Annotated in this window: 102 protein-coding genes (1 of these 102 only partly in view); 47 read left to right on the plus strand and 55 right to left on the minus strand. The window is 74.5% G+C overall.

All coding sequences use genetic code 11. From position 1 onward, the window contains the following. Window positions 1-413: 413 nt before the first annotated feature. The 3 genes from IH54_RS0112055 to IH54_RS0112065 form a co-directional block, all read right to left on the minus strand. Window positions 414-632: a DUF397 domain-containing protein gene (locus IH54_RS0112055; RefSeq protein ID WP_031515791.1), complete on the minus strand. Its 219-nt coding sequence runs from the start codon at window positions 630-632 to the stop codon at window positions 414-416. Between the two features lie 65 nt (window positions 633-697). After that, window positions 698-916, minus strand: a complete 219-nt coding sequence (locus IH54_RS0112060) for a DUF397 domain-containing protein (RefSeq protein WP_031515793.1) — start codon at window positions 914-916, stop codon at window positions 698-700. Continuing rightward, a complete protein-coding gene (locus IH54_RS0112065) occupies window positions 892-1,731 on the minus strand; it encodes a helix-turn-helix domain-containing protein (RefSeq protein WP_043180635.1) in 840 nt (279 codons plus the stop codon). The genes IH54_RS0112060 and IH54_RS0112065 overlap by 25 nt, the downstream gene beginning before the upstream one ends. 338 nt (window positions 1,732-2,069) lie before the next feature. On the opposite strand from IH54_RS0112065, the gene IH54_RS0112070 reads away from it, so the two are divergent. Beyond that, complete coding sequence (locus IH54_RS0112070) at window positions 2,070-2,381, plus strand: ATP-binding protein (RefSeq protein WP_031515797.1); 312 nt, start codon at window positions 2,070-2,072, stop codon at window positions 2,379-2,381. A gap of 72 nt (window positions 2,382-2,453) precedes the next feature. Here the strand turns inward: IH54_RS0112070 and IH54_RS0112075 are convergent, their stop codons facing one another. Next, entirely contained in the window at window positions 2,454-3,023 is a 570-nt protein-coding gene (locus tag IH54_RS0112075; protein WP_031515799.1) for a TetR/AcrR family transcriptional regulator, read from the minus strand. A gap of 129 nt (window positions 3,024-3,152) precedes the next feature. Between IH54_RS0112075 and IH54_RS0112080 the strand changes: the two genes are divergently transcribed. Further along, entirely contained in the window at window positions 3,153-4,643 is a 1,491-nt protein-coding gene (locus IH54_RS0112080) for an MFS transporter (RefSeq protein ID WP_052397335.1), read from the plus strand. A gap of 25 nt (window positions 4,644-4,668) precedes the next feature. On the opposite strand, the gene IH54_RS0112085 is transcribed toward IH54_RS0112080, so the two are convergent. Further along, window positions 4,669-5,508, minus strand: a complete 840-nt coding sequence (locus IH54_RS0112085) for a hypothetical protein (RefSeq protein WP_159011789.1) — start codon at window positions 5,506-5,508, stop codon at window positions 4,669-4,671. Window positions 5,509-5,556: 48 nt separating this feature from the next. Continuing rightward, a complete protein-coding gene (locus IH54_RS0112090; RefSeq protein WP_031515805.1) occupies window positions 5,557-5,961 on the minus strand; it encodes a hypothetical protein in 405 nt (134 codons plus the stop codon). A 52-nt stretch (window positions 5,962-6,013) separates the two neighbouring features. Between IH54_RS0112090 and IH54_RS0112095 the strand changes: the two genes are divergently transcribed. Continuing rightward, on the plus strand, window positions 6,014-6,727 hold the full coding sequence (locus tag IH54_RS0112095) for an N-acyl homoserine lactonase family protein (RefSeq protein WP_031515807.1): 714 nt from the start codon (window positions 6,014-6,016) through the stop codon (window positions 6,725-6,727). 33 nt (window positions 6,728-6,760) lie between these two features. On the opposite strand, the gene IH54_RS0112100 is transcribed toward IH54_RS0112095, so the two are convergent. Further along, window positions 6,761-7,315, minus strand: coding sequence for a hypothetical protein (locus IH54_RS0112100; protein ID WP_159011791.1), 555 nt, complete (start codon window positions 7,313-7,315; stop codon window positions 6,761-6,763). 186 nt (window positions 7,316-7,501) lie between these two features. Between IH54_RS0112100 and IH54_RS0112105 the strand changes: the two genes are divergently transcribed. Beyond that, window positions 7,502-7,984 carry a DinB family protein gene (locus IH54_RS0112105; RefSeq protein ID WP_031515811.1) on the plus strand — a complete coding sequence of 161 codons (483 nt, stop codon included), beginning with the start codon at window positions 7,502-7,504 and terminating at the stop codon, window positions 7,982-7,984. Window positions 7,985-8,005: 21 nt separating this feature from the next. On the opposite strand, the gene IH54_RS0112110 is transcribed toward IH54_RS0112105, so the two are convergent. Beyond that, window positions 8,006-8,410, minus strand: coding sequence for an NUDIX hydrolase (locus IH54_RS0112110; protein WP_031515813.1), 405 nt, complete (start codon window positions 8,408-8,410; stop codon window positions 8,006-8,008). Window positions 8,411-8,457: 47 nt separating this feature from the next. Here IH54_RS0112110 and IH54_RS0112115 point away from each other — a divergent pair, with 47 nt between their 5' ends. Beyond that, on the plus strand, window positions 8,458-9,336 hold the full coding sequence (locus IH54_RS0112115) for a class I SAM-dependent methyltransferase (protein WP_031515815.1): 879 nt from the start codon (window positions 8,458-8,460) through the stop codon (window positions 9,334-9,336). Window positions 9,337-9,345: 9 nt separating this feature from the next. Continuing rightward, the gene (locus IH54_RS0112120; protein ID WP_052397336.1) at window positions 9,346-9,798 is read left to right on the plus strand and encodes a GNAT family N-acetyltransferase; all 453 of its coding nucleotides are present in this window, start codon (window positions 9,346-9,348) and stop codon (window positions 9,796-9,798) included. A 4-nt stretch (window positions 9,799-9,802) separates the two neighbouring features. Here the strand turns inward: IH54_RS0112120 and IH54_RS0112125 are convergent, their stop codons facing one another. Then, the gene (locus tag IH54_RS0112125; protein WP_052397337.1) at window positions 9,803-10,459 is read right to left on the minus strand and encodes a DUF4253 domain-containing protein; all 657 of its coding nucleotides are present in this window, start codon (window positions 10,457-10,459) and stop codon (window positions 9,803-9,805) included. Between the two features lie 9 nt (window positions 10,460-10,468). Then, a complete protein-coding gene (locus IH54_RS0112130) occupies window positions 10,469-11,239 on the minus strand; it encodes a GNAT family N-acetyltransferase (RefSeq protein WP_031515821.1) in 771 nt (256 codons plus the stop codon). A gap of 318 nt (window positions 11,240-11,557) precedes the next feature. On the opposite strand from IH54_RS0112130, the gene IH54_RS0112135 reads away from it, so the two are divergent. Next, on the plus strand, window positions 11,558-12,013 hold the full coding sequence (locus tag IH54_RS0112135; RefSeq protein WP_031515822.1) for a pyridoxamine 5'-phosphate oxidase family protein: 456 nt from the start codon (window positions 11,558-11,560) through the stop codon (window positions 12,011-12,013). 276 nt (window positions 12,014-12,289) lie between these two features. Here the strand turns inward: IH54_RS0112135 and IH54_RS0112140 are convergent, their stop codons facing one another. Next, complete coding sequence (locus IH54_RS0112140; protein ID WP_031515823.1) at window positions 12,290-13,420, minus strand: DUF2786 domain-containing protein; 1,131 nt, start codon at window positions 13,418-13,420, stop codon at window positions 12,290-12,292. Between the two features lie 89 nt (window positions 13,421-13,509). Here IH54_RS0112140 and IH54_RS0112145 point away from each other — a divergent pair, with 89 nt between their 5' ends. Together IH54_RS0112145 and IH54_RS0112150 are read left to right on the plus strand one after the other, a co-directional pair. Then, the gene (locus IH54_RS0112145; RefSeq protein WP_031515824.1) at window positions 13,510-13,722 is read left to right on the plus strand and encodes a type II toxin-antitoxin system HicB family antitoxin; all 213 of its coding nucleotides are present in this window, start codon (window positions 13,510-13,512) and stop codon (window positions 13,720-13,722) included. Then, a complete protein-coding gene (locus tag IH54_RS0112150) occupies window positions 13,719-13,943 on the plus strand; it encodes a type II toxin-antitoxin system HicA family toxin (protein ID WP_031515825.1) in 225 nt (74 codons plus the stop codon). Before IH54_RS0112145 ends, IH54_RS0112150 begins: the two co-directional genes overlap by 4 nt. 18 nt (window positions 13,944-13,961) lie before the next feature. Here the strand turns inward: IH54_RS0112150 and IH54_RS0112155 are convergent, their stop codons facing one another. Next, a complete protein-coding gene (locus tag IH54_RS0112155; RefSeq protein ID WP_031515827.1) occupies window positions 13,962-14,882 on the minus strand; it encodes a M56 family metallopeptidase in 921 nt (306 codons plus the stop codon). Between the two features lie 292 nt (window positions 14,883-15,174). Continuing rightward, on the minus strand, window positions 15,175-15,633 hold the full coding sequence (locus IH54_RS0112160) for a BlaI/MecI/CopY family transcriptional regulator (RefSeq protein WP_078862128.1): 459 nt from the start codon (window positions 15,631-15,633) through the stop codon (window positions 15,175-15,177). A 114-nt stretch (window positions 15,634-15,747) separates the two neighbouring features. Between IH54_RS0112160 and IH54_RS0112165 the strand changes: the two genes are divergently transcribed. Further along, window positions 15,748-16,521 (plus strand): DedA family protein, encoded by a 774-nt coding sequence (locus tag IH54_RS0112165; RefSeq protein WP_078862129.1) that lies wholly within the window; start codon window positions 15,748-15,750, stop codon window positions 16,519-16,521. Further along, a complete protein-coding gene (locus IH54_RS0112170; protein ID WP_031515833.1) occupies window positions 16,518-17,108 on the plus strand; it encodes a phosphatase PAP2 family protein in 591 nt (196 codons plus the stop codon). The genes IH54_RS0112165 and IH54_RS0112170 overlap by 4 nt, the downstream gene beginning before the upstream one ends. A 571-nt stretch (window positions 17,109-17,679) precedes the next feature. Here IH54_RS0112170 and IH54_RS0112175 read toward each other — a convergent pair. The 4 genes from IH54_RS0112175 to IH54_RS0112195 all read right to left on the minus strand — a co-directional run bounded on the left by IH54_RS0112175 (window position 17,680) and on the right by IH54_RS0112195 (window position 27,162). After that, window positions 17,680-23,514, minus strand: coding sequence for a DNA repair ATPase (locus IH54_RS0112175; protein ID WP_078862130.1), 5,835 nt, complete (start codon window positions 23,512-23,514; stop codon window positions 17,680-17,682). A 15-nt stretch (window positions 23,515-23,529) separates the two neighbouring features. Beyond that, window positions 23,530-25,590, minus strand: coding sequence for an SPFH domain-containing protein (locus IH54_RS0112185; protein ID WP_052397339.1), 2,061 nt, complete (start codon window positions 25,588-25,590; stop codon window positions 23,530-23,532). Between the two features lie 19 nt (window positions 25,591-25,609). Continuing rightward, the gene (locus IH54_RS0112190; RefSeq protein WP_043180638.1) at window positions 25,610-26,404 is read right to left on the minus strand and encodes a hypothetical protein; all 795 of its coding nucleotides are present in this window, start codon (window positions 26,402-26,404) and stop codon (window positions 25,610-25,612) included. Window positions 26,405-26,607: 203 nt separating this feature from the next. Next, window positions 26,608-27,162, minus strand: coding sequence for a YceI family protein (locus tag IH54_RS0112195; protein WP_031515842.1), 555 nt, complete (start codon window positions 27,160-27,162; stop codon window positions 26,608-26,610). Between the two features lie 103 nt (window positions 27,163-27,265). On the opposite strand from IH54_RS0112195, the gene IH54_RS0112200 reads away from it, so the two are divergent. Continuing rightward, window positions 27,266-27,763, plus strand: coding sequence for a MarR family winged helix-turn-helix transcriptional regulator (locus tag IH54_RS0112200; RefSeq protein ID WP_031515844.1), 498 nt, complete (start codon window positions 27,266-27,268; stop codon window positions 27,761-27,763). 24 nt (window positions 27,764-27,787) lie between these two features. Here IH54_RS0112200 and IH54_RS0112205 read toward each other — a convergent pair whose 3' ends face one another. From IH54_RS0112205 to IH54_RS0112230, 6 genes are all read right to left on the minus strand, one after another. Then, window positions 27,788-28,861, minus strand: coding sequence for a PucR family transcriptional regulator (locus IH54_RS0112205; protein WP_031515847.1), 1,074 nt, complete (start codon window positions 28,859-28,861; stop codon window positions 27,788-27,790). Between the two features lie 263 nt (window positions 28,862-29,124). Then, window positions 29,125-29,412: a Sec-independent protein translocase subunit TatA gene (gene tatA, locus IH54_RS0112210; protein ID WP_031515849.1), complete on the minus strand. Its 288-nt coding sequence runs from the start codon at window positions 29,410-29,412 to the stop codon at window positions 29,125-29,127. A 187-nt stretch (window positions 29,413-29,599) separates the two neighbouring features. Then, window positions 29,600-30,334 carry a hypothetical protein gene (locus tag IH54_RS0112215; protein WP_031515851.1) on the minus strand — a complete coding sequence of 245 codons (735 nt, stop codon included), beginning with the start codon at window positions 30,332-30,334 and terminating at the stop codon, window positions 29,600-29,602. Between the two features lie 48 nt (window positions 30,335-30,382). Continuing rightward, entirely contained in the window at window positions 30,383-30,904 is a 522-nt protein-coding gene (locus IH54_RS0112220) for a SigE family RNA polymerase sigma factor (RefSeq protein ID WP_031515853.1), read from the minus strand. Window positions 30,905-30,976: 72 nt separating this feature from the next. Beyond that, complete coding sequence (locus IH54_RS0112225; RefSeq protein ID WP_078862148.1) at window positions 30,977-32,581, minus strand: MFS transporter; 1,605 nt, start codon at window positions 32,579-32,581, stop codon at window positions 30,977-30,979. A 109-nt stretch (window positions 32,582-32,690) separates the two neighbouring features. Further along, entirely contained in the window at window positions 32,691-33,242 is a 552-nt protein-coding gene (locus IH54_RS0112230; protein WP_052397340.1) for a MarR family transcriptional regulator, read from the minus strand. Between the two features lie 49 nt (window positions 33,243-33,291). On the opposite strand from IH54_RS0112230, the gene IH54_RS0112235 reads away from it, so the two are divergent. Continuing rightward, window positions 33,292-34,107, plus strand: coding sequence for a dienelactone hydrolase family protein (locus IH54_RS0112235; RefSeq protein ID WP_078862132.1), 816 nt, complete (start codon window positions 33,292-33,294; stop codon window positions 34,105-34,107). 5 nt (window positions 34,108-34,112) lie between these two features. Beyond that, the gene (locus tag IH54_RS0112240; RefSeq protein ID WP_031515861.1) at window positions 34,113-34,382 is read left to right on the plus strand and encodes a DUF6295 family protein; all 270 of its coding nucleotides are present in this window, start codon (window positions 34,113-34,115) and stop codon (window positions 34,380-34,382) included. 85 nt (window positions 34,383-34,467) lie between these two features. Here IH54_RS0112240 and IH54_RS0112245 read toward each other — a convergent pair whose 3' ends face one another. From IH54_RS0112245 to IH54_RS0112255, 3 genes are all read right to left on the minus strand, one after another. Further along, window positions 34,468-34,968: an SPW repeat protein gene (locus IH54_RS0112245; RefSeq protein ID WP_052397341.1), complete on the minus strand. Its 501-nt coding sequence runs from the start codon at window positions 34,966-34,968 to the stop codon at window positions 34,468-34,470. A 158-nt stretch (window positions 34,969-35,126) separates the two neighbouring features. Then, window positions 35,127-35,738: a TetR/AcrR family transcriptional regulator gene (locus tag IH54_RS0112250; RefSeq protein WP_052397342.1), complete on the minus strand. Its 612-nt coding sequence runs from the start codon at window positions 35,736-35,738 to the stop codon at window positions 35,127-35,129. A 66-nt stretch (window positions 35,739-35,804) separates the two neighbouring features. Beyond that, a complete protein-coding gene (locus IH54_RS0112255) occupies window positions 35,805-36,989 on the minus strand; it encodes a LysR family transcriptional regulator (protein ID WP_107060160.1) in 1,185 nt (394 codons plus the stop codon). 135 nt (window positions 36,990-37,124) lie between these two features. Here IH54_RS0112255 and IH54_RS0112260 point away from each other — a divergent pair, with 135 nt between their 5' ends. The 5 genes from IH54_RS0112260 (at window position 37,125) to IH54_RS0112280 (ending at window position 44,800) form a co-directional block, all read left to right on the plus strand. Further along, the gene (locus tag IH54_RS0112260) at window positions 37,125-38,045 is read left to right on the plus strand and encodes a zinc-binding dehydrogenase (protein WP_031515868.1); all 921 of its coding nucleotides are present in this window, start codon (window positions 37,125-37,127) and stop codon (window positions 38,043-38,045) included. A gap of 81 nt (window positions 38,046-38,126) precedes the next feature. Further along, window positions 38,127-38,567 carry a nuclear transport factor 2 family protein gene (locus tag IH54_RS0112265; RefSeq protein WP_043180640.1) on the plus strand — a complete coding sequence of 147 codons (441 nt, stop codon included), beginning with the start codon at window positions 38,127-38,129 and terminating at the stop codon, window positions 38,565-38,567. 99 nt (window positions 38,568-38,666) lie between these two features. Beyond that, entirely contained in the window at window positions 38,667-39,512 is an 846-nt protein-coding gene (locus IH54_RS0112270) for an SAM-dependent methyltransferase (RefSeq protein WP_078862133.1), read from the plus strand. A gap of 630 nt (window positions 39,513-40,142) precedes the next feature. Next, on the plus strand, window positions 40,143-42,884 hold the full coding sequence (locus tag IH54_RS47650) for an SCO7613 C-terminal domain-containing membrane protein (RefSeq protein WP_159011793.1): 2,742 nt from the start codon (window positions 40,143-40,145) through the stop codon (window positions 42,882-42,884). Between the two features lie 731 nt (window positions 42,885-43,615). Next, entirely contained in the window at window positions 43,616-44,800 is a 1,185-nt protein-coding gene (locus IH54_RS0112280; protein WP_420711736.1) for a hypothetical protein, read from the plus strand. Between the two features lie 435 nt (window positions 44,801-45,235). On the opposite strand, the gene IH54_RS0112285 is transcribed toward IH54_RS0112280, so the two are convergent. After that, on the minus strand, window positions 45,236-45,922 hold the full coding sequence (locus tag IH54_RS0112285) for an NADPH-dependent F420 reductase (RefSeq protein WP_031515878.1): 687 nt from the start codon (window positions 45,920-45,922) through the stop codon (window positions 45,236-45,238). Between the two features lie 228 nt (window positions 45,923-46,150). Between IH54_RS0112285 and IH54_RS0112290 the strand changes: the two genes are divergently transcribed. After that, window positions 46,151-46,585, plus strand: a complete 435-nt coding sequence (locus IH54_RS0112290; RefSeq protein ID WP_078862134.1) for a winged helix-turn-helix transcriptional regulator — start codon at window positions 46,151-46,153, stop codon at window positions 46,583-46,585. Window positions 46,586-46,601: 16 nt separating this feature from the next. Here IH54_RS0112290 and IH54_RS0112295 read toward each other — a convergent pair whose 3' ends face one another. The 5 genes from IH54_RS0112295 to IH54_RS0112315 all read right to left on the minus strand — a co-directional run bounded on the left by IH54_RS0112295 (window position 46,602) and on the right by IH54_RS0112315 (window position 51,824). Further along, window positions 46,602-47,561 (minus strand): ATP-grasp domain-containing protein, encoded by a 960-nt coding sequence (locus IH54_RS0112295; protein WP_234343474.1) that lies wholly within the window; start codon window positions 47,559-47,561, stop codon window positions 46,602-46,604. Then, complete coding sequence (locus tag IH54_RS0112300; RefSeq protein WP_052397343.1) at window positions 47,558-48,484, minus strand: ATP-grasp domain-containing protein; 927 nt, start codon at window positions 48,482-48,484, stop codon at window positions 47,558-47,560. The genes IH54_RS0112295 and IH54_RS0112300 overlap by 4 nt, the downstream gene beginning before the upstream one ends. Before the next feature lie 234 nt (window positions 48,485-48,718). After that, window positions 48,719-49,612, minus strand: coding sequence for an SDR family NAD(P)-dependent oxidoreductase (locus IH54_RS0112305; protein WP_052397344.1), 894 nt, complete (start codon window positions 49,610-49,612; stop codon window positions 48,719-48,721). A gap of 194 nt (window positions 49,613-49,806) precedes the next feature. Further along, window positions 49,807-50,166, minus strand: coding sequence for a hypothetical protein (locus IH54_RS0112310; RefSeq protein WP_031515888.1), 360 nt, complete (start codon window positions 50,164-50,166; stop codon window positions 49,807-49,809). Window positions 50,167-50,363: 197 nt separating this feature from the next. Further along, complete coding sequence (locus IH54_RS0112315; protein WP_031515890.1) at window positions 50,364-51,824, minus strand: carboxylesterase family protein; 1,461 nt, start codon at window positions 51,822-51,824, stop codon at window positions 50,364-50,366. Between the two features lie 337 nt (window positions 51,825-52,161). Here IH54_RS0112315 and IH54_RS0112320 point away from each other — a divergent pair, with 337 nt between their 5' ends. Next, on the plus strand, window positions 52,162-52,740 hold the full coding sequence (locus IH54_RS0112320) for a TetR/AcrR family transcriptional regulator (protein ID WP_031515892.1): 579 nt from the start codon (window positions 52,162-52,164) through the stop codon (window positions 52,738-52,740). 81 nt (window positions 52,741-52,821) lie between these two features. Then, complete coding sequence (locus tag IH54_RS44430; RefSeq protein ID WP_031515894.1) at window positions 52,822-53,493, plus strand: tetratricopeptide repeat protein; 672 nt, start codon at window positions 52,822-52,824, stop codon at window positions 53,491-53,493. Between the two features lie 25 nt (window positions 53,494-53,518). Here the strand turns inward: IH54_RS44430 and IH54_RS0112330 are convergent, their stop codons facing one another. Both IH54_RS0112330 and IH54_RS0112335 read right to left on the minus strand, forming a co-directional pair. Further along, window positions 53,519-53,986: a hypothetical protein gene (locus IH54_RS0112330; RefSeq protein WP_031515897.1), complete on the minus strand. Its 468-nt coding sequence runs from the start codon at window positions 53,984-53,986 to the stop codon at window positions 53,519-53,521. Window positions 53,987-54,123: 137 nt separating this feature from the next. Then, on the minus strand, window positions 54,124-55,374 hold the full coding sequence (locus IH54_RS0112335) for a chitinase (RefSeq protein ID WP_031515899.1): 1,251 nt from the start codon (window positions 55,372-55,374) through the stop codon (window positions 54,124-54,126). A gap of 195 nt (window positions 55,375-55,569) precedes the next feature. On the opposite strand from IH54_RS0112335, the gene IH54_RS0112340 reads away from it, so the two are divergent. Together IH54_RS0112340 and IH54_RS0112345 are read left to right on the plus strand one after the other, a co-directional pair. Beyond that, window positions 55,570-56,175: a TetR/AcrR family transcriptional regulator gene (locus IH54_RS0112340; protein WP_031515901.1), complete on the plus strand. Its 606-nt coding sequence runs from the start codon at window positions 55,570-55,572 to the stop codon at window positions 56,173-56,175. Beyond that, window positions 56,172-57,095: an SDR family oxidoreductase gene (locus IH54_RS0112345; RefSeq protein WP_031515903.1), complete on the plus strand. Its 924-nt coding sequence runs from the start codon at window positions 56,172-56,174 to the stop codon at window positions 57,093-57,095. Before IH54_RS0112340 ends, IH54_RS0112345 begins: the two co-directional genes overlap by 4 nt. Window positions 57,096-57,135: 40 nt before the next feature. Here IH54_RS0112345 and IH54_RS0112350 read toward each other — a convergent pair whose 3' ends face one another. Together IH54_RS0112350 and IH54_RS0112355 are read right to left on the minus strand one after the other, a co-directional pair. Next, on the minus strand, window positions 57,136-60,435 hold the full coding sequence (locus IH54_RS0112350) for a tetratricopeptide repeat protein (RefSeq protein ID WP_031515905.1): 3,300 nt from the start codon (window positions 60,433-60,435) through the stop codon (window positions 57,136-57,138). Between the two features lie 467 nt (window positions 60,436-60,902). Continuing rightward, window positions 60,903-61,391, minus strand: a complete 489-nt coding sequence (locus IH54_RS0112355; RefSeq protein WP_031515907.1) for a hypothetical protein — start codon at window positions 61,389-61,391, stop codon at window positions 60,903-60,905. 254 nt (window positions 61,392-61,645) lie between these two features. Between IH54_RS0112355 and IH54_RS0112360 the strand changes: the two genes are divergently transcribed. Beyond that, on the plus strand, window positions 61,646-63,499 hold the full coding sequence (locus IH54_RS0112360) for a serine/threonine-protein kinase (RefSeq protein ID WP_031515909.1): 1,854 nt from the start codon (window positions 61,646-61,648) through the stop codon (window positions 63,497-63,499). Here the strand turns inward: IH54_RS0112360 and IH54_RS0112365 are convergent. The 3 genes from IH54_RS0112365 to IH54_RS0112375 all read right to left on the minus strand — a co-directional run bounded on the left by IH54_RS0112365 (window position 63,468) and on the right by IH54_RS0112375 (window position 66,272). Further along, window positions 63,468-64,226, minus strand: coding sequence for an FAD:protein FMN transferase (locus tag IH54_RS0112365; RefSeq protein WP_052397365.1), 759 nt, complete (start codon window positions 64,224-64,226; stop codon window positions 63,468-63,470). The two genes, IH54_RS0112360 and IH54_RS0112365, sit on opposite strands and share 32 nt — an antisense overlap. Window positions 64,227-64,260: 34 nt before the next feature. Beyond that, complete coding sequence (locus IH54_RS0112370) at window positions 64,261-64,758, minus strand: FMN-binding protein (RefSeq protein WP_031515913.1); 498 nt, start codon at window positions 64,756-64,758, stop codon at window positions 64,261-64,263. Window positions 64,759-64,874: 116 nt separating this feature from the next. After that, window positions 64,875-66,272: a ferric reductase-like transmembrane domain-containing protein gene (locus IH54_RS0112375; protein ID WP_031515916.1), complete on the minus strand. Its 1,398-nt coding sequence runs from the start codon at window positions 66,270-66,272 to the stop codon at window positions 64,875-64,877. Window positions 66,273-66,431: 159 nt separating this feature from the next. On the opposite strand from IH54_RS0112375, the gene IH54_RS0112380 reads away from it, so the two are divergent. The 9 genes from IH54_RS0112380 (at window position 66,432) to IH54_RS0112415 (ending at window position 79,947) form a co-directional block, all read left to right on the plus strand. Beyond that, a complete protein-coding gene (locus IH54_RS0112380; RefSeq protein WP_031515918.1) occupies window positions 66,432-67,172 on the plus strand; it encodes a response regulator transcription factor in 741 nt (246 codons plus the stop codon). Continuing rightward, complete coding sequence (locus tag IH54_RS0112385; RefSeq protein WP_031515920.1) at window positions 67,169-68,635, plus strand: sensor histidine kinase; 1,467 nt, start codon at window positions 67,169-67,171, stop codon at window positions 68,633-68,635. The genes IH54_RS0112380 and IH54_RS0112385 overlap by 4 nt, the downstream gene beginning before the upstream one ends. A gap of 391 nt (window positions 68,636-69,026) precedes the next feature. After that, entirely contained in the window at window positions 69,027-70,331 is a 1,305-nt protein-coding gene (locus IH54_RS0112390; RefSeq protein WP_031515922.1) for an extracellular solute-binding protein, read from the plus strand. 190 nt (window positions 70,332-70,521) lie between these two features. After that, complete coding sequence (locus tag IH54_RS47655; protein ID WP_043180643.1) at window positions 70,522-72,528, plus strand: hypothetical protein; 2,007 nt, start codon at window positions 70,522-70,524, stop codon at window positions 72,526-72,528. Between the two features lie 5 nt (window positions 72,529-72,533). Beyond that, window positions 72,534-74,105, plus strand: coding sequence for an ABC transporter substrate-binding protein (locus tag IH54_RS0112400; protein WP_031515924.1), 1,572 nt, complete (start codon window positions 72,534-72,536; stop codon window positions 74,103-74,105). Between the two features lie 121 nt (window positions 74,106-74,226). Beyond that, window positions 74,227-76,671, plus strand: coding sequence for a DUF4139 domain-containing protein (locus IH54_RS41540; protein WP_052397345.1), 2,445 nt, complete (start codon window positions 74,227-74,229; stop codon window positions 76,669-76,671). A gap of 2 nt (window positions 76,672-76,673) precedes the next feature. Then, complete coding sequence (locus tag IH54_RS0112410) at window positions 76,674-78,326, plus strand: mucoidy inhibitor MuiA family protein (protein WP_267965181.1); 1,653 nt, start codon at window positions 76,674-76,676, stop codon at window positions 78,324-78,326. Between the two features lie 248 nt (window positions 78,327-78,574). Beyond that, window positions 78,575-78,640 (plus strand): putative leader peptide, encoded by a 66-nt coding sequence (locus IH54_RS47910; RefSeq protein WP_324607789.1) that lies wholly within the window; start codon window positions 78,575-78,577, stop codon window positions 78,638-78,640. 224 nt (window positions 78,641-78,864) lie between these two features. Next, window positions 78,865-79,947 (plus strand): LLM class flavin-dependent oxidoreductase, encoded by a 1,083-nt coding sequence (locus tag IH54_RS0112415; RefSeq protein ID WP_031515930.1) that lies wholly within the window; start codon window positions 78,865-78,867, stop codon window positions 79,945-79,947. Between the two features lie 93 nt (window positions 79,948-80,040). Here IH54_RS0112415 and IH54_RS41545 read toward each other — a convergent pair whose 3' ends face one another. From IH54_RS41545 to IH54_RS0112435, 3 genes are all read right to left on the minus strand, one after another. Further along, window positions 80,041-81,747: an FG-GAP repeat domain-containing protein gene (locus IH54_RS41545; RefSeq protein WP_052397346.1), complete on the minus strand. Its 1,707-nt coding sequence runs from the start codon at window positions 81,745-81,747 to the stop codon at window positions 80,041-80,043. 217 nt (window positions 81,748-81,964) lie between these two features. Further along, window positions 81,965-83,191: an arylsulfotransferase family protein gene (locus tag IH54_RS0112430; protein WP_031515935.1), complete on the minus strand. Its 1,227-nt coding sequence runs from the start codon at window positions 83,189-83,191 to the stop codon at window positions 81,965-81,967. Window positions 83,192-83,661: 470 nt separating this feature from the next. Next, window positions 83,662-84,438: an SDR family oxidoreductase gene (locus tag IH54_RS0112435; protein WP_031515937.1), complete on the minus strand. Its 777-nt coding sequence runs from the start codon at window positions 84,436-84,438 to the stop codon at window positions 83,662-83,664. Window positions 84,439-84,555: 117 nt separating this feature from the next. Between IH54_RS0112435 and IH54_RS0112440 the strand changes: the two genes are divergently transcribed. The 4 genes from IH54_RS0112440 (at window position 84,556) to IH54_RS0112450 (ending at window position 87,087) form a co-directional block, all read left to right on the plus strand. Then, complete coding sequence (locus IH54_RS0112440; RefSeq protein ID WP_078862138.1) at window positions 84,556-85,248, plus strand: TetR-like C-terminal domain-containing protein; 693 nt, start codon at window positions 84,556-84,558, stop codon at window positions 85,246-85,248. Between the two features lie 67 nt (window positions 85,249-85,315). Continuing rightward, window positions 85,316-85,537, plus strand: a complete 222-nt coding sequence (locus IH54_RS0112445; RefSeq protein WP_234343475.1) for a hypothetical protein — start codon at window positions 85,316-85,318, stop codon at window positions 85,535-85,537. Between the two features lie 101 nt (window positions 85,538-85,638). Further along, window positions 85,639-86,403 carry a hypothetical protein gene (locus IH54_RS44435; RefSeq protein ID WP_199923374.1) on the plus strand — a complete coding sequence of 255 codons (765 nt, stop codon included), beginning with the start codon at window positions 85,639-85,641 and terminating at the stop codon, window positions 86,401-86,403. 126 nt (window positions 86,404-86,529) lie between these two features. Beyond that, a complete protein-coding gene (locus tag IH54_RS0112450; protein WP_031515943.1) occupies window positions 86,530-87,087 on the plus strand; it encodes a CGNR zinc finger domain-containing protein in 558 nt (185 codons plus the stop codon). A gap of 30 nt (window positions 87,088-87,117) precedes the next feature. On the opposite strand, the gene IH54_RS0112455 is transcribed toward IH54_RS0112450, so the two are convergent. The 3 genes from IH54_RS0112455 to IH54_RS0112465 all read right to left on the minus strand — a co-directional run bounded on the left by IH54_RS0112455 (window position 87,118) and on the right by IH54_RS0112465 (window position 89,100). After that, on the minus strand, window positions 87,118-87,939 hold the full coding sequence (locus tag IH54_RS0112455) for an SAM-dependent methyltransferase (protein WP_031515945.1): 822 nt from the start codon (window positions 87,937-87,939) through the stop codon (window positions 87,118-87,120). Between the two features lie 49 nt (window positions 87,940-87,988). Continuing rightward, on the minus strand, window positions 87,989-88,204 hold the full coding sequence (locus tag IH54_RS0112460; RefSeq protein ID WP_031515947.1) for a DUF397 domain-containing protein: 216 nt from the start codon (window positions 88,202-88,204) through the stop codon (window positions 87,989-87,991). Window positions 88,205-88,278: 74 nt separating this feature from the next. Further along, complete coding sequence (locus IH54_RS0112465; protein ID WP_199923379.1) at window positions 88,279-89,100, minus strand: helix-turn-helix domain-containing protein; 822 nt, start codon at window positions 89,098-89,100, stop codon at window positions 88,279-88,281. A gap of 331 nt (window positions 89,101-89,431) precedes the next feature. Here IH54_RS0112465 and IH54_RS0112470 point away from each other — a divergent pair, with 331 nt between their 5' ends. The 4 genes from IH54_RS0112470 to IH54_RS0112485 all read left to right on the plus strand — a co-directional run bounded on the left by IH54_RS0112470 (window position 89,432) and on the right by IH54_RS0112485 (window position 95,159). Further along, a complete protein-coding gene (locus tag IH54_RS0112470; protein WP_159011795.1) occupies window positions 89,432-89,755 on the plus strand; it encodes a hypothetical protein in 324 nt (107 codons plus the stop codon). A gap of 119 nt (window positions 89,756-89,874) precedes the next feature. After that, on the plus strand, window positions 89,875-91,551 hold the full coding sequence (locus IH54_RS46140) for a hypothetical protein (RefSeq protein ID WP_052397347.1): 1,677 nt from the start codon (window positions 89,875-89,877) through the stop codon (window positions 91,549-91,551). A gap of 693 nt (window positions 91,552-92,244) precedes the next feature. Continuing rightward, window positions 92,245-93,489, plus strand: coding sequence for an AAA family ATPase (locus IH54_RS0112480; protein ID WP_031515953.1), 1,245 nt, complete (start codon window positions 92,245-92,247; stop codon window positions 93,487-93,489). Window positions 93,490-93,791: 302 nt separating this feature from the next. Further along, entirely contained in the window at window positions 93,792-95,159 is a 1,368-nt protein-coding gene (locus IH54_RS0112485; RefSeq protein WP_078862152.1) for a DUF2201 family putative metallopeptidase, read from the plus strand. 6 nt (window positions 95,160-95,165) lie between these two features. On the opposite strand, the gene IH54_RS0112490 is transcribed toward IH54_RS0112485, so the two are convergent. Continuing rightward, on the minus strand, window positions 95,166-95,588 hold the full coding sequence (locus IH54_RS0112490) for a hypothetical protein (RefSeq protein ID WP_031515957.1): 423 nt from the start codon (window positions 95,586-95,588) through the stop codon (window positions 95,166-95,168). A 271-nt stretch (window positions 95,589-95,859) separates the two neighbouring features. Here IH54_RS0112490 and IH54_RS0112495 point away from each other — a divergent pair, with 271 nt between their 5' ends. Next, entirely contained in the window at window positions 95,860-96,609 is a 750-nt protein-coding gene (locus IH54_RS0112495) for a nucleotidyltransferase family protein (RefSeq protein WP_052397348.1), read from the plus strand. A 93-nt stretch (window positions 96,610-96,702) separates the two neighbouring features. Here the strand turns inward: IH54_RS0112495 and IH54_RS43050 are convergent, their stop codons facing one another. The 3 genes from IH54_RS43050 to IH54_RS0112510 are packed head-to-tail and all read right to left on the minus strand — an operon-like array spanning window position 96,703 to window position 97,738. Beyond that, complete coding sequence (locus IH54_RS43050) at window positions 96,703-97,023, minus strand: helix-turn-helix domain-containing protein (protein WP_420711738.1); 321 nt, start codon at window positions 97,021-97,023, stop codon at window positions 96,703-96,705. Further along, window positions 97,020-97,358 (minus strand): helix-turn-helix domain-containing protein, encoded by a 339-nt coding sequence (locus IH54_RS0112505; RefSeq protein WP_031515962.1) that lies wholly within the window; start codon window positions 97,356-97,358, stop codon window positions 97,020-97,022. The genes IH54_RS43050 and IH54_RS0112505 overlap by 4 nt, the downstream gene beginning before the upstream one ends. Next, window positions 97,355-97,738: a type II toxin-antitoxin system RelE/ParE family toxin gene (locus IH54_RS0112510; protein ID WP_031515965.1), complete on the minus strand. Its 384-nt coding sequence runs from the start codon at window positions 97,736-97,738 to the stop codon at window positions 97,355-97,357. The genes IH54_RS0112505 and IH54_RS0112510 overlap by 4 nt, the downstream gene beginning before the upstream one ends. 402 nt (window positions 97,739-98,140) lie before the next feature. Between IH54_RS0112510 and IH54_RS0112515 the strand changes: the two genes are divergently transcribed. Beyond that, window positions 98,141-100,138 carry an alpha-glucuronidase gene (locus tag IH54_RS0112515; RefSeq protein WP_031515967.1) on the plus strand — a complete coding sequence of 666 codons (1,998 nt, stop codon included), beginning with the start codon at window positions 98,141-98,143 and terminating at the stop codon, window positions 100,136-100,138. Window positions 100,139-100,236: 98 nt separating this feature from the next. Here IH54_RS0112515 and IH54_RS0112520 read toward each other — a convergent pair whose 3' ends face one another. The 6 genes from IH54_RS0112520 to IH54_RS0112545 all read right to left on the minus strand — a co-directional run bounded on the left by IH54_RS0112520 (window position 100,237) and on the right by IH54_RS0112545 (window position 108,334). Next, entirely contained in the window at window positions 100,237-102,267 is a 2,031-nt protein-coding gene (locus IH54_RS0112520; protein ID WP_031515969.1) for a beta-galactosidase, read from the minus strand. Continuing rightward, window positions 102,264-102,953, minus strand: a complete 690-nt coding sequence (locus IH54_RS0112525) for a hypothetical protein (protein ID WP_031515971.1) — start codon at window positions 102,951-102,953, stop codon at window positions 102,264-102,266. The genes IH54_RS0112520 and IH54_RS0112525 overlap by 4 nt, the downstream gene beginning before the upstream one ends. Window positions 102,954-102,984: 31 nt before the next feature. Further along, window positions 102,985-104,532: a GH39 family glycosyl hydrolase gene (locus tag IH54_RS0112530; protein ID WP_031515973.1), complete on the minus strand. Its 1,548-nt coding sequence runs from the start codon at window positions 104,530-104,532 to the stop codon at window positions 102,985-102,987. 80 nt (window positions 104,533-104,612) lie between these two features. After that, window positions 104,613-106,286 (minus strand): extracellular solute-binding protein, encoded by a 1,674-nt coding sequence (locus IH54_RS0112535; RefSeq protein WP_031515975.1) that lies wholly within the window; start codon window positions 106,284-106,286, stop codon window positions 104,613-104,615. Between the two features lie 120 nt (window positions 106,287-106,406). Beyond that, complete coding sequence (locus IH54_RS0112540) at window positions 106,407-107,291, minus strand: carbohydrate ABC transporter permease (protein WP_031515976.1); 885 nt, start codon at window positions 107,289-107,291, stop codon at window positions 106,407-106,409. A 35-nt stretch (window positions 107,292-107,326) separates the two neighbouring features. Then, complete coding sequence (locus tag IH54_RS0112545; RefSeq protein WP_031515978.1) at window positions 107,327-108,334, minus strand: ABC transporter permease; 1,008 nt, start codon at window positions 108,332-108,334, stop codon at window positions 107,327-107,329. A gap of 317 nt (window positions 108,335-108,651) precedes the next feature. Here IH54_RS0112545 and IH54_RS0112550 point away from each other — a divergent pair, with 317 nt between their 5' ends. From IH54_RS0112550 to IH54_RS0112560, 3 genes are all read left to right on the plus strand, one after another. Continuing rightward, window positions 108,652-109,689, plus strand: coding sequence for a LacI family DNA-binding transcriptional regulator (locus IH54_RS0112550; protein WP_043180648.1), 1,038 nt, complete (start codon window positions 108,652-108,654; stop codon window positions 109,687-109,689). Between the two features lie 63 nt (window positions 109,690-109,752). Then, entirely contained in the window at window positions 109,753-110,748 is a 996-nt protein-coding gene (locus IH54_RS0112555) for an acetylxylan esterase (protein WP_031515982.1), read from the plus strand. Between the two features lie 320 nt (window positions 110,749-111,068). Further along, window positions 111,069-111,321, plus strand: partial view of a serine hydrolase domain-containing protein gene (locus IH54_RS0112560; RefSeq protein WP_031515984.1) — the 5' end (the start) only. The gene runs 923 nt beyond the window's last position; 253 of the gene's 1,176 nt are visible here — the first part of the coding sequence; the start codon lies at window positions 111,069-111,071; its stop codon lies off the right edge, out of view.

Consider the following 111,321-nt stretch of genomic DNA (forward strand, 5'->3'; position numbering starts at 1 on the left):
CCCCACGCGCCCCTGGTGTTGCCCGGCGGGGCATCGCGCTTCTGCTTCGGTGGGTGGGGTCGGGGGCCACTCCGGGGGTACCTCCTCGGAATGCGCGTCCGACCTCTCCCCCAGCGTGACGGGGAGTCGATGCGCATTCCTGCGGGGGCACCCCCGGATCGTCCCCCTCCCGACGTCTCGTCGGCGGCTGCCCGCCGGTGGGGGTGATGTCCCAAAGGACCGCGGCTCGCCCCCGACTGCGGGTCATCCCGCAGGGTGGGCAGAAGCCGTCGCTTCCACCTGCACGGGCGGTGGAGGTGGGAAACACCCCGCGCCGCCAGGCGCGGGCACCCCCACCGGCGGGAAGCCGACCCTCCACCGCAGGGGGGAGCGCGGTCACCGGCTTCCTGACGCGTACGCTTCCGGCTCCGCGGTCAGCCCGGGAAGCGCCCGGCCTTGACCTCGCTGAGGAAGGCAGCCCAGGCCGCCGCCGGGAAGAGGAGGGCGGGACCGTGGGGGTCCTTGGAGTCCCGGACGGGGACGAGGTGGGGGTAGTCGAGGGAGACCTCGACACAGCTGTCGGGGTGGGAGCCGCCGCTGTACGACGACTTACGCCAAGCAGCAACGCGCAAGTCCGGAATGGATTCAAGCATGCCGGGCTCCTCCTCCGCCGGACCGCGTCAACGGGCGGGCCGGTCGCCCCAGTTATGCCCTCCGGTCACACCGGAAAACGGTCACCCTTCACGTCCGCGACGAACGCGGCCCAGGCTTCCGCCGGGAAGACCAGGGCGGGACCCTGCGGGTCCTTCGAGTCCCGCACCGGGACCACGCCGGGGAAGTCGTCAGCGACCTCGATGCAGCTGTTGGGGTTCGATCCGTCGCTGTACGACGACTTACGCCAAGCAGCAACGCTCAGGTCCGGGGTTGACTCATGCATGACGTGTGGTCCTCCAGCATGCTGCGCAGCAGGGCAAGGGAATCCGCCGTTGAAAGCGCTGAATCCCTCAACAGATCGTAGGCCAACCGGAGTCGCTCCACCTCCTCAGATTCGGTGATGACGTGGCCGCTCCACGTGCTCTCGACGTAGGCGATCATGCGGCCGTTCGGCAACCACAGCAGCTGCACCGGACCCCAGAGCAACGGGTGGGGTCCCGCGCCGAGCGGCACGATTTGCAGCGCGACGTTGGGTTCCTGGGCCGCTTGCACGAGTCGTTCCAACTGGTCTGCCCAAACCTGCGGATCGGGCACCGGACGTCGAACAACCGACTCGTCGAGCAGGGCTCGGTAGTTCAAGGCCTTGGGACCGGACAGGCGCTTCTGCCGTGCGATCCGCGCATCGACCTGCTTGGCCAGTATCTCCTCGCTGGCCGGTCGCTCCATACGCATCAGCGCCTCGGCGTACCCGGGCGTCTGCAAAAGGCCCGGCACCGTACCGATACTGAAGGCGTAGAGGCTGGTCGCCTCGGCCTCCGCCTCGCTGAATCCGGCGAATCGGTTGGCGTCCGCTTCACGCTTCACCAAATGCCACAGGTCGGAGAGAAGTTCGCCCGTGGCATATACCTCGCCCAGCGCACACGCGGCGTCGATCGAGCCAACCCGCGTGCCCTTCTCCAGCCGATGCAGGTAGGACGTGTCGTACTTGGTCTTCTCGGAGAGCTGGCCCAAGCTCCAGCCGCTACGGGCTCGCAGTCGAGCCAGCTCCTTGCAATAGACCGCGCGAACTGACAGAAGGCCAGCACTGTTGTCCTGCATGCGAACGTACGCACCCACTTCCGTTGCCTCGTCGGCCAGGCAACAACCTGGCGCCCTCCGGCAAAAGGGGCCGCGGCCTGCGCGCAATGCGTGACGCACCTGCACGGAGGCAGGCCCATCTGCCGGTCCCGAAGGGGCAATGCTCCAGCCCTACCGACACTAGGTCACTTCACGCCACTCTGCATACACATCGTCAGATTCCGATCACGCAGAGGCGGCCCCCACCGATGGCTACGGCATCGCACCCCTACTCACCCGCGCAGATCCTGTGGCCTGCCACGCCCCGCGGGGTACATCAGGCGCGGCACTCGCTCGATCGGCAACTCACCCGGTGGGACATGGAGGATCTGGTCCCGGAGGCCGGTCTCGTGCTCACCGAGCTCATGACGAATGTGCTGCGGCACGCGGCCGTGGTCGGGCGGAAGACGGGGGTCAGCGTCCTCCGTGTGCCGGGTGGCGTGCGGATCGAGGTGCATGACGCGCGGGGGCGGAGCGAGGGGGTGCCGGTGGTGCGGGAGGCGGCCGCGGAGGCCGAGGACGGGCGGGGGATGACGGTCGTGGACCGGGTCACCGGGCACCGGTGGGGGGTCACGGACCGTGTCGGGCCCGGCAAGGTCGTGTGGGCGGAGTGCGTGCGCCCCGGTGCGTGACGGCGTACGCCTCCGCGTGCGCAGTGCGCGCCCGCATGTCGCCGCGGTGATGCGCGGGCCCCGCGGGCGGGTTCAGGTCAGGAGCCGGTCGACCAGCCCGTCGACGTATTCCGGGGTGAGGGGGACCATGCCGAACAGGACCCGGATGTACATCGGGGCCAGGACGTGGTCCAGCACCTCCAGCGCGTCGGGGGCGTTCTCGCCGCGGTCGCGGGAGCGGTCGAGCATGGACTGGAGCTGCCGGGTGCGTTCGTCGCGGATGTCGTCGCGGGCCTGGTCGCCCTGCCGGCCGTTGCCCGAGAGGGCGACGGCCAGGCGCACCAGCGCGAGGCCGTCGGGGCCGGTGATCTCGCGGGCGACGTTGGCCGCGTACGTGCGGAGGTCGCCGGTCAGGCTCCCGGTGTCGGGCATCGGCGACTGCGCGTTGAGGCGCTTGAGCGCCACATCGGTGAGCAGGGTCTCCAGATTGCCCCACCGGCGGTAGATGCTGCTGTCGGCCACGCCCGCACGCGCCGCCACCTCCCCGACGGTGAAGTTGCCGTAGCCGCGCTCGCTGATCAGGTCGGTGACGGCCTGGTGGACCTCCGCGGCGACGCGCGCGCTGCGCCCGCCGGGCCGCCGGGCCCGCTGGTGCTCGTTCATGTCCCTCACCTTAACGCAGTTAGTGCTTGCGTTTGCGGCGAGGACCTCTCTATAGTCCTTTAACGCAGTCGCCGACTGCGTTAAAGCGTCCGAGGGTATGGGCGCGACGACCGACGGAGGGGAATCCCCATGACCGCACCGCCCACGACCGCGGGCAGTCGATCGGGCCGGGGCACGCTGCTCACGGTGACCTGCCTGGGCCAGTTCATGGTCCTGCTCGACAACACGATCGTCGGAGCGGCCCTGCCCGACATGCAGCACCAGCTGCACACCCAGCTGACCGGCCTGCAGTGGATCGTCGACGGGTACGTGCTGCTCGTCGCCATGCTGCTGCTGTCGGGCGGGATCTTCGCCGACCGGTTCGGCCGCAAGCGGGTGTTCCTGACCGGCGTCGTGGTGTTCACCGCCGCGTCGGCGCTGTGCAGCCTCGCGCCCTCACTCGGCTGGCTGGTCGCCGGCCGGGTGCTGCAGGGCGTCGGTGCCGCGGCGCTGAGCCCCGCCTCGCTCGCCCTGCTCGCCGCCGCGTATCCCGTACCGCAGGAACGCGTCAGGGCGATCGGGCTGTGGGCCGGGCTCAGCGGGATCGGCCTGGCGGCCGGACCCGTGGCCGGCGGCGTGCTGACGGACGCCTTCGGCTGGCCCGCCATCTTCCTGGTGAACCTGCCCATCGGCGTGGTCCTTCTGCTGGCCGGTCTGCGCAGCCTCGACGAGACGCGCAATCCGCACGCCCCCGCGATCGACGTCCCCGGCACGGTGCTGTCCGCGCTGGGTGTGGGGGTGCTGACCTACGGGCTGATCGAGGGCGGTGCCCGCGGCTGGACGTCGCCGGTCATCCTGGGGAGCTTCGCCGCCGCGGTGGTCCTCCTGGCGGCCTTCGTCGCCGTCGAAGCGCGCCGCCCCGCACCGATGCTGCCGCTGCGGCTGTTCCGGGAGCGGCTGTTCACCGTGTCCAACACCGCCATGGTCGTGGTGGGGTTCGCGCTCATGGGCTCGTCGTTCTTCTTCTCCCAGTTCTTCGTGTACGTCCAGGGCAGCTCGGTCCTGCGCGCCGGCCTCCAGACCCTCCCCACCTCCCTCGCCATGGTGGCCGTCAGCCCCTACGCGGGCCGGCTCGCCGCCCGGTACGGCTTCCGCGTCGTCACCACCGCCGGCCTGGCCCTGGCCGGGCTGGGGCTGCTGGCGCTCGGCACCGTGCACGCCGACACCGGCTACGGGAACGTGTGGTGGCGGCTGGCAGTCGTCGGGATCGGCTTCGCCCTGACCCTGTCCCCGCTGACGGGCGCCGCCATCCAGGCGGTCAGCCCGCAGGAGGGCGGCCTCGCCTCAGGTATCAGCAGCACCACCCGGCAGATCGGCGCGGTGCTCGGGGTGGCGGTGCTCGGAGCCGTCGTCCGCGCCCGGGAGTCCGGCGGCGCCTCCTTCGGGACCGGCCTCAACAGCGCCTTCGTCACGGCCGGCGCCGTCACCTCGGCCGCCGCGGTGTTCACCGGCCTGTGGCTGGCGAGGTCCAGGCCCGCGGAAGGCTCCGCGGCGCCGTACCGCTCCACCGGTCCGGACGCGGTCACCACCGCGGACGTCGCCGGCCTGGAGGGGGCCACCGCCCGGATCGGGCGGGACTGACACCGCGACACCCGGGCCCGCGGGGTCAGCGCGGGGTGGCCGCCTGGTGGACCTTGGCCAGCAGGCGGCGGAGGACGATGGTGCGGTCGCTGTCGGCGGGCAGCCGTGCGAGGCAGGCCTCCAGGCCCGCGACGTGGTCGACCCGCATGCGGCCCGCGCCCACCTTGTCGAGGACGGCGACGACCGCGTGGAAGCCCCAGTACTGGCTGAACGCGATCGCCTCGTCGTCCAGGACCGCCTGCGTCAGGTCGTCCAGGTACTCCCCGTCGGGTCGGGCGTACTGCCGGGCGTAGGCGGCCAGCCGGATGCCGGGGGCCGGGGACGTGAGCGCGGCCTCGACGTCGAAGTCGTCGCGCTGCCGGGTGACGGTCACCAGGTCGGCGAAGATCTGCTCCATGCGGTCCGTGCGGGCGGGGCTGCGAGGTGTGCCGCGCACCCTCGCGTACTCGTCCGCCAGGCGCTCGACGGTCCCGGCGGGTCCGGCGGAGGTGTCCGCGTAGGGGCCCGGGGTGACGGTGTCGTCGCCGGTCCTCGTCACCAGGGCGATCCGCGCGGTGCGCGACGCGTCGTCCGCCGTGCGGCCCGCCTGCGCCGAGTTCTCCTCGGCGGCCTCCACGCGTTCGGCGAGCTGCCGGTACTGGAGCTTCGTCCCGCCGGGCAGCTCGATGCTGTCGAAGAGGTCGCCCAGCCACGGCACGACGGCCACGGCGAGGAGCACGACGGTGACACCGTCGATCGAGAGGCCGGGCCGGACCAGGTGCACGACCGCGGCCGCGACCGCCGCGCAGGTGACGACCGCGGCGATCACGTCCCGCCTGCGGCCGCGGCCCGGCCGCCGTCCCGCGCCCGCCGGTTCTTCTGCCATGCGGACCAGGGTGGCAGACGGCCTTCCGCCCGCGCGGGCGAACCCGGCTCACTCCTCGTCGCGGTAGGTGAGGCGGCCGCCGGACAGCCGCCAGTGGCGCCGGTGGGCGGTCAACTGCCAGGTCTCGTCGGCGGCGAGCGACTGGACGACCCACGCGTGGAGCTGCGGGAGACCGTGCGCGCGCAGGACGTCGCGGGAGGCGGCGCGGGAGGCGGCGTCGACCGGGTGGACGTCGATGCGGATGCCGACTGCGTCCGGGTGGACGCCCCGGCCGTAGGTGCGCGGGGCGGGAGCGACCCATGCCGCGCTCAGGACGAGGGTCCCGCTGTCGTGCCCCGTGAGGAACCGCAGCTCCGTGACGCCGCTCATGTGCGGGCCGAGGCAGTCGGCGACATCGGTGCTGGTCAGAGGCCAGGCGAGGTGCCGGGGAAGTCGTCTGTCGCGGGCGGGCATGGAAGGCAGCGTGGCAGACGCCCGCGGCGCGGGCCCGTGCCAGGATGGGCCGATGGCGAAGAACACGGCCGTACGGCGGCTGGACCTCGGCTATTTCGTCCGGCCCGCCTCCGAAGTGGGCGGCCCGCAGCCGCGGGTGGAACCCGTGCTCGCGTACCTCGTACGGCACGAGGACGGGCTCATCCTCTTCGACACCGGCATCGGTGACGCGGGCCCGGAGACCGAGGCGCACTACCGGCCCCGGCGGCGGGCCCTGCCGGAGGCGCTCGCGGCGGCGGGGGTGGGCCTCGACGACATCTCGCTGGTCGTGAACTGCCATCTGCACTTCGACCACTGCGGCGGCAATCCGCTGCTCGCGCGGCGGCCGATCCTGGTCCAGGACGTCGAGCTGGCGACCGCCCGGCGCGGCGGCCACACCGTGGACGCGCTGGTCGACTTCCCCGGCGCGGTGTACGAGGAGCTGGAGGGCGAGGCGGAGATCCGCCCCGGGGTGTGGGTCGTCCCGACCCCCGGGCACACGGAGGGCCACCAGTCGCTGGCCCTACGGCAGGACGACGGCACGGTGGTCCTCGCCGGTCAGGCCCACGACTTCGCCTCCGACTTCGCGTCCGACCACCTGGCCCGCGAAGCCGCGCGCGACGGCGTGCCGCAGCCCCTCCCCGGCTACGCCCCCTGGCTGGACCGCCTCGCGGACTTCGACCCGCGCCGCGTGCTCTTCGCGCACGACTGCTCGGTGTGGGAGCCGTCGCACATGACCGTGCGCTGAGCGGCGCCGCACGCGCCGGGCGGGCCGGGCGGGTCAGGCGCGCAGGTACACCGCGGGGAAGGTGTACGCGTACTTCTCCTCCCACGTCAGCCGGCCGTCGTCGTCCCGCTCGAAGGCGCCGCACTCGCACTCCTGCTCCGGGTCGCCGACCAGGACCGGGATCGACGGGAAGGACCGGCACTCGTCGCACCGCACGTAGGCGTCCGGCCGGGAGAGCCAGGCGCGGGCCGCCTGCGGGGAGTCGATCCGCGCGACGAACCTCAGCGGTGTCTCGTCCCGCGCCTCCACCACCTCGGGCAGGTGGCCGACGTGGTTGCTCATGTGGACCGACGGCGGTTCCGACTTGCCCCCCTGGTAGAAGAGCCCGAAGTCGTCGTAGCCGACCGGCAATTGGTCGTCGGCCGGGCCGTTGTAGTAGGGCTCGAACCACTCGCCCTGCTCGTCGTCCAGCGCCAGCCAGTACCTGAACACGGCCCGACTCCCGTCGTAGGCGTCGGTCCACGCGCAGCGGCTCACCCACACCTGGCACCCGAGGGCCCGCAGGGCCGCCACCTCGCGCGCGACGAAGGCCTCCACCGCTTCCGTCACACTCACCACGGCAGTTGCCGTCCCCTCGCCGCCCGTCCTACCCGCAACACGCACTGCTCTCGCACTCCCCCACGTCGTGCCCGCCGAACGAGCCCCGAGAGTAGCCCCGTTCTGCCGGGGCGGCGGCGCCGGGCCCCTACCATCGAGGGGCCGCCGCGGGGGTCCGCGGTGGGGAGGGAGAGGCGGATGGGTGCGTTCGACGTACCGCTGGAGGACGAGCGCACGCAGCTCGACGCGTTCGTCGAGGACTACCGGAGCGCGATCGAGGCGGCTCTCGACGGGCTGAGCGAGGAGCAGGCGCGGCGCAGGCTCGTGACGTCGGCGACGACGCTGCTGGGGCTGCTCAAGCACGTCACGTGGATGCAGCGGGTGTGGTTCGAGGAGTGCGTGGGCGGGACGCCGCGGCGCGAACTCGGGCTGGTGCTGGGGCCGGACGAGTCCTTCCGGCTCGGCGACGGCGACACGATCGCGTCCGTCACCGCGGCCCACCGCGAGGCCTGTGTGACGGCGCGGGCGGTGGTCGCCGGGCTGCCGCTGGACACCGTCGCGACCGGGCACCGGACCGGGCCGCGCACGCTGCGCTGGGTGTACTTGCAGGTGCTGCGGGAGCTGGCCCACCACTGCGGGCACGCCGACATCCTGCGCGAGCAGGTCCTGGCGGCGGGCTGAGCCGGGCAGTCGCCGTCCCGGTCACAGCCGGGGGAGGACGTCCGTGTAGAAGGCGTGGTCCCCCGCGAACGTCGGGGACAGCCGGGCGTACTCCTCGGCGGTGACCCAGCGGGCCTCGCTGACCTCCCGCGGGTCGGGGGTGAGCGCCCCGCCCGTGACCGCGGCCGTCCACCAGTGCAGGACGAAGCGGCCGTCCGCGCTCGTGCTCTCCCAGACCTTGGCGAGGGGGGTCACCCGCAGTCCGACCTCCTCGCGCACCTCGCGCACCAGCGCGTCCTGCTGCCGCTCGCCCGGCTCGACCGTGCCGCTGAGCGGCGCCCAGTAGCCGGACTCCCGTGCCTGCGGCCCCCGCAGGATGACCAGGATCCGGCCGTCCTCGCGCAGGACGGCCACGACGGCTTCCCGTTTGGCCTCGGTCTGCTCCATGGCGCCGAAACTACCCTGCGGGCACGGCGGGGCCGTAGCGTCGGGGGGTGACCTATGTGAGTCCGCTGGGGTATCTGCTGGGCATCGAGGGCGCCGCGCTGCTGCGCGGGCTGCGGGAGGGGAGCGCCGACCGGGAGTTCGTCGAGGCCCGGGTCGCGGAGGTGCGCGCCCTGCTGGAATCCCCGGAACTCGCCGAGGGGGTGGAGGCGGGCGAGGGCGGGATCGGGGTGGGCGAGGTCTACCGGGAGTGGGCCGGGCGCTACGACTCCCCCGGCAACCAGATGGTCGACGTCGAACAGCCGGTCGTCCGGGGGATCCTGGACGGGCTGCGGGCCGGGACCGCGCTGGACGCGGCCTGCGGCACCGGGCGGCACACCGCGTATCTGCGGGAGTCGGGGCACGACGTGATCGGCGTCGACAGCTCGCCGGAGATGCTCGCGCACGCCCGGGCGCGCGTGCCCGAGGGGGACTTCCGGGAGGGCGACCTGCACGGGCTGCCCGTCGCGGACGCGAGCGTCGACACCGTGGTGTGTGCGCTCGCCCTCACGCACGTGCCCGAACTGGCGCCGGTGCTCGCGGAGTTCGCGCGCGTGTTGCGGCCCGGCGGGCACCTGGTGATCTCCGACGCCCATCAGCTGGCCGCCTACCTGCGGCCGACGCCTGTACGCGGTGGCGCGGCCCTGCTCACCGAATACCACCGCCCCCTCAGCGCCTACCTCGCCGCCGCGCTCCCGCTCGGCTTCCGGGTCCTGCGGTGCGAGGAGCCGCGGCGGCCGCGCCCCGCCCTCGGCCCGGCCCCCGAGGTGCTTGCGGGCCACGTCTCGTGGGGGCTGCTGCACCGCTGCCCGCAGGCGGCGGCCGCGGTCCTGGACGACTCGCCGGTCGCGGTGGTGTGGCACTTCCGGCTCGACGGCTCCGACAGTTAGGGCAGGCCCGTGGACATCCTTCCCGCGACGGTGGCGGACCTCCGGCAGGTACTCGCCGACCACCACCGCTACTGGGGCGAGCGCGACCTGCGCGCGCTCCATCTCACCGCCCTGGTCCAGGAGTTCGGCGACACCTGCCTCACCGCCCGCGCCGCGGACGGCATCCGCGGCTACCTCGTCGGCTTCGTCACCCCGGACGCCACGGGCTACGTCCACCTGATCGCCACCCGCGACGACACCCGCGGCACGGGCCTCGGCCGCACGCTCTGGACCGCCTTCGCGACCGCGGCCCAGGCGCGCGGCGCCCGGCGGCTCAAGGCGATCACCTCACCCGCCAACACCGGCTCGATCGCCTTCCACCGCAGCCTCGGCTTCACGGCCGAGACCGTCCCGGACTACGACGGGCAGGGCGTGCCCCGTGTCGTCTTCCGGCGCGAACTGCCCTTCGGGGCGGGCGAGTAGCGGCTCAATCCCACCAGAAGCGCCACACCGGTTCGGTCACCAGCTGGTTGGCGGCGTATTCGGTGAGGATCTCGTCCTCCTCCTGGACGATCGTGTCGGAGGAGAAGGCGAAGTGCTCGGCCGCGACGTGTTCCGCCTCGGCCGTCGTACGGGGCGGGGCGGCGACCGAGAGGATCACCGTGTCGTGGTCCAGGCCCACCAGGCGGGTGCCGAAGCGGGACTCCCAGGAGGCCAGGACGGCCGTGAACTCCGCGCCGCCGTAAGGGAAGCCCTCCGCCACGCCGCGGGCGGCGAGCAGCGGGCCCGCCTCCGCGGCGCGGTAGGGGCGGTCGAGGGCGAAGGCGGGGCGGCGGCCGACGATGCCCTGCCTCGCGTCGCGCTCGTACTCCTTGACGCGGCGCTTCTCGGCCGCCCGCACGTCGGCGAGCACGTGCGCCGCGAGCTCGTCCGGGTCGGTGTCCCAGGGTTGCTCGCGGGGCGGGGCCAGGCCCGGCCAGCCGTCGCCGAAGGGGGCGACGACCTCCTCGTAGGGGTCGGGCTCGCCGAACAGCGCGACGAGCCGGGCCCGTACCTCCGGGTCCGTCCCGTCGTCCGCCGCCGCCTGCGCCGCGTACTCCGCCCACTGCCGGGCCAGCACCTGCTCCGCCGTCGTCTCGCTCACGGGCGGAGGCTAACCGACACCACCGACATCGGGGAGCGAAAGGTAGAGGCGGGTGCCCGCGCGGCGGAAACCCGTGCGGGCGTAGACGCGTTCCGCGTCGGGGCCCGAGGACTCCAGCCACACCGAGGACGCCCCGCGGTCGAACAGGGCCGAGGCCAGGGCGGCGGTCACCGCGGCGCCGATGCCGCGGCCGCGGTGGGCGGGGCGGGTGCCCAGACCCGCGAGTTCGGCCGTGCCCGCGGCGGGCGCCGAGCAGGAGCCGCCGCCCGCGCAGCCCGTACCGCCGGGGGCGCGGACGAAGCGGACCGCGCCGCCCGACTCCTCCGTACGGCGCAGGCGCGCCGCGCCCTCGGCGGAGGACGCGAACGCGCCGCCGAACGCCTCGGCGAGGGCCGCGTCGACCGCGGCGAAGTCCGCGTCCCCGGCGGGGGTTTCGACGTGCACGGCCGCGGTCGGCACGCTCAGCGCGTCCGGCGTGCACACGAGGTAGTCGTGCACGGCCTCCGTCCGGAATCCCGCCGCCCGCAGGGCGGTTGCCACCGCGGGCGCGGCCTCCGGCGCGAACTCCAGCCGCGGTAGCAGCCCGCGCTCCCGGAAGGCCGCGACCAGTGACGCGACGTCCCGCGCGGACGGCTCCGCACCGGGCAGCGGGGTGGCGTAGTTGACGTAGGGGCTGTCGGTGCCCGGATCGAACCCCGCGACGAAGCCGCCGAGTTCGGCCGCCGCGGGGCGGCGGCGGAGGTGGGCGACGGCGAACTGCTGGACCTGGGTGGCGTCCATGGTGAAAGGGTGACCTCACGGATTCTGCGCGCGTGCCGCGCGCACGGGAAGGCAGGGCAAGGAGGGCGCGTCGTCGTATGCCGTACGGGCGCAAGCGGTACGGGTACGTGGGACGCGCGGGGATGTGCTGCCGCCGTCGCGAGGTTGCTGCGCTTGGTGCTCAGCGCGCGCGGCGGCCGGTGCGGCTCGCCGAGGTCATTGGCGTTCGGTCCTTGCCGTGAGTGAGGCCGGGGGTCGTGCGGCGCTCACCTTCGCACGCGGCCCCGCGGCCGTCAACGGAAAAACGGCGCTGTCAGTGCCCCCTGCGAGACTGCGGAGATGGCGACATGGGAGCGGTTCGAGAAGGAGACGGGCGAGCTGGCCGCGGCCGTCCGTGCCCGGTTCGCGGCAGGGCGGACGCACGTCCTGGCCACCCTGCGGCGGGACGGCTCGCCGCGGGTGAGCGGCACGGAGGTCGACTTCCGCGGGCCGGACCTGTCGTTCGGCTCGATGCGGGGCGCGGTCAAGGCGCGCGACCTGCTCCGCGACGGCCGGTGCGCGATACACGCCCACCCGTACGGCGAGGGGGACGGTGACGCGAAGGTCGCCGGGGTCGCGGTGGAAGTCCCCGGCACGGACCTGGCGACGTACACGACCGGCTCCGAACCGCCCGGCGGTTTCCACGCCTTCCGGCTCGACCTCCACGAGGCCGTCCTCACCCGCGTGGTGGGCGGGGAACTGGTCATCGACGTGTGGCGCCCGGGACGCGGGGTGGTGACGCACCACCGGGTGTGAGCACGCACCCGGGCGGGACCGCGAAGCCCCACCGCCCGGAGGGCAGGACGCCAGGCGGGAGGTCAGCGGCCCGGGGCGCCGGGGGCCGCAGCCCCCCGGGGGGCCCGGCAGCCCGGCGGGCGCCGACGCGGTCCGGCGGGGGTCACCGGCCCGGCGGGCAGGACGCCAGGCGGGAGGTCAGCGGCCCGGGGCGCCGGGGGCCGCAGCCCCCGGGGGCCCGACAGCCCGGCGGGCGCCGACGCGGTCCGGCGGGGGTCACCGGCCCGGCGGGCGGGGTCAGCCCCGGCCGCCCCCGCGGAGGTTCGCGCGGTCCGCCGCCGACTCGCCCTCCGACCAGCCCGCCGCGTCGCGGGCGCGCAGCCGGGAGGTGGTCGTGGACGGGAAGAGGCGGCGGGTGGTGTCCTCCACCGCGAGGGCGCGGGACGCGAGGGCCGGGAGCAGTTCTGGGGCGGACGCGGCGGACGCCGACTCCTCCTGCGCGGTCGCGTCCGTCAGCCGGGTGCGGATGCGGGACGCGTACGCGATGAGGAAGGACTCGCGGAAGTCGCGGGAGCGGGAGACGCGGCCCGCGTGCAGGGCGCGGTCGGCCTGGACGAGCAGCGAGGTGTACAGGATCTCGGCGGCGTCGAGGTCGGCGGTGTGGCCGACGACGGTGGCGAAGCCGTAGTCCGACGACCACACGGACCGGCAGCGGTTCGCCTCCGCGACCGCGTCCAGCAGCAGCGCCTTCGCGCCCTCGTACGGCCGGTCCACCCCGATCCGCCGCGCCCCCGGCCCCTCCCCGGCCGCCGCGCCGAGGAGGGCGGCGTCGATGCTGTGCCGCGCCATGAGGTGCTGCGCCTTCGCCGACAGCGCCTCGGCCTCCTCCGGGAAGCCGGTCGACTCCGCCTTCGCGAGCAGCGCCCGGATGCGGGCGAGCATCTTGCCCGTCCCCGGCGGCGCCGCCTCCGCGCCGGGCGCCTGGAGCGCGGGCAGCCGCGGCAGCCGCCCGTACAACCGCAGGACCTCGACGCACACGGTGGCGGCGGAGAACCGGTCGAGCTTCTCCCGCCGGGCGAAGCCGGTCATGCCACCGGGGGCGTGGCCGGAGGAGCCGCCTGCGCCGGACGAGCCCCTGGAGCCCGCGCCGGGATCCCCGCCGGGCGCGGTGCCGGGCGGGGCCGGGGCGTCGTCGGTGAGGGTCAGGGCCAGCCGCTCGTGCCGGGCGCCCAGCTCGCGGGCGGCCATCCGGACGAGGTCCTGCGGCTGCCAGCCGCGCCGGGCGCAGCCGCGTACGACCTCGGCCGCCTGGCGCGCGGCGGCGCCGTCCCAGTCGGGCTGCGCCGCGAGCACGGACGCGGCCGCGTCCACCTCGTCCTCGCCGCCCCCGAGCGCCCGCGCGTACGCCGCCGCGAATACGTCCTCCACCTGGCCATTGTCGCCGAGCCGCCCGGCCCGCGCGGACGGCCCGCACGATGCGCGGGTGCCGGCTGCGTGCGCCGTGCCAGGCTCTGTCCATGACGCACGCACTGCATCTGACCGCCGCGGTCACCCATGAGGGCGAGTGGTACGTGGCGCGCTGCCTTCAGGTCGAGGTCACCAGCCAGGGCGATTCCGTCGAGGACGCCCTGGACAACCTGCGCGAAGCGCTGGAGCTGTACTTCGAGGACGCGCCCGCCCCGGAAGTCACCGATGTGATCACGGCCCCCGTGGAGGTCCGCGTCGCATGAGCCCGGCTGTTCCGAGCGGTCTGTCCGGTACCGAGGTCGCCAAGGCACTGGGCCGTGCGGGTTTCGGCCATATCTCGACCCGTGGGAGCCACGCCGACCACCGCAAGGACGACCGGACCGTCATCCTCCCGCTGCACCGCTCCCTCGCCGCCGGCCCTCTGCGATCCATCCTCCGCCAAGCCGACTGGACGGTGGACGACCTCTCCGAGCACCTGGAGTAAGCACTCCCGAGCCGCGGCTCAGCCGGTGTGCTCCCCCTGGGCGACCTCGATGGAGCCGTGGAGGTCGTGGGCGGCCTCCACGGCGCAGGCGGCGGAGAGGGCGAGGCAGGCGGCCAGGGCGGTGGCCACCGTCTTGGGGGCGCGCGGGGCGCGGGGGTGGGCCAGGAGGGCGGCGACCCGGCGCGGGACGGGGCCCGCGGTCGCCGCGAGGGCGGTACGGGGGCGGGCCGCGGCGGGACGGGCGGCGAGCGCGGCGCGGCCGATGGCCCGGGCGGCGACCCGGCGGTCGCCCACCGCGGCGGCCGCGGATTCGTCGGCCCAGCGTTCGAGGGCGTACGACAGCGGCGCGCGCAGCATCCGCAGCGCCGGGTGGCAGGCGGCGGCGAACGCGAGGGCGGTCAGGAAGTGGTGGTGCCGCCCGGCGAGGTGCGCCCGCTCGTGCGCGAGCAGCACCTCGCGCTCCGCGGGGTCGAGCGCCCGCAGCATGCCCGTCGTGACGACGACCCGCCCGGGGCGGCCGGGCAGCGCGTACGCGTCGGGCCCGTCGTCGTCCAGGACGGTGAGGTCGCCGCCCGTGGACCCGGCGGCGTCGGCGGCGTACCGGGCGCGCAGCGTGATCCGCACGCGCTGCCGGTACGTACGCGCCAGCGCCGCACCGACCGCCCCGAGCAGTCCGGCGGCCACGCACGCCGCGGGTACCGTCACCCCGTCCCCGACGACCGGCAGCACGAGGTGCCCGAGCGCCGCGACCGGCGGCAGCCGCAACGCCCCCGCCCCGGCGAGCAGCGCGAGCGCGGCCGTACTGCACGCGGCGAGCGCGACCGCCGACCCGGCGAGCAGCCACGCCGCGACCCGCGGCGCCACCGCCTCCGCGAGCCGCCGCGCGGCGGGCGCGGCGAGCAGCGGCACCACGAGCGGCAACCAGACGGCGTAATTCACCGGACCTCACCTCCGCCTGCCCCGACGTGAACGTCCCGGGCGTGAACCGGCAGCACGGCAAGGCCCGCGCCCGAGATGCGGGACAGCGCCCCACCCGCGGCACACCGCCCGACGCCGCAGACGACACACCCACGCACATCCCGCCCCCGGACACGCCCCGGCAGCGCGGCAAGGCCCCCGCCCGAGATGCGGCACGGACCGGCGGGCGGCGTGCCGCCGCGGCGCGCGGGGCGGCCCGCGCCGGGCGCGCGGCCCGACCGCGTGGCAGAGGCGGCGCGGGCGGCTCGCGGGGTCATGCGTCCCCGCCCTGTGCGTCGGGGGGTGCGGCCTGGGCCAGCAGTTCGCGGAGGAGGCGCTCGTCGGCCGGGCCGAGTTCGGAGACGAAGCGGGCCAGGACGGTGCCGCGCTGGCCCTCCGCGGACTTGTCGAGCTCGGAGCGCATGCGGCGGGCGGCGAGGCCGGGCGAGTCCTGGGCGGGGAGGTAGGCGTAGCCGCGGCCCGCGCGGGTGCGGCTGACGGCGCCCTTGTCGTGGAGACGGGCGAGGATCGTCGTGACGGTCGTGCGCGCGAGGTCGGCGCCGAGGTCGCGCTGCACGTCCGCGGGGGTGAGGGCGCGACCGCCCGCCGCCCACAGTGCGGCGAGCACGCTCGCCTCCAGCTCGCCCGACGGACGGCGGGCCGCGCCCGTCTGCGCCTCGTGGGGCTCGTGGGGCTCGCCCTGAGCCCCGCCGACCCCATACGCCTCCGGCATGGAATCGCTCCTTCCCGCTCGTTCGTCTACAGTGCTGTAGACCGACTACACAACTGTAGACGGCGGGGGCGCCGCACCGCGCCCCGGAACCCATTATGGGAGGGCTCCCCCCGCATGCTCCTGCCGATCGCCGCGCAGCTACCCGCACAGGTACCCGTGCCGCTGTCCGTACCGGGCCCGCACGCGGCCGGCACCGGCCTCGCCGTCAACGTCCTCGACGCGACCTCCCTCCTCTCCTCCTTCGGCGCCCTCGGCATCGCCGTCGTCCTCTTCGCCGAGACGGGCCTGCTCGTCGGCTTCTTCCTCCCCGGCGACTCGCTGCTCTTCACCGCGGGCCTGCTGTGCGCCTCCAGCACCTCCGGCAACGTGCACCTCACCCTCTGGCAGGTGCTCCTCGCGTCCGTCGCGGGCGCGCTGCTGGGCGCGCAGACGGGGTACGTCCTCGGGCGCCGCGGCGGCCCCGCACTGCTCGCGAGAACGAAGAACGCCCGGCTCCACGAGGGAGCCGCCCGCGCCACCGAACTGCTCGACCGCTACGGGCACGCCAAAGCCGTCGTCCTGGCCCGCTTCGTGCCCGTGGTCCGCACCGTCCTCAACCCGCTCGCGGGCGCGCTCGGCGTGCCCGCCCGCACCTTCGCCCTGTGGCAGGTGGTCGGCGGCGCGGTGTGGAGCGCCGGGCTCGTCCTCGGCGGGTACGCGCTCGGCTCGTCCGTGCCGCACGTCGACACGTACCTGCTGCCGATCGTCGCCGTCATCGTCGTCATCTCGCTCGCCCCGCTCGTCCGCGAGGTGCTGCGCGGACGCCGTGCCCGCACCAGCGACAACGCCACCCACACCGACACCCGCACCGGCGGCACCGCCGTCCGGCCGTCCGGGGAGGACATGTGACCGCCACCTTCGACGCCGGGCTCTACCGCTGGGTCGTCGACCTCGCCCACCGCACACCGGGGCCGCTCGACGACCTCGTCCGCGCCTTCAGCGACTACGGGCTCGGCATCTTCGCCGCGCTGATGCTCGCCGTGTGGTGGCGGGCGCGGGCCGCCGACGACCGGCGGATGGCCGCGGCGCTGTGCGTGCCGCTCGTCGTCGTCGCCGTCTACCTCGTCAACGACGTCGTGAAGTCCGCCTTCGCCGAGCAGCGGCCGTGCCGGACGCTGCACGTCACGACCGTCGAGACCTGTCCCGGGCTCGGCGACTACGCCTTCCCGAGCAACCACTCCGCCATCGCGGCGGCCTGCGCGGTCGCGCTGCTGCTCGCCTGGCGGCGGGCCGGACTGGTGGCGGCGCCCGTCGCGCTGCTCATGGCGGCGTCCCGGGTGTGGATCGGCGTGCACTACCCGCACGACGTGCTCGCCGCACTCGTGCTGGGCGCGCTGGTGGCGTGGCCGCTCGCCCTCGCCTCCCGCCGCACGGCCCCGCTCGTCGCCCGGCTGCGGGCGACGCGGTGGCGGGCGCTCGTCAGCACGCCCGTGTAGGGGGCAGTCGGGACGGCGGTCCCGTCCCGGACCCGGTTGTCGGCGGGGCCCGGGACGGGGCCGCTCCTTGCGTTTCCGCCTGGCGGCGAGCCGGGGGTCACGCGGGGTCCGTTCCCCCGCGGGGCTCCCATGCCTGCCCCTTACGGCGGGGCGGTCGGCTTCCCGCCGGTGGGGGGTGCCCGCGCCCGGCGGCGCGGGTGTTCCCACCCCCGCCACCCGTGCAGGTGGTAGCGACAGCTTCTGTCCACCTGTGGGGGCGCACCGCCGTCGGGGTCGAGCCGCAGTCCCCCGAAAACAGCACCCCCACCGGCAGGCAGCCGCCCACGAGACCTGGGAGGGGGACGATCCGGGGGTGCCCCCGCAGGAATGCGCTTCCCAGCGCCTTCACGTCTACGGAAGAGGGCGAACGCGCATTCCGAGGAGGTACCCCCGGAGTGGCACCCGACCCCACACCCAAACGGACAGCGCGATGCCTCGCCGGGCACACCAGGGGCGCGGGGAACTGCGCGAACAACCCCCACCGGCAGAAGGTCCCGGGCTCCACCTCAAGCGGCAGCCCGGAGGGCTGAGGTCAAGAGCGGAGAGCGGCAAGCCGACGAAGTGCCGCCCCCGCGCCGGAAGCGAGGGCGTGGGCCTCGGCACGGTAGTGGTCGGTGACGAGCGTGTCGACGTCCGCGTCCGTGAGGGACGGGTGGAGGCGGGCGGTGAGCCGGTTCATGTCGCGGTAGGAGCCCTGGAGTTGGAAGGGCTCACCCTTCGACCCCCGCGCCACCGCGCCGATGTACTCCGCGTTGACCGCGAGCAGCACGTCCCGCACCCGCAGCGCCTGCCGCAGCACCGCCACGACGGCGGCGAGTTCGTCCGGCTGGTAGGGGTACGCGAGGGCGTCCGCCCGCGCCGCCGGGTCGTCCGCGGCGAGCCGCAGCAGCACCGCGAGGTCGGCCCGGTCGCGCCCGGCGAGCGGGGCGAGGACCGGATTGGCGGTGAGCGCGTTCTCGACGTAGCTCAGCGCGAAAACCTCCTCGCGCCCCCCGAGCACGTCCCCGAGGTTCCAGACGTCCGCCCGGTTGGCGAGCATGTCGGGCACCCGGAAGAGCGTGCCGGACTCGGTGTAGGGGTTGCCGGACATGCAGACGGCGAAGCGCTTGCCGCGCAGGTCGTACGTGCCGCCGGGCCCTTCGACCCGGCGGGTCGCGTCACACAACGGGATGAACTTCTGGAGGAGTTCGGGCGAGGTGTGCTGGATGTCGTCGAGGTGCAGCAGCACGTTCGTGCCGAGCGAGAGCGCGAAGACGAGCTTCTCGACCTCGCGGCGGGCGGTCGCGTCGGGGGCTCGCTCGGGGTCGAGGGAGGTCACGCCGGTGCCGAGGGCGGGGCCCGAGACGGTGACGAGCGCGAGCCCGAGGCGGGCGGCGACGTATTCGACGAGGGTCGTCTTCCCGTAGCCGGGCGGCGAGAGCAGCATGAGCAGGCCGCCCGCCGACCCGAACTGCTTGGCGAGACTGTCGCCGACGAGCGGCAGGTAGACCTCGTCGATGAGCCGGTTGCGGACGAAGCCGGTGAGCGGCCGCGGCCGGTACGCGGCGAGCCCGAGCCGCTCGCGCTCGGCGGCGACGAGGGCGGTGCGGTGCCGCTGGTACATGCGATAGGCCGGGACGTCGTCGGCCTCGAAACGGCGGACGCGGGTGAGGAGTTCGTCGAGGCGGAGGGTCAACACGCCCTGTCGGACGCGCGGGTGGGAGCCGAGGAGGCCCTCGACGGTGGTCTCGACGGGGCCGCCCGCCGGGTAGCTGTCGCCGGGGCACAGGAGCGCGGCCGCGGCTTCGAGGTGGTCGCCGTGCGGCCCGGCGAAGGGGGCGAGCCAGCCGAGGGCGAGCTGCCAGCGGGCGGCGAGGTCGCCGCCGAGCGCGTCGAGATCGCAGAGCACGTCCTTGTACGGGACGGCGTCCGTCCCCCCGAGCGCGTCCGCGAACCGCCGGAGGACCTGGCCCGCGGCGGCCCCGGCGACGAAGCCGGGCTGCTCGGCGGCGAGTTCGGCGACGAGGTACTCCCCGAGGAGTTCGGCGTCCCCCGCCGCGAGCCCGGCGGCGCCGAGGAACTCCGCGGCGCCGGCTCCCAGTTCGGAGCCGAGGGCATCGAGCGCGGCGGCCCCGGGGGCCCTGGCCGCCCCGAGGTCTGGCCCCGCACCGGCCTCCGCGCCTGCGGGCACGCCCGCCCCGAACGCCGCCGCCCTCGTGAGCGAACGCGCCCGCGTCGTCCACGCGGCCCGCGACGCGTGAGTGGTCCCGTACCCCCAGTACAGCCGCGCGGCGGCCCGAACCCCCGGCGGATACCGCAGCAGCCCCGCCCCGGACGCGAGCCCGGCGAGCGCGGCCAGCAGCAGCGCGGCGTCGTGATCGTGCACCCCGCGCTGATACCCCTCGTCGACCCGCGCGGCAGCGGCGTCCCGCACGAGCGCGCCGGGATCGCCGAGCACACCCCGGCCGAGACGGCCGGCAGCCCCGGCGCCCCCCGCAACATCAGCCCCGCTGGGCGGGCTCGCGGCCCCCCGGCCGACCGGACCACCCGGCGAACCGGCCCCCGGCACAAGAACCCCAGCCCCCGCCCCCGACCCGGCGGCAACACCACCGCCCCCACCGGCGACAACCCCCGCGCCGGGCACAGCGTCAGCCCCTCCGGGCGAACCCGCGGCCCCCGGAGAGAGCGCGGCGGCGCCACCGGCGGCGCCACCGGCGGCGCCACCGCTCGCAGGGGCGGCAGCCCCGCCGGAGGTCGCGGTCGGCAGGCTGGGCAGCGCCCGCAGGAGCAGGCTCGCCGCCAGGTATTCCGCGCGGTAGAGGGTGGGGGTCTCGGAGACGAGGGGGCGGGTCCAGAAGCGGCGGGTCTCGGCAAAGGCGGGGTCGGTGACCGGGGAGAGGTAGTCGGTGCCGGTGACCGTGAAGGCGAGGGCGTCGGCGTGCGGGACGAGGGCGAGTTCGAGGGGCTGGGTGTTGACGGCGAAGCGGTGGCGGCCCAGCCGGATCGCTGCGCCGCCGTCCTCGTAGAGGTCGGTGCGGTCGCGCAGGGTGCGGGCGGTGTCCTGGCGGGCGGCGGCGAGGGACTCGGCCAGCTCCGCCGCCTTCGCCGGGTCGCCCAGCGCACGCAACTCCTCGCCGATGCGGCGGTGTTCGGCGGCCAGCGGATCCGCCGCGAAGAGCGTGTTGACCTCGTCCGCGGAGGCGAGCATGGCCGCGCGGCGGCGGATCGTGTCGAGGATGCGGTCCGCGGACGCGGCGAGCCGCGCCGCGCGCTGCGCCCGCTCGTCGGCGAGCGCCTGCCTGCGGGCGGTGAGGGTCTGCTGGATCTCGTCCCGGCGTTCGGCGAGCGCGGCGATGCGGTCGGGTTCGGCGGCGAAGCGGGTCGTCAGGCTCTCGACCTGGACGAGCAGCCGCCCGAGGTGCAGGTCGCACGCCTCGGGCGTGTCCGCGGCGGCGAGCGCGCCACTCACACTCTGCGCCAGCAGGGCGCTCTCCGCGGCGAATTCCGCCGCGCTCTCCGCGCCGAGCAGTTCGCGGCGGCGGGCGTCGAGGACGGCGCGGGCGCGGTTGACCGCGCCCAGAACGTCCGCGGCGGAGGCCAGGATGCGGGTGCGGACGGTCGCGTCGGAGATCTCCAGGCCGCCCGCGGTCTCCGTGACGGTCGCCAACCCGGCTGCCAGCGCATCGAGTTCGGCCGTGAGCGTGTCGCCGCCCGCGGCTGTCCCCAACTCGCCCGCGCGGGCGGTGAGATCGGCGGCCTGGTCGCGGAAGGCGTCGAAGGCGTGCTCGTCCGCGAAGCGGTCGGCGGCGCGGGACGCCGCGTCCGCGAGTTCGGCGGTCAAGGACGCGGCGAGCGCGTCGAGGCGGGCCAGGTCGGCGTACCGCATCTCGCGCAGGGTCGCCAACCGGCCTTGCGCGGCGCGCAGTTCGCCGAGCTTGTCGACCCACTCGGCGGCGGACGCGTCCGCCGTCTCGCCCCGCACCCGCCGTACGAGCCCGGCGACGCGCGCGGCGGCCTCCTCGACGGCCGCCGCTGCCCGCGCGGTGGCCTCCCGCACCCGCGCGTACTCGGCGAGCACGGCCCGCGCGGTGTCCCGCACGGCGAGCAGCGGCCCGGCGAGGTCGCGGACGGCGGGACGGTCCGCCCCGTACCCCGCGCCCCGCGCACCATCGGCAGCGCCGGAGCTGTCCGCGCCCACCGCGCCACGCCCGGCCGTACCCGCGACGGCCTCCGCGGCGCCCGAGGCCGCGCCCGGTCCACCGCCCGGTGCGGATCCGCCGCCCGTGCCGGGCGCGTCACCACCCGCACCGGACCCGGCGCCCGGTGCACCGCCCGCCTCCGGCGCCGCGGTGCCCGCCGCGGCGGCGCCCCCCGCGGGCCCCGCACCCGGCGCACCCGGCGCGGAGCCGGAAACCCCGCCCGAGCCGGAGCCCACACCGGCTCCAGGGCCCGCCGCGCCGCCCGCGCCCTGCGCGCCACCAGCAGCGCCGGCGCCGAAGCCCCCCGTCCCCGGCGCGCCGGATCCGCCGCCCGTACCGCCGCCCTGCGCGGAGCCGGACACACCGCGCGAGCCCACACCGGACCCGCCGCCCGCACCCGCACCGGCGCTCGGGCCGGAGCCCGTACCGGCCGACCCCGCGGCAGCGGGGGTGCGCTCCAGGCCCGTGTCGACGTCGATGTCGGCGAGCCAGTGGTGGCGGTCCAGGACGCGGTCGCAGGATGCCGCGAGTGCCTCGTAGACCGCCGCGCCCGGGGCGGTTTCCAGGGCCGCGCGGGCGACCGACAGCGCGTCGGAGACGGCGCGGACGAGGTCGGGGTTGCCGATGCGGGCCAGCGGGCCGTCCGCCGCGGGGCGGGAGGCGGCCCAGGTGTCGCTGACGAAGGGCGTGGACCAGCGCTGGAGGGTGTGGACGCGCGCGGGCTCACCGCCGTCGGCGGGGCGCAGCGTCAGGAGGGTGCCGTCGTCGTGGAGGGCCCAGCCGCGCGCGGTGAGCGGGGCGGCGACCTCCTTGCGGATGAGGTTGTACGGGAGCAGCAGCCTGCGGCCCTCCGCGTGGAAGACGTAGAGCACGTCCTCGCCGTTCGCGGACCGGACGAGCCGCTCGAACTCCAGCCGCTCGCCGCCCGTTTCGAGGTCGAACGTGCGCGTGCCGCCGGTCGCGAGGGCGTAGCCGCCGGGGAAGACGACGCCCTGCTCCTCCGGCAGCCGCAGGCACGCCTGGCCGAGCGCGTCGATCCGTTCGACCTGCTCGGTGCGGGTGTTGACGGCGAAGTGCCGCGCGGCTTCCTCGTGGTAGGGCCGGATGCGCAGCAGCAACAGGGGTTCTGCGGCGGCGAAGTGGACCTCGGCGTCGGCGAGCGACTGGAGCGCGTCCTCGACGGGCTCGGTGTGGACGGTGCCGCCGACGCCGATCATGAGGGTGCCGCCGGTGGGGTCGACGGTCACGCCGCCGATCGCGAGGTGCGGCTGCCTGCCGGGCACGTGCGTCTCGCGCCCGGCAGGCGTCCAGGCGACGGTGTGGCCGCCGCTGTCGTAGGCCGGGGTGTCGCGGGTGGTGCCCTCGTACGCGCAGGTGCCCGCCGCCTCGTCGGTGCGCCAGGCGAGCGCCTTGACGTCGGTCGCGGAGGGGCCCGTGCGGAAGACGGCGAGCAGCCGCCCCTCCGAGGCGCGCAGCCGCAGCAGCCGGGTCTGCCGGTAGTAGCGGTAGAGCTCGCGGAACTCCCGGACGAACTGCGGGTCGTCGAGCAGGCCGGGTACGGGCGCGTCGCCGTCGCGCAGCCGCAGGACGTCGCCGACGTCCGCGACCTGCGCGGGGTTCGACGCGAAGAGCAGCCGCCCGGCGACGGGGGCGATGTCCGCGGGCAGCGCGGGCTGCGCCGTCGCGACGCGCTCGCTGCCCGCGAGGCGCACCTCGCCGCCGCCGAACACCGCCTGGCGCGCCCCGTTCAGCGCCCCCGCCCGCGCCCCCAACTCCCGTGCGGCCGCGCCCAGCCGCTCCCGCAGCACCTCGTACGCATCGGCGTCCAGCCGGTCCCCACCGGCGCCCCCGCCGCTGTCGTGCCCCCCGCCCGAGCCACCGTCGGCCGCCGGGCCGGACGGACCGCCGCCCGTACGCCCGCCGCCCGCGCCCGGACGCCCCGCGGCACCCGCCGCCGCACCTGCGCCCCCGCCGGACGCACGCCCGCCCGAACCCCCGGCCCCGGACGCACCCCCCGCCGTCCCGGCGCCACCGCCGGACCCACGCCCGCCCGAACCCCCGGCACCAGCACCAGCACCGGCACCGGCACCGGCACCGGACGCACCACCCGCCGTGCCCGCCGTGCCGCCGCCCGCGCGGGCGCCCGTGCTGCCGCCCCCCGGGGCGCCCTGCTGGTCCTCGACGCTCATCGTCCGCCGGCCGCCTTACTTCGTCGTCGCCGGAGTCCCGTTGGCCGTGGCGGTGGCCGTGGTCAACGGGAGCTTGCCGTTCTGGAGTTGGGCGAGGAGATGCGCCAGCACCGTCGCCGCGTTGCCATTGCCGTTGCCCGTGTTCGTGCCGTTGCCCGCCGCCAGAGCGGTGAGGACCTTGGTCGCGTCGTCCGTGAAGCTGCCGGACTCGTCGAGCCAGTTCGCGCCCAAGGTGCGTACCGTCTCGGAGCTGGCGACGAAGCTGTCGACGCTGCGGCCCGCGGAGACCGCGCCCAGCAGGCGGTCGAAGAAGACGGTGTCGCCGCCGACGATCTGGATGTCGGCCTTCTCCAGGCCGGTCGCCAGCACGGTGGCCTGCGCCTCGGCGATCTGCCGCTGGGTCTCCAGGCCCGCGAGGCGGACCTCCTTCTCGGCCGCCAGCCGCAGCCGGTACTCCTCGTGGCCGCGCGAGGCCTCGTCCAGCGCGGCCATCGCCGCAGCCTTCTCGGTGAGGCCCGCGGCCTCCGCCTTGAGGCGGCCGCCGATGAGCGCGGCCTCGGCGGCGGCCTGCGCGGTGACGCCGTCCGCGTCGGCGAGCGCCTTCGCCCTGGCGCCCTCCGCCTCGGCCTTGAGGCGCGCGGCGATGCCCTGCGCCTCGGCGGCCCCGACCTTGCTGATCGCGGCCGCGCTGCGCTCCTGCACCTCGACCTCGGCGAGCCCGGCCGCGGCGGCTTCGGCGCGCAGGCCCTCGGCGAGCCGGATCTTCGCGGTGGCGTCCAGCTCGGACGCGGCCTTGCGCGCCTCGGCCATCGTCAGCGCCTCGCGGGCCTTGTGCTGCGCGGCCTGCTCGGCGGCCTCGGCCGCCTTGATGTCCTTGACGAGCTGCTCCTGCGCCTGCGCCTCGGCGGTGATGATGAGCGCCTGCCGCTCCCGCTCGGCCTCCTGCACCATCCGCAGGCCCTTGATGGACTCCTCCTGCTCGGCGACGGTCCGCTCGACGGCTATCCGCTCGCGCACGACGTCGGCGACCTCCCGGCGCTCGCCCTCGACCTCCTTCTCCTTGGAGATACGGGCGAGTTCGGTCTCCCGCTCACGCGCGATGACCTCCAGGACGCGGTCCTTCTCGATGCGCTCGTTCTCGACGGCGATGACCCGCTCGCGGTTCTTCTGCGCGACCGCGATCTCCCGGGCCTGGTTCTCCCGCTGCACCCCGAGCTGCTCCTCGGTGCGCAGGAACGCGCCCTGCGCGCCCAGCCGTTCCTCCTCCGCGACCTTCGCGGTGGCGGCCTCCTCCTTCGCCCGCAGCGTCTCGACCTCGCGGCGCTGCCGGATCTCCGCCTCGGCCTGCCGCCGCTCCAGCTCCAGGATGGTCTCCCGGGCGTCGACGTTCTGCCGGGTGATCTCCTTCTGCTCGGTGCGCTCGAACTCGTTGGTGCGGACGTGCTCGATCGCGGTCAGCTCGGTGATCTTCCTGATGCCCTGCGCGTCCAGGATGTTGGCGGGGTCGAGCTGGGTGACGGGCGTCTGCTCCAGGTAGTCGATCGCGCAGTCCTCCAGGTGGTAGCCGTTGAGGTCGGTACCGATGACCTGGATGATCTGGTCGCGGAAGTGCTCGCGGTGGGTGTAGAGGTCGACGAAGTCCAGCTGCTTGCCGACGGTCTTGAGCGCCTCGGAGAACTTGGCGCTGAAGAGCGCCTGCAACGTCTGCTGGTGGCTGGCCCGTTCGGTGCCGATCGCCTGCGCGACCTTGATGACGTCCTCCTTCGTCTTGTTGACCCGGACGAAGAAGGTGAGGTGGATGTCCGCGCGGATGTTGTCCTGGCAGATCAGGCCCTCGCGGCCGGTGCGCTGGATCTCGATGGTCTTGACGGAGATGTCCATCAGCTCGGCGTTGTGCAGCACCGGGAGGACCACGGCGCCGGTGAAGGTGACGTCCACCTGCCGGGTCCGGGAGATGATCAGCGCCCGCCCCTGCTCGACCTTGCGGAAGAGCTTGCTGATGGTGAAGAGCACTCCGACGGCGATGAGCGCGAGGACGGCGACGAGCACGCCGATCCCGATGGCAGTGGCATCCATGGCGGATCCTTCGATTCCCTCAGACGGTCGACGGGTCGGGCGACGCGCCACCCGGCACGTCGAAAGGTGCGACCCAGAAGAACTCGCCCTCGGGGTCGTAGTCGTAGAGCAGCGCTGTGCTGCCGGCGGTGAAGGCGTCGTCGCCGTGCTGCCGCACCTGGACGACGGCGGTGGAGCCGTCGGGCGCGGCGACCTCGGCCTGCCCGAACCGCCCGGTGACGCGGCCGGTGCGGATGACGCACACCCGGCCGGTGAAGTCCGCGCGGGAGGGCGGCCGCACGTCGGGGAAGAGCCGGCGCAGCGGCCGTACCAGGAGCCAGGTCGCGCACCACGAACCGACCAGCGCGGCGCCGACCACGGCTGCGTACAGCAGCGCGCGGACGGGCGCGGCCGGAACGCCCGCGGAGCGTACGGCGGCGGACCCGGCCAGGCTCAGGAACCATGCGACGGCGACGAGCAGCGACAGCACGACGGTGACGGGTACGCCGCCGAGACCGGCGGCGGCGAGCAGTCCGGCCCCTCCGCCGTGGGCGTCCCCGTGGGCGTCCCCGTGGCCGGGGTCGGTGAGGTCATGGCGCCCCCCGACGCCATGACCTCCGTGCCCCCCGATCCCCCTGTGGGCCTCCCCCAAGGCCCCGTGCTCCCCGTACCCCCCCGTTCCCCCGTGCCCACCGGCCGTGCCGTGGTGGTGCCAGGGGCCGTGCGCGTCGGCGCCGCCGACGACCACGAGCCCCCAGAACGCCACCACGGCCACCAGAGCTCCGGTGAACACCACGGTCGGAAACCCCAGGACGACGTCGGCGAACTCCCCCATGTCCCCCTCCGCCCTCCCCCGTGCGGTGCTTCCGATCCCGCGGAGATCGTCGCAGGACGGGCGCGGCACCGGCATTTCCGCTTCCCGGCAGACTTGACCGGGCGATCACGTCCGGAAGATGCGGGAACCGAACGCGAAAGGCCGCCGTCCGCGTGGTGGCGCGGACGGCGGCCTGGTGCGCCGGGAGGGCGGAAGCCCTGGGCTCAGCCCTGGGTGGCGAGGCCCGCCTCGATCTCCAGAGCGATCTTGATCTTGTCGCTGACGGCGGCCCCCGCGGCCCCGCCCGTCACGCCGAACTCGCCGCGGCTGATCTCGGTCGCGGCGGAGAAGCCGGCCACCGGGTTGCCGTCGAAACCCTTGCCGAAGCCGTTCAGCTCCAGGGTGAGCGTGACGGTCTTGGTCACGCCGTGCAGCGTCAGCTCGCCGTCGACCTCGAACAGCTCGGAGGTCTGCGGGCGGATGGCGGTGGAGGCGAAGGTCATCTCCGGGTGCGCCTCGACGTCGAGGAAGTCCGCGCCGCGCACGTGGGCGTCGCGGGTCTCGTTGTTCGTCGAGACGGAGCCGGTCTTGATCACCGCGTTGACGCTGGACTCCAGCGGGTCCTCGGCGGTGACGATGGTGCCCTCGAAGGCCGCGAAGTGGCCGCGGACCTTGGAGACACCGAGGTGCCGGACGTAGAAGGACACGTCGGAGTGCACGGCGTCGATCGTCCACGTCCCGGCGACATAGCCGTCGATCACTTCGGTCTGCGTGCTCATGGCGGAAACTCCTTGGGACGGATCATCAGAGCAGGTGGTGATTGAAACCTCAGTAACCATAACTCGCTGGTGTTGAGAGTTCAACCACCTTTATAGTGGACGTATGGACGATGTGCGATGGCTGAGCGCGGACGAGCAGGACATCTGGCGGGCCTACCTGTCCGCCAGCGTCACCCTCGCCGCGCACCTGGACCGGCAGATGCGGCAGGAGGCGGGTATGCCCATGGCGTACTACGAGATCCTGGTGCGCCTCTCGGAGGCACCGCACCGTCGCCTGCGTATGAGTGAACTCGCCGACGCGTCGCTCTCTTCCCGCAGCCGCCTCTCCCACGCGGTGGCCGCGCTGGAGCGCAACGGCTGGGTCGAGCGGCGCCCCGCGGACGGCGACCGGCGCGGGTGGGTGTGCGCGCTGACCTCCGCGGGGTTCGACGCGCTCGCCGCTGCCGCGCCGGGGCATGTCACGACCGTGCGGGAGCACCTCTTCGACGTCCTGACGCCTGAGCAGCTCGCCGTCCTCCGCCAGATCGGGCAGGCCATCACGGCGGGGCTGCAACCGGCCTGCGAGGCCGCGCGCGAGGAGGAGCCGCCCTGCGACGAGTGACCCTCCGCCCTGCCGGGCGCGGGGTCAGGTCCAGCCGAGCAGGCGCGCGCCGAGGGCCGCGGTCTCCAGGGTGTAGCGCTGGAGGGGGTCGTCCGGGTCGAAGCCGGTGAGGGCGGCGATGCGCTCCAGGCGGTAGGAGAGCGCCCGCACGCTGAGGTCGAGGCGGCGCGCCGCCTCCGCGTTGACGTAGCCGGCGGCGGAGTACGCGGAGATGGTCTCCAGCAGGGGCGCGGCCCCGCCGCGGGCGTCCCGCAGGGGGCCGAGCACGGACTGCACGAGGTCGGACATCGCGGCCCGGTCCCGCATGAGGACCGGGAATACCAGCAGGTCGGCGGCCAGCAGCACGCGCGCTTCGAGAGCGAGCCGCTCCGCGAGGTCCAGCGCGCTGAGCGCCTCCTCGTAGGAGCGCACGACGCCCGCCGCTCCGCTGTGCGGGCGACTCACCGCGACCCGGCCGCCGCTCTCCTCCGCGCCGGCCAGCTTCACGAAGGCGTCCAGCACCGGCTGCTGCCCGGTGGGGGCGACGCACACCAGCCGCCCGTCCTTCGGCGCGACGAGCGCGTCGTGGTCGCCGAAGCGGCCCGCCAGCTCGCGCTCGACGCGCCGCAGCAGCGGATGCCGCTCGTCGTACGTCCCGCCGGGCGGCGGCGCGGCCACGACCACGACGTGTCGTTCGGCGAGCCGCAGCCCGAAGCTCTCGGCCTGCTCGGCGATCCGGCCGGGGTCGCTGCGGCCGTACAGCAGGTCGTCGACGAAGGCCCGCCGCTCCGCCTCGGCGCGGCGCACCGCGTGCCGCTGGGCCCGCGCGTGGCCCTCGGCGAGCGCGTGCACGCCCGCCTCCAGCGCGGCCAGCACGGCGGCACCGGTACGGCGCAGGTCCCCGGGGTCGCGGGCGCCGGCGACGCCCGGCAGCGTGGCCCAGGCCCGGCGGGCGGCGGCCAGATGCCCGGCGGTCAGCTCGCGCAGCCCTATCCCGGCGTCGGCGGCCTGCTCCCCGAGCGCCCGGCGGCTCTCGCGCTCGGCGCGGGTCAGCGTGCGGCAGCTGAGGGAGACGTCGGCGAGGGCCTCGGAGAAGCCTGCGAGGAATTCCGCGGGCAGGCCGTGCCCGTGCGTGGGCCCGTGCCCGTGTCCGTGCGTGTGCGCACCGGCACCCGCCGTCGTGCCCGCGCCCGTCGTCACGTCCCCACCCCTGCCCGTCCCATGACCGCCGGTTGCCGTAAGCCGGACACGGAGAACCTACCAACGCTGCCGGATCCCGGAAACGCGGGGGCGCCCACCGGTTGCCGCCCCCGGACGGCACGGAACCCCGGACGGCCGCGGCCGTCCGGGGTTCCGGGGTGCTGCTTCGGTACTGCTCGGGTCTACTTCGCCGTCGTCGAGGCCTGCGGGGACGCCGCCGGGGCGGCCTCCTGCGCCGTGACGACGTCGCTGGGCGTGATGGCCTCGGGCGCCGGCGTCGCCGTGGAGGTCGGCGCGGTGCTCGCGGCGGCGCCGTCGTCCGTCTTCATGGCCTTGGCCTCGGACTTCAGGATGCGCATCGACTTGCCGAGACCGCGCGCGGCCTCAGGGAGCTTCTTGGACCCGAACAGCACGATGACGACGATCGCCACCACGATCAGGTGCCACGGCTCCAGCCCGTTTCGCAACATGGGATCCTCGTTTCGCTCAGGGTCCGACTACCTCTTACGTCGGCGCCTCGACTTCGCATTGTCACCCCTGAGCCGCGGTGAACGGCACCCGGGTACTCAAAGCATGCGCAAAAAGCGCGTGAACGGGAAGACCCTCAGGTCTGGCGCCTCGGCCGCGCATGTGCGACACGCCTTCCGCCGGCGCACGTCAGAGCTCCGGCCCGGGGACCGACGGGGGCAGCATCGCGGCGAGTTCGCGCCAGACGCCGTCGAGGGCGATGTGCACCAGCCCCGCCTGGTCCACGGGGAGGTCGCCCGGCGTTCCGCTCGTGGGGCCGCGCTCCTCGACGGCGACCGCGTAGCGGTCGGTGCGGAACCACACGGAGATGCTCGCGGCGTTGCCGAAGCCGCCCGCGGTGAACGCCGAGGTCGCGGTGATCACCAGGGTGCCGCCCTGCGCCGGGAGCACCGTGCAGGTCACGGGCGGGGTCGGGGAGGGGCACGTGCCGCGGCGGGAGTCCGGGTTGCCGACGGAGACCACGAGCTCGTAGGAGTGCACGTCCCCCTGGAAGAGGGCGTGGGCGTACGGGGCGGCGGGGTGCGCCCCCGTGCCCGGGGGCCGGCCCGTGACGCTGATGACGGGGCGGTACGGCAGCAGCGAGGACAGCGCCGTGGACATCATGCCGCCGGTCACGACAGGGCGCGTCGTCGCCGGGGACACGCCGGCCGGGCCCCCGGCGTGCGCCAGGACGGTCCCGGCCGCCGCCCCGCCCGCCGCGACGAGGACCACCGCCACCGCTCCCGCCACCATCCCTGCCGTGCGGCGGCGGCGCAGCCGGCGGCCCCGGGCATGGCCCGCCGCCACCAGCGACAGCGGGTCGTCGGGGGTGAAGGCCTCGGCGGCGTGCCGGAGCGTCGCGCCGAGGCGGTCTTCGAAGTCCATGTGCATCGGGGGTGCCCTCACAAGGCGCGGGGGAAGGTACGGGGGTGGTCAGTGCTCGACCAGGTCGGGCAGCGCGTCGCCGAGCTCGGCGCGCAGGCGGTCCAGCGCACGGGAGGCCCGGGTGCGGATCGCACCCGCGCTCGCGCCGAGTGCGGCGGCGGTCTCCTCGACGCTGCGGTCCTCCCAGTAGCGCAGCACCAGCACGGCCCGGTCCTGCGGGCTGAGCCGGCGCAGTGCGGCCAACAGCGTCAGACGCAGGGGCGCGTCGTCGCCCGCGTGTGCGGGTTGCGGCGGTGGCTCCACCGGTTCGGCCGTGGGGCGCTCCCGGCTGCTGCGGCGGCGCTGGTGGGTGAGGAAGTTCCGGACGAGCACCGTCTGCGCGTACGCGGCCGGGTTGTCGAGTCCGGCCCGGCGGCGGCTCCACACGACGTACATCCGGCCCAGCGTCTCCTGGACGAGGTCTTCCGCCAGGTGAGTGTCGCCGCCGGTCAGCAGGCATGCCGAGCGGTAGAGCGGGCCCGTGCGCGTACGGGCGAATTCGAGGTACTCCTCGGTCTGTGCTGTACGCACCGCGTGCGGCCCCCTCCGGATGAAGCGCTCACGTCATTACGACGCCTCAGCCCACCCGGTGCGTTACAGCCCTCAGCCCCGCTTCCCGCTGCCCCGCAGCAGGCTCGCCGTCGCCGCCAGCAGGCCCATCGCCGCGGCGGCGGTGAAGACGATGACGAGGCCGTGGTGGAAGGGGGCGGAGATGAGGTTCGGGAAGAACTCCTTGCCGGTGAGGACCGCGCGGTTGTGGGCCGGGAGGGTGGGCAGGACGCCGCTCGGGCCGAGGAGGGTCTGGACGGGGTTGATGCCGAGGAAGGCGGAGAAGACCGTCGAGACCGGCGGCAGCGCCGCGGCCTGCGCGGCGGTGGAGGCGGGGACGCCCTGCGCCTGGAGGCCGGAGGAGAGGGCCGCGGGGAGGCGGTCGGCGAGGCCGACGATGAGCAGCGAGAAGAAGATGCCGATGGACAGCGACATGCCGCTGTTCTGGAACGTGGACCGCATCCCGGACGCGGCCCCCCGGTGCGTGTTCGGCACGCTGCTCATGATCGCCGAGGTGTTCGGGGCCGAGAACATCCCCGAGCCCATCCCGTTGCACATGATGAGCAGCGCGAACGCCCAGTACGGGAAGGTGATCGGGAGCAGCAGCAGCCCCACGAAGCTGCTGCTGAAGAGCACGAGGCCGCCGGTGGTGAACAGCCGTACGCCGTAGCGGTCGGACAGCCAGCCGCACAGGGGTCCGGCGATCAGGAAGCCGGCGGTGAGGGGGAGCAGGAAGATGCCCGCCCACAGCGGGGCGTCCTCGAAGTCGTAGCCGTGCAGCGGCAGCCAGATGCCCTGGAGCCAGATGATGAGCATGAACTGCAGGCCGCCGCGCGCGACCGACGCGAGCAGCGAGGCGGCGTTGCCCGCGGTGAAGGCGCGGTTGCGGAAGAGCCCGAGGTTGAACATCGGCTCCGGGACGCGGGATTCGATGACGCAGAAGGCGATCAGCAGCACGCTGCCGCCGATGAGCCCGGCGAGGACCTTGGGGCTGGTCCAGCCCATGGTGTGGCCGGCGTAGGGCTGGATGCCGTAGGTGATGGAGATCAGGATGGCGCCGAGCCCGGCGGCGAAGGTGAGGTTGCCCCACCAGTCGATACGGGAGCGGGTCCGCGCCGAGGTCTCGCGCAGCGAGCGGTAGGCCCAGACGGTGCCGAGGATGCCGACGGGAACGTTGACCCAGAAGACCGCGCGCCAGTCCCACGCGGACAGCAGCCCGCCGAGGACCAGGCCGATGAACTGGCCGGACAGCGCGGAGATCTGGTTGATGCCGAGCGCCATGCCGCGCTGGTGCGCGGGGAAGGCGTCGGTGATGATCGCGGCGGAGTTGGCCATGAGCATGGAGCCGCCGAGCGCCTGCACCACGCGCCACCCGATGAGCCACAGCGCGCCGGACGGCCCGAGGAAGGGGTCGAAGGACAGCGCGACGGAGGCGAGGGTGAAGACGACGAAGCCGAGGTTGTACATCCGCACCCGGCCGACGATGTCGCCGAGCCGCCCGAGCGTGACCACCAGGACCGCGGTGACCAGCAGGTAGCCCATGATCATCCACAGCAGGTAGCTGATGTTGCCGGCCGCGAAGGGGTCGAGGTGGATGCCGCGGAAGATCGCCGGCATGGAGATGATCACGATGGAGGAGTCCACCGTGGCCATGAACATCCCGAGGCTGGTGTTGGACAGCGCGACCCATTTGTAGCGGTCGGGCCGCTCGCCGGTCGCGGTGGCGCCGCCGCTGCCGTCGCCCTCGGCGAGGTGTATGTGCGCGGGCTCAGACACGCCGGGTGATCCTCTCCAGCAGGGGGAGGGCCGCCGCGAGGGTGGCCTGTTCCTCGGGGGTGAGCTCGTCGGCGATGGCCCGGGTCAGCCGCCGGGCCTTCTCCTGCCGGGAGCCGCGCAGGCCCGCGCGCCCGGCCTCGGAGACGGTGACGACGACGCGCCGGCCGTCGCGCGGGTCGGCCTCACGGGTGACGAGGCCGCGCTCGTGCAGCCGGGCGACGATCGTGGCCATGGACTGCGGGCGGATGCCCTCGGCGGTGGCCAGTTCGGAAGCGGTCGCGGGGCCCTCGCGGTCCAGCCGGACCAGGGCCGAGGTCTGCGAGAGGGTCAGCTCGTCGCCGGGCCTGAACTGCCGCAGCCGCCGCACGAGCGGGCCGAGGGCGGCCCGCAGGTCGGCGGCGAGCCGGGCGGGGGTGCCGGGCCCGCCGGGAGGCTCGGCTTCGGCGGGGGCTTCGCCGGGGGCCCCGGCTGGCAGGGGTTCCCGGTCCGCGGGAGGGGGGCCCGCCGCGTCCTGGTGCGTGTCCGAGCTGCCGCTGGGCTCCATGACTATCAGTATAAACTGTTCAGTCTGTCCTTATGGTAGAGATGGCGCCATGACTGAAGCCTCTGCTTCCTCCGCTCACCCGGCCTACCCAGCCGACTTCCCGGACACCTCCGCCGGGTCCCTCTTCGCCACCACGACCACGGTCGCCGGCCACGGCGGCGACGAGATCGAGGCGTATCTCGCCCGCCCCGCGGGCACCCGCAGCCGCGGCGGCGTCGTCGTCATCCACCACCTTCCCGGCTACGACCGCGGCACCAAGGAGTTCGTGCGCCGCTTCGCCGAGATGGGCTACGACGCGATCTGCCCCAACCTCTTCCACCGCGAGGCCCCCGGCGCCGCCCCCGACGACGCGGCGGCCGTGGGCCGCGCGGCCGGCGGGGTCCCCGACGAGCGGCTGGTCGGCGACGTGGCCGGCGCCGCCGCGTACCTGCGCGCGCTGCCGTACGCCAACGGCCGGACCGGCGTCATCGGCCACTGCTCCGGCGGCCGCCAGGCGGTGCTGGCCGCGTGCCGGCTGGACGACATCGACGCGGCCGTGGACTGCTACGGCGCCTTCGTCGTCGGCGAGGTGCCGGAAGGCATGAACATGAACGTCACCCCGCTCGTCGCGGACCTGCCGAACCTGGGCGCGCCGCTGCTCGGCCTGTTCGGCAACGAGGACAAGTACCCGAGCCCGGAGCAGGTCGCCGAGCTCGGCCAGATCCTCACCGAGCACGGCAAGGACTTCGAGTTCCACACGTACGACGGCGCGGGCCACGCCTTCTTCGCCACCCACCGCCCGAGCTACGACGTGGCCGCCGCCAACGACGGCTGGTCGCGGATCGAGGCCTTCTTCGGCAAGCACCTCGCGGCGGCGGAGGGCTGAACGGCATGTGCACGTACACCACGATCAAGGACGTCGTCGACGGGAGCGCCAAGCCCGGGCCCGACGGCGGGTGGTTCCACGTCTCGGACGTGACGGTCTACTTCGACCACCCCGTGCACGCGATGGCCGAGCACACGCTCAACATCGACTTCACCGACCCCTCGCGCGGCCCGTCCGCCCGCGTCGCCCTCGAACTCACCGCGGAGTCGGCGGTGCGCCTGGTCGAGGCGATCCAGGCCGCGCTGGCGTCCGTCCCGCCGGAGATGCGGGTCTGACCCGCGGCGCGCGTACGAAAGGGGCGCGGGGAACGGCTGTTCCCCGCGCCCCTGACGGGCGCTACTGCGCTGCTGCGCTGCTGCCTCAGCGGTGGGCGCTGCGGGCTGCTGCCGCGTCGCCGCGGGCGGCGGCGCGGGAGCCGCGCTTGCTGCCGCCCAGCATGCCGAGCCCCATCGTGGCCAGCCCGAGCGCACAGGCGACGCCGCCGACGATCGCGTTGTTGACGATCGTGTGGGTGGTCGCCGCGTTGGGTCCGGCGATCGCCCACGGCGCGATGATCGTCCACACGCCGATCGCGATCGCGCACCAGCCGAGGCCCACGGTCCGCTCCAGCACGGAGCCGAAGCCCATCGCCAGCACGGCGAGTGCGATACCGGTGATCAGGTTGCTCACACGCAGGCCCTCGAACCCGGTGAAGTTCACCACCCACGGCGAGATCGCGAGGTAGAGACCGGTCAACAGGCACAGGCCCTCGATCAGCCCCGAGATCGGCTTCGCAGACGCCTCGGCGTAACGGCCGCGCAGGGCCATCAGGTCGGGATGGGTGTCGATCTGCGATGTCGAGTGAGTCGAATCGGTGGCCATTCCAGCCACCCCCTTCGCATTGCAGAGTGCAGTTCGTTTCTGCCGACGGATGTGTCCGGGTCTCCGCCCCGAAGTGCCGCATCCATAACTCAGCGTAGGCCTGGGGGGAGCGGAGTGGCCACTTATACGGGGCATACATTCAGAATGTTTTGCCCCGCTCACACACGGTGTGTCCCGGGCGACGCGCGGCTACCCTTTTCGTCCCACGACTGCGCCTCCGCGATGACCGCGGACGCCAGCCGAGCCGACCGCACGGCGATGTGCCGCGGCGGGTAGGGCCGCCCGCGCTCCAGCCACCACGCGATGGACTGCACGGACATCGCGGCGAGCACGGTCGGTACGAGGCCGGCCCCGGGGTCCTGGTCCTGCGGGGGGCGGGGCAGGTGCTCACCGACCATCGCCGCGAGCGTGGCCCGCATGCGGTCGGCGAACCACGGGCTGCCGTTCCTGCCGAGCAGGGCGCCGTAGAAGCGGTGGTAGCCGTCGATGTGCTCGTAGAAGCCGATCCAGCGCTCCAGCGGCGTGCGCTCCGCGCCGTCCTCGCCGCCGCCTTCCCCCATCGCGCCGAGCATCTCCTCGACGGCCTCGTCGAAGATCGTCTCGACGAGCTGGTACTTGTCCCGGTGGCTGCGGTAGAAGGCGGCCCGGCTGACCATCGCCCGCGCGCAGATCTCGCCGACGGTGACGCGGTCGAAGCCGCGCTCCTCGATCAGCTCGATGAGCGCGTCCCGCAGCAGCTTGCGCGTCCGCCGCACCCGTACGTTCTCCACGCCTCCCGAGGATGCCACCTCAACCGGTCGCGTCGAACGCGGCGTTGAGCCGGTCTGCCTGCCCCGTCAGAAGCGCGCGCTCCGGGACGGCGGCGGGTTGTCTTCCTTCCCGCCGTCCGCGGGTGGCGCGAGCTGCGCGTGGTCGGCGTCCGGGAGCCAGTCGCGCCCCGGCACGTAGTCGAGCCAGCGGCGCGCGCGGGCCGCCGCGGTGAACGCGCCCAGCAGGGCGTCCAGGAGCGGGTGGCGCGGGGTGTCGCGCCAGGCCAGGGACCAGGCGTAGAGCGGCGTGGGGCCGGTCAGCGGGATGGAGCGCAGGCCCGCGACGGACGGCAGCGGCGCGTCCGCGGGCACCAGCGTGAAGGAGCGCGGGTCGGCGCGGAGGTGCTGGACGAGGTGGTCGGGGCCGAGGTTCGGGCCGCTCTGGCGGCGGGCGATGCCGAAGTCGTCGGCGAAGCGGCGCAGGAAGTCCAGCCGCGGCAGCTCGGCGGGGGCCCACAGGACGCTGTCGCGCAGGTCGGCGGGCCGCAGCTCGGCCGCCCCGGCGAGCGGGTGGGCCGCGCTGACCACCGCGTCGACCGGCTCCAGCCGTACGAGCCGGTGGGCCAGCCCGCGGTCCCGCCCGTCCGGCAGCGGGTGCACCCGCCCGAACCCGGCGTCCGCAGCACCGCTCAGCAGCGCCTCCGCGACGGACGGCCAGTCCCGCCCCGGCCCCGGCTCCAGCCGCAGCGCGGGGTCGGCCGCGGCAGCGGCGTCGGCGGCGTGCGCGACGGTGCGCATCGGGGCGTAGAGATGCCCCCAGACGTCGAGCCGCAGCGCCTGCCGCCCGCCGCGCACCGCGGCCACCGCCCGCTCCCCCGCCGCCAGCGCCTCCCGCGCGGCGGGCGCGAACCGCTCCCCGGCGTCGGTCAGCCGGGTGCGCCGGGTGCCGCCGTCGCGGTCGAAGAGGCGGGCGCCGAGCAGCGATTCGAGGCGGGCAACGCGTTTGGACAGCGCCTGCTGGGAGATGCCGAGCCGGGCTGCGGCCTGCCCGAAGTGCAGCGACTCGGCGGTGGCGGCGAAGGCCCGCACGTGGGCGAGGTCGAGATCGAGGCGGGGGGCGGAGCCGTCCGCGGAGCCGGAGCCGTTCGCGGAGCCGTTCGCGGAGCCGGGATCGTTCGCGGAGCCGTTCGCGGAGCCGTCCGCGGAGCCCGGATCGTCCGTGGAACCCGGGGCAGAGCCTGTGGTGGAGCTGAAGTCGGGTGCCGCGTCCATGCGCCTGACCATAGCCGACAACTTCCGGTTGTCGGAGAGGTCGCAGGGTTGTTGGCCCGGGCGGGGGCCGTGGCGGTGGGATGGGCGTCAGACGCAGAGAGCGCCGCAGAACAAGCCAGAAGGAGGCAAGGGGAGATGAAGGCCTACATACCCACCGGGGACGCCGCAGAACCCGTCGTGCTGGCCGAGGTGCCGGAACCCGTACCGGGGCCCGGCGAGGCGCTCGTGAAGGTCGAGGCCTTCTCCGTCAACCGGGGCGAGACGTTCAAGCTGGAGGCCCCCGCGCCCGGTGACCGCCCCGGCAAGGACATCGCGGGCCTCGTCGTCCAGCCTGCCGCGGACGGCACGGGCCCCGCGGGCTTCGCCCGGGTCGTCGGCCACCCGATGGCCGGCGGCTGGGCGGAGTTCGCGGCCGTCCCCACCGGCGCGCTCGCCGTCCTCCCGGACGCCGTCCCCACCGTCCAGGCCGCCGCCCTCCCCCTCGCCGGCCTCACCGCGCTCCGCCTGCTGCGCACCGCGGGCCCCGTCCCCGGCCGCCGCGTCCTGCTGACCGGAGCTTCGGGCGGTGTCGGCCACTACGTCACGGAGCTTGCGGCCGCCGCCGGGGCCGAGGTCACCGCGGTCACCCGGGACGCCGAACGCGGGGCGCGGCTGCGCGAACTGGGCGCCGCCGAGGTCGTCCACGACGTGGCCGCGGCGCACGGCCCGTACGACGTCGTCCTCGAATCCACCGGCGGCACCGCGCTCCCCGCCGCCCTCGCCCGGCTCGCCCGCCGCGGCACCCTCGTCTGGTTCGGCCAGGCCAGCAGGACGCCCGTGACGCTGGACTTCTTCGACTTCTTCGCGGGCCCGGAGTCGGCGGTCATCCGCCACTTCCACTACCTCGACGCGGACACCCCGCTCGACGCGGACCTCGCCGCGCTCGTCCGCCTCACCGCCGGCGGCCGGCTGCACCCGGAGATCGGCCGCGTCGCCGGCTGGGCGGACACGGCGACGACGCTGACGGACCTGCGGGAGCGGCGTATCCGCGGCAAGGCGGTGCTGACGGTGTCCTGACCCGCCCCCGCCCCGTGCCCCTCCTACCTTCCCGTACCCCCGTACCTTCCCGTACGGACCCGACGCAGAAAGGCCCCGGCCATGAACGAGACCCCGCAGACCCCCCTCACCGACCCCCGCGCAGTCGTGATCCGCTACGTGGAAGCCGTGCGCGACGGCGACGCCGACGTCATCCGCGACAGCTTCGCGCCCGACGCGACCTGGCACTACCCCGGCTCGCTGCCCACGTCGAAGATCTGGCAGGGCCGCGACGCGATCGTCGACGACTTCCTCGGCAGCATGGGCACGGTGTTCGTTCCCGGTACGGTCCGGATCGAGCTGGTGAGCACGATCGCCGAGGGCGAGCGCGTCGTCGCCGAATGGACGTCGAAGGCGCAGACGGTCCACGGCGCCGCGTACGACAACCGGTGCATAGGCATCTACACGGTGCGGGAGGGACGGATCACGTCGGTGATCGAGTACGCCGACACGCACCACGTGGCGGCGACGCTCTTCCCGCAGGAGGCCCCCGGCGGCAATTGAGGTGCCACCACCGCGGACGATGCGCAACCCCGCCGGAGACCCCCGACCCCCGACCGTAATTGAGGTGCCGCCACCGCGGACGATGCGTAGGTTCGCCGGATGACGTCATCCGCGCACGCACCGCAGGACCCCGCAGCAGCGCAGGGGCCGGATCCCTCGGGGGACCCGGCCCCTGCTGACGTACCCGGTGCGGACGGGCCGCCGCGGCTCACCGGGCTGGTCTTCCACGGGCCGATCGGCGAGGCGCGGGCCGCGCGCTGGGTGGACCGCCTCGCCCCGGTGCTGGCGGCGGCGCCGGACGGCGGGCGCGTCCTCGACATCGGCTGCGGGTGGGGCGAGCTGATGCTGCGGCTCCTGGCGGCGGCCCCGCCGGCGCGCGGCACCGGCCTCGACCTCAACACCGAGGACCTCGCACGGGGCCGCGCCAACGCGGCGGCCCGGGGGCTCTCCGCGCGGGCCGACTTCGTCGAGGCCGACGCGACGAAGGCCGACCACGAGCCGGCCGACGTCGTGCTCTGCCTCGGCGCCAGCCAGGCCCTCGCGGACAACCTGGCCGAAGCGCTCGCCGCACTGCGGGCCCGGGTACGCCCCGGCGGGCGCGTACTCCTCGGCGAGGGCTTCTGGGAACGCGAGCCCACCCCCGCGGAGTTGGCGGCATCCTGGCCGGACGCCGCCGCCACCGACCACACGGACCTCGCGACCCTCGTCGACACGGCGGTGGCGGCGGGCTTCCGCCCCGTGTGGGTCGAGTCCGCGGACCGCACGGAGTGGGACGACTTCGAATCCGGCTACCTCGCCGACACGGAGCTCTGGCTCGCCACCCACCCCAACCACCCCTCCGCCCCCGCAACCCGCGACCGCCTCGACACCCACCGCTCCGCCTGGCTCCGCGGCTACCGCACCATCCTGGGCATCGCCTACCTGACCCTCGTCCCTTCCCTCTGACCTCCCCCTCCCCCTCCCCCTCGCCGACCAGGCGCTTCGCGCTGCCGCGCGGGGTGGGGGTGTCGGGGGCCGCGGTGAGCCGCCGGGCGAGCGCTTCGCGCTACCGCGCGGGGTGGGGGGTGTCGGGCTGCGCCCAGGGCCAGGAACTGCGCGTGCCCGCGCTACCGCGCCGGGCGGTTTGCGCTACCGCGCGCGGCGAACGTTCCGGGCTGCGCCCAGGCCCCGGGGGTTGCGCGATCCCAGCTGCCGCGCCGGGCGAAGGTGCGCGCTGCCGCGCCGAGTTCAGCGTCTTCAGGGGCGCGTGGGGGTACCTCCCAGGCGAAGCTCTGGGGGAGGACTGCGCGAGCAACCACCCACCGGCCGGTGGTCCGGTACGAAACGGTACTGCCCCTTCGGGTCGGTGACGACCCGCGCCACCGTCGTGGCTGAGCGCGCAGTTCTCCGCGCCCCTGAAAACGCTCACCGCCCTGCGCAGCAGAAACGCTCACCCCGCGCGGCATGCGCGGGCGGCCTCCCCGCGCACCCAAAACGCGCACCGCCCTCCGCGGCGGGCGGCCCCCCACCGCCACCGGCGAGGTTTGAGTACCCGTACTCATGCCGCACCCGCGCCCCCGCTCCCACACTCGGCTCATGAACCTCGACCGCTGCCCCGACTGCGGCTGGCCGCACGTAGCACCGCCCGGTGCCGGAGGCGGGGTGTGCCCGCGATGCGGGTTGCCCCTCGACGGCGACGCGGTCACGGAACTGGCCCTCATCGGGGCCGAGTTGCGCGGCCTCGCGGAGCGGCAGGCGGTGCTGGCCCAGCGGCGGGCGGTGCTGCTCGCGGCGCTGCGGGGGCGGCGGGTGGGGGCCGCGGCCCCGAACGTCGCCGTACCGGGGCCGGACGTGGAGGCGCGGTCCGCGCAAAACCTGCTGCTCACGCTGGGCGGCTCGCTGCTCACCCTCGCCGGGCTGGTGTTCACGCTCGTGAGCTGGGGGCGTTTCGGGATCGGCGCGCGCGCCGCCGTCCTGGCGGTTCTGACGGCCGCGGTGCTGGCCGCGCCCTTCCCGCTGCGGCGGCGCGCGCTGGGCGCCACCGCGGAGACCGCCTCCGCGGTGGGCCTCGCGCTGGTGCTGCTCGACGCGTACGCCGCCCGGGCCGCGGGCCTCGCGGGGCTCGACGGCGTACGGGCATACGGCTACTGGGCCGCCGTCACGGGGCTCACCGCGGCGGGCGCGGCGGCGTACGCGCGGCTCAGCCGCTCGGAGCTGCTGCCGTACGCCGCCCTGCTGCTCCTCCAGCTGCCCGCCCCGCTCACCGCGGGGCTCGCCCACGCGCACGCGACGGGCCTGGCGTACGCGCTGCTCGTGAGCGCGGGCGCCGACCTCGTGGTGGCGGCGCGGCTGCGGGCGCGCGCGCCGGGGCCGTTCGCGGTCGGCGCCGCCGCGGTGGGGGCGGCGGCAGCCGGCCTGCTCGCCGGCGCGGCCGCGTACTCCTTCTCCTCCTACGGCCCGGCGCTGCGCGCCTGCGTCCCCCTGCTGCTCGCCGCCGCGGTGGGCCTGGCGGCAGCGAGCCTGCGGGCCGCGGGCCCGCACGTACGCGCGGCGACGGCGGCGCTCGCGGGCCTGGCCCTGCTCTCCGCCGCGGCGGTCGCCCCGCACCTCGCCCTGCCGCCCTCATGGCTCGCCCTCGCGTGGGCGGGCCCGGCGGCCCTGCTGTCGGCGGTGGCCTTCGCCCTCCCCCCGCGGCGCGGCCACACCCCCGTACCCCTCGGACTGTCGGCGGCCGGCGCCTTCGTGCTGGCCGCCGCAGGCGTGTCCGTCCTTCCGGACCTGCTCCGCGCACTCACCGAACCTCTGCGCGGGACCCCGGACTTCCCCGGGACGTGGCACGCCACCGGAACCGCCGCGACAGTCGCCGCCCTACTGGCGGCTGTCGCGGCGGGAGCGGCGGCACGCTTCCGCACGATGACGCTGCCGCTGAGCTGTACGGCCGCGGTGGCCGCGGTGGCGGCAGCGGTGACCGCCCCGATCGCGGCGGGCGCCCCCTACGCGGCGGCGGTCGCGATCCCCACAGCCCTCGCCCTCGCCGCAACCGCGGCACTGGTACGGACCGAGCCCCCGCCGCAGCCCCCGGTCGCTGCGGCGCCGGTGCCGCCGGACCGGCAAAGGCCGGGAGCCGCCCCCGCGACGCCCCCCTCCGGAGAACCCCAACTCCCGCGCACTCCCCCGCCACCGAGCCCCGGCACCGACCAACTCCCGTCCACACCCCCAGCCCCCAACCCCGACACCCACCAACTCCCGCCCACACCCCCAGCCCCAAACCCCGACATCCACCAACTCCCGCCCGCCCCACCGGTGATCGGCCCGCCGTACCCCGCGGGGCCGCCGCTTCCCGGATGGGGGGCCGTCCAGATCCCGCGTGCCGTCGCCCGGCCCGCGAGCCCCGCCCAGGTCGTCCGCGGCGTCACGCTCTGTGTGCTGGTCGCCGCGGGGGCGGTGGCGGGCGGGTGGTCGCTCGCGCGGGACGCGGCCGCGCTCGTCGTGTTCGGGATCGCGGCGGTCGTCGCGGGGGGCATGGCCGGCGCGCGGCGCTTCGCTCTTCCCGCGGGCGTGGTCGCGGTCGGCGCGCTCGGGTACGAGGCCGCGCGGGCCGCGCACGCCGCCGGGATGCCGCCGCACCTCGCCGCGTTCGCGGTGCTCGGGGTCGCGCTGGCGACCGTACCGGTGGCCGGGTTCGCGGGGCCGGGCGTGGAGTACGCCGGGTACGTGCTCGGCGCAACGGCGGTCACCGCGACCGCCGGGCACCCGCAGCAGCTGAGCCTCGCGCTGGCGCTCGCCGGTGCGGGCGCGGCCGGGACCGCGCTCCGTCCCGAACGCCGCCGGGCCGCGGCGGCCGGGGCCACGGCACTGCTCAGTGCGTCGCTGTGGGTGCAGCTGGCCCTCGCGGGGGTGCATGCGCCGGAGCCGTACACCGCGGGTCCGTCCGCGGTACTCCTCCTCCTGGGGCATCTGCGCCGCCGCCGCGACCCTTCGCTCGACTCGTGGCCCGCGTACGGGCTGGGGCTGTGGGCGACCCTGCTGCCGAGCCTGCTCGCGGTCTGGGCCCAGCCGCACGGGGTCCGCCCGCTCCTGCTGGGCGCCGCCGCCCTGGCCGTCACCCTGCTCGGCGCCCGCCACCGGCTGCGGGCCCCGCTCCTCACCGGCGGCCTCGTCCTCCTGGCCGACGCGGCCCACGAACTCGCCCCGCCCGTCCTCCGCTCCCTCGACCACCTCCCCCACTGGGCCCCCGTCGCCCTGGCCGGCGCCCTCCTCGTCTACGTAGGCGCCACCTACGAACGCCGTCTCGCCGAGGCTCGCCGCCTCCGCTCGACCTTCCGCTCACTCCACTGACCCCCTCCGGGGGGGCGGCCCTCGCGGCGGGCTTTCGGCTCCCGCCGGTGGGGTGCCCGCGCCTGCCGACGCGGGGGGGGCTTCCGTGCGACGTGGACGTCGGCTTTCCCCCACCTGCGGGGGTGCACCGCCGCCGGGAGCGAACCCACCATCGGGGTGCCCGCGCCTGACGGCGCGGGGATCCCACCCCCACCACCCGTGCAGGTGGGAGCGAGAGCTTCTGTCCACCTGTGAGGGTGAACCACCGTCGGGGACTGACCCGCCGTCCCTGAAACATCACCCCCACCGGCAGGCAGCCGCCAACGCAACGTCGGGAGGGGGACGATCCGGGGGTGCCCCCGCAGGAATGCGCACCCCGTCCGGCACCGGACACGTCATAACGTCAGACGCGCATTCCGAGGAGGTACCCCCGGAGTGGCCCCCGACCCCACCCCCGTACGGAGTGCGCGATGCCCCGCCGGGTACACCAGGGGCGCGGGGAACGGCGCGAGCAACCACCCACCCACCGCAAGGTCGCGAAAACCACCGCAAGCCCCGCCCCGGAGCGGGGACCCGCCGGGCCCCCTTCGGAGGGGGGAGGACGGCGCGAACAACCAACCACCGGAGGAAGATCGCCTCGCCCCCGTAAGATGCGGCGGCGGGGGCACGGCAAGCGCGCGGGACACCGCGGGACCGGCACCCGCCGACCGTTCCACCGTCCCTGACGAGAGCGAGAGCGAGAGCCGGATGCCGTGCTGACGGCAGGTCACCCGACGCGGCGCCGGTTACCCACGCGGCGCCGGTTACCCGCGCGCGGCGGGCAGGAAGCCCGGCGCGGACTGCTCGCCGCGCTGGGCGCATACGTGGCGGTGCGCGCCACCGGGCTGGTGGCGCTCGCCGTCTGGTCGGCGGCGAACGGCAAGAGCGCGGTGACGCTGCTGTCCCGGCGGTGGGATTCGCTCTGGTACGTGCGGGTTGTCGACCAGGGCTACGGCTACGTGCTGACGGCGCCGGACGGGCGGCGGCTGTCGGACCTGGCCTTCTTCCCGCTGCTGCCGTGGCTGGAGCGGTCCGTGTCGTGGCTGACCGGACTCGCGGAGCCGGACGCCGGGCTGCTGGTCTCGGCGGTGGCGTCGCTCGCCGCGGCCGCGGGCATCCACGCGGTGGTGCGGCGGAGCGTCCCGGACCGCCCGGACGTCGCGGTCGCGGCTGTCGTGCTGTGGGCGGCGCTGCCGGTGGGGATCGTGCAGTCGATGGCGTACAGCGAGTCGCTGTTCACCGCGCTCGCCGCGTGGTCGCTGTGCTGCGCGCTGGACCGGCGGTGGATCGCCGCGGGGCTGCTCGCGTCGGCCGCCGGGCTCACCCGGCCGATCGGGCTGGCGGTCGCGTGCGCGGTGCTGGTGGCGACGGGTACGGCGGCGCGGCGCGGCGGGGTCTCGGCGCGGCTGGTGGCCGGCGCGGTGCTCGCGCCGGTCGGCGCGGCCGCGTACGTGCTGTGGGTGGGCGCCCGGCGCGGCAGCCTGTTCGGCTACCTGGACGTGCAGAAGGGCTGGGGCAACGGCTTCGACGGCGGAGCCGCCTTCGCGCGCTTCACCGGCGGCCTCGCGGCGCGCCCGCCGTACGTGGGCGGGGTACTGCTCGCGGCGGGTGTCGGGGTGCTGCTGTGGGGGTATGTGCGGGGCTTCCGCGACGGCGGGCCGCGGCTGCCACTGCCCGTCCAGGTCTACACGGGGATCGTGCTCGCGCTGGCGCTGTGCTCGTCGGGCTACTTCGGATCGAAGCCGCGGCTGCTGATGCCCGCGTTCGGCGTACTGGTGCCGGTGGCGGCCGCGCTGGGGCGGCTGCGGGTGCGGTGGCGGGTGGCCGTGCTGGCGGTGTGCGCGCTGGGGGCGACGGTGTACGGGGCGTTCTGGCTGAACGGGTCCGGGCCACCGTGACCGCCCGGAGTGCGTGACGGCCGCGCGGACGCCGCGTGACCGCACCACAGCGCGGGACGGCGCGCGCCGACGCCACCGTGCCCCCCAAAGCGCGAGACGCCCACGCGAACGCCACCCTCACCGCCCGGCGCGCGAAACGCCCACGCGAACGACCGCGACCGCCCAAAGCACGGAACAACCACGCGAACGACCGCGACCGCCCAAAGCACGGAACAACCACGCGAACGCCACCCTCACCGCCCGGCGCGCGAAACGCCCACGCGAACGACCGCGACCGCGACCGCCCGAAGCACGGGACAACCGCGCGGACGCCACCGCACCCCCCTCCTTGCGGTGCCGCCCGCGCGGCGATCGTGGGCCGGGCCCGCGCGCAGCCACGCCGGCCCTTGCGCCCAGCGCGGTCCGGCGGCCCGGCGCGCGGCGACTCGCCGCGGCTCAGGCCCGCGCGATGTGGAAGTTGAAGTCCGGGTGGCCGATCACGCCGTACAGCCGCAGCCAGACGGGCAGCAGCATCTCGGTGCCGCGGGCGGTGGCGATGCCGCCGAGGTCGATGACGCTCTCGGGCGGCCAGCCGAAGGACTCCAGCAGGGCGGTGACCGCCTTCTTCGCGTCGGCGTCGTCACCGGAGACGAAGACGCTGTGCGGGCCGGGCACCCGGGCCGGGTCGACCATGACGGCGGCGTTCGTCGTGTTGAGTGTCTTGACGACCTTGGCCGCGGGGAAGGCCCGCTGGATCTGCTCGGCGAGGCTGTCGGTGTTGACGGGGTCGAGGGACGGCGGGGTGCCGTGCGAGAAGTCCAGCGGGTTGGCGACGTCCACGAGCGGCTTCCCCGCGAGGTTCGCGGCGCCGGCCGCGGCCAGCACGTCGAGGCTGGCGGCGCCGGAGCTGGCGTTGACGACGGCGTCGGCGCCCGCGGCCGCCTCGGCGAAGGTCACGAGGGCGACGGCCGGGTGCGCGGCCTGCCACTCGGCGTAGGGCGCGTTGCCGTAGGCGTCGGTCCCGGTACGGGCGAGCGTCGCGCTCGGGTCGCGGGTGCCGACGGCGACCTCGTGGCCGAGTGTGGCGAGCTTGCCGGCGAGGGTCCGGCCGACGCTGCCGGTGCCGAGCACTGCGTAGCGCATGACGTATCCGCTTCCTGTTCTGTCGTAAGGGGTGGGGGCGGCGCACGGCGCCGCGTCCCGGGCCCGGAACACGGGCGGGCGCGTCTCGCCGGGGCAGCAACTCCCCTGTAGGCGGCGGCGCTTGGCCGTACCTGGACCGTATGCTCCCTACGATTCCGCTGACCAGTACGCACTTTCGGGTGCCTGTCGCTCACCGCCGGGGAACCCGGCACACGAAGGAGGCGCCGGATGACCGCCGACACGGCCCCGGCCACCGACACCGACACCGACGCCGGACCCGACACCGGACCCGACCCCGACGAGCAGCCCGCGATCCCCGTCCCCGACGTCCTCAACCCGCACTGCGGGTCGCGCCAGGTGCTGGAGCTGGTCTCCGACAAGTGGAGCGCGCTGATCCTCTTCCTGCTCGGCCACCGCCCGCACCGGCACGCCGAACTCATGCGCGCGGTGGGCGGGATCAGCCAGAAGATGCTCACGCAGACGCTGCGCTCGCTGGAGGCGGACGGGCTGGTCCACCGGGAGGCCTTCCCGGTCGTGCCGCCGCGCGTCGAATACTCGCTGACCGCTCTCGGGGAGTCGCTGTCCCCGCTGCTGCACGAGCTGTGCCGGTGGGCGGAGGCGCACTACGCCGACATCGAGGCGGCGCGCGCCGAGGCCTCCTGAGCCGGGCGCGCGGCGGTCACACCCAGGGGCCGCCGCACGCCGCAGCCGTCCAGCCGCCCGCGCCGCGCAGCACGAGCGCGGCGAGCGCCTCGGGGGCGCCGGGGCGGCCGCGCAGGCCGGGGAAGGCGTTGACGTCCACGACGACGGGGCCCGCGGCGGTCGCGACGACGTCCACGCCGTAGACCTCAAGGCCGAAGGCGGCACCGGTGCGGCGGACGAGGTCCCGCCAGGCGGGCGGGAGGGCGGCGGGCAGCGGGCCGGTGTCGGCGGTGGGGGCGGCCAGTTCGGAGCGGCGGCGGGCGGTGAAGACGTGCGGGCCGATGGCGTAGAGCTTGTGGTCCCAGCCGGAGTTGGGCACGAAGTCCTGGACGACGTACGGCTCGACGGGCGCGGTGGCCGCGAAGTCCCGTACCGCGGCGGGGCCTTCGAGCCGTACGACGGTGTCGGCCTTGCGGCTGTACCTGCTCTTGACGACGACGGGCCCGGATCCGGCCTCCGCGGCGACGAGTTCGGCGGGCGAGGCGTAGCTGCGGGTCGGGGCGAAGGGCAGTCCGGCGCGCAGGGCGTCGGCGGCCATGGCGGTGCGGTCCTGGCAACGAGCGGTCGACGCCGCGGTGTTGACGACCCGCGCACCCTCGGCCTCCAGCGCGCGGGCCAGCTCCAGGGCCTGCGGCGTACGGGACTTGAGCAGGTAGACGTCGGCGGGCTCGCCCGGCGGGCGGGGGGCCGCCGGGTCCAGCACCTCGACGCTCGCGCCGCCGCCCGCCAGCAGCGCGGCGGACGCGGCGAGCAGCGGGTGGCCGGGATCGGGCGTGACGAGCCCGACCCGTAGCGGGCGGCGCACCCGCGGCGGCGGGACCTGGTGGGCCGCACCCAGCGGGCTCCTGCCGCGGGGCCGGGGGGCGCGCGGGCCGTCGGGCTCCGCGCCCGCGCCGTGGGGCTCCTCCGTGCCGCCGGGGGCGGGGGCGCGGCTCACGGGACCGGGACGGCCGCCGGGGCCGGGGTCGAGCCGGGCCGGGTCTGCGGCACGGGCGGGGCGGGCGGCACGGGCGGGGCGGGCGGCACGGGCGGGGCGGCGGGCGCCGGTCGCCGGTCGCGGGCCAGGTCGAGGACGGCGGCGGCGACCCGCGCGGCGGCGTCCGGGACCTGCCGGAAGCTCGGAAAGTCGTTGACGTCCACGACGACCGGGCCGTCCGGCGCGAGGAGGACGTCGAGGCCGTAGAGGTCGAGCCCGTAGACCGCACCGGCGCGCGCGGCGATCGCGGCGACCTCGCGCGGCAGCGGCACCCGGCGTTCGGGGTGCGGCAGGTCGGGGTGCAGCGGGGAGCGGCGCTCGGTGGCGTAGAAGTCGTCGCCGATGCAGTAGATCTTCATGTCCACACCGGAGTTGGGCACGTACGGCTGCGCGATGAGCAGGCCCTCGCCGCGCAGCTCCGGGGCGAGGGCGGTGAGGGCGGCGGGCGTGGCGACGAGGTGCACGGCCCGCCCGGAGCTGCCGTCGGCGGGCTTGACGACCAGCGGGAAGTCCGACTCCGGTATCTCGGCGAGGAGTTCGGGCCGGGCGGCGGCGTAGGTCACCGGCATCGGCAGTCCGCCCGCCCGGCCGATCGCGGCGGCGAGCGCCTTGTCGCGCACCCGGCGGATGGCCCGCGCGTCGTTGACGGTCGTGAGCCCGGCGGACGCGGCGGCCTCCAGCAAGGTGAGCCCGGGCCCGCCGGAGACGGTCTTGAGCACCCAGGCGTCGTGCGCGGCCGTCCGCAGCAGGTCGGTCATCCGCAGCAGCGAGCCGCCGGGCCGCACCACGTCCACCTGGTGGCCCCACGCGCCGAGTTGCCGGATCACCTCGACCGGCATGCCGTCGCGGCGGTAGTTCTCCTCCACCAGAAAGCACAGCTTCATGCGACCCCCCTCCCCCGCCCCTCCCCCGGGCCGTCCTTCCGACGGTGTCCGGCGGGGCGTGAAGGTCACAGGATGCCACGCGCCCCTGAGACCCGCGGCGGCCCCGTCAACTCCGCCCGCATGAGCAGTGGTTGACGCTCCGGCGTACGGCCTGGGGACCTCGGGGGCGGGTTCGGGGGCGGGTTCGGGGCGGGCCCGGCGGCGAGGGCGCGGGAAGCGGTCAGCTGTCAGCTGTCAGCTGGAGTGCCGCAGCGGGTCGGTCTGCTCGGCCGTGGCGCCCTCCGCGGCCGTGGACTCGCTCAGCTCCCGCCACCGCTCGTCGGACGCGAGCAGCGCACGGCCCGCGGCCGTGGCGTACGCGTACGCGTCCGGCCCGGCGAGCAGCCGCAGCGGCGGTTCGTCGAGGCCGACGACGTCCAGGACCAGCCGGGCCACCTTCACCGGGTCACTCGCCGACAGGTTCTGCGAGGAGTGCATGCGCGCCATCGCGCCGACCGTCTCCGCGTACTCCGGCCGCACGGCGTCGATCCGCATCGAGGACCCGGCCCAGTCGGTGCTCATGCCGCCGGGCTCGACGACGGTGACCTTGATGCCGAGCGGGCCGACCTCGGCGGCGAGCACCGACGAGAAGCCGCCGACTGCCCACTTCGCGGACTGGTACGCCCCGAGCCCGGGCGTCGCGAGCCGCCCGCCGACCGACGAGATCTGCACGATGTGCCCGGCGCGCTGCTCGCGCATGACCGGCAGCGCGGCCTGCGTGAGGCGGACGACGCCGAAGAGGTTGGTGTCGACCTGGGTGCGGAAGTCGTCGAAGCCGACGTCCTCGACGGAGCTGACGTTCGCGTACCCCGCGTTGTTGACCAGGACGTCGAGCCGCCCGAAGCGGTCGACCGCGGTGCGGACCGCGGCCCGCGCCGCGTCGCCGTCGGTGACGTCCAGCTCGGTCACGGCGAGCCGCTCGCCGTACTCCCCGGCGAGGTCGTCGAGCGCGCCGGGCTTGCGGACCCCGGCGACGACCCGGTGCCCGGCGGCCAGCGCGGCCGCGGCGATCTCCCGCCCGAGGCCGCGCGAGGCGCCGCTGACCAGGAAGACGAGGGGGGTGGTGGTGGTGCTGTTCTGCTCCGGCATCGCTCTCTCCTTACTAACCGGTTGATTAGCAACCTCCTCCAGGAAACCTCATCCGAGGAGCGTTGTCAACTGATCGGTTAGTTGATAAGCGCGTGCCGCTCGCCGCGGTGGCCGGGCCCGGTCGCCGAGCGGGCCCGCGCGGCCACCGGACGCGACCACCGGACGCGGTCACCAGACGCGGTCACCAGACGCGGTCACCAGATGACGATGCCGCCTCCGACCGCGCGGGCCCGCTCGGCGGCCGCGACGATGTTCGCGAAGCGCTCGCGGACGTAGTCGGGGAGGTAGCCGCCGCGCACGGCCAGCTCGCCCAGGTGCGGCCGCAGCGCCGCGCACTCGGCGAGGAAGTCCGCGACGTCGTCCCGCTCCACGTACAGATCCCCGCGCGCGAGCCGCGGCAGGAAGCGCGCCCCCAGGGCCACGGCGTCCTCGCCGCCCCACAGCCGCTTGCGCGTGCTCTCGAATCCGGCCAGCTCGGCGCCGTTCTCCGGGTCGTCCAGGAAGTCGTGGCCGCCGTCGGCGTCGTAGCGGAAGGTGTGCACGGACAGGCTCATGGCGCCGATTCTCGACGGGCGGCCGGGCCGTGTCGACGGCGTTCCCCGGGCCCGCGGGCCGGTACCGCGCGGAGGTGGGGACGCGTCCCGTAACCCGTGGCCCCGGGCTAACGGTGCGGGCGCCAAGGGCGGCACGCAGACCGCGCGGACCGGGGTCCGCGTGATCGACGGCCGCGCGGCCGCCCCGCACCGGGAACCTATCCGAAGCTCCTGACCTGCGGATACGCGGGCCATCCCGGGTCGCCGGTGTGGACGAAGGCGGCCCACGCGCCCTGGACCTCCGCGGTCAGGCGGCGCAGCTCCGCCGGGTCGGCGCCCGCGAGCACGGGAGCCGCGCGCCACGCGGGCCGGTCGGCGCCGAAGAGGAAGGGCAGCTCGATGCAGTGGCAGGGCCCGAGCGGGCTGCCGGGCGGGGCCCAGTCGAAACGGTAGACGTACGCGGTGGCCGCCCGTGCCGCGAGCCGCAGGGTGCCGTCGGTGAAGCTCCGGGCGGTGACGTCGGCGACCACGCCGCCGGGCTCGCCGGGAAAGAAGGCCCTCGCTTCGTCCCTCGCGGTGCCGACGAGGAGCGGCACGTCCGTCCGCGCAGCCCCGACGAGGTCGCGGGGCAGCCCACCCGCCGCGACCAGCTGCAGCACCGGCGTCACGGACAGCGGCTCGTCCTGCTCCCGCGCCAGATCCTGCTGGGCGCGCAGCAGGACGGGAACGGCGGCGGAGCGCAGTCGAGCGGCGAGGGCCGCGCTCCCGGCGGGGTACGGACCCGGCACCCCGGACCCGCCCGAGGACCCGGCGCCCGCGCCAGGCGGGCCTTGCCCGCCGGGAAGCGGGTACGGACCCGGCACCCCGGACCCGCCCGAGGACGCAGGGCCGACAGGCCCGGCGTCCGCGCCGGGCGCAGGATGCGGCGGTGCGGCGCTCGCCGGGGGCCGGGGGGACGTCTCCGCAAGTTCCGCCAGGCGGCGGGTGCGGGCCGCCGCCTGCTCAGGGGCGAAGGGGGCGACGCCCGCCGGGGGGCTCTGGAGGACGGCCCGGGCGAAGAGGCCGCGGCCCGCGGGGTGGGCGAGGAGGGCGAGGGCGGAGAGGGCGCCCGCGGACTGGCCGGCGAGGGTGACGCGGGCCGGGTCGCCGCCGAACGCGGGCGCCGACGCGCGCACCCAGCGCAGGGCCGCGAGCTGGTCGAGCAGGCCCGGGTTGACGGCCGCCGCCTCCGGGCCGAGGTGGGCGTAGCCAAAGGCGCCGAGGCGGTAGTTGACGGTCACGACGACCATCCGCCCGTGCGCGGCGAGCTGCGCCCCCGCGTAGAAGTCCTCACCGCCGGAACCGCTGGAGAAGCCGCCGCCGTGCAGCCACACCACGACGGGCAGGCCGGTGCCGCCCTCGCCGTGCAGGTCGGGCGTCCAGACGTTCACGGTGAGGCAGTCCTCGCTCTGCGCGAGCCCGCCGCCGGGCCCCGTCACGGCCGCGAGCCGCGAGGGCGGCTGCGGCGCGGCGGGCCCGGGCGCGCTCGCGTCCCGTACCCCCGTCCAGCCGGGTGCGTCCCGCGGAGCCGCGAAGCGTCCCGCGACGGCGTACGGCACCCCGCGGTAGGCGGCGACCCCGCCCTCGGCCGTCCCGCGCAGCACCCCCTGCGGCGTACGGACGGCGGGGCGGTCGGTCATCGTACGCACCTCCCGGGGCGGGCGCGGGGCGGGACGGGCCGGACGCGGGGCCGGGACGGGCCCGGCACGAGGCCGGGGCAGGACCGGAGCAGGCCCGGCACAGCCCGACGCGGAGCCGGGACAGGACCGGGGCGAGCCCGGGACAGCCCGGCACGGGCCGGGGCAGGACCGGGGCGAGCCCGGGACAGCCCGGCACGGGGCCGCAGCAGGCTCGGCGCGGGCGCCCGACCCCTCCCTCCCCTTATTCTTCTGTCCCGGACGCCCGGCGGCATCCGCTCGGCGCGCATCCCGTTGCCCAGCCCGTGTCAACTGTCCGGTTAGTTGATACGCTGGCGGTATGACCAAGGCCGTCCCCGCCCGCGACGCGGAAGCGACCCGGCGCCGTCTGCTGGACGCGGCGACCGCCGAATTCGCCGCGTACGGCATCGCGGGCGCCCGCGTCGACCGCATAGCGGCGGAGGCCCGCAGCAACAAGGCGCAGATCTACCACTACTACGGCAGCAAGGACGGCCTCTTCGACGCCGTCTTCGACGAGATGTGCCGGCAGACCCTCGACGCCGTCCCGATCGACCCGGCGAACCTGCCCGAGTACGCGGGCCGCCTGCACGACTCCTACGTCGAACGCCCGTGGGTCCAGCGCCTCGCGACCTGGTACCGCCTGGAGCGCGCGGGCAGCGGTGTGGAGCTGCCGGTCGTCGCCGAGAGCACCCGTGCGAAGGTCCGCGCGATCGAGGAGGCCCAGCACGCGGGCGTCCTGCCCGCCCGCTACTCCGCCTCCGAGCTGCTCGGCCTGATCCTGCACCTCTCCGGCTTCTGGAGCAGCAACGTGCCCGAGTACGACGCGGTGTCCGCGCCGACGTCCGCGGCCCGCCGCCGCGAGGTCGTCGTGGCGGCGGTGGCGGCGCTGCTGACCTGACGCGGCCTGACCCCCGCGGGCCGTTCCCTGGCCTACGCTCGACGGGCGTCGTCTTTCGGGTGTCCGGTTGTCCGGGGGTGTGTGCGGTGGGTTCGGGGCCTGCGGGCGTGGAGGCGGCGGAAGGCGGGCTCGCCCCGGGCGCTGCACCGCGTCAGCCTGCTCACCGCGCCGGGGGCCGAGGAGGACGGGGACGAGCGGCGGGTGCGCGTCCACCAGGTCGTCCAGCGGGCGACGCGCGAGACCCTGCCGCCGGAGGAGTACGGGAGGGCCGCCGGCGCGGCGGCCGACGCGCTGCGGGCGGCCTGGCCGAAGGTCGAGCGGGACACCGCCCTGGCCCAGGCCCTGCGCAACTGCGCCGCCACGCTCATGTCCTGCACGGACGACTCCGGTTGCCTGTACGGATCCGGCGCCGACGCGGTGTTCTTCCGGGCCGGAACGAGCCTGGGCGAGGCAGGACAGCCCGGGGCGGCCGCCGCATACTTCCGGCACCTCGCGGCGACTGCCGCCCGTCAACTGGGCGCCGACCACCGCCACACCCTGGTCGCCCGCCACAACGAGGCCTTCTGGCACGGCGAGGCCGGCGACCCGGCGGGCGCTGCGGACCGATTCGCCGCCGTCGTCACCGACATGGAGCGGGCCCTCGGGCCCGAGCACCCCGACGTCCTCACCGCGCGCCCCGACCACCCGGAGACGGCGACAACCCGCCGGTTCCTCGCCCACTGGCGCAGCCGGGCAGCCGCGCACGGCACTTGACGGCCGCGGCGCCCCTCCTCAGGCCTCAGGCCGCGGGCCCTCCCGCAGGCCCTCCCGCAGGTTCGGCGGCGGGCCCGGCGGCGGGCGGCGGCGCCGGCGGGGCGGCCTCGCCCGAGACGAGGACGCGGTAGTGGTTCTCCGCCCGGTAGCGCACCGGGACCGTCCACCCCGCCTGGGGCAGCGCGGTGATCGGGAACGTGTGGTCGGTCTCGGCCTCGAAGGCCTCCCCGTCGGGCGGCGTCACGGCGAGGGTCAGGTCCAGCCGGACCATCCCGTCCCTCATGAATTGGCGCGGGGCGACCTTCACGATCTCGGCGGTCGCCGCGACCCCGCGGGTCGTGATCCGGTGGCGGATCGCACTGTCGCCCGCCGCGAAGGCGATCCCGATGAGCATGACCGCGCCGATGCCGCCGAAAATGTAGTAGGCGGGTGTGTTGTCGATATGGCCCGTGCAGTTCGACTGATGGCAGTTGGTCGCCAGTTGAGCGAGCATCGCGTCCCCCCTCGTTCGCGTCCCCGCACCATCATGGCCCTGCCCGCGGGGCCGTGGACGTCCTTCGGCCCGGCTCCCGGGAGGGCGAATTCCAGGGGCCGGGCCGAGGGACGTGACGGGTCGGGAAGGGGGCGGGTTCAGCAGGCGCCGAGGTCCTGCCAGACCCCCCATTCACCGGTGGTGCCGGGCTCCTCGCCCTGCGTCCACCACTTGGCCTGCCACTTGTGGCTCTTCCAGGAGACCTGGTTGCCGCCGGTGTAGATCGCCGACGAGCTCCACGAGGCGACGGTGCAACTGCCCGTGCCGCCGGTCGTAGAACCGCCGGTCGTGGTACCGCCGTTGGTGGTCCCGGTGGACGTGCCACCGTTCGTCGTACCGCCGTTGGTCGTGCCGCCGCTCGTGCCGCCCGAACCGCCCGCGTACTTCAGGAAGATGTCGGTGAACTGCAGCGTGCTCTGACTGATCTGGCTGCAGGTGGACAGGCCGTTGGCGCTGCCGCCGCACGCCTGGTCGCGGGTCACGGCCCAGAAGGCGAGGCGGCCGACGCCGTGCTGCTCGGCGAAGGACTCGACGGTCTGGGCGTCGGCGAGGGTGAAGGTGGAGCCGTCGTCGTTCTTGCCGATCATCGGCGTGATGCCGAGGTTGGCGTAGGTGTAGCCGGCGTCGACGGACTGCATCTGGCCCAGCGTGGCCTGTGCCGCGGCGACCGAGCCCTGGCCCATCTCGGTGCCCGTGCCCGAGTAGTAGTCCATCGTCATGATGTTGACGACGTCGATCTTGACGCCCGCGGTCTTCGCGGCCTTGATGATGTTGACGCCGTCGCCGGTGAGCCCGCTCGCGAGGACGGGCAGCGTCACGGAGAACTGCAGGTTCGGGTTCGACGCCTTGAGCGTCTTCATCGCCTGCATCTGGCGCGCGGCGGCCGCGGTGTCGGCGATCGCGGCGCCCTCGATGTCGAAGTCCAGCTGTGTGACGCCGTAGTCGTTGATGAGGGCCTGGTAGCCCGACACGATCGAGCTCTGCGTGGAGCACGTCCAGGCGAGCGGCAGGCCGCTGGCACCGCCGGACGAGATGATGACGGACGCGCCCTCGGACTTCGCCTTCGCGATCAGCGGGTCGGTGAAGGAGTCGTTGCCGATCGGGAGGGTGTCGCCCCAGATCTGGTTGCAGCCGGAGCCGAGCACGAAGGCCGCGGTGTAGGCCTTGAGTCCGTGGCCGGTGACGGCCTGGTCGAGCAGGCCCTCCTGGCTGTTGGACATGTCGACGTAGGGGGCGACGGCGTAGGTGCCGGTCGCCGCGGCGTTGCCGGCGGGGGCCAGGGCGAGGACCGCGCCGGCGGTCGCGAGGGTGAGCGCGGAGGCGGAAGCCGCCCATTTGGCAAGGTGCATGAAAGCCCCTCGGGCGTGAAGTGGTGGGGGAGGAGGTCACTCAGGCCTGAGTTGGTACATACCAAAGCGCGCACAGGCGTACCGCGTCAAGAGGACTAGACCAACTCCCTCCGGAGGAAGGGTCCGGGCTTGCTCTCGCCCGAGGCGTGGGCTATTAACAAATGGACGTTCATTTACTCTCCTGGGAGGTCCCCGGTGGCACGCCCGCGCGGAGTCGAGGACGCGGTGATCCTGCGCGCGACGGCCGACGTCATGGGCAGGCTCGGCCCCGCCGGGCTCACCCTGGCCGCCGTCGCCCGCGAGGTCGGCCTCGTCCCCGCGACGCTCGTGCAGCGCTTCGGCTCCAAACGCGGCCTGCTGCTCGCCCTCGCCGACCGCTCGGCGGCGGACGCGGGCGAACTCGCCCGCCGCGTAAGGCAGGAGCACCCCTCCGCGCTCGCGGCCCTGCGGGCGCTGACCGTCGAGTCGGCGGCCGGGACGGCGACCCCGGAGCGCTTCGCGCACCACCTGGCCTTCCTCTGCATGGACCTCGCCGACCCCGAGCTGTACGCCCGTGCGCTGGCCGTCCACGAGGCCCACCGCCAGGCCGTCGCCCAACTGCTCGCGCAGGCCGCGGAGTCGGGCGAGCTGCGGCCCGGCACGGACGTCCCCGCGCTCGCCGACGCCGTACGGGCGGTCACCGCGGGCGCGGGCCTGAACTGGGCGCTCGAACGCCGCGGCACCCTCGCGGAGCGGCTCCACCGCGACCTCGGCACACTGCTCGCCCCGCATCTCCCCTCATCCACCACGGAGGCACGATGAAGACGACGACGCCCGCAGGGACGGCGCTGGCAGGCCGGGTGGCCCTGGTCGCGGGCGGCACGCGCGGCGGCGGGCGCGGCATCGCGGTCCAGCTCGGCGCCGCGGGCGCGACCGTGTACGTCACCGGCCGCAGCAGCTCCGCCGCCGGGCGCTCGGCGATGGACCGCTCCGAGACGATCGAGGAGACCGCCGCGATGGTCACCGCGGCGGGCGGCACGGGCATCGCGGTCCGCACCGACCACAGCGACCCGGACGACGTCCGCGCCCTCGTCGGCCGGATCGCCGTCGAGCAGCACGGACGGCTCGACGTCCTCGTCAACTGCGTATGGGGCGGCGACCCGTTGACCGACTGGGAGCACCCGCTGTGGGAGCAGGACCTCGACACGGGCCTGCGGCTGCTGCGGCAGGCGGTGGAGACCCATGTGATCACCAGCCGCTACGCCCTCCCGATGCTCGTCGCCCGCGGCAGCGGCCTCGTCGTGGAGGTCACCGACGGCAACACCGCCCGCTACCGCGGCTCGTTCTTCTACGACCTCGCCAAGTCGGCGGTCATCCGCCTCGCCGTCGCCCAGGCAGCCGAGCTGCGCCCGCACGGTGTCGCGGCGCTGGCGATCACCCCGGGCTTCCTCCGTTCGGAGGCGATGCTCGAAGGCTTCGGCGTGACGGAGGCGAACTGGCGCGACGGCGCCGCGAAGGACCCCCACTTCGCGCACTCCGAGAGCCCCGCCTACCTCGGCCGCGCGGTCGCCGCCCTCGCCGCGGACCCGGACGTGATGGCCAAGTCGGGCCGCGCACTGGCCACATGGGGCCTGTACGAGGAGTACGGCTTCACGGACGCGGACGGCACGCAGCCGGACTGGGCCGCGCACTGGGCGGCGGAGATGGAGCCCGAACACGGACCGCTGGGGGCCGGGTTGTGAGGCGGCTGCGGTGACGTCGGGCTTGTGAGGGCGGGGCGGGTCAGTCCGCCGCCTCCGCCTTCGCCTTCATACGCTCCAGGTCGTCGCGGACCTTGCGGGTCGACTCGGCGTCGGGGCCGTCGAGGCGTGCGCGGGCCTGCAGGAGCCGAGCCAGGTCGCTGAGGGCGCCGGGCGTGTCGCCCGCCACGTAGCGGTTGAGGGCCAGCTCGTGGCGGACGCCGAGGGTCACCGGGTGCTCGGCGCCGAGGGCGCGGACGCAGTCGACGTGCAGCTCGGCGAGGGCGGTGAGCGCGCCGACGGTGTCGGCCTGCCTGCCGCGCGCCGCCGCCACGCGGAACCGCACCCGCAGGGTGTCCGGGTGCTCGGGCCCGGGCACCCGGGCGCACCGGGCGGCCAGGTCCGCGAGGGCCACGAGGGCGGCGACGGGGCGGTCGGCGCTCTCGTGCATGTCGGCCATGTGGGCCAGGAGTTGCCGGGTACGGCGGTGGTCCGTACCGAAGACCCGCTCGGTGTCGGCGAGCAGTTCCGCGCACGCGTCGGCGAAATCGGCCGGGGCCCGCGGCGGCAGGTCCTGGGCGGAGACCCCGAGCAGGTAGGCGCGCGTGCCGAGAGCCCCCGGGTGATCGGCGCCGAGGAGCGCCTCCCACTGGTCCGCCAGGGCGCGGAAGGCGGCCTCGTCGGCTGAGTCCGAGCCGCTGTTGAAGGCCGCGAGCGCCGCCGTGACCCGGCAGTCGAGCGTCACGGGGTGCTCGGGGCCGAGCACCCGAACGGCGGCGGCGAGCGCGCGCTCCGACAGGGCCAACGCCTCGTCGTCCGCACCGAGGTTGATGTGCATGCCCGCGAGCAGGCGCAGGGTGTCGACGGTGTCGGGGTGGTCCTCGCCCGCGACGCGCCGCAGTTCGGTGTGCAGCGCCTCAGCGATGGTGAGGGGGTCGGCCTTCGGCGGGCCCCCTGCGCTGTGGCCCTTGGTGATCAGCAGATCCGTGACGGCGTCGACGTCGTCCCCGGCGAGCGGCTCACCGTGCCCCCGGTCGAGCATGCCGCGGACGATCGCCATCGCAGTGACCAGCGTGTCCGGGTGGTCCGGGCCCAGCCGTCGGATCCGGCCGCGCAGTACGGCGGCGAGCTCCGCACGCGGCCCGGGCGCGTCGCAGGCGGTCGCCGACAGCTGCGAGACGGCCAGGTGGTGCCGGGTCGTGAGCACGTCGCGATGCTCCTCGTCCAGCGCCTCCCGCTGGCGCGCCAGGATGCCTGCGAGTTCGCCCGCAGCGCCGAAGTCATCACCGCGGGCACCGCGCCAACGGGCCGCATGGGCGAGTGTCTTGAGCAAGGGAAGGTCTGTGCCGATGCGATCGGCGCCGTGAGCCGCGGCAGCGCGGAAGGCCATGGTGCGGAAGTGACGCTCGGCTTCCGCGCACCGGCCCCACACGCCGAGGCTGTGCCCGTAGCGGTAGGCCAGGGGGTGAATACCGCCGCCGTCCAGCAGGCCCGCTCCGCCGTCGTCCCCGGAGTCGGGATACTCCAGGGCCTCGACCGAGCCCCACAACAACCGGGCCTCTGCCAGGCTCCGTTCGGCGTTCGGCCATGCGGCGGCCAGCGCGTTCCGCAGGCCGCGGAGCAGGTACCGCCCCTCCGGGGTGTCCACCCTCGGCACATCGGCCAAGCCGGCACGGAGCACGCCTTCGGTGATCCGGACGAGCCGTACTGCGCCGTGCTCTTCCCGGTCGATCACACCCCTGACATGCAGGGCGCGCAGGGCGGTGCGGACGGCGCCCACGTCGACCGGCGCTGTCAGCGCCTCCCTGCCCTGCATGGCCCGCCGTCCTGCGGGCCCCAGGTGCGTGAGGTCGTCCGGGTGCCAGTGTTTGCCGAGCAACGCCATCTGCCGCCGTGCGGGCTCCACGAAGAGGACGTCCTCCAGGACGCCGTCGTGGTCCAGCAGCGCGATCAGAGCGAGCACCGCACGCACCACGCTTTCCGGTGCCATCGCCGCGGCCGCCTCGATGGACCGCCGGACCGGGGTGGGCTGTGCGCTGTCCCCGCCGGAGACGGTGACGTCGGATCGGGGTTCGAGACACGCGTCGGGAGGGAGACCTCCCTCCACGGCCGCTCGGGCCGACGCGACGACGAAATCCTCCACGTCGCCCTTCCCGGCGACCCGGCGGGCAGCCGCGTTCCGTTGCAGCGCGCGCTCCAGGTACGTGTAGACCTCGCCGAAGGTGAACGGCCGGACCCGCACCACCCGCGGGCTCCCCGCGCCCTCGAAGTCGGCGCGGCTGCTGGTCACCAGCACGCGCCCGCCCGGGCTCGCGGGCGGCCACAGGCCCGCGAGGTGGGCCGGGTCGGTGACGCCGTCGAGGACGACGAGCCACGGGTGGGGCTGCGTACCGCCCGCCGGACGGAGCCAGTTGAGGAAGGCCTGCGCGCCGTCCGCCACGTCGACGTACGTGCGGCCGAGCAGGTCCTGGCCCGCGCGGGCGTACGCGGACAGGACCGCCTCGCGGGAGGACGCGTCGGCCCACAGCAGCAGGTGCAGGTCGCCGCGGTCCCACGCGGACTCCGCGTACTGCGCGGCCAGTTGAGACTTGCCGGTGCCGAACATGCCCGCCAGCACGATAGGCGGGCCGCCCGCCGGATCGGCCGCGGCCAACTCCGGGACGTCCCGCTCCTGGAAGGGCGAGGCGAGCGCGGGCACGCGCCCGATGCGGTACGGCAGGCGGACCGCGGCCTGCGTGACCTGGTAGTTGTTGACGATGTGCGCCTGCCCGACGGCGGCCCCGCTGCCCTGGTTCTCGACGCGGATGTCCCGCCCGGCGTGCACGCCGCCTCCGGCGGGGGCGGGCGGATCGGACGGCGTGAAGCCGCCGGGGCTGCCCGGAGCCGCGCCCCCGGGGGCGTGCCCGGGCGGCACCGCCCGGCCGGGGGCGCCGGAAGCAGAGGACGGGCCCGCGGCGCCGGGCGCGGCAGGACCACCCGGGGCGGCCCCCAACAGGTCGTGGCCGTCTCCCGCGGCGTCGGACGCCTCCGGGCCGCCGCGCTCAGCGGCCGCCCTTGCGGCAGACCCGCTCCGTGCCGCCTCCTCGTGGCTGCCGGGCGGGTCCGCGGGCGCCGCGGGCCCTTCGTGGGCACGGGCGCGGTGGGCCGCCACGAGGCCGGCGACGGCCACCGGGCCCAGGGCGGTCGCGATCGCCACATCGCGCATGGCCGCCTTGACGGCCCCGCGTCTGGTGCGGGCAGGGTCGGCAGTGCCAGGCGCATCCGGTGCGGCCTCCGCGGCTGCCGCCGCGCCGGACTCCGCCGCACCCCGCACCGTCTCCCCGACCTCGGGCAGCTCGGCCAACGCCTCCGCGACCCGCGCCGCATCAGCCCACGCCGGACCAACCGCACCCCGCCCCGCCTCCGCAACCTCGGGCCGCTCGCCCGACACCCCCGCAGCCCGCGGCGCATCAGCACGCTCACCGGCCCCCGCCGGAACCGCCGCACCCCGCGGCCCCTCCACAGCCCCCGCCGGACCAGCCGCACCCCGCGCCGCCTCCGCGACCTCGGGCCGCTCGCCCGACACCCCCGCAGCCCGCGCCGCATCGACCCCCGCCGGACCAGCCGCACCCCGCGGCGCCTCCGCGACCTCGGGCCGTTCGCCCAGCACCCCAGCACCCCGCGGCGCATCAGCCTCCGCCGGGACATCCGCACCCCGCGGCGCCTGCGCGGCATCGGGCCGCTCGGCCAGCGCCTCCGCGGCCCGCGGGGCGTGCTCGGGGTGGTCGGCCGGGGGAGTCGGCCGGGTTGGGCTCGTGGGTGCCGGAGCGCTCAGCCCTGGGATGCGTCCGGCGTCGGAGGGGGGTTGACGCCCAGGTGGACGTCGCCGCGGATGACGGCTGCGGCAACGGAGTTGGCGCCCTCCGCGCGTACGGTCACGTCACGGCCCGCCGCGACGGAGCCGTCCGTCGCGCCGACCTGTGTGCGGGAGACGGGGAGTTCGGCGAGCAGGGTGCGCAACTCGGCCGACGCCGACGTGCGTTCTTCGGCGTCGAGGTCTTCCAGCAGGTCCCGGATGCGGTTCGTCCAGACCGCGCCCGCGCGTTCCCGTACGACCTCCGACTCGGCGCCGGGGGCGGCCTCCAGCTCCGCGGCGGTCGTGTCGAGGCGTTCGAGGGTCACCGTCTCCCGGCGGTCGCTGCCGCGGCCGAACCAGCGGGCCAGCCGGGCCCGCAGTTCGGTCCAGGCGTCCGTGCCCGCAGCGGTCACGACCGCCGCGCCCCCCGATGCCGCGAGCGCGGCAAGTGCTTGCTCCAGCATGAACACCCCTGTGCGCGATGGCCCTTACCCAGAAGGTAGCTCTTCCCGGCCGGGCCCGGGAGCGCCTTGCGGTACGCCGCCCGCGGGGACGGAGCGGCGGCAGGAACCGGGCCCCGCGCGGCACACGTCCTCCGCGGCGCCGGGGTGACCGCGCCGGAGCGGCGGCCCGGCCCTCCACCGCCGTTGCTCCGGGCAACCAGCCTTATCATCACGCGAGTTCATACCACGAGCGGACAACGGGAGGCACCGGCCGTATGACCAGTACGCACGGGGGAGACGGCGAGGCGGAACGGGACGGCCTCGACGGCGCGGTCGAACCGCTGATACCGGCCGACCCCGCCCGCATCGGGCCCTACCTGCTGCTCGGGCGGCTCGGCGCGGGCGGCATGGGGCGGGTCTACCTGGCCCGTTCCGAGGGCGGCCGGACGGTCGCGGTCAAGGTGGTGCACGAGGAGCACCTCTCGGATCCCGCGTTCAAGGCCCGCTTCCGGCGGGAGATCGACGCGGCGCGGCGGGTCGGCGAGCGGTACACCGCCCCCGTCCTCGACGCCGACCCCGACGCCGCCCTCCCGTGGGTGGCCACCGGCTACGTCCCGGGCCTGTCCCTGGACGAGGTCGTCCGCGAGCACGGTCCGCTCCCCGCCGCGTCCGTACGCGCCCTCGCCGGCCGCCTCCTGCACGCCCTCCAGGACATCCACGCGGCCGGCATCGTCCACCGCGACCTCAAACCGTCGAACGTGATGCTCACGGCCGGTGGGCCGAAGGTCATCGACTTCGGCATCGCCCGGGCCGTCCAGACCACCGTCGAGTCGCTGCTGACCAGCACGGGAATGGTCCTGGGCTCACCGGGCTTCATGTCCCCCGAGCAGGTCCGCGGCCAGGACGTGGGCCCCAAGAGCGACGTGTTCTCGCTCGGGTCCGTGCTGATGTACGCGGCGACGGGCAGCCTGCCCTTCGGCGCGGGGGCGGGCAACCACCACGCGGTCATGTTCCGGGTCGTCGAGGAGGAGCCCGCCCTCGACGGGGTCCAGGACGGGGACCTGCGCGCGCTCATCGCCCGGTGTCTGCAGAAGAAGGTCGAACTGCGGCCTTCCGTGGCCGAGTTGCTGACGGACCCGGAGCGGACGGTCGTCCTCGGGGACGACCGGGCGTGGCTCCCCGCGCCGGTGCTGGCCCGTATCGCCGAGCGGTCCGCCCGGCTGCTGGAGGCGGACGCGGCACCCGTACGCCAACCCGGTGCGGCCCCGACGCTCGTCGCCCCCGAGCATCCCGCGGCGGCGCCCGGCGGCACGCGGCCCGAGGCCGGGGACAAGGAGAAGGAGGAGGAGCGGAAGGACCGGAGGCGCCGCACCCGCTTCCTGGCCGTACCCGTCGTCCTCGTGCTGGGCGCGGGCACCGGCACGCTGGTGATGCTCCAGCCGTTCAGCTCCGACAGCCGCGACAGCGCCGCGCCGCCGTCCCGCAGCGCCGGCCCCTCGTCCGGCACCACCCGGCCGCTGCCCGCGGACGCCCCGTCCGCCACGCGGGGCTCGGGCAGCCCGGCACCGCCCGGCACGCAGACCGCGAAGGCCTCGGCGAGCACCCCGCCCGCGGCGGGCAGCAGCGCCCCGGCGAAGGCCGGCAGCGGCGGCCGGACGAGCACGGGCGGCGCGAGCGAGGGGAGTTCGACCGCGGGGAGCACCGGCTCGGGCGGGTCGTCCGGCAGCTCTTCCGGCTCCGCGTCGAGCGGGTCGACCACGTCGGGCAGCGGCTCCACCGGCAGCTCCGGCAGCTCCGGCTCCACCGGCAGCAAGGTCCCCACGGCCTTCGTGGGCGGCTGGACGTACGGCGACACCTTCAACGTCGGCCAGCCCGCCACGATCACCTTCACCTCCGCGGGCACCGTCCGCCTCACCGAACTCCCCGTCAGCGGCTGCTCCTACACCGCGCAGGTGACCTCCACGGCGAACGGCGGCAGCCGCGTCGACGTCGGCCCGGCCCAGGCCGACAGCCACTCCTCCCCGATCTGCGCCTCGCTCGCCGCCTCCTACTTCGCCGTGAGCGGCAGCGGCATCCGCCACTACACCGGCGACGGCGTCACCAACGGCTACTACTACCAGCGGTCCTGACGCCGGACCCGAACCCGGCGGTCCGCCACCCCTCCCCGGACGGCGTGACCGCCTGCGCCTCCGTGGCGGGCAGCGACTCCAGCCAGGCGCGGGCGGCGGCACCGCCCATCGCGTAACCGGCGGTCGCGTGCACGTCGGCGTCCGTCAGGGAGACGGCGACCACCGTCAGGGAGGCGAGGGGATCGGCCGGGGGGCGGCCGGTGTGCGGGTCGAGGATGTGCGGGCCGCGCTCGGCGGGGCCCGAGGTGGCGACGGCCAGCGACGCGCCCGGCGGGGCGAGGACGACGGCCGCGAGGGCGCCGCGCAGCAGCGGGTGGGCGACGCCGATGCGCCAGGGGCCGCCGTGGGTCTGGATGTCGCCGCCGCCGTTGACGCACACCGCCTCCGCGCCGGAGGACGCGAGCATCGCGGCGGCGCGCTCCACCGCCCAGCCCTTGACGAGGCCGGTGGGGTCGAAGTCCGGGCCGCCCGCGTAGTGCGCGCTGAAGTAGCCGCGGGTGCGGCGCTCGGCCGCCTCGCACAGGCGCATCACCTCCCACACCTCGGGCGAGCACCTCGACAGCGCGAGCGTGCCCGCGGCGAGGCGGCTGATCTGGCTCTCCGGGCGGTACGTCGAGAAGGTCTCGTCGACGTGCTCCAGCCACGCCCCGGCGGCGTCCAGCGCAGCCCCGGTCCGCGCCTCCCCGGCGGCCGGACCGCGGACGTCGAGGGAGAAGACCGTCCCCATCGTGTGGACCGTGCGCACCGTGCGCGGCCCGGACTCAGCCGCCACGGGCCTTGTCCAGCGCGCTCTGCAGGGAGCGCACGTAGCCCTCGCTCGTGTACGTCGCGCCCGACACCGAGTCGATCTGCGCGCTCTGCGCCGCCAGCGCCTCCTGGGTGAGCTGCGGGACGGAGAAGGAGGTGATCTCCTGGTCGCGGCCGTTGCCCTGCGGGGCCCGGAGGACGTCGACGCCGGTGAGCCTGCCGCCGGTGAGGGTGATCCGCACCTGGACGGGGCCGTACCGCGTCTGGAACGTGTCGCCCTTCACGGTCCGCGTCCCCTGCGTCCCCTGCGTCCCCTGCGCGCCGCCGGTGGCCGTGGGCTGCGGGTTCGCGCCCGCCGCCGGGTTCTGCGCCGCCCCCTGCGGGGCGGGGGCCGCCGCCGGGGGCGCGGTCGCGTGCGGTTTGAGCGCCAGCAGCGCGAGCACGCCGGACGCCGTCGCGGTGGTGGCCAGCGCGATCCGCGCGCCGGGCGCGAGGAGGGGCATGCCGCTCATGGGCGGGCCTTTCTCTCAGGTCGGTCAGATCTCTCAGGCACTTCGGATCTCTCCGCTGTCTCAGGTCCCTCAGGTCTCTCGGGCAGTTCAGGGCCCCTGAAGGGCTCGGGCGGTCGTCACAGCGCGAAGGACTCGTGGTGGATCCGGGCCGCGGGCACTCCCGCGGACCGCAGCTCCGTGTACACCGCCCGCGTCAGGGCGGGCGGCCCGCACACGTACACGTCGTGCGCCGCGATGTCGGGGAGCGCGGCCCGCAGGCCCGCCGCGGTGAGGTCGGGGCGCCGGCCGTCGGGTGCGTTGACGGCGAGGAAGAGGCGGGCACCGCGGGTCTGGGCGATCGCTTCCAGCTCGGAGCGCAGCGCCAGGTCGGCCGGGGTGCGGGCGCGGTAGATCAGGGAGAGGTCGCCGGGGCGGCCGGGCAGTGACTCGAAGAGGGCCCGCAGCGGTGTGACGCCGACGCCTCCGGCGAGCAGCAGCACCTTCTGCCGGCGGCGGCGGTCGGCGGTGAGGGCGCCGTACGGGCCCTCGGCCCAGACCCGGGTGCCGGGGCGCAGGCGCGCGAGGGCGGCGCTGTGGCTGCCGACCGCCTTGACGGTGATGCGCAGGACGTCGCCGCGCGGCGGGGCGGACAGCGAGTACGGGCCGGAGGTCCAGCGCAGCCCGGGCGCGAGGAAGCGCCACCGCAGGAACTGGCCGGGCCGGGCCCGCAGCTCGCCGAGGCGCCGGCCCTGGACGAAGACGGACACCACGCCGGGCCCCTCCTGCACCACGGAGGCGACCCGCAGCCGGTGCCGCAGGTTGAGCCGCAGCGGGACGAGGAGCCGGTACCAGCAGACGGCCGCGGCGGCGGCGCCGTAGAGGACGTACCAGCCGGTGCGGGCGGCGGACCCGCCGGGGAAGTCCGCGCCGAGCGCGAGCTGGTGCCAGAAGGCGAGGTAGAGGGCGAGGTAGGTGAGCAGGTGCAGGTGGTACCACGTCTCGTAGCGCATCCGGCGGCGCGCGGCCCGTACCGACAGCGCGCCCACGCCCAGCAGCAGGAGCCCGCCGGTCGCGCCCCGCAGCATGTCGGGGTAGGTCGTGACGACGGTCCACGTCTCGCCGACGATGTTCGTGTGCGCCTGCGCGGTGTAGCCGGCGAGCACGCAGGTGACGTGCACCAGCAGCAGGCACACGACGTAGCGGCCGGCCATGGCGTGCCAGCGGGCGACGCGGTCGCTGCCGACGGCGTTCTCCAGCGCGGGCACGCGCGCCATGAGCAGGACGAGCAGCGCGCAGCCGTATCCGCACAGCAGGCCCGCGATGCGCCCGGCGCCGAGCAGCCAGTCCGCCGTGCCGACGACCGAGCCGGTGTCCTGCCACCACAGCGCGAGCACCGCGGCCGCCCCCGCCCAGCCGAGCGTGAGCACGACCGCCGCGGCGGGCACCCGGCCCGTACGGGCGCCGCGGGGAGCGGCCGAGGCGCGGTGCCCGGCTGCCTGGTGACGGGGTGGCGCGGCGCGGTAGGCGCTGGTCATCGGGGGTCCTCTCGTACGTGTACGCCTGCCACTGTCGGCCCCGAACCTCTGAATGGCCTCTGAACGGGGCGCGCGGGCGCCCGCCCGCCCCGATCCACAGCAAACGCAGAGGTGGCCGGGTGTGCCGCGGCCGGGCGGTCGCGCGATGCTGGGAGGACCATGAGATCCACGCCCCCCGCCGCCGCCCCGCCCCTCGCGCACCCCGACGGCACCCCCGTGCGGGTGCTGGTCGTCGACGACGAGCCGGACCTCGCCGAGGTCCTGTCCGGCGCGCTGGCCTACGAGGGCTGGCAGGTGCGGACGGCGGGCGACGCGGCCGGCGCACTCGCCGAGGCCGCCGCCTTCCGGCCGGACGCCGTCGTGCTCGACGTCATGCTCCCGGACGGCGACGGCCTCGCGGTGCTGCGCCGGCTGCGGGCGGACCGGCCGGACGTGTGCGTGCTCTTCCTCACCGCGCGTGACACCGTCGAGGACCGCATCGCCGGGATCACCGCGGGCGGCGACGACTACGTCACCAAGCCCTTCTCCCTGGAGGAGGTGCTGGCCCGGCTGCGCGGCCTGCTGCGCCGCGCGGGCATGACCCGGGCACGCGGCGACGCGGCACTCCTCACGGTCGGCGACCTGCTGATGGACGAGGACGCACGCGAGGTCACCCGGGGCGGCGAGCCGGTGGAGCTGTCGCCGACGGAGTTCGAGCTGCTGCGCTACCTGATGCGCAACCCGCGCCGGGTGCTCAGCAAGACGCAGATCCTCGACCACGTGTGGTCGTACGACTTCGGCGGCCAGGCGCACGTGGTGGAGCTGTACATCTCCTACCTGCGCCGCAAGATCGACATCGGCCGCCCTCCGATGATCCACACGGTCCGCGGCGCGGGCTACGTGATCCGGGCCGCGGGGTGAGCGGCCGGGCGTGGCGCTGGGGGCCGCGGACGCTGCGGGGGCGGCTGATCTGCGGGCTGGTCGTGCTGCTCGCGCTGAGCTGCGCCGCCGTCGGGATCGCCGCCGTCCTGACGCTGCGCTCGTACCTCACCGGGCAGCTCGACCAGCAGCTCGCCGCCGCGGGCGGGCGCTTCCCCGCGAGCCTGGAGCACGGCGGGCCCGGCGAGCCCGACGGCGACGACGCGCACGCCGACACCCGCCGCCAGGCCCCCGGCACCTTCGGGGCCCGCCTGCTGGGCGGTACGGTCACGGACGCCGCCGTCGTACGCTCCGGGGCCGACACCTCCGTGACGCTCTCGGCGGGCGACCGCGCCGCCCTCGCCCGGCTCGCCCCGAACGGGCGGCCGCACGGCCTGGACCTCTCCGCGCTGGGCGACTACCGGGTCGTGGCCGTCACCGGCGACGACGGCGACGTGCTCGTGACCGGGCTGCCGCTGGAGCGCATCGAGGCCGCCGCGCGGCGGCTGGTGATCGTCGAGGCCGTCGTCTTCGGCGTCACCCTCGCCGGGGCGGGGGCCGCGGGCGCGTTCTGGGTGCGCTGGTCGCTGCGGCCGCTGCGGCGGGTCGCCGCGACCGCCGCCGCCGTCACCGCCACCCCGCTGGCCAGCGGCGCGGTGGAGCTGCCGGACCGGGTGCCGGACGCCGACACGGACCCGCGTACCGAGGTCGGGCAGGTCGGGGCCGCGCTCAATCTCATGCTCGGGCACGTCGAGGACGCGCTCGCCCGACGGCACCGCAGCGAGGAGCGGCTGCGCCGCTTCGCCGCCGACGCCAGCCACGAGCTGCGCACGCCGGTCGCCTCCATCCGCGGGCACGCCGAGCTGGCGCTCCGCCGGCCCGAGCCCGTACCGCCCGGGGTGCGCCGGGCCCTCGACCGCATCGGGGCGGAGTCCGCGCGGATGGGCGGCATGGTGGACGACCTGCTGCTGCTCGCGCGGCTCGACGAGGGGGTGCCGCAGGCCAGCGAGCCGGTGGACCTCACTCTGCTGGTCCTCGCCGCCGTCGAGGACGCGCGGGCCGCGGGCCCCGGCCACCGCTGGCTCCTGGACCTCCCCGAGTCGCCGGTCACCGTGACGGGGGACGGCGCGCGGCTGCACCAGGTGCTCGCCAACCTGCTGGCCAACGCACGCTCCCACACCCCGCCGGGCACGCACGTCACCGTCGCCCTGCGGCAGGACGCGGCGGGCGGCGCGCGCCTGGCCGTCTCGGACGACGGCCCCGGGCTCCCGGAATCCCTCCGGACCACGGCCTTCGAACGCTTCACCCGCGGGGCGCGGATCCCCGCCGGGGGCGGCGGGGCGGGGCTCGGGCTCGCGATCGTCGCGGCCGTCACCGCCGCGCACGGCGGGACCCTGACTCTCACCTCCCGCCCGGGCGCGACCACCTTCACGGTCACCCTCCCGCCGGGGGGCGAGCGCCCCTAGGGGCGGAGAACAGCAGGTCGCGGGCGATGTCGGGGAGTTGGCCGAAAGGGTGCGCGGACCCGCCCGTGAGCGGGCGGGACCGGGCCCGTACGATGGCCCCCCAGGAGCCGAAAGTTTCGAGACGTTTCCGTAGCGCGGCCGCTCGGCGGCCGCGTGCCGCGTGCGCCCCGCACGCCCCGTGCGCATCTCGACCCAACTGACGCCGCCGGGTCCCGCCGGGTCCCGCGACGCGGTCACGGAGGGGTTGCCGCGGGGCAATGCGGCGGCAGTTTTGCCACGTCAGCCATTGACTGCACGTCACCGAAATCGTACGTTCCTCGGCACGTAAACTTACGGCAGTTTCCCCGATCGGGTCGGAAAAGTCCGGGTCCCGGAGGAGTGTGTACGTACCATGAAGCGCCTCGTCTCCCTGCGGGCGACGGCCGCGGTGGCCACCGTGACCGTGCTCGCCCTGACCGCGTCCGCGTGCGGCGGTATCGGCAGCAGTGCCTCGGGGAGCGACGGCCCGGTGACCGTGTGGACGCTGTCGAACGACGCGCTCAACCCGCTCCAGCGGCAGTCGATCGCGGCCTACAACACCCAGCGGAAGGCGAAGGTCACCCTCAAGACCTTCGAGAACGACCCGTACAAGCAGAAGCTGAAGACCTCGCTCGGCTCCGCCGGCTCCCCCGACATCTTCCTCAACTGGGGCGGCGGCAACCTGAAGCAGTACGTCAAGGCCGGCCACGTCGCCGACCTCACGGGCATGCTGGACAAGGACTTCACGAACGAGTTCCTGCCCAGCGTGCTGGCCGGCGGCAAGGTCGACGGCAAGGTCTACGCCGTGCCGATGGAGGGTGTGCAGCCCGTCGCGCTCTTCTACAACAAGGACGTCTTCAAGCTGGCCGGCATCGACACGCCGCCGGCCACCTGGAACGCGCTCCTCGACGACATCGACAAGATCAAGGCCAAGGGCATCACCCCGATCGCCCTGGCCGGCTCGCAGGCCTGGACCGAGCTGATGTGGCTGGAGTACCTGCTGGACCGCGTCGGCGGCCCGCAGGCCTTCGCCGACATCGAGGCCGGCAAGCCCGGCGCGTGGGACAACCCGGCGGTCGAGAAGTCCCTCGGCATGATCCGCGACCTCGTCGACCGCGGTGCCTTCGGCAAGAAGTACGCCACCGTCAACCAGGACGCGGGCGGCACCAACGCGCTGCTCTCGCAGGGCAAGGCGGGCATGCTGCTGATGGGCTCGTGGGAATACGCCGACATGCTGGCCGCCGCCCCGAAGTTCGTGAACGCGGGCAAGCTCGGTTTCGCGCCCTTCCCGACCGTCGCAGGCGGTGTCGGCGACCCGAACAACGTCGTCGGGAACCCGTCCAACTACTTCTCGGTGACGGACACCTCGGACAACAAGAAGAGTGCGGTCGCTTTCATGACCAAGACCCTCGACCAGCCCTCCTACATCGCCGATCTGCTCTCCATAGGCCACGTCCCCGCCATCGCCGGCATCAAGGGCCAGCTGATGGGCGCGCTCAACCCGGATTACACCGGATTCATCTACGACATGGTCGCGAACGCCCCGACCTTCACCCAGTCCTGGGACCAGGCGGTCGATCCGGACACCGCGGGGCTGATGCTCGCGAATCTGCAGAAGGTCTTCAACAAGAAGATGGCGCCCAAGGAATTCGTGCAGTCGATGGACGCCGCCCGATAACCTTCCGCCGAACTCCCGCACGGGGGCCGTCCCGCCAACTTCGCCGTTTCCGGGACCGGTCCCCGCGGGGCGGTCTACGATCCCCATTCCGAAGCGGTGCCCCGAACGGGCGGGCGCGCGAAGGGACGACGGGGGTCGCGGTCAGGTGGCAGAGGGCAGCAGGCTGAGGCTGCACGGGCGGGAACGGGTCGTGGGGTACGTCCGCGGCGCGCTCGTGCGAAACGGGGTGCCCGCCGCGCCGAGCCCGGTCGTGCTGCTCGCGGGCCCCCGCGGCTCCGGCGGCACCGTGCTGCTGGACGTGATGTGGGACGACTTCTCCGACGACTGCCTGAGCGTGCGACTGGACCTGCGGTCGGCGCAGGGCGTCGAGGACATCGTGCTCGCCGCCGTCCGCGGGCTGGGCCGCCGGATCCCCGGCATCCGGCCGATCGACTTCCCGCGCACCTCCATGCTGCTCAAGGCACTCAGCTACATCGACACCGGCGGCGGCCGCACCGCCTTCGAGGCCTACCTGCGGGCCCGCCCGCAGGACGCCGAGCGGCAGTCCGCGCTCACCGACTGGAGCAACCGCGCCGCCCCGCTGCTCAGCCCCGAGCACCGCGGCCTGCTGGACGTGCTGACCGGACTGCTGAGCGCGCTGCACTCCGCCGTCGGGCGGCACAAGGACGCCCGCGCGCTGCGCTGGCTCGCCGAACGCGGCGGCGGCGGGCGCGAGTACGACTCGCTGTGGGAGCTCTACCGGCAGCACCAGGCGCAGGACGGCCCGACCGGCACCCCGCGGGTCGTCGCCCGCACGCTGTGCGCGGCCTTCCTCGCCGACCTGCGGCACGACTTCAACGACTCCTGGCCGCGGCTCCAGCGCCCCCGCAACTGCCTGCTGTTACTGGACAACGCGGGCGGCCGCACCGCCGACCTCTTCCTCGAACTCCTCGCCGAGTGCCGCCGCGAGGACGCCGCCCGCGACGAACGCCCCGACCCCGCCGTGGTGGTGGCCGTCCAGCGCGGCCGGGTCCGCCCCGAGGCCGCCCGGCTGCTCGACCCGACGCACCCGGACCTCGCCTTCGGCACCCGCCACCCGTACGCCCCCGGCGCCGCCGGGCACCCGGTGTGGTGGTACCCGGTCGCCCTCGCGGACCTCACCGGCGAGCAGGTCCTCGCGCTGTGCACCAGCAGCGTGCTGGGCCGGCACAACCGCGACGCCGACTTCCTCCACGCCCTCACCGGCGGACACCCCGAGGCCACCGACCGGCTCGCGTACCTGCTCGCCCGCTTCGGCCGCACCCCGCCCGCCGACCCGCGGCGCGCCCCCGCCGACCTGCCCGAGCCCTTCGACCCGCGGCGGCTGCTCGGCGAGCGGCTCGCCGACGACACCCACCCGCTGCCGCAGTCCTGGCCCGCACCGGCCCGCCCGGACACCACCGTCGAGGACTACCTGCTGCGCCGGATGCTGGCCGACCACCTCGCCGTCGCCGCCGACGGCACCCTGCGCCCCGGTGACAACCCGGTCCTCGACGTCATGGCGGTGCTCGCCGCGACACCCGGGCTGCGCCGCGGCGCGTGCAACGCCACGCTGCACTACCTGGACTGGACCGGCACCGACGCCGACACCGCCCAGCTCGCCCTGACCGCGGGGATGTGGCTGGAGGAGACCGCCGACGGCGACGCGCTGCGGCTGCACCCGCTGGCCGAGCTGCTGCTGCGCCGCTGGCTCGCCCGCGACCCCGCCGTCTGGCGCAAGGCGCACACGGGGTACGCCGCCCACTACTCCAGCCGCACCGACGCTCCGCTGCGCCACCTCCACACCCTCGCCCAGGTCGAACCGGCCCGCCGCGAGCCGCTCACCGCCGTCGCGGCCTACCTCGACGACGAGTTGGACCGGGCCGCGAGCGCCACCGAGTGGCTGGACGTCCTGGAGCGCGTCACCGCCGCCCCCAACCGCCTGACCACGACGCTGGATCCGCGCACCTTCGTCACCTCGCTGGCCGGCCCCGCCGAGGACCGCAACCGGCGCCGCGCCGTCACCCGCCTCGCCGTGGCCCGCTGGCTGCACGCCGACCGCACCTTCGACCCGGCCCACCAGCTCGCCCACACCATCGCCGGCGAGTACGAGCACCTGGCCGACATCACCGACGAGAACGAGGAGCTGTACCGGCAGGCCGGGAAGTTCCGCCGGATCGAGAACTCCTGGAAGGACTGAAGGACTTGTCCCGCCCGATCGCGTTCCTCCGCCGCTACGTCGCCCATCTGCCGGTCGCGGCACGGCGCTTCCTCGCCGTCCTGGGCGTCCTCGCGCTCGCGGCGGTCGCGTACGGCGTGTACGTGCCCGTCGACCACCTGCTCAACAAGCCCTGCATGCGCGAGGGCGCCACGGCCGTGACGCACCACGGCGGCGAGTGCGTCGGCGTCACGGACGGCGCGTACGTCTTCCACCCCTCGCTCAAGCCCGCCGAGGACGCCATCCGCGCGGAGAACGCGCAGGTGCGGAAGGCCTACCCGACGGACTACGTGAGCGTGGTGCTGCTGCTGCCGATATCGGCCGACAAGGGCAGCATCCTGTCGATGCCCAACGCCCTGGAGCAGCTCCAGGGCGCCTACGCCGCGCAGCACTACGCCAACCGCAACAACGTGCAGGGCACCGGCCCGCACATCCAGCTGCTGATCGGCAGCGACGGCTACCAGGCCAACGCCTGGCAGCCCGCGGTCGCGGAGATCGAGCGCGACCGCGGCCGGCACATCGCCGCCGTCACCGGCTTCGGCCTCAGCCTCGCCGGCACCGAGAGCGCGATCCGCGACCTCACCGCGCACAACATCGCGTCGTTCGGCGCGACGCTCACCTCGGACTCGTACTCCAACATCAAGGGCTTCGTGCGCGTCTCGCCGAGCAACGTCGACAACATGGCGGCCGCGCTGTCGTACGTGCAGAAGGACTTCAGGCGCGCGGTGCTCGTCGAGGACGGCAACGCCGGCGACAGCTACGACGTCACGCTCGTCAGCGGCTTCAAGAAGTTCTCGGCCATAAAGGGCCACCAGATCGTGGGGGTCGAGCCGTACGACACCACCGAGCGGGACCGCGACGGGCAGTCCGCGGAGGAGCGGCGCCGCCACCAGGCCGAAGTGGCCACCCGTATAAGCCAGATGACCACCAACATCTGCGCGGCGCAGCCCGCGGTGGTGCTCTTCGCCGGGCGCGGGCAGGACCTCGGCGTGCTCGCGCACGCCTTCTCCGACACCTGCCTGGACAAGCAGATCAGGATCGTCAGCGGCGACGACACCACCAACCTGCCGGACAGCCCGCAACTGCGGGCGGACCTCGCGTCCGGGCACGTCACCGTCGACTACGCCGGGGTCGCGCACCCGGGCGAGTGGGCCTCGGACGCCGGGCACGACCCCGGCCACGAGCAGGAGCAGCAGGACGGGGCGCGGGGCTACGCGGTCTTCCGGCGGACCTTCCAGCAGGTCTTCCCGAAGGGCTACCTCGGCGACGGCAACGCGATGATGGCCTACGACGCGACGCTGACGGCGACCGCCGCGATCCGGCTCACCCACCAGTCGCAGCCGCTGCCCGACGCCGTGGTCAACGAACTCGGGGCGCTCCAGGGCCAGTACACGGTGCTCGGGGCCAGCGGACCGATCCAGTTCACCGCCAACTACCTGACCAGCCACACGGGTTCCAACCCGGTGGGCAAGCCGATCCCCATCATCCGGCTCACCGCGCAGGGCAACCCGAAGGTGCTGACGGTCAAGTGGCCCGACCACGCCCCGCCGGTGGGCTGACCGGCGCGGCACCCGTTCCCCTGCTGCGGCACGACGGCGTCGGCTAGGGTACGGGCGGGGCTCGGCCAGGGCCCGGACCGGTGGCGCACCGGGCGGGGCGCCGGCCGGAAGGGGAGGCACGGTGGGCGCCAGCACGCACGAGAGGGCAGCGGACGGACCGACGGTGCCGTCCGAGGTCACGTCGGTCGTGGTGTACGCGGCGGGCGCCGTCTGCACGCGCCGCGCCCGCCTCACGCTGCCGCCCGGCGACGGGCCCGTGACCGTACGCGTCACCGGGTTCTCCCCCGCACTGCTGGAGCAGTCCCTGCGGTGCCGCGTCACCGCGGACGAGGAGCTGCAGGTCGCCGACATCCGCGTCGGCTACGGTGCGACGCTGCGCCGCGGCGACGAACTCCCCCGGCTGCGGCTGGACCTGGAGGACGCCGAGGACCGGCAGAGCCGGCTGCGGGAGCGGACGGAACGCCTCCGTACGGAGATAGCCGAGACCGCCGCCCTGCGCGCGGAACCCCCGGCCCCGCGCCGCGGCGACCCGCCCCGCTGGGCCCCCGTCGAGTCCATCCTCGCCCTCGCGAGCTTCGTCGACGCCCGCCTGACCACCCTCCACCGCCGCCTGCGCGCCGCCGAGCAGGACCAGCAGCAGGCCGACCACGCCGTCGACGTCCTCCGCCACCGCCTGTCCGAGGCCTCCACCTCGGTGGACCCCAACCGCACCACGCCCTCGGCGACGGCGTACGTGACACTGACGCGGGGCGGCCCCCTGCCGGACGGCTCCCCGCGGGGCGAGGCAGCGGGGGAAGGGGACGCGGACGGTCCGGACGGCCCTTCCGCGGGCGACGGGTCGGGCTCCGGCTCCGGCTCGGGCTCGGGCTCGGGCTCGGGCTCCGGCTCCGGCTCCGGCTCCGGCTCCGGCTCCGGCTCCGGCTCCGGCTCCGGCTCCGGCTCCGGCTCCGGCTCCGGCTCCGGTGACAGCCGCTCCGACGGCGCCGGCACGTGGCCGGAGGCCGGTTCGCCGGGCGACCGCTCCGGGAGCGGCGGCTCCGGGCCGGACGGCGGCGGCCCGGCGGTGGGCACGGCGGTGGGCGACGGACTCGCGCCGGGCGGCGACCTCGACGTCGTGCTCGACGTCGAGTACCAGGTCCCCGGGGCCTGCTGGGTGCCGGTCTACCAGTTGCGGCTCGACGGGCGCAGCGGTGCGGGCGGGCTCGTGCTGCGGGCGATGGTCGCGCAGCGGACCGGGGAGGACTGGACCGGGGTGCGGCTCGCGCTGTCCACCGCGGACCTGCTGCGGCGCACCGACCTGCCGGAGCTGCGGTCGCTGCGGATCGGGCGGCGGCAGGCGGCGCCCGCCGCGCTGAGCTGGCGCGAGCCGCCCGCCGGGCTCGGCGAGCTCTTCGCGGGGTACGACGCGGCGCGCCGCCCCCGGACGCCCGTCCCCGGGCCCGCGGGGGCCCCGGCCGCCGAGGTGGGCGGGTACGGCTTCGCGGCGGAGGCCGCGGACGAGGACTTCGCGTTCGGCGGCGGGCCGCCCCTGCCGGTGTCCGCGGCGCCGACGCCCCCGCCCCCGCCCGCACCCGGCGGCCCCCCGCGGCCGATGGCCCCCGCGGCCGCGCCCGTGGCCCGCTCCCAGGTGAGCCGCGGCTTCGCCCCCGCCGCGGCGGACGGCTACGCGGGCCCGGTCCCGCAGCCGCAGCCCGCCCCGCCGCCGCCCGGCACGGCCGCGCCCGGCGCGGACCTGCTCGACTACGCCCGGCTCACCCTCTCCGGCCCCGAGTCCGCCGAGGAGCACCGCGGCACCCTCCAGCCGCCGCCCCCGGCGCTGGGCGCGGTCGGCGGCGAGTACCGCAGCCGCGCGGGCCGCGTCGCCGGGCTCGCCCGCCCCGCCCACGCGGTGGACGTCCGCACGTCCGCGGGCTCCTTCGACTACCGCTTCGACACCGCCGCGCCCGCCGACGTCGCCGCGGACGGCCGCTGGCACACCGTGCCGGTGAACGAGGTGCCGGTGAACGCCGACTTCGTGTACGTGTCCGTGCCGTCCGTGGACCCCGCGGTCTTCAGCACGGTGCGGCTGACGAACACCTCGTCGCACGCGCTGCTCGCCGGGCCCGTCGACGTCCTGGTGGACGGCGACTTCGTGCTGACCGCGCCGCTGCCGACGCTCGCGCCGGGCCAGCGGCAGTCGGTGGGGCTGGGCGTCGCGGAGAGCGTGAAGGTCGCGCGCCGCACGCACATGCGCGAGTCGACGGCCGGGCTGCGCGGCGGCACGACCGTGCTGGACCACACCGTCGAGATCGACGTCGCGAACCGGCTGCCGTACCCGGTCGTCGTCCGGGTGCGCGAGCGCGTACCCGTCTCCGCCGACAAGGACGTACGCATCGACGAGCACAAGGCGAGCCCGCCGTGGGAGGCGGCCACGGCCCCGCTGGAGGGCCAGGAGGACGGCTGGGCGGCGGGCGTGCGCACCTGGCGCGTCGAGCTGGAGCCGGGCAGCACCACGACCCTCGCCGGCGGCTACGCGATACGGCTGCCCGCGGGCAAGGCCGTCGTCGGCGGCAACAGGAGGAACTGACCGTGCACGAGGACCCGTCCCTGCCCGACGTCCCGCACGCCGAACCCGGCCCCGAGCTGACCGCGCTGCCGATCACGGCGGTCACGTGCATGGAGGACCGCGCGCAGGTCCGGCGCACCGGGCACGTCGAACTGGCCGCGGGCGTCAGCCGGTTGCGGATCGGCCCGGTCACGCCGCTGACCGTCGACCGCTCGCTGCGCGCCGACTTCGCCGCGGGGTCCACCGCGGGCAGCGGCGCGGACGGGCTCGGCGCGCGCGTCGTGGACGCCCGCGTCGTCCGCCGCTACGCGCCCGCGCCGCCCGGCGAGCCCGGCGCGGACGCCTCCGCACTGCGCCGCGAGGTGCACACCCTGGAGGAGGAGCTGGCCGACGCCAAGCTGCTGGGGCAGCGGCTGGAGAGCGCGCTCGCCGTCGTCGCGCAGGCCAGGACGGACCTCTACCGCGACATCACGCAGGGCGCGGGCGGCGGCGACGCCGACCCCGAGCGCTGGGCGGACCGGCTGGACCGCGTCGAGAGCGAGGCGGAGCCGCGGCTCGCCGAACTGCACAAGCTGCGCCGCCGCCTGCACGACATCGAGTCCGAACTGCGCGAGGCACGCCTCGCGTTGAGCATGTTCGAGAGCACGCAGGACAAGCTCACGGCGTATCTGGAACTGGTCGTCGAGGCGGACACGGCCGGCACCGCGGAGCTGCGGGTGACCGCGCTCGTGCCGTGCGCGCTGTGGCGGCCCGCCTACCGGGCGACGCTCTCCGCCGCGGGGTCCGGGCCGCACACCGTACGGCTGGAGACGGACGCCTTCGTGTGGCAGGACACCGGCGAGGACTGGTCCGGGGTGCGCCTCACGCTGTCCACCGCGCGCCCGACGCTCGCCGCGAGCCCGCCCGAACTCCGCGACGACGTCCTGATGCTGCGGGACCGCTCGGCCGAGGAGCGGCGCACGGTCGAGGTGGACCTGCGCGAGGAGGAGATCCGCAGCGTCGGCTCCGCCGCCGGGCCCGCCGCGCTGCCCGGCCTGAACGACGGCGGCGACGTCCGCGTGCTGCACGCCCCGCACCCGGTGACCGTCCCGTCCGACGGCCGCCCGCACCGCGTGCACCTGACGTCCTTCACGGCAGGCTGCGAGGTCGAGCACACCTGCGCGCCCGAACTCTCCCCGCTCGTCGTGACGGTCGCCCGGCTGGTCAACCACGCCGGGCACGTGCTGCTCGCCGGTCCCGTCGACCTGGTGCGCGGCAGCGGCTTCACGGGCCGCGGGACCCTCGAATTCACCGGCGCGGGCGAGGAGTTCACGATCGCCTTCGGCAGTGAGGACACCTTCCGGGTGGTCCGGCACACCGAGGAGAGCCGCGACACGACGGGACTGGCGGCGATCAACCAGCGCACGGTGGTGACCCGCCGCGTCCGCCTCTTCGTCTCCCGCCTCGACGCGGCCCCCGGCGCCGCCGACCGCACGATCACCCTGCGCGAGCGCATCCCGGTCTCCGAGGTCTCCGCCGTCGACGTCACCCTCCGCCCCGCCGACACCACCCCCGCCCCCGACACCCTCGACGCCGAGGGCGTCGCCCACTGGACCCTGACCCTCCCGCCGGGCGCCCGCGAGGAGGTCGCCTTCGCCTACGACATCACGGCGGCCGCCTCGGTGACGGGCCTGTGAGCGACGGGCTGCCCCGCGGCGTGGCGAATACTCCCGCCAACGGCTAACGCGCCCATCGGACCCCGCAGTCGCGCCACGCCTCGGCGAACTCGCGCGCGTGGTGCGGGGCCGGGTCCGGCCGACGCGGATGAGCTTGCCGATCTCCCCGGCGAGCACATCGCGTGACAGCCGCCTCGGCGGCCCGGCAGACGTGTCCTGCCATTGCCGATAGCGCACGCGTCGATTACATTTCCCGTGTGCACACGGATATGAGGCTGGTCTCGCGCCGCCACGTCGACCTTCTGCGGTCGGCCAGCGCGCTGTGTCCGCGCTGACGCGCGCAGCGCCGCTTTCCCTGCCTTCCGCCACGCGCTGAGCGCGTCGCGTTCTCTCCCCGCCCACCGGGCCCCACCTGCGCCTTCGCCGAAGGCGCGGCTCAGGCGTGCCGCCGTGACGGCCGCCGGTCCCACCGGTCCCACCGGGGCGGAATTCCCGCACGGCCGACTCTCGGCGGCGTACGCGAATGCGCGCTGCCCTTTTCCGTATCGGAGTCCCGGAAATGGCTCACGAATTCCTCTGGTACATCCCCAACACCGTCGAGCCGGGGCACCGCGGCGACGACACGACCACCGGGTGGGGGACGCTCGACTTCTCCACCGAGCTGGCACTCGCCACCGAGGCGCACGGGTGGGGCGGTGCGCTGCTCGGGACGGGGTGGGGGCGGCCGGACACCTTCACCGTCGCCACCGCGCTGGCCGCGCGCACCACCACCTTCAAGCCGCTCGTGGCGATCCGGCCCGGCTACTGGCAGCCCGCGCACTTCGCGAGCGCCGCCGCGACGCTGGACCGGCTCAGCGGCGGGCGGCTGCTGGTCAACATCGTCAGCGGGCTCGACAACGCGGCGGCGTACGGCGACGGCCAGACCGACCAGGCGCGCCGCTACGACCGCACACGCGAATTCCTGCAGCTCGTGCGGCGGTTGTGGACGGAGGAGGACGTCACCTTCCAGGGCGACTTCTTCCGCGTCGAGGGCTCCACGGTCCGCCCGCGCCCGTACGGGGCCGAGCAGGGGCGCACCCCGCGGCTCTACTTCGGCGGCGCCTCGGCGGCCGCCGAGCGGGTGTCCGCCGCCGAGGCGGACGTGCAGCTCTTCTGGGGTGAGCCGCTCGACGGGGTGGCCGAACGCATCGCGCGGCTGCGGGAGTTGACGAACGAGGTGGAACGGCCCCACGCGCCGCTGGAGTTCGGGCTGCGGATCACCACCCTCGTACGGGAGACCTCCGAGGAGGCCTGGCGCGACGCGGAGGCGAAGGTCGCGGCGATGGCCGAGAAGCAGGGCGCCGACTCGACGTTCACCGCCCAGCGGCGGCGCGCGGTCGGCCAGCAGCGGCTGCACGACCTCGCCGGGCGCGGCGAGGTGCTGGACACCTGCCTTTACACCACGCCGGGCCGCTTCGGCGGCGGCGGCGCGGGCACCACATGGCTGGTCGGCTCGGCCGACGAGGTGGCGGCGGCGCTGCGCGCGTACGCGGACCTGGGCGTCACGCACTTCGTGCTGTCGGACACGCCCTACCGCTCCGAGATCGCCCGGGTGGGCGACGCGCTGCTGCCCCTGCTGCGCGAGCCCGCACCCGTGGGGTGAAGAACGGCGACGTGTCGCAGGGCCCCACCGCCACCGGTGGGGCCCTGCGGACGGCAGGCGCGCGGGCGCGGGCGCGGGCGCGGGCGCGGGCGCCTAGAAGATCACGCTGTAGGTCCAGCCGGGGCCGACCTTGGTGCGCGGGGCGTAGGGGACGGCGGCGTCGCCCGTGCCCTGGTAGAGGTACAGCCCGCCCGTGGTGTCGCGGGCGAGGAAGTCCGCCTTCCCGTCGCCGGTGAGGTCGCCGCGGGACAGCAGCAGGTCGTAGTTGCCCCACCCGGTGCCGACCTTCACGCGGGCGGCGTAGGGGGCGGCCGCCTTGCCGGTGCCCTTGTAGAGCCACAGCACGCCGGACCCGTCGGTCGCGAGCAGGTCCGCCCTGCCGTCACCGGTGAGGTCTTCGGCCCCGGTCAGGGTCCGGTAGCCGCTCCAGCCGTCGCCGATCTTCGTGCGGCCGCCGAAGAAGGGAGCCGAGGTGCTCGCCGTGCCCGGGTAGAGCCACAGCGTCCCGGCGGAGTCGCGGGCGACCAGGTCGGCCGCGCCGTCGCCGGTCAGGTCGCGCGCGCCGACGATCGTGTCGTAGATGCTCCAGCCGGAGCCGACCTTGAGGGGCGTCTTGAAGATCACGGAGTAGCGGTTGCCGCTGCCGGGGAGGTACCAGAGGACCCCGCTCGCGTCCCGCGCGACCACGTCGCCGGTGCCGTGCGTCGTCAGCGGGGACAGCGCGGTGACGGCGTTGTAGCGCTCCCAGCCCGCGTCGTACGAGCTGCGCTGCCCGAACGGCGCGCTCACGCTGCCCGTGCCGTCGTAGAACCACGACTCCCCGTTCTTGTCGACGCCGAGCACGCGGTAGCGCTCGCTCACCGGGTCCGGGCTGAGGAGCGTGAAGGTGCTGGTCGTCTCGGGGTTGCCGAGGCCGCTGGTGATCACGTGGAGCACGGCGTCCGCGACGAGCTTCCACGCCTCGACCTCGGGGCCGGTGGTGAGCGTGTAGGTGATGGTGTGGTCGCCCGGGGGCAGGTCGCACCACAGCCCGCCGCTGGGGGCGGCCGAGGCGATGGTGTGGCCGCAGGCGTCCGCGGGGCCGCCGTCGACCGCGGTGATCCGCACGTCCGCCTCGTCCTCGTCCATCCACCGCTCGCTCTCGGTGGGGCCGAAGCTGATCTCCAGCCGGGCGGGATCTGCCGCGTGGACCTTCGCCGTCTGCACGACGGAGGAGTTCAGCGGCACATCGGGCGTGGTGAGCTGGACGGTGCTCAAGGCCACCTGGTCCTCGGTCAGGACCGAGATCACGCCGGCGGTCTTCTCGTCGGCGCTGGTGGTGGTGCCGGCCAGCTCGGCGGCCTTGACCGCCGCGGCCAGGTCGGTACCGCGCGGCGCGTAGCCGGAACCGACGTAGGCGTAGGTGTGGTTCGCGGCGTCGTCGGCGGCCTGGACCATCGGCGAGTCCATCGAGTTGGCGTCGGTGACCGGGCACGTGTACACGCCGGCCGCGCCCGCGTACGCCTGGCAGCTCGTGCCGTCCACCGACGCGGTCAGCCCGGCCGGCAGGCCCCCGTCGGCCCAGGTGGCGTCGGTCAGCGGCGCCTTGCTGAACGCGTAGACGGCCGTGCCGTCGGCGGTGCCGTAGGCGCCACCGCTCACGCTCCAGTCCTGGCCGGGATTCACCGCCACGTCGGACACGAGCGGGATGAAGTACGGGTCGGCGCTCGCGCCCCCGGCGGCGGCGAGCGACCCCGCCGTCAGGGCGGCGGTGAGCGCGCAGGCGGCCGCGAGCCTGGTGGCGTGCAGGCGTCTGGACATGGAGTTCCCCCTCCGTGACAAGCGGCGTCAACCGCCGCTCCAGGCGCCCGGACCCCCCGACGCCCGGGCCAACCTACCCGCCGGACATGATCAATCGGGTGGCGCAATTACGTCATCTGCGCAGCACTCGGCCTTTGGCGTACAAATCGGTTAAGCAGGGGTGAACGCCCGCCCCCGGACGCGTGAACGGGAGCGGGCGCCGGTCCTTACCGCCCGGTCACTTCCAGTCGAAGCGGTACGCCCGGTAGCTGATCACGCCGCTGGGCCACTGGGCGTCGAAGCGCAGATCGCCGGAGGGGCCGAACTCCGAGACGTACGGCTGCGATCCCCAGCCGACGAACCGGCCGCCGTTCGCCAGCGGCTGCGCGTTGCCCTGCGAGGAGGCGATGAGGCCGGCCGGCTGGTCGTCGGAGGCGAGAAGCGTCGCGGTGTGCCTGCGCGGGTCGAGCTGGACGGTGACCGCGCGGCTGTACGGCAGCTCGTCGACCGCGCCGGTGCCGGTGTTGGCGATGCCCGCGGACTCGTTGTCGAAGAAGCTGTACCGGCCGCCGCCCAGCGGCTCCGGGTCGTGCTGCCACGCGAAGATCGCGTCCTTGGTGTTCAGCACCTGCCCGGGCGCGGCCTTGAGGGTGAAGTCGCTGCTCTTGCCGCCCAGTTGCCACTGCACCTGGCCCGTGCGGCCGGAGATCTCGTACGCGGCCCAGGTGTTGCGCGAGTCGACGAGCAGGTTGCCGCCCGTGTCCTGCTTGACGGCGTTGATGTGGAACCAGTCCCACGGGCTGTCGGGCGAGGCGGGCAGCGGCTGCCGGCTCTCCGAGTACGGCACGTGGTCCGCGCTGTTCCACTCGAAGAGCACCTTGCCGGTGCGGATGTCGACCTCCTGCACGACGCCGTCGATGACCTTCTGGTGGTCGGAGCCGCCGATCGAGGTGAGGTCGGCCGTCGCGACCCCGTAGGCGAGGATCAGCGCGGTGTTCTGCTTCGTGATGAGGAATTCGTGCCCGTCGGCGGAGTAGCCGTTGCCCGCGCGGACCTCGGCTATCTGGCGGTAGTGGTCGTCGTAGACGTAGTCGACGCCCTGCGCGACGCCGCCGAGGCCGGACCCCTGCCACCAGGTCAGGACGGGCTTGCCGTGGTAGGTCTGCTTGCGGAAGTCGGCGGCGGTCTGGCCCGCCGGCACGGCGTGCGACCACACGGTACGGCGCCCGTCGTGGCTGAGTATCTCCACGCCGCTCGCGTACGTGCCGTCGCCTCCGTACGGGGCCACGAACAGGTCGCCGCTCGCGGTGCCGGGCTTCGCGGTCAGGACGTTGAGCGGTGGCAGCGGCAGCGCGTCCGCCTTCCCGCCGGACGCGGCGGCGGCGCCGTTCGCGGGCAGGACAGCGGCGAGCGCGGCCGCGGCGAGGGCGGGGACGGCGTAGCGGGACCAGGACTTCACGGACATGGGTACTCCTCCAGGGCATGACGGATCCGCCGGGCGGCGCGCGCACGCGGCGAACGCCCGGACGGGGAAGGGGATTTACGCGGTCGACGAGTGCGTCGGGACGCGCGCTGTCACCGCACGGCGGGCACAGGGCGGCCGTACGTCGCCGGAAGGGACCGGCAGGGAGGGAGCGGCGTGGTTCAGGCGTCCTCGACGCGAGCGGAAACGCTCAGCAGGGACGACAGGCAGCGGAGCAGACCCGCATGAGGTCGACATGACCGCGGGTCGTGAGGGTGCGCCGGTAGGGCCGCTTCATGCCGAGCAAGCTAACTGCTTGGCCTGTACACCGTCAACGCCCGTCCATATGGCGGCCGTCGCCGCAGCTCTGCGGGCGGGGGCAGGCCGGGGGCGGAGAGGGGCCGGGCGCAGGCGCGGGCGGGTGCCCCCGTCCGTGAGGGGGGCACCCGCCCGTACGGGAGGGGCGAACTCCGTTACGCGGCACCGCCGTTGACGTACAGCGTCTGCCCGTTGGTCCAGCGGCCGTGCGGGCCCGCGAGGAAGGACACGGAGTCGGCGATGTCGTCGGGGCTGCCGAGGCGCTGCATCGGGTTGAGGCCCGCGATGTGGTCGACCAGCTCCTGCGGCTTGCCGTCCAGGAAGAGCGGCGTCGCGGTGGGGCCGGGGGCGACCGTGTTGACGGTGACGTCCCGCCCGCGCAGCTCGCGGGCGAGGATCAGCGTCATGGCCTCGACGGCGCCCTTGGACGCGGCGTAGGCGGCGTACCCGGGCTGCTGGAGCCGCGTCACGGACGTCGAGAAGTTGACGAGCGCGCCGCCCGCCCGCAGCCGCCGCGCCGCGAGCTGCGAGACGACGAAGGTCCCGCGGATGTTGACCCGGTGCATGCGGTCCAGGTCCGCGAGGTCCAGCTCGGCGACGGGTGCGAGGGTCATCACGCCCGCGGTGTTCACGACGACGTCGATCCCGCCCAGCTCCCGCTCCACGCGGTCGAAGACGGCGGCCATCTCCGTCTCGTCGGCGATGTCCGCGGCCAGCGCGAGCGCCCTGCCGCCCTTGCCCGCGCCGGCCGCGGCCTTCTCGACCGCGGCGAGCGCCTCGGCGGCACGCTGCGTGCCGCCGCCGTAGAGCAGGGCGACGGACTGCCCGTCCGCGGCCAGCCGCTCGGCGACGGCCCGGCCGATGCCGCCCGAACCGCCGGTGACGAGCGCGACCCGGCTGCCGGCGGCGTTGCCCTCGGGTGTGGTGGTCATGGCGGTCTCCTCTGGCTCGCGCGGTGGCCCTGCTTTTGTGGACTGTCCGTCCACATCGAAAAATGTAGACTGATCGTCCATATAAAGCAACCGCGACCAGGCCGCCGGGAGGCCGAGATGCCCGCACGACCCGCCGCTGCCGCCGAGCCCGGCGACGGCGCCCGCCCCCACCCGGCCGCGGGTGCCCCCGCGGCCCACCCGTCGCGCCCCGTCCGGGGCCGGGGCCGCCGACCGGCCGCCGAGGTGCGCGCGGCCGTCCTGACCGCGACGGCCGCGATGCTGCGCGAGAGCGGGCTGCGCGACATCACCTTCGAGAAGGTCGCCGCCCGCGCGGGCGCGAGCAAGATGACCCTCTACAAGTGGTGGCCCTCCCCCGGCGCGCTCGCCTTCGACGCGTACTTCGCAGCGACCGAGGAGACCCTCGCCTTCACCGACACCGGCGACCTCGCCGCCGACCTCACCGCACAGCTGCACGCCTTCGTCGACCTCCTCACCCGGGAGGGCAGCGGCCCCCTCATCGCCCAGCTCGTCGGCGCCGCCCAGACCGACCCCGACCTCGCCGCCGCACTCGACCAGCACTACATCCGCCCGCGCCGCGACCTCGCCGTCGACCGGCTGCGCAGCGCCGAGCAGGCCGGCCAACTGCGGCCGGGCACCGACCTGGAGAGCCTCGTCGACCAGCTGTGGGGCGCCTGCTACCACCGCCTGCTGCTGCCCGCGCCCCCGCTGGACCGCACCTTCGCCGACACGCTCGTACGCAACCTGCTCGGCGGCGTCGCGACCCCCTCGCCGCCCGCGTCACCGGCTTGACAGGTGACGCGAGCGAGTGGGAGCGTGAGTACCGGCACAGCCAGGACCACTGAGCGGAGGCCCCGCGATGAGCACTTCGGTGAACATGAAGGTCGTACGAAAGGTCCATGAGGGGGACACCGCCGATGCAGCGGCCCGGCAGTCCCGTTTCGGCCACCTCCCCGAGCGCGTCCCCTTCGCGGACATGGTCCAGGAACAGGTCGCTCCGCGGGACCCCGCCCGCGACGCGTACAACGCAGCGGGCTCGCTCATCTCCTTCAACTGCCTCGCCCTCGACCTGGGCCTCTGAGGCTCAGCGCTGCCGCGCGGGGCGAGCGCTGTGCGCTGCCGCGCAGGGCGGCGAGCGGTTTGCGCAGCCGCGCCGGACAGGCGCAGTTGCGGCACCGGGCGATGACGACGACGGTCGTGGCCGCGCCCGTCCTGGCGGTGTGGGCGGCGTACCGCGCGACCCCGCTCGGCGACGACGCGCACGGCAGGCGTTTCCGCTGTGCACAGCGAGCGTTTTGCGCTGCCGCGCCGGGCAGTGAGCGGTTTGCGCTGCCGCGCGGGGCAGGCGTTTCCGCTGCGCACGGCGAGCGTTGTGCGCTGCCGCGCCGGGCGAGCGTTTCTGCCGCGCCGGGCGGTGAGCGGTTTGCGCAGCCGCGCCGGGCAGCGATTCCGCTGCAGCACGGCGAGCGTTTTCGCGCTGCCGCACGGGGGCGAGCGTTTCTGCTGCGCAGGGCGGTGAACGGTTTGCGCAGCCGCGCCGGACAGGCGTTTCCGCTGCGCACGGCGAGCGTTTTACGCTGCCGCACGGGGGCGAGCGCTTCTGCCGCGCCGGGCGGTGAACGGTTTGCGCAGCCGCGCCGGACAGCGATTCCACTGCGCACGGCGAGCGTTTTCGCGCCGCCGCACGGGGGCGAGCGCTTCTGCCGCGCCGGGCGGCGAGCGGTTTGCGCAGCCGCGCCGGACAGGCGATTCCGCTGCAGCACGGCGAGCGTTTTCGCGCTGCCGCACGGGGCGAGCGTTTCTGCTGCGCAGGGCGGTGAACGTTTTCAGGGGCGCGGGGAACTGCGCGGCCAGCCCACCGCCGGAGCGCGGGTAGTCACCAGCCCGAAGGGGCAGTTGCTCTCTCCCCCAGGGCTCCGCCTGGGAGGTGCCCCCACACGCCCCTGATTAACGAGTGCCCCGCGGCGCAGCCGTACCCGAAGACGCTCGCCCTGCGCAGCAGAGAAGCCCACCGCCCCGCGCAAGGGCGGGCCCGTGCTTGCGGGGCGGGGGGTCACCCCCCAGGATGGTGACGTGGACCTTACGCATGTGTTCGTCTGCGGCAATCCCGCCCTGGATTTCGCCGCGACCCTCCGAGCCCGGCGAACCCGCCGGTTCGAAGCTCTGGTCACGCCCGAGCGGCTCGACGCCTGGTACGTGGAGTCCGGCGTCGTGGACGCCGTCGCGCCGAGCGGGGCGGCGGACGTGACGGCGGCCCGCGAGGTCCGCGAAGCGGTGTACGCGCTGGTGACCGCCCGGCGACAGGGCGAGCCGTACGGCGCGGACGCGCTCGCGACCGTCAACGCGGCGGCGCGCGGACCCGCCGCGGCGCCGCAGTTGACGCCCGCCGGGCGGTGGACGGCGGCGTCGCCCGCCGAGGCGCTGTCGAGCGTGGCCCGGCAGGCGGTGGAACTGCTCAGCGGACCGGACGTGCCGCTGCTCAAGGAGTGCGGCAACCCGGAGTGCACCCGGATCTACGTCGACCGTTCGCACGGCATGCGGCGGCACTGGTGCGGCATGGAGTCGTGCGGCAACCGCGTGAAGGCCGCGGCGTACCGGGCCCGTAAGAGGTCGGCCGCGCAGGCGGGTTGAGCGGCGATGGCGCCAACCGCCTTCGTACGCTCAGGGCTTGATCGCGACGCCGCCCCACGCGGAGACCTCGGCGTCGGTGAGCGCGGCCACACGCGGCTCGTCCTCGGGGTCGGGGCGCCAGGTGTGGACCATGGCGATGCCCGGGTCGATGAGGTCGAGGCCCTCGAAGAAGCGCTTGCCCTCCTCCAGGGTGCGGACCTGGCCGGGGGTGCCGCCCTGGAGGTAGATCTCCTCGATGCGAGCCCAGGCCTCCGGGGCGAATTCCGGGGTGCTGTGGCTGAGCGCGAGCGCGCTGCCGGAGGGGAGCGCGTCGACGAAGCGCGAGACGAGGCCGTAGGGGTCCTGGTCGTCGGGCACGAAGTGCAGGATCGCGTTGAGCGACAGCGCCACCGGCTGGGTGAGGTCCAGCACGTCCGCCACTTCGGGGGACTTGAGCAGCTCGTCGGGGCCGCGCAGGTCCGCGTGCACGTACGCGGTCCGGCCGCCCGGGGCCGTACGCATCAGGCGCTCGGCGTACTTGAGGACCAGCGGGTCGTTGTCGGCGTAGACGACGCGGGCCTCGGGCGCGACGGACTGCGCGATCTGGTGCAGGTTGGGCTCGGTGGGTATGCCCGTGCCGACGTCGAGCCACTGGCGTATGCCGTGCTCGCGGGCCAGCACCCGGGTCGCCCGGTGCATGAAGAACCGCAACTCGCGGGCGCAGGTGCCGATGCCGGGGAAGACCCCGGCGATGGCCTCGGCGGCCTGGCGGTCGGCCTCGAAGTGGTCCTTGCCGCCCAGGTAGTGGTCGTACATGCGGGCGGAGTGCGGGCGGCTGGTGTCGATCACCGGTTCGGCCCCGGGCGTGGTCATGGTGGTCCTTTCCGTCGTACGTCCGTCGTCCTCCTGCCGGAGGGAGCCGTCACGCGGCGAAGTGGTCGGCGAGCCCGTCCTTGACGCCGCGCACGAACGCGCGGATCTCGTCGGGGGTGTAGACGAGCGCGGGGCCCGCCGGGTCGGTGGACTGCCGCAACGCGACGCGGCCGTCGGGCAGTTGCTTCAGCTCCACGCACTGCCCGCCGTTGGGGCCGCTCCACGGGCACTCCCAGCCGTGGTCGCCCAGCTCACGCGCGGGCATGCCGCTGCGGATCTCGGCGAGGTCCGTGACGCCCGGACGGGCTTCCGGAGCGGAGCCGCGGGGGTCGGTGGGGGTCATGTGTACTCCTTCCGCATGCGGTTCAGCAGCGCGGTGCTCTCCCGGGTGGAGGTGAGCAGGGAGAGCCGGTTGTGCGCTTCGAGATGCGTCGAGACGTCCGCGCGCTGGTCGAGGTAGACGGCGGCGGAGAGGATCTCGCTGTAGACGATGTCGGGGAGTTCGGGCTCGGCGAACCGGAAGTACGTGAAGGGCGCGCACGCCCCGACGTGCGCGCCCGCGCTGAAGGGCACGATGTCGACGCTGACGTGCGGGAGTTCGTTCGCCTCGAGCAGCCGCTCGATCTGCGCGCGCATGATCGCGGCGCTGCCGACCTGGCGGTGCAACACCGCCTCCTCCATGACCACCCACAGCGTGGGCGCGTCCTCCCGCTCCAGCAGGACCTGGCGGCGCAACCGGAGTTCGACGCGCTGCGCGAGCGCGTCCTCGGACTCGTTCGGGAAGCCGCCGCGCAGGCACGCGTGCACGTAGTCGGGGGTCTGGAGCAGCCCGGTGACGTAGTGCGGCTCGTAGGTGCGCAGCGCCCGCGCGCCGGTCTCCAGGCTCACGTACGCCTTGAACCAGCCGGGCAGCACATCGCGGTAGGGATACCACCAGCCGGGCTCGTTGGCCTGCTCGGCGAGCGCGCAGAACTCCTCGATCTCGCGCGGCCCGGCCCCGTACGTCTGCAGCAGCTTCTCGACGTAGAGCGGCTTGAGCGCGACCTCCGCCTTCTCCAGGCGGCGGATGGTGAGCGGGGTGACGCGCAGTGACCGGGCGGCCTGCTCGAGCGACAGCCCCGCCTCCTGGCGGCGCTCCTGCAGCCGCCGGCTGAGGATCATGCGCAGCACGGTCGGGGCGTTGGGACCACCTGCTGCGGCCGGCCGCTCCTCGCTCACACTTCCCCCTGACCGGGCCTCGCAGGCTGGTTGCTCTGGTTGCCGAGAGTTTGCTGAGTGCCCGTCAACAAGCTGAGTGTCACACACAGTTGATGAGATCACCAGATCGATCGGACGCAGGATGAAAATATCAGGAAGCGCATTGCGCGATGAGCGCCGCGGCACGATAGTGACGTGTGTGACTCACGCAACGCCGGGCGCACGGGGGCGCCGCGGGCACGGCGACGGCTTCGCGGCCGGCCGCCACGCCTTGGCCGAGACAGGAGTGTTGACGGTGGAAGACGGGATGCCCGGGTATCCGGAGCCGGAGCCGGCCTACGTCATCGACCACGTCTTCAGCGGCGCGGACCACCAGCACCGGCGCGTGCAGCTGCCCGTCGAGTGCGCGGACCGGGCGGTGTCCTGGATACGCATCCAGGCCCGCACGTACGGTGCGAGCGCACCCGAGGACCACCCCATCTGGGGCTGGATCGACACCCTGCACCGCGCCACCGAGCGGCAGTTACTCCTCACCGGCGCCGCCGACCTCACCTTCGACCTGGACCAGGGACGGGTGAGCTGGAGCATCCGCCGGGCGATCCGCGCGCGCATCGCCTGAGCGCTCGGCCGCTCCGCCGCCGGGGGGTGACATCCCGCGGCGCGGTCGCTTATGGTGAGCGGGATGACTACTCCTTCTGTTTTCGGAATGGGGGCTCGATTCGCTCAAGGTGAGTGCTGATGGGCACTCAGACCTTCGAGCCGGTGGCCTTTGAGCACACGGCTCGGTCCGCGAATCCGGAGACCCGGCTTTCCCTGTGGCTGCACGTGCGGCGTTACGCCGTGCCGCCCCCGTTGATCGACACCGCGACCGTCCGCCGCCACGCCGGCGACTGGGCGGGGGCCTGCGCTGCCGCAGGTTTCGACGTCGACTTCACCCCACGCTCCCTCGCCCGTACGCACGGCCGCGAACTCGCCAGTCAAGTCCGCCTGGACCTGCGGCGGTTGGCGCCCGATTTGCTGCGCTGGCACATGCCGAGGGTCGCCCCCGACGGGCTGCTCCGCCCCGGCGTGACCCTCGCGCTCGCGCGGTACGCCACCGCGGAGGGGGCTCTCCATCTCGTGGCCCGCACCCCGCCCGCGCGGGCGGCCGCACGCCAGCGCGTGCAGCTCGCGCTGTGGGACGGGACCCGCGACCTGACCCGTACGGCCGCGCAGGCCGCCGCTTCCGGCGGCAGCCGCGCGCATCCCCATCCGCGGCCCGACCGCCGCTTCCGGCTCGACCTGCACCGCCACCTGTGGGACGCGGAGCGGGCGCACGAGCTGCGCGAGCGGTCGGGGGCGGCACGGCGGCGGTCCTCCGCCGCCTTCCCGCCCGCCGGGTACAGGGCCCGGGAGGGGGCGGATCCCGCTGCCGCGGCCTGGCTCCCGGAGGGCTTCGGCACGCCCGCCGGGTACCGGACCCGGGAGGAACCGGAGTCCTGTGCGGAGGACGGGAGTTGGTCCGCCGGTGCGGACGGCTGGGCCGCCGCCTCGCGGTGGGCCGGCGAAGCCGCCGCCCTGCTGCGCGCGGAGGGCTCGCCTTCCGGCGGGGCCGTCGTCGTACGGCTCGGGCGCGGGCGGCGGCTGGTCCTGGAGGTCGAGTCCCCGGCGGGCGGCCCGCCGCGGGTTGCCGCCCGGTACGCGGAGGGGGCGTACCGATGCGCCAATTCGCTGACTGGGCAGGGCGGTTGCGCCGCCGGATGCGGGGGCTGCCTCGGCCCCGCCGCTGCCGCCGGATACGGCGACCTGCGCGCGCTGCCGGTGCTGCCGGACGCCGCGACGTGGGTGCCGCCCGACCTCGCCCTCCTCACCGCGGGCCTGCTGGCACCGGAGGAGCTGCACCCGCTGGTCGCCGCCGCCCTCGCGCCCGGGCGGGTGCGGGCGGCGGGGCCGCCGGGCTCACCGCCGGGTCCGGCGGCGCCGCGATACGTGCTGTGCCGGGGGGCGCGGCACCGTATCGGCCTCGTCGGCGGGGTCCTCACCGCGCTGGACCACGACCGGGACGAGGTCCGCAGGGAGGAGCTGCTCGCCCAGCTGAGCGGCACTCCGCTGCCGTGCCTCCAGGCCGTCGCCGAGGCTCACCGGCGTCCGGAGAACCTCCCGGACGTCCGGGCCCGCCTCGCCCACGGCGACATCCGCGGCGCCCTCGCGGAGGTCGAGGCCCTTCTCGGCCCGTCCGCCCTCCTCCGCGAGGGGGGTTTGCGGGACGCGCTCGAAGCGGCGGTCCGTGGCCGGGTGGACCACGGGCTCTTCCGCTCGGGCCTCGCCGACCCCGGGCCCGCGCCCGGCCTCCGCGCCTTCCCCCCCTTCTCCCGCGAGGAGCGGCGCCGCCGCACCGACTTCCACTCCCGCACCCGGCAGGCAGCCGCCCGCTGACCCGCCTCCCGGCGGAGGACGCCGAGTCCTGCCTCGCGGGGTGCGCGCTTCCCGCTGCCACGGGGCAGCGTTTTCGGGGGCGCGTGGGGCACCTCCCAGGCGGAGCTGCGGGGGAGAACCGCGCGGTCGGCCCACCACCGGCCGGTGGTCCGGAACGAAACCGAACCGCCCCTGCGGGCCGGTGACTACCCGCACCACGTGGGTGGTTGCTCGCGCAGTTCCCCGCGCCCCTGATGGGCACCGCCCTCCGCAGGGCCGGCACCCGAAGGGGCGCGTGGGGCACCTCCCAGGCGGAGCTGCGGGGGAGAACCACACGGCCGGCCCACCACCGGCCGGTGGTCCGGAACGAAACCGAACCGCCCCTGCGGGCCGGTGACTACCCGCACCACGTGGGGGGTGCTCGCGCAGTTCCCCGCGCCCCTGATGGGCACCGCCCTCCGCAGGGCCGGCACCCGAAGGGGCGCGTGGGGCACCTCCCAGGCGGAGCTGCGGGGGGAGAACCGCGCGGGCAACCACCCACCGGCCGATACTCCGGCCCCGACCGCAACAGCCCCGCCCGGACGGTGCCGCCCCGCGCCAGCGGGAAGGGCCCGCCCCGCGGCGCAGCCGCACCCCGAACGCGCCCGCGGCGCAGCCGCAACCACGTCCGGCCGACCAGGCCCGACGTTCCGACCTCGAACGCAAAGGTGACCTATGACCGTTGACAGCCCCATCGCCACCCTCCCCGGAGGGGACCAGCTCGGCGTCGCCGGAGAGCTCATCGCGCTGCTGAGCGCGACCGAGACGGAGCCGCGTCCCAACGACCAGTTGTCCGCCCTCACCCTCGCGGTCGCCGCCGACCTCCCCGTCCTCCTCTGGGGAGAACCCGGCATCGGGAAGACCGCCGCGCTCACCCAACTCGCCGCCGCGCTCGACCTCCCGCTCACGACGGTGATCGCGAGCGTGCACGAGCCGTCCGACTTCGCCGGGCTGCCCGTCGTCGGGGACGACCCCGCGGTGCAGGGGGTGCCGATGGCCCCGCCCGACTGGGCGGTCAAGCTCGTCCGCGCGGGACGCGGCCTGCTCTTCCTGGACGAGCTGTCCACCGCACCGCCCGCCGTGCAGGCGGCCCTGCTGCGACTGGTGCTGGAGCGCCGCATCGGTGCGCTCCAACTGCCGCCCGGCGTACGGATCGTGGCGGCAGCCAACCCGCGCTCGTCCGCGGCCGACGGCTGGGAGCTGAGCCCGCCGCTGGCGAACCGCTTCGTGCACCTGCAGTGGACGCACGAGCACGACGTCGTCGTACGCGGCCTCGGCGGTGTGTGGCCGCGCGCCGCGCTGCCGCGGCTGGATCCCCGACGCCTCGCGGAGGCCGTGGCGTTCGCGCGCCGCGCGGTGTGCGCCTTCCTCAAGGCGCGGCCCAAACTCGTCCACCAGCTCCCGGCCTCGGAGACGCGCCGGGGCGGTGCGTGGCCCTCGCCCCGCAGTTGGGAGATGACGCTCCGGCTCGTCGCGTTCGCGACCGCCGCGGACTCGCCCCGCGAAGTGCTCGCCCTGCTGGCGCGGGGTGCGGTCGGCGACGGTCCCGGCCTCGAACTCCTCGCCGCCATGGACCGGATGGACCTCCCCGACCCCGAGACGCTGCTCGCCGACCCGGCCGCCGCGGACCTTCCGGAACGTGGCGACCTGCGCCAGGCGGTGCTGGACGCGGTGGTCGCGGCGGTGCACTCCCACCCGACGCGTGCGCGCTGGGACGCGGCGTGGGCGGTGCTGGTCAAGGCCCTGGCCACCGGCGCCCCCGACCTGGTCGTGATGCCCGCGAAGGCCCTGGCGGGGCTGCGCCGCGAGGACTGGGACGTCCCCGCGGCGATCGACCGCCTCACCGGGGCCGTCACGATCTCCCGCCACGCCACGGAGGCCGCGACCCGTACGGCGGCGAAGGCGGGTGCCGCCCGATGAGTACGAACCCGCGTACCGCTCCCCCGATGCAGGGGTCGCCGCCCGAAGCCGTACCGGGCGCTCCGGCACCCGCGCCCGGTGATCCCGCACCCGTACCCGGCGCTCCGCCGCCCGCCCCCGGCGATCCCGCACCCGTACCCGGCGATCCCGCACCCGTACCCGGCCCCCCGGAGCCCCCGCCCGTACCCGCACCGGAGCCCCCGCCGGGACGCGCACCGGCACGCCCCGCGCCCGTGACCCCACCCGCCGGCCCGGCCCCCGAAGCCCAGGCGGCCCCGACCGCCCGCCCCACGCCCCGCCTCATGCCGCGCCGCCCGGCCCCGGCGCCCACCCCGCCCTCTCCCGAGGCCCTCAACCCGGGCGCGTCCGACGCGCAAGAAGCGTCCGACCCGCAGGCCACCTCCGCCCCCGCGACCGAGCAGCCCGCGCCCCCCGCCCCGGCCGCCGAGGTACCGCCCGACCTCGACTTCGACAAGCTCTACGCGGCCCGCCTCCTCGCCGCCCGCGCCCGCCCGTACCTCGCCAGCGCGCTGTTCGCGCTGCACGTCGTGCCCTCGCGCCACGTCCCGACGATGGCCGTCGACCCGTACTGGCGCTGCTACGCCGCGCCCGCCTTCGTCGCCTCGACGCCCGTCGAGGAGCTGGCGTCGGTGTGGGTGCACGAGGTGTCGCACCTGCTGCGCGACCACCTCGGCCGCGGCGAGAAGTACGCGCGCGAGCACGACGAGCACGGCCCGGCCGAGCGGCTGCGCCGCAACATCGCCGCGGACTGCGAGATCAACGACGACGCGTTCGGCCACGGCCTCCCCGTCCCCAAGGGCGCTGTCACCGCGCACAGGTTCGGGATCCCGCACGGCCTGCTGATGGAGGAGTACCTGGAGAAGATCCGGCTCGGGCCGTTCACCGAGCGGTTCAAGTGGCTCGACTGCGGCAGCGCGTTGGACGGGCACGGCCGGGCGTGGGACCTCGGGCCGGGCGGGTCGTGGAAGTTGAGCCCGCACGAGCGGGACGCGGTGCGCTTCCGGGTCGCGGAGGGGATCAAGGGCCGCCCGGGGGACGTACCGGAGGGCTGGCGGCGGTGGGCCGAGGAGGCCTTCCATCCGCCGCAGCCCTGGCGGCAGTTGCTGGGAGCGGCGGTACGGGCCGCGGCTGCGGGCGGCGGCACGGGCGGGGACTACTCGTACGGGCGGCCGGGGCGGCGCTCGTCGAGCGTGCCGGGAGCGGTGCTGCCGAGCCTGCGCCGCACGCCCCCTCGGGTGTGCGTGATCGTGGACACCTCGGGGTCGGTGAGCGACGCCGAACTGGGCAGCGCGCTGCTGGAGATCGCCGCGATCTCCGCGGCGGTGGGCGGCCGACGCGACCTGGTGGGCGTCCTCGCGTGCGACGCGGCGGCCGACGCGGTACGCCCGCTCACCGCCGCCCACGACATCGCGCTCATCGGCGGCGGCGGCACGGACCTGCGCGAGGGCTTCCACCGCGCCCTGCGCTCCCGCCCCTCCCCCGACGTCATCGTGGCCCTCACCGACGGCCAGACCCCCTGGCCCTCCCACGCCCCGCCCTGCCGCTCCGTGATCGGCCTCTTCCGCCGCCCGCCCCGCATCAACGAGGACAACCCCGAATACCGCCCGGACGCCCCGCCCGACTGGGCCCGCGTGGTGACGATCGGCTGACGTCGGCTACGTCGTCTTGAGCGGTTCCCTGAAGGACTTGCGGAACACCGGTCCGGCGAAGGGGATGATCGTGGACAGCACCTTGGCGGTGAACTTGGTGGGGTGCCGCTGGAGTTCGACGTCGATACGCGTGCCGTCGTCCTCGGGGGTGAGCTGGAAGACCCAGCCGCCCGGCCCGAACGGCTTCGACTCGCGGGTGGTGACGGTGACCTTGTTCGCCGCCGGGTCCCACTCGTAGCGGGCCCGCTCGAACGACTTCTCGTTCCCCTCGGTCACCTCCGCCCAGGTGTCCCCCCGCTCGTGCACCTCGAAGTGGTCGGCGTCGATCGACGGCCACTCCTCGATCCGCGCGGGGCTGAAGTCGGTCAGCACCCCCATCACCTCGGGCGGGCTCATGGAGGATTTCAGCTGCATGTGCAGGGCCGGCATGGCCTGCTCCCTTCCGCCGGAAGGCCCGGTTCTCACGGCGGCCCCGCGGTGCCGTACGCGCACGACGCGGTGGGCGGGAGCGGCCGCCGCCTCCTCCCAGCATGCGCCCGACCGCCGTCCGAGCGCATGCTGGGAGGAGTAGCCCACTCCCGGGAGCCGTCATGAACGTCGCCCGGCGGAGGTACGTGACGCGTGAACGGACCCCGAGGCTGGAAGGATGTGCTCCCGCCCGGTGCCGCACCGGCACCCACGGAACCGAGGGAGCGCGGGGATGACCGCAGCAGACGTGTCGCAGGCCTTGATCCTGGCGGGTGGGCAGGCCACCCGGATGCGGCCGTACACCGACGACGCCCCCAAGGCCATGGTGCCGGTCGCCGGGGCTCCGATCGTGGGGTACCAGCTGGTGTGGCTCGCGGCGCACGGAGTGCGGTCGGTGGTGATCAGCGGCGGTTACCGGCACGAGATGATCACCGACTACGTGGGCGACGGCTCGCGCTTCGGCCTCGACGTCCAATACGCCGTCGAGGATGAACCGCTCGGCCGCGGCGGCGGACTGAAGTTCGCCGCCCGCCAACTGGCCGACCCCGGCAGCCCGTTCTACGTCCTGAACGGCGACGTCATCAGCCGCTTCTCGCTCGCCGACTTCGCCGCGTACCACCACGCCAACGCGGGCGCCGTGACGGTCGCCCTGTCCCCGTACCGCTCCAACTGGGGAGTCGCCGACCTCGTCGACGGCAACCGCATCAAGGGCTTCACCCAGTCGCCGGAACTGCCGTACTGGATCAACGCCGGGGTGTACGTCTTCAACCCCGACGTCGTCGACCTGCTCCCTGCCAAGGGCGACCACGAGGACACGACCTTCCCCGAACTGGCCCGCGACGGCCGCCTGATCGGCTTCCGCGTCTCGGGCTACTGGCGCGGCATCGACACCGTGAAGGACGTGATCTCCGCTTCGCGGGAGGTCCTCGCCTCGGGCGATGTGCTGGACGCCGCCTACCGGACCACCGAGGTGGAGTTGTAGACCTGCCGCAGGCGAAGGAACGTAGGCGCAAGCGGAAAATCCTGCCGATCGCGCTCGGCTCGCTCCGCTGCGACGCCGACTGCCGCCTCCCCGCTACGGTCGAGCGCTATGACTGCCGACGATCACGTCGTCGTCGGAGTGGGAGTCGGAGTCTCCAGGATGACCGCCGCCGTCGTGCGGGGTGAGGCTGACGGTCAGGTCGGAGTCGAGGGCGCGGGCCAGGCGGCGCAGCAGCGGCAGGGTGGGCACCGTGCCGCCTGTTTCGAAGCGGGAGATCTGCGGCTGTTTCATTCCGCACCGCTCGGCCAGCTCCGTCTGGGAAAGCCCGAGCTCCGCGCGCCGGTCGCGAACGAGTCGGCCCAGCTCCCGGGCAAATGCCATGGGGGCGCCGTGCATGGCTCCTGCTCGACTCAAGCGGCCGGTGAGACGATGGTGACGGTGGGCTTGTCCCCGGCAGCAAGGTGCATGTCGACGGTGAGATCCAAGGCCCGGGCCAGGCGCATGATGACGGCGATGGGCGGCAGTTCGGTGGCGGTCTCGATGCCTTCGATCTCGTCGGTGGTGGTGTGCATCCGTTCGGCCAGATCAGCCTCACTCAGCCCAAGTTGCCGGCGCCGGTCGTAGACGGCCTTGCCCAGCGTCATGGCCAGGCCGGCTTCTTCGTAGACGCGGTCGTACTCGGGGTCGGCGTCCAGGTGTTCGCCGCTCAGCAGCCGGTGGCGGCGGGTCCTCCATTCGCTGTGGTTCATCGGTCCTCCTTGAGATCACGGCTGTAGAGGTCGTGTTCGGCGGCCGCCTGGTGCTCTGCTTCGCACAGTCGTTGAGCGGCGTGCGCCCGGTCCACTTCGGCCTGCTCGCGCAACTTGGTCTTGCGGAACGTCGTGAGCAGTACAACGCGTCGATCGGGCGCCAGCCAGTAGGTGATGCGCTGGTGTGCGTCGCCGAGGCGGAAACGCAACTCGCGGAGCTTGCCGCCCAGGTGGCGGGAGTGTGGTTCATCAAGCGTGGTGGGCTGCCCGGCGAGCAGGTCGGCGACGCGTTCCGCCTGCTTGTAGTGCTGGGCTGGGATGTTCTCCAGCCACAACCGCACTTCCGGCTCGACCTCGATCGAGTATCGCCCACTATCCATACCATCCATGCTATATGGCAGGGAGGAGATCGCCACACGATTCCGTGGCACAGACCCTGAGGCGGTCGACTCCGTGCCGCTTCGGCCGGCTCCGGTGCGACTGCGGCGGCCCCGGGACAGGGCACGGGGTCACCCCGACGCTCGCGGAGGGTGGCCGAATTCCGCGCACGGAAATCATCCCGATACCCCCCGCCATCACATGAGCGGGGGATTCCGCAATCCACCCGCCCGCTCACTCTCCGCTTCGAAACATTTCGGCCCGCCGAATATCTCGCACATCCTCCCACCAGGGCATTTACCCGCGAATTCGCAGTGAGTAGATTCGTCGGGTGAGCCCGGCGCGGGATGTGCGGAAGCGCGCATGCGCACCGGCAGGCAAACGAGACGGGAAATTCCGTGACGATGGACATGACGACCGACGTGCATGCGGCCTGGTTGCCGCCGGAGGCGTTCCGGGCGGTCGGGACGCGGCGGGTGCTGGTGGACGCCGCCGGCGGGGTGGCCGACACCGTGCGGGCCGAGGTGGAGCGGGCCTGCGGGGAGTACGGGGGGCGGGCCGGGGGCGGCGGGCCGTACGACCTGGTGTTCGAGCTCGGGGGGAGCGCCGGCCCCGAGGGGTACGTGCTGGAGCGGCGGGACGGGGTCACCCGGGTCGCGGCCGAGGAGGCGGCGGGGCTGCTGCACGGCTTCTTCCATGTCGTCCGGCTCGGGGAGGGGGCCTTCGGTGACGACTTCGCGGCGGCGGCGCACCGGCCCGCGCTGCGCACGCGCATGCTCGACCACTGGGACAACCTCACCGTCCACCCGGTCATGGGCGCGGTCGAGCGCGGGTATTCGGGGGGGTCGATCTTCTGGCGGGACGGCGAGCCGCTGCGCGACTTCCCGCGGGTGCGGGCGTACGCACGGCTGCTGGCGGCCACCGGGATCAACGCCGTCGCCGTCAACAACGTCAACGTGCACGCCGCCGAGACCCGGTTGCTCACCGAACGGCTCGCCGACGTCGCCGAGTTGGCGGACGTCTTCCGGCCGTACGGGATCCGGCTGCACCTCTCGGTGAATTTCGCCGCGCCCGTCGTCCTCGGCGACCTCACGACCGCCGATCCGCTGGACGACGCGGTCAGGAAGTGGTGGGCCGCCGCGGCCGACCGCGTCTACGAGGCCGTCCCGGACTTCGGCGGCTTCGTCGTCAAGGCCGACTCCGAGGGGCAGCCGGGCCCGTTCGCCTACGGCCGCACGCACGCGGACGGCGCGAACATGCTGGCCGCGGCCCTCGCGCCGCACGGCGGAGAGGTGCACTGGCGGGCGTTCGTCTACAACCACCAGCAGGACTGGCGCGACCGCTCGACCGACCGGGCGCGCGCCGCGTACGACCACTTCGCCCCGCAGGACGGGCAGTTCGCGGACAACGTGGTGCTCCAGGTCAAACACGGGCCGATCGACTTCCAGACCCGCGAGCCGGTCTCGCCGGTGATCGCGGCGATGCCGCGCACCAGGCTCGCGGTGGAGCTGCAGGTCACGCAGGAGTACACCGGGCAGCAGCGGCACGTGTGCTACCTCGGCCCGATGTGGAGCGAGGTGCTGGGGTTCCGGCCGTGGGGCGACGCGGGCCGGTCCGTCGCGGACCTCGCCGCGGACCCGGCGACCGGCGGCGGACTCGTGGCCGTCTCCAACGTCGGCGACGACCCGTACTGGACGGGGCACCCGCTCGCGCAGGCCAACCTCTACGCGTTCGGCCGCCTCGCGTGGGAACCGGGCGCGGACCCGCCGGCGCTGCTGGACGAGTGGATCGGGCTGACGTTCCTGCCGCTGCTGTCCCGCGACCGCGACCCGGAGCCGCTGCGCCGCACCCTCCACGCGCTGATGGACGGCTCGTGGCGGACGTACGAGCGCTACACCGCGCCGCTCGGCGTCGGCTTCATGGTCCGGCCCGGCAACCACTACGGGCCCGACGTCGACGGCTACGAGTACCAGCCGTGGGGCACCTACCACTTCGCCGACCGCGACGGCATCGGCGTGGACCGCACCCGCGCGACCGGCACCGGCTACACCGGGCAGTACCCGCAGCCCTGGTCGGACGTCTACGAGGACCTCGCGAGCTGCCCGGACGAGCTGCTGCTCTTCTTCCACCATGTGCCGTACGGGCATGTGCTGCACAGCGGTTCGACCGTCGTCCAGCACATCTACGACACGCACTTCGCGGGCGCCGACGAGGCCGCGGCGATGCGCGAGCGGTGGACGGAGCTGGAGGGTACGGGCCTGGTCGACGCGGCTCTGTACGCCCGGGTGCTGGAGCGGCTGGACGAGCAGGTGCGGTGCGCCGGGGAGTGGCGCGACCAGATCAACGCGTACTTCCTGCGCAAGTCCGGGGTCCCGGACGCGCACGGCCGCGCCATCCCGTGAGCCGACGCGTCCCGTAGGCCCCCGAGCCGGGGAAGCCGGACGCCGCCGTCCCCGGCAGGTGGGGGCGGCGGCGTCAAGAGGCCACGGAGCGCGAGGAGTTAGTGCTCGCGCAGCACCCGCACTCCGTGGCCGTCCAGGGTGACCTGCCCGCCCGCGGCGAACGTGTCGCCGGTCAGCAGATCCGTACCTCCGACGGCGGCCGGTGCGGTGACCGGCTGGTCGGAGTGGTTGAGCAGGAAGAGCAGCCGGGTGCCGTCGGGGGCCACCCGGGCGGCGGTCTCCAGGTGGGGCAGGCCGGGGTGGCGGGTGGCGACCCCGGCGGTGTCCAGCACCTGGCGGACGACCCAGTCGACGCCCGGCTGGTCGAGTCCGGCGGCGACGTACCAGCCGTGCCCGGACCCGAAGGTGTTGCGGGTCACGGCGGGGGTGCCCGCGTAGAAGTCGGCCTGGTAGCTGCCGACCGCGTCGGCGCCCTGCGGGATGACCAGCTCGAAGACCAGCCGGGCCGCGGACTCCACGGCGTCCGGGCCGGAGCCGAGCAGCACCGGGTTGGTGAACTCCGGCTCGCGGGCGTCCCATTCGTCGATGCGGATGCCCATGAGCGGGGCGAGCGGGCCCGGCACGTCGGCGAGGAAGGCGTTGTCGCTCTCGTCGACCCGGCCGGACAGGTAGCTCGCCAGCACCGAGCCGCCGCGCCGGGCGACGGCTTCGAGGCGCTGGGCCAGGTCGCCCTTGACCATGTGCAGGGCGGGGGCCACGACCACGTCGTAGCCGTCGAGTCCGGCGGTCACGGGGACCACGTCGACGTCGACGCCCGCCTCCCACAGTGCGCGGTAGTAGGCCAGCACGACCTGCGGGTAGCGGACATGGCGGTTGGGGCCGTCGGAGATCTCCAGCGTCCACCAGCTGTCCCAGTCGAAGAGCAGCGCGACCCTCGCCGGGGTGCGCGCGCCCAGCGCGACGGGACCGAAGTCCGCCAGCTCGGCGCCGAGCGCGGCCACCTCGCGGAAGACCCGGGTGTCGTCGCGGCCCGCGTGGTTGATGACCGCGCCGAAGAGCTTCTCGCTCGCGCCGCGCGAGGCCCGCATCTGGAAGTAGAGGACGGCGTCGGCGCCGTGCGCGATCGCCTGCCAGCTCCACAGCCGCATGACGCCGGGCCGCTTGACGGGGTTGACGTCGCGGCACGCGGTCGTGGTCGGGGCCTGCTCCATGAGCCAGAACGGCTGGCCGCCCTTGAGGCCGCGCATCAGGTCGTGGCTCAGGCCCATCCACGCCGGAGTGGTGTTCTCCGGCGGGTAGTTGTCCCAGGACGCGAAGTCCAGGTGCTCCGCCCAGCGGTGGTAGTCGATGGGCCGGTACATGCCCATGAAGTTGGTGGTGACGGGCAGGTCGGGGCTGAAGCGGCGGATCGCGTCCTTCTCGTCGCGGAAGTTGGCGAGCATCGCGTCGGACATGAAGCGCAGGTAGTCCAGGGTGATGCCCTGGAAGGCGGTGTGGTCGGGGCCGCGCCAGTGCTCGGTGAGCGCGGACGGCGGCTCGATCTCGTCCCAGTCGTAGAAGGTGTGCGACCAGAAGTCGGTGTACCAGGCGGCGTTGAGCGCCTCCAGCGTCCCGTAGCGCGTGCGCAGCCAGTCCCGGAAGCCCGCCGCGCACAGGTCGCAGTAGCAGGCGCCGCCGTACTCGTTGCCGATGTGCCAGGCGATGACCGACGGGCGGCCGGCGTAGCGCTCGGCGACCCGCGCCGCCAGCCCGGCGGACAGCCGGCGGAAGGCCGGGGCGCTGGGGCAGGAGTTGTGGCGCTGGCCGAAGCGGTGCTTGCGGCCCTCGAAGTCGGTGCGGGTCACCTCGGGGTAGGCGCGCGCGAGCCACGCGGGGTGCGCGCCCGTCCCCGTGGCCAGGCAGATCCGCCGGCCCTGCGCCTCGGCCTCGTCCACCGCCCGGTCCAGCACGGTGAAGTCGTAGGTGTCCTCGGCCGGTTGGGTCTTGGCCCAGACGAAGACGCCGAGGGTGACGGTGTCGATGCGAGCGGCGTCGAAGAGCCGGTAGTCGTCCTTCCACACGTGCTCCGGCCACTGCTCGGGGTTGTAGTCCCCGCCGAAGGGGGTGCTGGGCGTGACGGGCAGGCTCATGCGGTGAATTCCTCGCGGATCCGGTCGATCATCGGCCGGCTGTTGGTGAGCGTCACGGCGGCGATGACGGACGCGAGCAGGAAGGGCAGCAGCTGCGCACCTGCCAGGGTCACGGCGAAGGCGGCGGCCAGCACGCACAGGTTGCCGAGCGTCGCCTTGAAGCCGCGCACCAGGAAGAACGCGGCCAGCCGCGCGGTGTCGCGGGTGCGGAAGCTGAACAGTGCGCTGATGACCATGGCGTTGACCATCCACAGCGCGGAGACGGCCGCGAATGCGGCGAGCAGCCCGGTCCACCAGCCCGGCACGCCCGCCGCGTCCCGGTGGGTGAGGACGGTCGCGACGAGCGCCATCGCGACCAGCCAGGGGGTGAACACCTTGAGCGCGTCCACCGCGTTGGCGCGGTAGCCGCGCCGGAAGGCGCGCGCCGGGTGCAGTTCGGTGAGGTCGCGGCTGCGCCGCTGCCACGCGTAGAGCCCGGCGGACCACGCGGGTCCCGCGGGCAGCGCGCACAGCGCGGCCAGCGGCACGTTGCTCGCGTCGCGGTCGAGCAGCCCGAGCACCACCAGCCCGGGGGCCACCGCGACGAGCAGCAGCACCTCGACCACCAGCAGGCTGTAGACGAGGGCTGCGGCGCGGGCGAGCGGGCCCTCGCCGAACTCCTTGCGGGCTGCGGACGCGGCGCTCATGCGTGGCCTCCTGCGACGTCGGACGCGGCGCTCATGCCGGGCTCCCCTCCGGGGCCGAGGCGGGGTCGAGGCCGAGGAGCCGGCGCTCGTCCCACCACTGCGGGGTGCGGTCGGTGACCGGGGTCAGCTCCAGCAGGGTGACCTCGTGGCGGGCCAGGACGAGGTCGACCTCGACCCTCCCGCCGGCAACGGGCAGGCTGCGGTGGATGCGGGACGGCTCGGCGGCCTCCCGCAAAGCCGCCAGTTGCCGGCGGTCGGGCGACAGGGGGCGGCCCATCTCGGCCCACGCGGCCCACGCGTTGCCGGCGTCCTCGGAGACCGAGGAGCGGTGCGCGTAGACCGTGGCGTTGCCGGGGCCGCCGACCGGGACCGACAGCCGTACGGTGTGGCCGTCGACGACCTCGCCGGTGCCGGTGTGGTCCACGGGCGCCCAGGCCAGGACGGTGACCCGACCGTCGGCGTGCCGGGTGACGAGGTGGTCGGCGCCGCGCGCGAGGACGTCGCCGCCCATCCGGGCCATGAAGGCGTACAGGTGGTAGGTGGGCTTCTTGATCTGCCGGTGGGTGAGCAGCCCGAACCCGCCGTGGAAGAGGGCGGTGGGGATGCCGACCTCCTCGAACATGTCGCTGAAGGTCCAGTAGGAGAAGGAGTCCACCAGGTCGCCGCCGGCCGCCAGCACGGGCGCGAGGTACGCGGCGTGCAGCGCGGTGTCGTGCACCGGGTTGTCGGGGCGGTAGGAGGAGTTGAACTCCGTGATGTGCACGGGCAGTCCGGCGAGCTTGCTGCCCGCGAGCTGCTCGCGCGGCGCCGCGAACTGCTCCAGCAGCGCCGAGGCGGGCCCGAGCGTCTGGTGCACCCCGAAGGGGACGTGCTGCGCGGGACCGGTGGAGTAGGCGTGCCGGCTGACGAAGTCGCAGGGGGCGCCGCTGGCTTCGACGAATTCGGCGAAGCCGGTCATCCAGTGCGGCTGGTAGCCGGGCGCCAGCGAGGGCCCGCCGACCTGGAGCCCGGCGTCCACCTCCTTGACCGCCGCGGCGCTGACCTCGTAGAGGCGGTGGTAGGCGTCCTGGTCGGCGCCTTCCCAGAAGTCGGGGAGGTTGGGCTCGTTCCACACCTCGATGGGCCAGGTGCGCACCTCGTCGAGGCCGTAGCGGTCGACGAGGTGCGCGACCGTGCCGCGTACCAGGTCCGCCCACTCGCGCCAGTCGCGCGGCGGGGTGACGTTGCCCTTCCACCAGAAGACCGTCTGCTCGCCGGACGCCAGCTCGCCCGGCATGAAGCCGAGTTCGACGAAGGGCTTGATGCCGAGGTCGAGATAGGCGTCGACGACCTGGTCGACGTAGCTGAAGGAGTGCCGCACGTGCCGTGCCCCGGCGTGCTCGTACGGGCGGTGCACGCCGGTCTGGTCGCTCAGCAGGCCGTGGCCCCTGATGTGCCGGAAGCCGATGTCCTGCTGGACGAGGGCGAGCGAGTCCTGGTAGTCGCGCCGCAGGGCGAGGTCGAACCGGCCGGTCCCGACGCAGAAGCGCCACGCGTCCGTCAGATGTCCTGAAGGCTGGTCGGGTACTGGGATCCGCACAGTGGTGGTCCTTTACGAGGGTGCGTGTCTGCGTCGGTGCCGGCCGGTCCGGTGGGAGGGTCCCCGCTGCGGGCCGGGCGTCAGCTCTTGTCGGAGCCGTTCTTCTTGCTCTTGTAGCGGTCGTAGGCGCCGTTCACGAGGCTCAGGTACTGGTCGCCGTTCTTGCCCTTGAGCTCGCTCTTGAACTTGTCCCACTCGCTGAGCGGGCGCTTGCCGAGGATGAAGTCCAGGGTCTGCTGCTGGACGAAGTCCCACAGCGGCGCCTCGTAGAGCGAGAACTGCTCCTGCTCCTCGGAGTTGAGCGGGTACGGCGGCGGCACCGGGAGCGTCTTGCGGGCGGTCATGATCTTCTGGAATTCCTTCTCCTCGTCGGAGAAGACGGACTCCAGCAGCTGGGTGCTGCCGCCGTAGGCGAAGTTGCCGTTGGAGAAGCCGAAGTCGACGTTCAGCTTCTTCGTGCCGCTCGGGTTCAGACCGACGTAGTCGACGTCCTTGGCGAGCTTGAAGTTGCCTGCGGCGTCCTTGGTGTAGGTGACGCCCTCGACACCCCACTTGGCGAAGACCTGGCCCTCGTCGGAGTAGAACAGCCAGTCCACGAACTGCATGATCGCCACGAAGTCCTTGGAGTCGCGCGCCTTCGTGGAGATCATCAGGCCGTTCTCCAGGCGCGAGCCGACCTTGACCTCGCCCGCGGGGCCGACCGGCACCGGCATCTTGGTGACCTTGGCGCTCGGCACCGCCTTGGCCAGGCCCGGACGGTAGGTGTTGACGAGCTCCTGCGCGTTGGTGGAGATCACGAACGACTTGCCGGAGGTGAACTTCGCGTTGGCCTGGTCGTCGGTCTGCGTGAAGCTCTCCGGGTCGAGGAGCTTCTCCTTCACCAGCTTCGCGGTGTACTCCACCATCGCCTTGTACTGGTCCATCGCGCCGGTCAGCACGAACTTGTCCGAGGCGGTGTCGTACGTGGCGTTGTGGTAACCCCAGCCGCCGCCGTAACCGGCGCCGAACGCCTGGCCGAAGGTCTGCAGCATGGCGCCGGCCGGGTGGGGCTGGCTCCAGCGGTCCGACAGCGGGTACTTGTCGGGGTGCGCGGCCCTCATCGCCTTGAGGACGTTGTAGAGGTCGTCGAGCGTCTTGGGCATCTGCAGGCCCAGCTCGTCCAGGATGTCGGTGCGGATCGCGAAGGTGTAGTCGACCCAGACGTCCTCGTGCAGGCCCGGCAGCACGTAGTACTTGCCGTCGTCCTGCACGACGGTCTCGACGTCGCCCTGCAGGTTCCACCTCTTGATCTTGTCCTGGTAGTTGGGCATCAGGTGGACGTAGTCGCTGACGGCCAGGATCGCGCCGGAGGAGACGAACGCCACCTCCTGGCCGTAGTAGGTCTTGGGGATCAGGAAGGGGGCGTCACCGGCGCCGATCATGACGCTGCGCTTGTTCTCGTAGTCGCTCAGCGGGATGACGGTCGGCTTGAGCGTGACGTTCGTGCGCTTGGCCAGCTCGGTCCAGAAGAGCCAGTTGCCCTTCTCGGGGTAGCCGGGGTTGTCGTTGAGCATGGTGGTGAGGGTGAAGGGCTTCGTCGCCTTGAACTGGTCGCCGACGCCGAACTTGTCCATGGCGTCGGCTCTGTTCTTCGACAGGTCCGAGCTCTTCTTGTCGCCGCCGCCGTCGCTGCTGCAGGCGCTCAGGCCGAGCGTCGCCGCACCGAGCGTGGCGCCCAGCGAAACGAGCATCGACCGGCGGGAGATGTTGTTCATGGGGACTCCATTCCCGCCATGCGCGGGAGTTCGGGGTAGGGGGTGGTACGGGACGGGTCTGGCACGGGTGTTGCGTACGGGCCGCGAACGCGGCCCGCGCGCGGCGGCGCTCCCCGGGGGTCAGCCCTTGACGGCGCCGAGCGTGACCCCGGAGACGAAGTAGCGCTGGACGAAGGGGTAGACGACCAGGATCGGGAGGGTGGTCAGCACGATCGTCACGGCCTGGATGTTGGCGCCGATCGCGGTCGCGTCCGCCTCCGAGAAGCCCACGGAGGTGCCGCCGGTGGCACCGGCGATCATGTTGCGCAGGTAGACGGTGACCGGCATCAGGTCGGAGTGGTCCATGTAGAGGAAGGCCGTGAACCACGAGTTCCAGAAGGACACCGCGTAGAAGAGCACCATCGTGGCCAGCACCGCCTTGGACAGCGGGAGCACGACGCGCCACAGGATGCCGTACGTGTTCAGGCCGTCGATCGCGGCGGCCTCCTCCAGCTCCACCGGCAGACCCTCGAAGAAGGCCTTCATCACCAGCAGGTTGAACACGCTGATCGCATTGGGCAGCGCGATGGCCCACACGCTGTTCTTCAGGCCGAGCGTGGTGACCAGGATGTAGTTCGGGATCAGGCCGCCGCTGAAGAACATCGTGAAGACGGCGACACCGACCAGCACCCCGCGGCCGCGCAGGTCCTTCTTGGACAGCACGTACGCGTAGCAGGTGGTCAGCACCATTGCCACGACCGTGGCGGCGACGGTGTAGACGACCGTGTTGCGGTAGTCCGTCCAGAACAGCGAGTTGCTCATCACGGCCTTGTAGGTCGTGACGTTGAAGCCGCGCGGCCAGAGGCTGACCTTGCCCGACCGGATGTAGCCGTCCTCGCTGAAGGAGCGGGCCACGATGTTGACCACCGGGTAGAGCGTCACCACGACGACCCCGAGCAGGATCAGCGTGTTGACCACCTGGAAGACCCGGTAGCTGCGGCTGGTGCTGATCCCGGCCGGCCGCATCGTCGGCCGGTCGTCGGTGGCGGTTGTGTCGAGGGCTACCACAGGCTCGTCCCCACTGTGCGACGTGAAATCCGGTTGGCCGTGACGATCAGCACCAGCCCGATCACGGACTCGAACAGCCCGATCGCGGCGGCATAGCTGAAGTTGTTGGAGACGACGCCCATCCGGTACAGGTACGTGGAGATGACATCCGCCGTCGGGTACGTCAGCGGGTTGTAGAGGAGCAGGATCTTCTCGAAGCCCACCGCCATGAACGTGCCGATGTTGAGGATCAGCAGCGTGACCATGGTGGGCCGGATGCCCGGCAGCGTGACGTGCCAGGTCTGCTTCCAGCGGTTGGCGCCGTCGATCCGCGCGGCCTCGTAGAGGTTGTCGTCGATCGAGGTGAGCGCGGCCAGGTAGAGGATCGTGCCCCAGCCGACCGTCTGCCACAGCTCGGACGACACGTAGATGGAGCGGAACCAGCCGGGCTCCTGGATGAACAGGATCTGCTTGTGCCCGAAGTGCCGGATCGCCTGGTTGACCGGGCCGTCGGCGGCCAGGAACTGCATGACCACACCGGCCACGATGACCGTCGACAGGAAGTGCGGCAGGTAGGAGATCGACTGCACCAGCCGCTTGAACTTGCGGCTGCGCACCTCGTTCAGCAGCAGCGCCAGGATGATCGGCATCGGGAAGGCGAAGACCAGCGTCAGCACGCCCATGTACAGGGTGTTCCAGAAGACGTGCCAGAACTGCGGGTCGTGCCAGAAGAGCTTGAAGTAGCGCCAGCCGACCCACTCGTCGCCGAACATGCTGCTGCCGGGGTGGTACCGCCGGAAGGCGATGACGTTCCCGAGCATCGGCAGATACCGGAAGATCGCGAAGAACAGCAGCGGCAGCACCGCGAGTGAATAGAGCTGCCAGTCGCGGCGCAGCGACTGCCGCCAGGACCGTTTTGCCCCCTTGGCAGGCTTACCGCCCTTGGGGCGGGTCCGGGCGGATTTCCGCCCGCCCGCGCCAGAGGCTTCGGACGGCAGGTCCACCGTCCCCATCGTGCTCATCGTCGGGCCTCCGTGCGGTGGATGGGTGACGCACGCCCACCTCGGCTGGCGCTGGTTCAACCATGCGCAGGACCGCGCCGACCTCCAGGAGGCGGCAAGACAGGAGCGGGCGAAGTCGAAACTTTCGACATTCTTGCTTAATGTGTCGGGCAGCCTAAGGACGTGGCAGAACAGGTGTCAATAGGTGGGACAGCAGCATTCGAGCCTGGTCTGGCCTCATCAAGTGCCGTATATTCGCCATCTGCCCACCCCATGGGCACAGCTTGTTTCCGTAGATGTGTCGAAACTTTCGACACCCTGCAGCGTAGGGCACCTCCGTGACCAGTACCGATCCAGCAGGCGGGCAGCGGGCCGCGACGATCGCCACCATCGCCAGCGAGGTGGGCGTCTCAGTGGCGACCGTCTCCAAGGTCCTCAACGGACGAGCGGACGTGGCCGACGAGACCCGGGCGCGGGTCGAGGCCAGCCTCGAACGCCACCGCTACCGGCGCAGAAGCCGCCGTACGAACGAACCGAGCAACCAAGTACACCTGGTCTTCCACGAGTTCGACTCCGCGTGGGCCATGGAGATCATCCGCGGCGTGGAGGAGGCGGTGACCGCCGCCGGGATCGAACTGGTGCTCACCCAGCTCGGCGGCGTGCACCGGCCGCAGGACACCTGGCTGGACCTGATCGTCGGCCGCCGGCCGCTCGGCGTGCTCCTCGTCCAGTGCGGGCTCGCCGAGGCCCAGCAGGAGAAGCTGCGCCGCCAGCGCGTCCCCTTCGTCGCCGTCGACACCGACAGCGCGACCCCCGCCGCCGTCCCCACCGTCGGCTCCAACAACTGGAACGGCGGCCTCATCGCCGCCCGCCACCTGCTCGAACTCGGCCACCGCCGGATCGCCGTCATCGCCGGCCCGGAGGACCTGCTGTGCAGCCGCGCCCGCCTCGCCGGCTTCAGCAGCGCCCACGACGAGGCCGGTCTCACCATGGACCTCGGCCTCGTCCGGCACGGCAACTTCTACCTCGACGCCGGATACCGGCACGGCATGGAGCTGCTCCAGCTCCCCGACCCGCCCACCGCGATCTTCGCCGGATCCGACGCCCAGGCCATGGGAGTCCTGCGCGCCGCACGGCAGTTGGGGCTGCGGCTGCCGGACGACCTGTCCGTCGTCGGCTACGACAACCTGCCGGTCGCCGCCTGGATGGAACCGGCGCTCACCACCGTCCACCAGCCGCTGCACGACATGGCCGCCACCGCCACCCGCATGCTGCTGGACCTCGCGGCCGGCGCGGACGTCCCCACCAAGCGCATCGACCTGGGCACCGAACTGGTCGTCCGGGAGAGCACGGCGCCGCCCAAACCCGGGCCCTGAACGGCCTCCCCCCGCACGGCGTTCCGCCGCCCCGACCCCGAACCCCTCACGCTGGAGGACCCCGTGGCCCTGTTCGACCTACCGATCGGCGAGTTGCAGGCCTACGCGCCCGACGTGCGCGAGCCCGACGACTTCGACGCGTTCTGGGCCGCCACCCTCAAACAGTCCGACACCGCGCCCGTCCTCCTCGACGTCCGCCGCGCCGACACCGACCTCAGCCTCGTCGAGACCTGGGACGTCACCTTCGCCGGCTTCGGCGGCCACCCCGTCCGCGGCTGGTTCACCCGCCCCGCGGGCGTCTCCGCGCCGCTGCCCGCGGTCGTCGAGTACCTCGGGTACGGGCGCGGTCGCGGCCTCCCGCACGAGCGCCTGGCCTGGGCGAACGCCGGATACGCGCACCTGCTCATGGACAGCCGCGGCCAGGGCGACCTCTACGGCAACGGCGGCGACACCCCCGACCCGGACGCCGGCACCCTCGGCGGCCCCGGCGTCGTCGTCCGCGGCATCCTCGACCCGCACGACTACTACTACCGCCGCCTCGTCACCGACGCGGTGCGCGCGGTCGCGGCGGTGCGGGCGCTGCCCGGCGTCGACCCGGCGCGCGTCGCCGCGGTCGGCAACAGCCAGGGCGGCGGCCTCGCCCTCGCCGTCGCCGGCCTCGTCCCCGACCTCGCGGCCCTCATGATCGCCGCGCCCTTCCTCTGCCACGTGCAACGCGCCATCGACATCACCGACGCGGAGCCGTACGGCGAGGTCGTCCGCTACCTCGCCGTCCACCGCGAGGCGGAGGAGCACGTCCGGACGACGCTGTCCTACGTCGACGGCGTCAACTTCGCGCGGCGCGCGTCCGCGCCCGTCCACGTGGGCGTGGGCCTGCGGGACACGGTGTGCCCGCCGAGCACGGTGTTCGCGGCGTACAACCACTACGGCTCCGCCGCCGCGGGGGCGGACGCGGTGGAGCGGGCCGTCCATGTCTACCCGTTCAACCACCACGAGGGCGGCGAGGCGTTGCACGCCGCCCGCCAACTCGCGTGGCTCCGCGCCCGGATGGCGCCCTGAGCCGGTGGCTGCCGCCGCGGGGTGGGCGTTTCCCGCTGCCGCGGGGGGTGAGCGCTCCCGCTGCCGCGGGGGGTGAGCGTTTTCAGGGGCGCGTGGGGGCACCTCCCAGGCGGAGCCCTGGGGGGAGAACTGCGCGCGCAGCCCACCACCGGCCGGTGGTCCTGGGGGCGCCCCCAGGCGGAGCTCTGGGGGAGAACCGTACTGCCCCTTCGGACCTGTGACGACCTGCGCCCCGCAGGGGCTGGGGGTACCGCCCAGGCGCCCTGAAACGCGCACCCCGCGCGGCAGCGCAAACGCACCCCGCGGGTGAAGATGGGCTCATGACGATGATCCACGGAGAAGCCGCCACCCGATTCGGCGGCGTCAGAGCCGCGTTCGCGGAGAACTTCACCGAGCGCGGGGACACCGGCGCGGCGTTGTGCGTGTACGTGGACGGCGAGGCCGTCGTCGACCTGTGGGGCGGCCTCGCCGACCCCGCGGCGAACCGCCCGTGGCAGCGGGACACGCTCCAGCTGGTGTACTCCGCCACGAAGGGTGTGGTCGCCACCGCGGCCCATATGCTCGCCGAGCGGG

Source organism: Streptomyces sp. NRRL F-5123, assembly GCF_000721495.1.
Classification (GTDB): domain Bacteria; phylum Actinomycetota; class Actinomycetes; order Streptomycetales; family Streptomycetaceae; genus Actinacidiphila.

What these genes read in the sequence shown, in the direction of transcription:
- IH54_RS0112055 (WP_031515791.1), bottom strand. Translation starts at nt 632, where the DNA reads ATGCTTGAATCCATTCCGGACTTGCGCGTTGCTGCTTGGCGTAAGTCG.
- IH54_RS0112060 (WP_031515793.1), bottom strand. Translation starts at nt 916, where the DNA reads ATGCATGAGTCAACCCCGGACCTGAGCGTTGCTGCTTGGCGTAAGTCG.
- IH54_RS0112065 (WP_043180635.1), bottom strand. Translation starts at nt 1,731, where the DNA reads ATGCAGGACAACAGTGCTGGCCTTCTGTCAGTTCGCGCGGTCTATTGC.
- IH54_RS0112070 (WP_031515797.1), top strand. Translation starts at nt 2,070, where the DNA reads ATGGAGGATCTGGTCCCGGAGGCCGGTCTCGTGCTCACCGAGCTCATG.
- IH54_RS0112075 (WP_031515799.1), bottom strand. Translation starts at nt 3,023, where the DNA reads ATGAACGAGCACCAGCGGGCCCGGCGGCCCGGCGGGCGCAGCGCGCGC.
- IH54_RS0112080 (WP_052397335.1), top strand. Translation starts at nt 3,153, where the DNA reads ATGACCGCACCGCCCACGACCGCGGGCAGTCGATCGGGCCGGGGCACG.
- IH54_RS0112085 (WP_159011789.1), bottom strand. Translation starts at nt 5,508, where the DNA reads ATGGCAGAAGAACCGGCGGGCGCGGGACGGCGGCCGGGCCGCGGCCGC.
- IH54_RS0112090 (WP_031515805.1), bottom strand. Translation starts at nt 5,961, where the DNA reads ATGCCCGCCCGCGACAGACGACTTCCCCGGCACCTCGCCTGGCCTCTG.
- IH54_RS0112095 (WP_031515807.1), top strand. Translation starts at nt 6,014, where the DNA reads ATGGCGAAGAACACGGCCGTACGGCGGCTGGACCTCGGCTATTTCGTC.
- IH54_RS0112105 (WP_031515811.1), top strand. Translation starts at nt 7,502, where the DNA reads ATGGGTGCGTTCGACGTACCGCTGGAGGACGAGCGCACGCAGCTCGAC.
- IH54_RS0112110 (WP_031515813.1), bottom strand. Translation starts at nt 8,410, where the DNA reads ATGGAGCAGACCGAGGCCAAACGGGAAGCCGTCGTGGCCGTCCTGCGC.
- IH54_RS0112130 (WP_031515821.1), bottom strand. Translation starts at nt 11,239, where the DNA reads ATGGACGCCACCCAGGTCCAGCAGTTCGCCGTCGCCCACCTCCGCCGC.
- IH54_RS0112135 (WP_031515822.1), top strand. Translation starts at nt 11,558, where the DNA reads ATGGCGACATGGGAGCGGTTCGAGAAGGAGACGGGCGAGCTGGCCGCG.
- IH54_RS0112145 (WP_031515824.1), top strand. Translation starts at nt 13,510, where the DNA reads ATGACGCACGCACTGCATCTGACCGCCGCGGTCACCCATGAGGGCGAG.
- IH54_RS0112150 (WP_031515825.1), top strand. Translation starts at nt 13,719, where the DNA reads ATGAGCCCGGCTGTTCCGAGCGGTCTGTCCGGTACCGAGGTCGCCAAG.
- IH54_RS0112160 (WP_078862128.1), bottom strand. Translation starts at nt 15,633, where the DNA reads ATGCCGGAGGCGTATGGGGTCGGCGGGGCTCAGGGCGAGCCCCACGAG.
- IH54_RS0112165 (WP_078862129.1), top strand. Translation starts at nt 15,748, where the DNA reads ATGCTCCTGCCGATCGCCGCGCAGCTACCCGCACAGGTACCCGTGCCG.
- IH54_RS0112175 (WP_078862130.1), bottom strand. Translation starts at nt 23,514, where the DNA reads ATGAGCGTCGAGGACCAGCAGGGCGCCCCGGGGGGCGGCAGCACGGGC.
- IH54_RS0112185 (WP_052397339.1), bottom strand. Translation starts at nt 25,590, where the DNA reads ATGGATGCCACTGCCATCGGGATCGGCGTGCTCGTCGCCGTCCTCGCG.
- IH54_RS0112190 (WP_043180638.1), bottom strand. Translation starts at nt 26,404, where the DNA reads ATGGGGGAGTTCGCCGACGTCGTCCTGGGGTTTCCGACCGTGGTGTTC.
- IH54_RS0112195 (WP_031515842.1), bottom strand. Translation starts at nt 27,162, where the DNA reads ATGAGCACGCAGACCGAAGTGATCGACGGCTATGTCGCCGGGACGTGG.
- IH54_RS0112200 (WP_031515844.1), top strand. Translation starts at nt 27,266, where the DNA reads ATGGACGATGTGCGATGGCTGAGCGCGGACGAGCAGGACATCTGGCGG.
- tatA (WP_031515849.1), bottom strand. Translation starts at nt 29,412, where the DNA reads ATGTTGCGAAACGGGCTGGAGCCGTGGCACCTGATCGTGGTGGCGATC.
- IH54_RS0112215 (WP_031515851.1), bottom strand. Translation starts at nt 30,334, where the DNA reads ATGGACTTCGAAGACCGCCTCGGCGCGACGCTCCGGCACGCCGCCGAG.
- IH54_RS0112225 (WP_078862148.1), bottom strand. Translation starts at nt 32,581, where the DNA reads ATGTTCATGGCCACGGTGGACTCCTCCATCGTGATCATCTCCATGCCG.
- IH54_RS0112230 (WP_052397340.1), bottom strand. Translation starts at nt 33,242, where the DNA reads ATGGAGCCCAGCGGCAGCTCGGACACGCACCAGGACGCGGCGGGCCCC.
- IH54_RS0112235 (WP_078862132.1), top strand. Translation starts at nt 33,292, where the DNA reads ATGACTGAAGCCTCTGCTTCCTCCGCTCACCCGGCCTACCCAGCCGAC.
- IH54_RS0112240 (WP_031515861.1), top strand. Translation starts at nt 34,113, where the DNA reads ATGTGCACGTACACCACGATCAAGGACGTCGTCGACGGGAGCGCCAAG.
- IH54_RS0112245 (WP_052397341.1), bottom strand. Translation starts at nt 34,968, where the DNA reads ATGGCCACCGATTCGACTCACTCGACATCGCAGATCGACACCCATCCC.
- IH54_RS0112255 (WP_107060160.1), bottom strand. Translation starts at nt 36,989, where the DNA reads ATGGACGCGGCACCCGACTTCAGCTCCACCACAGGCTCTGCCCCGGGT.
- IH54_RS0112260 (WP_031515868.1), top strand. Translation starts at nt 37,125, where the DNA reads ATGAAGGCCTACATACCCACCGGGGACGCCGCAGAACCCGTCGTGCTG.
- IH54_RS0112265 (WP_043180640.1), top strand. Translation starts at nt 38,127, where the DNA reads ATGAACGAGACCCCGCAGACCCCCCTCACCGACCCCCGCGCAGTCGTG.
- IH54_RS0112270 (WP_078862133.1), top strand. Translation starts at nt 38,667, where the DNA reads ATGACGTCATCCGCGCACGCACCGCAGGACCCCGCAGCAGCGCAGGGG.
- IH54_RS47650 (WP_159011793.1), top strand. Translation starts at nt 40,143, where the DNA reads ATGAACCTCGACCGCTGCCCCGACTGCGGCTGGCCGCACGTAGCACCG.
- IH54_RS0112285 (WP_031515878.1), bottom strand. Translation starts at nt 45,922, where the DNA reads ATGCGCTACGCAGTGCTCGGCACCGGCAGCGTCGGCCGGACCCTCGCC.
- IH54_RS0112290 (WP_078862134.1), top strand. Translation starts at nt 46,151, where the DNA reads ATGACCGCCGACACGGCCCCGGCCACCGACACCGACACCGACGCCGGA.
- IH54_RS0112300 (WP_052397343.1), bottom strand. Translation starts at nt 48,484, where the DNA reads ATGAAGCTGTGCTTTCTGGTGGAGGAGAACTACCGCCGCGACGGCATG.
- IH54_RS0112305 (WP_052397344.1), bottom strand. Translation starts at nt 49,612, where the DNA reads ATGCCGGAGCAGAACAGCACCACCACCACCCCCCTCGTCTTCCTGGTC.
- IH54_RS0112310 (WP_031515888.1), bottom strand. Translation starts at nt 50,166, where the DNA reads ATGAGCCTGTCCGTGCACACCTTCCGCTACGACGCCGACGGCGGCCAC.
- IH54_RS0112315 (WP_031515890.1), bottom strand. Translation starts at nt 51,824, where the DNA reads ATGACCGACCGCCCCGCCGTCCGTACGCCGCAGGGGGTGCTGCGCGGG.
- IH54_RS0112320 (WP_031515892.1), top strand. Translation starts at nt 52,162, where the DNA reads ATGACCAAGGCCGTCCCCGCCCGCGACGCGGAAGCGACCCGGCGCCGT.
- IH54_RS0112330 (WP_031515897.1), bottom strand. Translation starts at nt 53,986, where the DNA reads ATGCTCGCTCAACTGGCGACCAACTGCCATCAGTCGAACTGCACGGGC.
- IH54_RS0112335 (WP_031515899.1), bottom strand. Translation starts at nt 55,374, where the DNA reads ATGCACCTTGCCAAATGGGCGGCTTCCGCCTCCGCGCTCACCCTCGCG.
- IH54_RS0112345 (WP_031515903.1), top strand. Translation starts at nt 56,172, where the DNA reads ATGAAGACGACGACGCCCGCAGGGACGGCGCTGGCAGGCCGGGTGGCC.
- IH54_RS0112355 (WP_031515907.1), bottom strand. Translation starts at nt 61,391, where the DNA reads ATGCTGGAGCAAGCACTTGCCGCGCTCGCGGCATCGGGGGGCGCGGCG.
- IH54_RS0112360 (WP_031515909.1), top strand. Translation starts at nt 61,646, where the DNA reads ATGACCAGTACGCACGGGGGAGACGGCGAGGCGGAACGGGACGGCCTC.
- IH54_RS0112365 (WP_052397365.1), bottom strand. Translation starts at nt 64,226, where the DNA reads ATGGGGACGGTCTTCTCCCTCGACGTCCGCGGTCCGGCCGCCGGGGAG.
- IH54_RS0112370 (WP_031515913.1), bottom strand. Translation starts at nt 64,758, where the DNA reads ATGAGCGGCATGCCCCTCCTCGCGCCCGGCGCGCGGATCGCGCTGGCC.
- IH54_RS0112375 (WP_031515916.1), bottom strand. Translation starts at nt 66,272, where the DNA reads ATGACCAGCGCCTACCGCGCCGCGCCACCCCGTCACCAGGCAGCCGGG.
- IH54_RS0112380 (WP_031515918.1), top strand. Translation starts at nt 66,432, where the DNA reads ATGAGATCCACGCCCCCCGCCGCCGCCCCGCCCCTCGCGCACCCCGAC.
- IH54_RS0112390 (WP_031515922.1), top strand. Translation starts at nt 69,027, where the DNA reads ATGAAGCGCCTCGTCTCCCTGCGGGCGACGGCCGCGGTGGCCACCGTG.
- IH54_RS0112415 (WP_031515930.1), top strand. Translation starts at nt 78,865, where the DNA reads ATGGCTCACGAATTCCTCTGGTACATCCCCAACACCGTCGAGCCGGGG.
- IH54_RS41545 (WP_052397346.1), bottom strand. Translation starts at nt 81,747, where the DNA reads ATGTCCAGACGCCTGCACGCCACCAGGCTCGCGGCCGCCTGCGCGCTC.
- IH54_RS0112430 (WP_031515935.1), bottom strand. Translation starts at nt 83,191, where the DNA reads ATGTCCGTGAAGTCCTGGTCCCGCTACGCCGTCCCCGCCCTCGCCGCG.
- IH54_RS0112435 (WP_031515937.1), bottom strand. Translation starts at nt 84,438, where the DNA reads ATGACCACCACACCCGAGGGCAACGCCGCCGGCAGCCGGGTCGCGCTC.
- IH54_RS0112440 (WP_078862138.1), top strand. Translation starts at nt 84,556, where the DNA reads ATGCCCGCACGACCCGCCGCTGCCGCCGAGCCCGGCGACGGCGCCCGC.
- IH54_RS0112445 (WP_234343475.1), top strand. Translation starts at nt 85,316, where the DNA reads ATGAGCACTTCGGTGAACATGAAGGTCGTACGAAAGGTCCATGAGGGG.
- IH54_RS44435 (WP_199923374.1), top strand. Translation starts at nt 85,639, where the DNA reads ATGACGACGACGGTCGTGGCCGCGCCCGTCCTGGCGGTGTGGGCGGCG.
- IH54_RS0112455 (WP_031515945.1), bottom strand. Translation starts at nt 87,939, where the DNA reads ATGACCACGCCCGGGGCCGAACCGGTGATCGACACCAGCCGCCCGCAC.
- IH54_RS0112460 (WP_031515947.1), bottom strand. Translation starts at nt 88,204, where the DNA reads ATGCCCGCGCGTGAGCTGGGCGACCACGGCTGGGAGTGCCCGTGGAGC.
- IH54_RS0112465 (WP_199923379.1), bottom strand. Translation starts at nt 89,100, where the DNA reads ATGATCCTCAGCCGGCGGCTGCAGGAGCGCCGCCAGGAGGCGGGGCTG.
- IH54_RS46140 (WP_052397347.1), top strand. Translation starts at nt 89,875, where the DNA reads ATGGGCACTCAGACCTTCGAGCCGGTGGCCTTTGAGCACACGGCTCGG.
- IH54_RS0112480 (WP_031515953.1), top strand. Translation starts at nt 92,245, where the DNA reads ATGACCGTTGACAGCCCCATCGCCACCCTCCCCGGAGGGGACCAGCTC.
- IH54_RS0112485 (WP_078862152.1), top strand. Translation starts at nt 93,792, where the DNA reads ATGCCGCGCCGCCCGGCCCCGGCGCCCACCCCGCCCTCTCCCGAGGCC.
- IH54_RS0112490 (WP_031515957.1), bottom strand. Translation starts at nt 95,588, where the DNA reads ATGCCGGCCCTGCACATGCAGCTGAAATCCTCCATGAGCCCGCCCGAG.
- IH54_RS0112495 (WP_052397348.1), top strand. Translation starts at nt 95,860, where the DNA reads ATGACCGCAGCAGACGTGTCGCAGGCCTTGATCCTGGCGGGTGGGCAG.
- IH54_RS0112505 (WP_031515962.1), bottom strand. Translation starts at nt 97,358, where the DNA reads ATGAACCACAGCGAATGGAGGACCCGCCGCCACCGGCTGCTGAGCGGC.
- IH54_RS0112510 (WP_031515965.1), bottom strand. Translation starts at nt 97,738, where the DNA reads ATGGATAGTGGGCGATACTCGATCGAGGTCGAGCCGGAAGTGCGGTTG.
- IH54_RS0112515 (WP_031515967.1), top strand. Translation starts at nt 98,141, where the DNA reads ATGGACATGACGACCGACGTGCATGCGGCCTGGTTGCCGCCGGAGGCG.
- IH54_RS0112520 (WP_031515969.1), bottom strand. Translation starts at nt 102,267, where the DNA reads ATGAGCCTGCCCGTCACGCCCAGCACCCCCTTCGGCGGGGACTACAAC.
- IH54_RS0112525 (WP_031515971.1), bottom strand. Translation starts at nt 102,953, where the DNA reads ATGAGCGCCGCGTCCGCAGCCCGCAAGGAGTTCGGCGAGGGCCCGCTC.
- IH54_RS0112535 (WP_031515975.1), bottom strand. Translation starts at nt 106,286, where the DNA reads ATGAACAACATCTCCCGCCGGTCGATGCTCGTTTCGCTGGGCGCCACG.
- IH54_RS0112540 (WP_031515976.1), bottom strand. Translation starts at nt 107,291, where the DNA reads ATGCGGCCGGCCGGGATCAGCACCAGCCGCAGCTACCGGGTCTTCCAG.
- IH54_RS0112545 (WP_031515978.1), bottom strand. Translation starts at nt 108,334, where the DNA reads ATGAGCACGATGGGGACGGTGGACCTGCCGTCCGAAGCCTCTGGCGCG.